125 protein-coding genes (2 of these 125 only partly in view) are annotated in these 109,516 nt (G+C 57.7%); 63 read left to right on the top strand and 62 right to left on the bottom strand.

Going from position 1 to position 109,516, the window contains the following annotated elements; all coding sequences use genetic code 11:
* On the top strand, positions 1-321 hold the 3' portion of the coding sequence (locus GSF67_RS08535) for a VOC family protein (RefSeq protein WP_006314065.1). 63 nt of this gene lie to the left of the window's left edge; only the last 321 of its 384 coding nucleotides appear in the window; its start codon lies off the left edge, out of view; its stop codon occupies positions 319-321.
* A gap of 75 nt (positions 322-396) precedes the next feature.
* Here the strand turns inward: GSF67_RS08535 and GSF67_RS08530 are convergent, their stop codons facing one another.
* On the bottom strand, positions 397-1,023 hold the full coding sequence (locus GSF67_RS08530) for a glutathione S-transferase family protein (RefSeq protein ID WP_006314066.1): 627 nt from the start codon (positions 1,021-1,023) through the stop codon (positions 397-399).
* Positions 1,024-1,358: 335 nt separating this feature from the next.
* Positions 1,359-2,573, bottom strand: coding sequence for an NADP-dependent isocitrate dehydrogenase (locus tag GSF67_RS08525; RefSeq protein ID WP_035215941.1), 1,215 nt, complete (start codon positions 2,571-2,573; stop codon positions 1,359-1,361).
* Positions 2,574-2,788: 215 nt separating this feature from the next.
* On the opposite strand from GSF67_RS08525, the gene GSF67_RS08520 reads away from it, so the two are divergent.
* From GSF67_RS08520 to GSF67_RS08490, 7 genes are all read left to right on the top strand, one after another.
* Positions 2,789-3,319 (top strand): hypothetical protein, encoded by a 531-nt coding sequence (locus GSF67_RS08520; RefSeq protein WP_035215943.1) that lies wholly within the window; start codon positions 2,789-2,791, stop codon positions 3,317-3,319.
* Positions 3,320-3,433: 114 nt separating this feature from the next.
* Entirely contained in the window at positions 3,434-4,267 is an 834-nt protein-coding gene (locus GSF67_RS08515) for an RNA methyltransferase (RefSeq protein ID WP_010971925.1), read from the top strand.
* The gene (gene murI / locus GSF67_RS08510; RefSeq protein ID WP_006314071.1) at positions 4,251-5,072 is read left to right on the top strand and encodes a glutamate racemase; all 822 of its coding nucleotides are present in this window, start codon (positions 4,251-4,253) and stop codon (positions 5,070-5,072) included. The genes GSF67_RS08515 and murI overlap by 17 nt, the downstream gene beginning before the upstream one ends.
* A 392-nt stretch (positions 5,073-5,464) precedes the next feature.
* Positions 5,465-5,701 carry a hypothetical protein gene (locus GSF67_RS08505; RefSeq protein WP_006314072.1) on the top strand — a complete coding sequence of 79 codons (237 nt, stop codon included), beginning with the start codon at positions 5,465-5,467 and terminating at the stop codon, positions 5,699-5,701.
* Between the two features lie 162 nt (positions 5,702-5,863).
* Complete coding sequence (locus tag GSF67_RS08500; protein WP_006314073.1) at positions 5,864-6,502, top strand: LysE family translocator; 639 nt, start codon at positions 5,864-5,866, stop codon at positions 6,500-6,502.
* 37 nt (positions 6,503-6,539) lie between these two features.
* Positions 6,540-7,427, top strand: coding sequence for an O-acetylserine/cysteine exporter (locus tag GSF67_RS08495; protein WP_006314074.1), 888 nt, complete (start codon positions 6,540-6,542; stop codon positions 7,425-7,427).
* 128 nt (positions 7,428-7,555) lie between these two features.
* Complete coding sequence (locus GSF67_RS08490) at positions 7,556-9,073, top strand: ATP-binding protein (protein WP_035215840.1); 1,518 nt, start codon at positions 7,556-7,558, stop codon at positions 9,071-9,073.
* A 39-nt stretch (positions 9,074-9,112) separates the two neighbouring features.
* On the opposite strand, the gene GSF67_RS08485 is transcribed toward GSF67_RS08490, so the two are convergent.
* The gene (locus GSF67_RS08485) at positions 9,113-10,096 is read right to left on the bottom strand and encodes a TerC family protein (protein ID WP_006314076.1); all 984 of its coding nucleotides are present in this window, start codon (positions 10,094-10,096) and stop codon (positions 9,113-9,115) included.
* A gap of 451 nt (positions 10,097-10,547) precedes the next feature.
* Here GSF67_RS08485 and rpsD point away from each other — a divergent pair, with 451 nt between their 5' ends.
* The 5 genes from rpsD (at position 10,548) to GSF67_RS08460 (ending at position 14,866) form a co-directional block, all read left to right on the top strand.
* Complete coding sequence (gene rpsD / locus GSF67_RS08480) at positions 10,548-11,165, top strand: 30S ribosomal protein S4 (protein WP_006314079.1); 618 nt, start codon at positions 10,548-10,550, stop codon at positions 11,163-11,165.
* Positions 11,166-11,234: 69 nt separating this feature from the next.
* Complete coding sequence (locus GSF67_RS08475) at positions 11,235-12,164, top strand: glutaminase (protein ID WP_006314081.1); 930 nt, start codon at positions 11,235-11,237, stop codon at positions 12,162-12,164.
* A gap of 61 nt (positions 12,165-12,225) precedes the next feature.
* A complete protein-coding gene (ttcA, locus tag GSF67_RS08470; RefSeq protein WP_006314082.1) occupies positions 12,226-13,164 on the top strand; it encodes a tRNA 2-thiocytidine(32) synthetase TtcA in 939 nt (312 codons plus the stop codon).
* Between the two features lie 19 nt (positions 13,165-13,183).
* A complete protein-coding gene (locus GSF67_RS08465) occupies positions 13,184-14,011 on the top strand; it encodes an inositol monophosphatase family protein (protein WP_006314083.1) in 828 nt (275 codons plus the stop codon).
* Positions 14,012-14,041: 30 nt separating this feature from the next.
* Positions 14,042-14,866, top strand: a complete 825-nt coding sequence (locus tag GSF67_RS08460) for an inositol monophosphatase family protein (RefSeq protein ID WP_006314084.1) — start codon at positions 14,042-14,044, stop codon at positions 14,864-14,866.
* A gap of 73 nt (positions 14,867-14,939) precedes the next feature.
* Here the strand turns inward: GSF67_RS08460 and GSF67_RS08455 are convergent, their stop codons facing one another.
* From GSF67_RS08455 to GSF67_RS08445, 3 genes are all read right to left on the bottom strand, one after another.
* On the bottom strand, positions 14,940-16,148 hold the full coding sequence (locus GSF67_RS08455; protein WP_035215842.1) for a multidrug effflux MFS transporter: 1,209 nt from the start codon (positions 16,146-16,148) through the stop codon (positions 14,940-14,942).
* A gap of 137 nt (positions 16,149-16,285) precedes the next feature.
* Complete coding sequence (gene grxD / locus GSF67_RS08450; protein WP_010971914.1) at positions 16,286-16,621, bottom strand: Grx4 family monothiol glutaredoxin; 336 nt, start codon at positions 16,619-16,621, stop codon at positions 16,286-16,288.
* 144 nt (positions 16,622-16,765) lie between these two features.
* Complete coding sequence (locus GSF67_RS08445) at positions 16,766-17,014, bottom strand: hypothetical protein (protein ID WP_006314087.1); 249 nt, start codon at positions 17,012-17,014, stop codon at positions 16,766-16,768.
* 110 nt (positions 17,015-17,124) lie between these two features.
* On the opposite strand from GSF67_RS08445, the gene GSF67_RS08440 reads away from it, so the two are divergent.
* Positions 17,125-18,273: a hypothetical protein gene (locus GSF67_RS08440; RefSeq protein WP_006314088.1), complete on the top strand. Its 1,149-nt coding sequence runs from the start codon at positions 17,125-17,127 to the stop codon at positions 18,271-18,273.
* A gap of 130 nt (positions 18,274-18,403) precedes the next feature.
* Here the strand turns inward: GSF67_RS08440 and GSF67_RS08435 are convergent, their stop codons facing one another.
* The 4 genes from GSF67_RS08435 to GSF67_RS08420 form a co-directional block, all read right to left on the bottom strand.
* On the bottom strand, positions 18,404-18,637 hold the full coding sequence (locus GSF67_RS08435) for a BolA/IbaG family iron-sulfur metabolism protein (RefSeq protein ID WP_003507909.1): 234 nt from the start codon (positions 18,635-18,637) through the stop codon (positions 18,404-18,406).
* Positions 18,638-18,653: 16 nt separating this feature from the next.
* Positions 18,654-20,888, bottom strand: coding sequence for a phosphoribosylformylglycinamidine synthase subunit PurL (gene purL / locus GSF67_RS08430; protein ID WP_035215844.1), 2,235 nt, complete (start codon positions 20,886-20,888; stop codon positions 18,654-18,656).
* 114 nt (positions 20,889-21,002) lie between these two features.
* Entirely contained in the window at positions 21,003-21,593 is a 591-nt protein-coding gene (locus GSF67_RS08425) for an acyloxyacyl hydrolase (RefSeq protein WP_006314090.1), read from the bottom strand.
* A 112-nt stretch (positions 21,594-21,705) separates the two neighbouring features.
* The gene (locus GSF67_RS08420; protein WP_006314091.1) at positions 21,706-23,124 is read right to left on the bottom strand and encodes a PLP-dependent aminotransferase family protein; all 1,419 of its coding nucleotides are present in this window, start codon (positions 23,122-23,124) and stop codon (positions 21,706-21,708) included.
* A gap of 93 nt (positions 23,125-23,217) precedes the next feature.
* Between GSF67_RS08420 and GSF67_RS08415 the strand changes: the two genes are divergently transcribed.
* Positions 23,218-23,523 carry a DUF1127 domain-containing protein gene (locus tag GSF67_RS08415; protein ID WP_006314092.1) on the top strand — a complete coding sequence of 102 codons (306 nt, stop codon included), beginning with the start codon at positions 23,218-23,220 and terminating at the stop codon, positions 23,521-23,523.
* 230 nt (positions 23,524-23,753) lie between these two features.
* Here GSF67_RS08415 and GSF67_RS08410 read toward each other — a convergent pair whose 3' ends face one another.
* The 15 genes from GSF67_RS08410 to bcp form a co-directional block, all read right to left on the bottom strand.
* Positions 23,754-24,158 carry a hypothetical protein gene (locus tag GSF67_RS08410; RefSeq protein WP_006314093.1) on the bottom strand — a complete coding sequence of 135 codons (405 nt, stop codon included), beginning with the start codon at positions 24,156-24,158 and terminating at the stop codon, positions 23,754-23,756.
* Positions 24,159-24,237: 79 nt separating this feature from the next.
* Complete coding sequence (purQ, locus tag GSF67_RS08405; RefSeq protein WP_006314095.1) at positions 24,238-24,909, bottom strand: phosphoribosylformylglycinamidine synthase subunit PurQ; 672 nt, start codon at positions 24,907-24,909, stop codon at positions 24,238-24,240.
* Positions 24,910-24,928: 19 nt separating this feature from the next.
* Positions 24,929-25,171, bottom strand: a complete 243-nt coding sequence (purS, locus tag GSF67_RS08400; protein WP_006314096.1) for a phosphoribosylformylglycinamidine synthase subunit PurS — start codon at positions 25,169-25,171, stop codon at positions 24,929-24,931.
* A 73-nt stretch (positions 25,172-25,244) separates the two neighbouring features.
* Positions 25,245-26,009, bottom strand: coding sequence for a phosphoribosylaminoimidazolesuccinocarboxamide synthase (purC, locus tag GSF67_RS08395; RefSeq protein WP_006314097.1), 765 nt, complete (start codon positions 26,007-26,009; stop codon positions 25,245-25,247).
* Between the two features lie 195 nt (positions 26,010-26,204).
* Positions 26,205-26,768, bottom strand: coding sequence for an alpha/beta hydrolase (locus GSF67_RS08390; protein WP_006314098.1), 564 nt, complete (start codon positions 26,766-26,768; stop codon positions 26,205-26,207).
* Between the two features lie 70 nt (positions 26,769-26,838).
* Positions 26,839-28,146 (bottom strand): adenylosuccinate lyase, encoded by a 1,308-nt coding sequence (gene purB, locus GSF67_RS08385; protein WP_006314099.1) that lies wholly within the window; start codon positions 28,144-28,146, stop codon positions 26,839-26,841.
* A gap of 81 nt (positions 28,147-28,227) precedes the next feature.
* Positions 28,228-28,734 carry a hypothetical protein gene (locus GSF67_RS08380; protein ID WP_006314100.1) on the bottom strand — a complete coding sequence of 169 codons (507 nt, stop codon included), beginning with the start codon at positions 28,732-28,734 and terminating at the stop codon, positions 28,228-28,230.
* Between the two features lie 70 nt (positions 28,735-28,804).
* Entirely contained in the window at positions 28,805-29,482 is a 678-nt protein-coding gene (gene rpe, locus GSF67_RS08375; RefSeq protein WP_006314101.1) for a ribulose-phosphate 3-epimerase, read from the bottom strand.
* A 131-nt stretch (positions 29,483-29,613) separates the two neighbouring features.
* On the bottom strand, positions 29,614-30,693 hold the full coding sequence (locus GSF67_RS08370; RefSeq protein ID WP_035215946.1) for an ABC transporter substrate-binding protein: 1,080 nt from the start codon (positions 30,691-30,693) through the stop codon (positions 29,614-29,616).
* A gap of 136 nt (positions 30,694-30,829) precedes the next feature.
* Positions 30,830-31,360, bottom strand: coding sequence for a helix-turn-helix domain-containing protein (locus tag GSF67_RS08365; RefSeq protein WP_035215848.1), 531 nt, complete (start codon positions 31,358-31,360; stop codon positions 30,830-30,832).
* A 1,484-nt stretch (positions 31,361-32,844) separates the two neighbouring features.
* Positions 32,845-33,288: an NUDIX domain-containing protein gene (locus tag GSF67_RS08360; protein WP_006314106.1), complete on the bottom strand. Its 444-nt coding sequence runs from the start codon at positions 33,286-33,288 to the stop codon at positions 32,845-32,847.
* A gap of 8 nt (positions 33,289-33,296) precedes the next feature.
* On the bottom strand, positions 33,297-34,808 hold the full coding sequence (locus tag GSF67_RS08355; RefSeq protein WP_006314108.1) for a DEAD/DEAH box helicase: 1,512 nt from the start codon (positions 34,806-34,808) through the stop codon (positions 33,297-33,299).
* 219 nt (positions 34,809-35,027) lie between these two features.
* A complete protein-coding gene (locus tag GSF67_RS08350) occupies positions 35,028-36,326 on the bottom strand; it encodes a M23 family metallopeptidase (protein WP_006314109.1) in 1,299 nt (432 codons plus the stop codon).
* 89 nt (positions 36,327-36,415) lie between these two features.
* A complete protein-coding gene (locus GSF67_RS08345; RefSeq protein ID WP_006314112.1) occupies positions 36,416-37,240 on the bottom strand; it encodes a ferritin-like domain-containing protein in 825 nt (274 codons plus the stop codon).
* Between the two features lie 16 nt (positions 37,241-37,256).
* A complete protein-coding gene (bcp, locus tag GSF67_RS08340) occupies positions 37,257-37,724 on the bottom strand; it encodes a thioredoxin-dependent thiol peroxidase (protein WP_006314114.1) in 468 nt (155 codons plus the stop codon).
* Between the two features lie 119 nt (positions 37,725-37,843).
* On the opposite strand from bcp, the gene GSF67_RS08335 reads away from it, so the two are divergent.
* Positions 37,844-41,227 carry a DUF3971 domain-containing protein gene (locus tag GSF67_RS08335; protein WP_006314115.1) on the top strand — a complete coding sequence of 1,128 codons (3,384 nt, stop codon included), beginning with the start codon at positions 37,844-37,846 and terminating at the stop codon, positions 41,225-41,227.
* Between the two features lie 43 nt (positions 41,228-41,270).
* Here GSF67_RS08335 and tyrS read toward each other — a convergent pair whose 3' ends face one another.
* Positions 41,271-42,524 (bottom strand): tyrosine--tRNA ligase, encoded by a 1,254-nt coding sequence (gene tyrS, locus GSF67_RS08330; protein WP_006314116.1) that lies wholly within the window; start codon positions 42,522-42,524, stop codon positions 41,271-41,273.
* A gap of 148 nt (positions 42,525-42,672) precedes the next feature.
* Between tyrS and GSF67_RS08325 the strand changes: the two genes are divergently transcribed.
* On the top strand, positions 42,673-43,794 hold the full coding sequence (locus GSF67_RS08325) for an anhydro-N-acetylmuramic acid kinase (RefSeq protein WP_006314117.1): 1,122 nt from the start codon (positions 42,673-42,675) through the stop codon (positions 43,792-43,794).
* Between the two features lie 242 nt (positions 43,795-44,036).
* Here the strand turns inward: GSF67_RS08325 and GSF67_RS08320 are convergent, their stop codons facing one another.
* Entirely contained in the window at positions 44,037-44,714 is a 678-nt protein-coding gene (locus GSF67_RS08320) for an alpha/beta hydrolase (protein ID WP_003495402.1), read from the bottom strand.
* Between the two features lie 211 nt (positions 44,715-44,925).
* Between GSF67_RS08320 and GSF67_RS08315 the strand changes: the two genes are divergently transcribed.
* The 8 genes from GSF67_RS08315 to sufA all read left to right on the top strand — a co-directional run bounded on the left by GSF67_RS08315 (position 44,926) and on the right by sufA (position 52,560).
* Entirely contained in the window at positions 44,926-46,095 is a 1,170-nt protein-coding gene (locus GSF67_RS08315; protein WP_035215949.1) for a cysteine desulfurase family protein, read from the top strand.
* A gap of 197 nt (positions 46,096-46,292) precedes the next feature.
* Complete coding sequence (gene sufB / locus GSF67_RS08310; protein ID WP_003507956.1) at positions 46,293-47,762, top strand: Fe-S cluster assembly protein SufB; 1,470 nt, start codon at positions 46,293-46,295, stop codon at positions 47,760-47,762.
* A complete protein-coding gene (locus GSF67_RS08305) occupies positions 47,759-48,229 on the top strand; it encodes a hypothetical protein (protein ID WP_006314120.1) in 471 nt (156 codons plus the stop codon). The genes sufB and GSF67_RS08305 overlap by 4 nt, the downstream gene beginning before the upstream one ends.
* Before the next feature lie 113 nt (positions 48,230-48,342).
* Positions 48,343-49,098 (top strand): Fe-S cluster assembly ATPase SufC, encoded by a 756-nt coding sequence (gene sufC, locus GSF67_RS08300; RefSeq protein WP_003522658.1) that lies wholly within the window; start codon positions 48,343-48,345, stop codon positions 49,096-49,098.
* A 24-nt stretch (positions 49,099-49,122) separates the two neighbouring features.
* On the top strand, positions 49,123-50,394 hold the full coding sequence (gene sufD, locus GSF67_RS08295; RefSeq protein WP_035215951.1) for a Fe-S cluster assembly protein SufD: 1,272 nt from the start codon (positions 49,123-49,125) through the stop codon (positions 50,392-50,394).
* Positions 50,387-51,637: a cysteine desulfurase gene (locus GSF67_RS08290; RefSeq protein ID WP_006314122.1), complete on the top strand. Its 1,251-nt coding sequence runs from the start codon at positions 50,387-50,389 to the stop codon at positions 51,635-51,637. The genes sufD and GSF67_RS08290 overlap by 8 nt, the downstream gene beginning before the upstream one ends.
* 37 nt (positions 51,638-51,674) lie before the next feature.
* Complete coding sequence (locus GSF67_RS08285; RefSeq protein WP_010971890.1) at positions 51,675-52,058, top strand: SUF system Fe-S cluster assembly protein; 384 nt, start codon at positions 51,675-51,677, stop codon at positions 52,056-52,058.
* A 112-nt stretch (positions 52,059-52,170) separates the two neighbouring features.
* Entirely contained in the window at positions 52,171-52,560 is a 390-nt protein-coding gene (sufA, locus tag GSF67_RS08280; protein ID WP_006314124.1) for a Fe-S cluster assembly scaffold SufA, read from the top strand.
* Positions 52,561-52,761: 201 nt separating this feature from the next.
* Here sufA and GSF67_RS08275 read toward each other — a convergent pair whose 3' ends face one another.
* The 4 genes from GSF67_RS08275 to GSF67_RS08260 all read right to left on the bottom strand — a co-directional run bounded on the left by GSF67_RS08275 (position 52,762) and on the right by GSF67_RS08260 (position 56,348).
* On the bottom strand, positions 52,762-53,052 hold the full coding sequence (locus tag GSF67_RS08275) for a hypothetical protein (protein WP_006314125.1): 291 nt from the start codon (positions 53,050-53,052) through the stop codon (positions 52,762-52,764).
* 65 nt (positions 53,053-53,117) lie between these two features.
* Positions 53,118-54,326: an ABC transporter permease gene (locus tag GSF67_RS08270; RefSeq protein ID WP_006314126.1), complete on the bottom strand. Its 1,209-nt coding sequence runs from the start codon at positions 54,324-54,326 to the stop codon at positions 53,118-53,120.
* Positions 54,316-55,035: an ABC transporter ATP-binding protein gene (locus tag GSF67_RS08265; RefSeq protein ID WP_006314127.1), complete on the bottom strand. Its 720-nt coding sequence runs from the start codon at positions 55,033-55,035 to the stop codon at positions 54,316-54,318. The genes GSF67_RS08270 and GSF67_RS08265 overlap by 11 nt, the downstream gene beginning before the upstream one ends.
* Positions 55,036-55,049: 14 nt before the next feature.
* Complete coding sequence (locus GSF67_RS08260) at positions 55,050-56,348, bottom strand: efflux RND transporter periplasmic adaptor subunit (RefSeq protein WP_006314128.1); 1,299 nt, start codon at positions 56,346-56,348, stop codon at positions 55,050-55,052.
* 237 nt (positions 56,349-56,585) lie between these two features.
* Here GSF67_RS08260 and GSF67_RS08255 point away from each other — a divergent pair, with 237 nt between their 5' ends.
* On the top strand, positions 56,586-56,741 hold the full coding sequence (locus GSF67_RS08255) for a hypothetical protein (protein WP_006314129.1): 156 nt from the start codon (positions 56,586-56,588) through the stop codon (positions 56,739-56,741).
* Positions 56,742-56,895: 154 nt separating this feature from the next.
* On the opposite strand, the gene GSF67_RS08250 is transcribed toward GSF67_RS08255, so the two are convergent.
* Positions 56,896-57,867 (bottom strand): alpha/beta fold hydrolase, encoded by a 972-nt coding sequence (locus GSF67_RS08250; protein WP_202797955.1) that lies wholly within the window; start codon positions 57,865-57,867, stop codon positions 56,896-56,898.
* A gap of 174 nt (positions 57,868-58,041) precedes the next feature.
* Between GSF67_RS08250 and GSF67_RS08245 the strand changes: the two genes are divergently transcribed.
* The 3 genes from GSF67_RS08245 (at position 58,042) to GSF67_RS08235 (ending at position 60,173) form a co-directional block, all read left to right on the top strand.
* Positions 58,042-58,464: an Rrf2 family transcriptional regulator gene (locus tag GSF67_RS08245; RefSeq protein WP_006314131.1), complete on the top strand. Its 423-nt coding sequence runs from the start codon at positions 58,042-58,044 to the stop codon at positions 58,462-58,464.
* Positions 58,465-58,594: 130 nt separating this feature from the next.
* Positions 58,595-58,813, top strand: coding sequence for a hypothetical protein (locus GSF67_RS08240; protein WP_006314133.1), 219 nt, complete (start codon positions 58,595-58,597; stop codon positions 58,811-58,813).
* Between the two features lie 160 nt (positions 58,814-58,973).
* A complete protein-coding gene (locus GSF67_RS08235) occupies positions 58,974-60,173 on the top strand; it encodes an integrase arm-type DNA-binding domain-containing protein (protein WP_006314134.1) in 1,200 nt (399 codons plus the stop codon).
* On the opposite strand, the gene GSF67_RS08230 is transcribed toward GSF67_RS08235, so the two are convergent.
* Positions 60,126-60,500: a hypothetical protein gene (locus GSF67_RS08230; protein WP_035215854.1), complete on the bottom strand. Its 375-nt coding sequence runs from the start codon at positions 60,498-60,500 to the stop codon at positions 60,126-60,128. The two genes, GSF67_RS08235 and GSF67_RS08230, sit on opposite strands and share 48 nt — an antisense overlap.
* On the bottom strand, positions 60,497-62,539 hold the full coding sequence (locus GSF67_RS08225; RefSeq protein ID WP_006314138.1) for a hypothetical protein: 2,043 nt from the start codon (positions 62,537-62,539) through the stop codon (positions 60,497-60,499). Before GSF67_RS08225 ends, GSF67_RS08230 begins: the two co-directional genes overlap by 4 nt.
* 204 nt (positions 62,540-62,743) lie before the next feature.
* Here GSF67_RS08225 and GSF67_RS08220 point away from each other — a divergent pair, with 204 nt between their 5' ends.
* The 30 genes from GSF67_RS08220 (at position 62,744) to GSF67_RS08075 (ending at position 90,215) form a co-directional block, all read left to right on the top strand.
* Positions 62,744-62,950 (top strand): AlpA family transcriptional regulator, encoded by a 207-nt coding sequence (locus tag GSF67_RS08220; RefSeq protein WP_083815933.1) that lies wholly within the window; start codon positions 62,744-62,746, stop codon positions 62,948-62,950.
* Positions 62,951-62,953: 3 nt separating this feature from the next.
* Positions 62,954-63,655 carry a hypothetical protein gene (locus GSF67_RS08215; RefSeq protein ID WP_006314151.1) on the top strand — a complete coding sequence of 234 codons (702 nt, stop codon included), beginning with the start codon at positions 62,954-62,956 and terminating at the stop codon, positions 63,653-63,655.
* Positions 63,652-64,464, top strand: coding sequence for a hypothetical protein (locus tag GSF67_RS08210; RefSeq protein WP_006314152.1), 813 nt, complete (start codon positions 63,652-63,654; stop codon positions 64,462-64,464). Before GSF67_RS08215 ends, GSF67_RS08210 begins: the two co-directional genes overlap by 4 nt.
* Positions 64,461-66,644, top strand: coding sequence for a terminase gpA endonuclease subunit (locus GSF67_RS08205; protein WP_050813489.1), 2,184 nt, complete (start codon positions 64,461-64,463; stop codon positions 66,642-66,644). The genes GSF67_RS08210 and GSF67_RS08205 overlap by 4 nt, the downstream gene beginning before the upstream one ends.
* A gap of 262 nt (positions 66,645-66,906) precedes the next feature.
* Positions 66,907-67,134, top strand: a complete 228-nt coding sequence (gpW, locus tag GSF67_RS08200) for a gpW family head-tail joining protein (RefSeq protein ID WP_006314157.1) — start codon at positions 66,907-66,909, stop codon at positions 67,132-67,134.
* A complete protein-coding gene (locus GSF67_RS08195; protein WP_006314165.1) occupies positions 67,131-68,822 on the top strand; it encodes a phage portal protein in 1,692 nt (563 codons plus the stop codon). The genes gpW and GSF67_RS08195 overlap by 4 nt, the downstream gene beginning before the upstream one ends.
* Positions 68,819-70,114: a S49 family peptidase gene (locus GSF67_RS08190; protein WP_006314166.1), complete on the top strand. Its 1,296-nt coding sequence runs from the start codon at positions 68,819-68,821 to the stop codon at positions 70,112-70,114. The genes GSF67_RS08195 and GSF67_RS08190 overlap by 4 nt, the downstream gene beginning before the upstream one ends.
* 6 nt (positions 70,115-70,120) lie before the next feature.
* Positions 70,121-70,552: a head decoration protein gene (locus tag GSF67_RS08185; protein ID WP_006314167.1), complete on the top strand. Its 432-nt coding sequence runs from the start codon at positions 70,121-70,123 to the stop codon at positions 70,550-70,552.
* Positions 70,553-70,564: 12 nt separating this feature from the next.
* Positions 70,565-71,662: a major capsid protein gene (locus GSF67_RS08180; RefSeq protein ID WP_006314168.1), complete on the top strand. Its 1,098-nt coding sequence runs from the start codon at positions 70,565-70,567 to the stop codon at positions 71,660-71,662.
* 82 nt (positions 71,663-71,744) lie between these two features.
* Complete coding sequence (locus GSF67_RS08175) at positions 71,745-72,056, top strand: hypothetical protein (protein WP_006314171.1); 312 nt, start codon at positions 71,745-71,747, stop codon at positions 72,054-72,056.
* Positions 72,056-72,466: a hypothetical protein gene (locus tag GSF67_RS08170; RefSeq protein ID WP_006314172.1), complete on the top strand. Its 411-nt coding sequence runs from the start codon at positions 72,056-72,058 to the stop codon at positions 72,464-72,466. Before GSF67_RS08175 ends, GSF67_RS08170 begins: the two co-directional genes overlap by 1 nt.
* Positions 72,451-73,062, top strand: a complete 612-nt coding sequence (locus GSF67_RS08165) for a hypothetical protein (protein ID WP_006314173.1) — start codon at positions 72,451-72,453, stop codon at positions 73,060-73,062. The genes GSF67_RS08170 and GSF67_RS08165 overlap by 16 nt, the downstream gene beginning before the upstream one ends.
* Positions 73,055-73,582 carry a hypothetical protein gene (locus GSF67_RS08160; RefSeq protein ID WP_006314176.1) on the top strand — a complete coding sequence of 176 codons (528 nt, stop codon included), beginning with the start codon at positions 73,055-73,057 and terminating at the stop codon, positions 73,580-73,582. Before GSF67_RS08165 ends, GSF67_RS08160 begins: the two co-directional genes overlap by 8 nt.
* Positions 73,583-73,628: 46 nt before the next feature.
* Entirely contained in the window at positions 73,629-74,423 is a 795-nt protein-coding gene (locus tag GSF67_RS08155) for a hypothetical protein (protein WP_006314178.1), read from the top strand.
* Positions 74,424-74,432: 9 nt separating this feature from the next.
* Positions 74,433-74,849: a hypothetical protein gene (locus GSF67_RS08150; protein WP_006314179.1), complete on the top strand. Its 417-nt coding sequence runs from the start codon at positions 74,433-74,435 to the stop codon at positions 74,847-74,849.
* Between the two features lie 38 nt (positions 74,850-74,887).
* Complete coding sequence (locus tag GSF67_RS08145; RefSeq protein ID WP_128822021.1) at positions 74,888-75,115, top strand: hypothetical protein; 228 nt, start codon at positions 74,888-74,890, stop codon at positions 75,113-75,115.
* Positions 75,102-78,617: a phage tail length tape measure family protein gene (locus tag GSF67_RS08140; RefSeq protein WP_006314186.1), complete on the top strand. Its 3,516-nt coding sequence runs from the start codon at positions 75,102-75,104 to the stop codon at positions 78,615-78,617. Before GSF67_RS08145 ends, GSF67_RS08140 begins: the two co-directional genes overlap by 14 nt.
* A gap of 61 nt (positions 78,618-78,678) precedes the next feature.
* The gene (locus GSF67_RS08135) at positions 78,679-79,980 is read left to right on the top strand and encodes a hypothetical protein (protein WP_006314187.1); all 1,302 of its coding nucleotides are present in this window, start codon (positions 78,679-78,681) and stop codon (positions 79,978-79,980) included.
* Position 79,981: 1 nt separating this feature from the next.
* Entirely contained in the window at positions 79,982-82,303 is a 2,322-nt protein-coding gene (locus tag GSF67_RS08130; protein WP_006314188.1) for a hypothetical protein, read from the top strand.
* A 27-nt stretch (positions 82,304-82,330) separates the two neighbouring features.
* Complete coding sequence (locus GSF67_RS08125; RefSeq protein ID WP_006314189.1) at positions 82,331-83,224, top strand: phage BR0599 family protein; 894 nt, start codon at positions 82,331-82,333, stop codon at positions 83,222-83,224.
* 38 nt (positions 83,225-83,262) lie between these two features.
* Positions 83,263-83,499: a hypothetical protein gene (locus GSF67_RS08120; protein WP_006314190.1), complete on the top strand. Its 237-nt coding sequence runs from the start codon at positions 83,263-83,265 to the stop codon at positions 83,497-83,499.
* A gap of 205 nt (positions 83,500-83,704) precedes the next feature.
* Positions 83,705-86,065 carry a phage tail protein gene (locus GSF67_RS08115; protein WP_157998612.1) on the top strand — a complete coding sequence of 787 codons (2,361 nt, stop codon included), beginning with the start codon at positions 83,705-83,707 and terminating at the stop codon, positions 86,063-86,065.
* Positions 86,065-87,036, top strand: coding sequence for a hypothetical protein (locus tag GSF67_RS08110; RefSeq protein ID WP_006314199.1), 972 nt, complete (start codon positions 86,065-86,067; stop codon positions 87,034-87,036). Before GSF67_RS08115 ends, GSF67_RS08110 begins: the two co-directional genes overlap by 1 nt.
* Before the next feature lie 3 nt (positions 87,037-87,039).
* Positions 87,040-87,501: a hypothetical protein gene (locus GSF67_RS26015; RefSeq protein ID WP_006314200.1), complete on the top strand. Its 462-nt coding sequence runs from the start codon at positions 87,040-87,042 to the stop codon at positions 87,499-87,501.
* 11 nt (positions 87,502-87,512) lie between these two features.
* Positions 87,513-87,719, top strand: coding sequence for a hypothetical protein (locus tag GSF67_RS08100; RefSeq protein WP_006314201.1), 207 nt, complete (start codon positions 87,513-87,515; stop codon positions 87,717-87,719).
* Positions 87,720-87,776: 57 nt separating this feature from the next.
* Positions 87,777-88,772: a glycoside hydrolase family 19 protein gene (locus GSF67_RS08095; protein ID WP_006314202.1), complete on the top strand. Its 996-nt coding sequence runs from the start codon at positions 87,777-87,779 to the stop codon at positions 88,770-88,772.
* The gene (locus GSF67_RS08090) at positions 88,772-89,065 is read left to right on the top strand and encodes a DUF6527 family protein (protein WP_006314203.1); all 294 of its coding nucleotides are present in this window, start codon (positions 88,772-88,774) and stop codon (positions 89,063-89,065) included. The genes GSF67_RS08095 and GSF67_RS08090 overlap by 1 nt, the downstream gene beginning before the upstream one ends.
* Positions 89,065-89,322, top strand: a complete 258-nt coding sequence (locus GSF67_RS08085) for a hypothetical protein (RefSeq protein WP_128822019.1) — start codon at positions 89,065-89,067, stop codon at positions 89,320-89,322. Before GSF67_RS08090 ends, GSF67_RS08085 begins: the two co-directional genes overlap by 1 nt.
* Positions 89,323-89,466: 144 nt before the next feature.
* Positions 89,467-89,748, top strand: coding sequence for a hypothetical protein (locus GSF67_RS08080; RefSeq protein WP_006314206.1), 282 nt, complete (start codon positions 89,467-89,469; stop codon positions 89,746-89,748).
* Entirely contained in the window at positions 89,745-90,215 is a 471-nt protein-coding gene (locus tag GSF67_RS08075) for a hypothetical protein (protein ID WP_006314209.1), read from the top strand. The genes GSF67_RS08080 and GSF67_RS08075 overlap by 4 nt, the downstream gene beginning before the upstream one ends.
* 36 nt (positions 90,216-90,251) lie before the next feature.
* Here GSF67_RS08075 and GSF67_RS08070 read toward each other — a convergent pair whose 3' ends face one another.
* Both GSF67_RS08070 and GSF67_RS08065 read right to left on the bottom strand, forming a co-directional pair.
* Positions 90,252-91,652, bottom strand: coding sequence for a PIN-like domain-containing protein (locus tag GSF67_RS08070; protein WP_006314214.1), 1,401 nt, complete (start codon positions 91,650-91,652; stop codon positions 90,252-90,254).
* Between the two features lie 276 nt (positions 91,653-91,928).
* Positions 91,929-92,246, bottom strand: a complete 318-nt coding sequence (locus GSF67_RS08065; protein ID WP_006314215.1) for a hypothetical protein — start codon at positions 92,244-92,246, stop codon at positions 91,929-91,931.
* A gap of 9 nt (positions 92,247-92,255) precedes the next feature.
* Between GSF67_RS08065 and GSF67_RS08060 the strand changes: the two genes are divergently transcribed.
* On the top strand, positions 92,256-93,956 hold the full coding sequence (locus GSF67_RS08060; protein WP_006314216.1) for a hypothetical protein: 1,701 nt from the start codon (positions 92,256-92,258) through the stop codon (positions 93,954-93,956).
* Positions 93,957-93,959: 3 nt separating this feature from the next.
* On the opposite strand, the gene GSF67_RS08055 is transcribed toward GSF67_RS08060, so the two are convergent.
* From GSF67_RS08055 to GSF67_RS07940, 24 genes are all read right to left on the bottom strand, one after another.
* Positions 93,960-94,220: a hypothetical protein gene (locus GSF67_RS08055; protein ID WP_006314217.1), complete on the bottom strand. Its 261-nt coding sequence runs from the start codon at positions 94,218-94,220 to the stop codon at positions 93,960-93,962.
* Between the two features lie 10 nt (positions 94,221-94,230).
* A complete protein-coding gene (locus tag GSF67_RS08050) occupies positions 94,231-95,691 on the bottom strand; it encodes a site-specific DNA-methyltransferase (RefSeq protein ID WP_006314218.1) in 1,461 nt (486 codons plus the stop codon).
* A 10-nt stretch (positions 95,692-95,701) separates the two neighbouring features.
* Entirely contained in the window at positions 95,702-95,953 is a 252-nt protein-coding gene (locus tag GSF67_RS08045) for a hypothetical protein (protein ID WP_006314219.1), read from the bottom strand.
* Positions 95,950-96,195 carry a hypothetical protein gene (locus GSF67_RS08040; RefSeq protein ID WP_006314220.1) on the bottom strand — a complete coding sequence of 82 codons (246 nt, stop codon included), beginning with the start codon at positions 96,193-96,195 and terminating at the stop codon, positions 95,950-95,952. The genes GSF67_RS08045 and GSF67_RS08040 overlap by 4 nt, the downstream gene beginning before the upstream one ends.
* A gap of 4 nt (positions 96,196-96,199) precedes the next feature.
* On the bottom strand, positions 96,200-96,541 hold the full coding sequence (locus GSF67_RS08035) for a hypothetical protein (RefSeq protein ID WP_006314221.1): 342 nt from the start codon (positions 96,539-96,541) through the stop codon (positions 96,200-96,202).
* 21 nt (positions 96,542-96,562) lie between these two features.
* Positions 96,563-96,841 carry a DUF2312 domain-containing protein gene (locus GSF67_RS08030; protein ID WP_006314222.1) on the bottom strand — a complete coding sequence of 93 codons (279 nt, stop codon included), beginning with the start codon at positions 96,839-96,841 and terminating at the stop codon, positions 96,563-96,565.
* 49 nt (positions 96,842-96,890) lie between these two features.
* Positions 96,891-97,397: a dATP/dGTP diphosphohydrolase domain-containing protein gene (locus GSF67_RS08025; protein ID WP_006314223.1), complete on the bottom strand. Its 507-nt coding sequence runs from the start codon at positions 97,395-97,397 to the stop codon at positions 96,891-96,893.
* Positions 97,394-97,594 (bottom strand): hypothetical protein, encoded by a 201-nt coding sequence (locus GSF67_RS08020; RefSeq protein ID WP_006314224.1) that lies wholly within the window; start codon positions 97,592-97,594, stop codon positions 97,394-97,396. Before GSF67_RS08020 ends, GSF67_RS08025 begins: the two co-directional genes overlap by 4 nt.
* A gap of 5 nt (positions 97,595-97,599) precedes the next feature.
* Positions 97,600-98,145 (bottom strand): hypothetical protein, encoded by a 546-nt coding sequence (locus GSF67_RS08015; protein ID WP_006314225.1) that lies wholly within the window; start codon positions 98,143-98,145, stop codon positions 97,600-97,602.
* A 198-nt stretch (positions 98,146-98,343) separates the two neighbouring features.
* Positions 98,344-98,943 (bottom strand): hypothetical protein, encoded by a 600-nt coding sequence (locus GSF67_RS08010; RefSeq protein WP_006314226.1) that lies wholly within the window; start codon positions 98,941-98,943, stop codon positions 98,344-98,346.
* Positions 98,940-99,842 (bottom strand): ParB N-terminal domain-containing protein, encoded by a 903-nt coding sequence (locus GSF67_RS08005; RefSeq protein WP_006314227.1) that lies wholly within the window; start codon positions 99,840-99,842, stop codon positions 98,940-98,942. The genes GSF67_RS08010 and GSF67_RS08005 overlap by 4 nt, the downstream gene beginning before the upstream one ends.
* Positions 99,839-100,063 carry a hypothetical protein gene (locus GSF67_RS08000; protein ID WP_006314228.1) on the bottom strand — a complete coding sequence of 75 codons (225 nt, stop codon included), beginning with the start codon at positions 100,061-100,063 and terminating at the stop codon, positions 99,839-99,841. Before GSF67_RS08000 ends, GSF67_RS08005 begins: the two co-directional genes overlap by 4 nt.
* A gap of 9 nt (positions 100,064-100,072) precedes the next feature.
* Positions 100,073-100,351, bottom strand: coding sequence for a hypothetical protein (locus GSF67_RS07995; RefSeq protein WP_006314229.1), 279 nt, complete (start codon positions 100,349-100,351; stop codon positions 100,073-100,075).
* Positions 100,352-100,681: 330 nt separating this feature from the next.
* Positions 100,682-101,173 carry a hypothetical protein gene (locus GSF67_RS07990; protein WP_006314233.1) on the bottom strand — a complete coding sequence of 164 codons (492 nt, stop codon included), beginning with the start codon at positions 101,171-101,173 and terminating at the stop codon, positions 100,682-100,684.
* The gene (locus GSF67_RS07985; RefSeq protein ID WP_006314236.1) at positions 101,173-101,451 is read right to left on the bottom strand and encodes a hypothetical protein; all 279 of its coding nucleotides are present in this window, start codon (positions 101,449-101,451) and stop codon (positions 101,173-101,175) included. Before GSF67_RS07985 ends, GSF67_RS07990 begins: the two co-directional genes overlap by 1 nt.
* Positions 101,452-102,044: 593 nt before the next feature.
* The gene (locus GSF67_RS07980; protein ID WP_006314238.1) at positions 102,045-102,305 is read right to left on the bottom strand and encodes a hypothetical protein; all 261 of its coding nucleotides are present in this window, start codon (positions 102,303-102,305) and stop codon (positions 102,045-102,047) included.
* Entirely contained in the window at positions 102,295-102,444 is a 150-nt protein-coding gene (locus GSF67_RS07975; protein WP_006314239.1) for a hypothetical protein, read from the bottom strand. The genes GSF67_RS07980 and GSF67_RS07975 overlap by 11 nt, the downstream gene beginning before the upstream one ends.
* Positions 102,441-103,145, bottom strand: a complete 705-nt coding sequence (locus GSF67_RS07970; RefSeq protein ID WP_006314240.1) for a hypothetical protein — start codon at positions 103,143-103,145, stop codon at positions 102,441-102,443. The genes GSF67_RS07975 and GSF67_RS07970 overlap by 4 nt, the downstream gene beginning before the upstream one ends.
* Positions 103,142-103,345: a hypothetical protein gene (locus GSF67_RS07965; protein ID WP_006314241.1), complete on the bottom strand. Its 204-nt coding sequence runs from the start codon at positions 103,343-103,345 to the stop codon at positions 103,142-103,144. Before GSF67_RS07965 ends, GSF67_RS07970 begins: the two co-directional genes overlap by 4 nt.
* On the bottom strand, positions 103,342-103,842 hold the full coding sequence (locus tag GSF67_RS07960; protein ID WP_006314243.1) for a hypothetical protein: 501 nt from the start codon (positions 103,840-103,842) through the stop codon (positions 103,342-103,344). Before GSF67_RS07960 ends, GSF67_RS07965 begins: the two co-directional genes overlap by 4 nt.
* The gene (locus GSF67_RS07955; RefSeq protein ID WP_006314244.1) at positions 103,805-104,071 is read right to left on the bottom strand and encodes a hypothetical protein; all 267 of its coding nucleotides are present in this window, start codon (positions 104,069-104,071) and stop codon (positions 103,805-103,807) included. The genes GSF67_RS07960 and GSF67_RS07955 overlap by 38 nt, the downstream gene beginning before the upstream one ends.
* A gap of 171 nt (positions 104,072-104,242) precedes the next feature.
* On the bottom strand, positions 104,243-105,109 hold the full coding sequence (locus tag GSF67_RS07950) for a hypothetical protein (protein WP_006314245.1): 867 nt from the start codon (positions 105,107-105,109) through the stop codon (positions 104,243-104,245).
* A gap of 35 nt (positions 105,110-105,144) precedes the next feature.
* Positions 105,145-105,555, bottom strand: a complete 411-nt coding sequence (locus GSF67_RS07945) for a helix-turn-helix domain-containing protein (RefSeq protein ID WP_006314246.1) — start codon at positions 105,553-105,555, stop codon at positions 105,145-105,147.
* Positions 105,552-105,725 (bottom strand): hypothetical protein, encoded by a 174-nt coding sequence (locus tag GSF67_RS07940; RefSeq protein ID WP_006314249.1) that lies wholly within the window; start codon positions 105,723-105,725, stop codon positions 105,552-105,554. The genes GSF67_RS07945 and GSF67_RS07940 overlap by 4 nt, the downstream gene beginning before the upstream one ends.
* A 1,683-nt stretch (positions 105,726-107,408) precedes the next feature.
* On the opposite strand from GSF67_RS07940, the gene GSF67_RS07935 reads away from it, so the two are divergent.
* The 3 genes from GSF67_RS07935 to GSF67_RS07925 all read left to right on the top strand — a co-directional run bounded on the left by GSF67_RS07935 (position 107,409) and on the right by GSF67_RS07925 (position 108,977).
* Entirely contained in the window at positions 107,409-107,837 is a 429-nt protein-coding gene (locus GSF67_RS07935; protein WP_128822015.1) for a hypothetical protein, read from the top strand.
* Positions 107,838-107,855: 18 nt separating this feature from the next.
* Positions 107,856-108,326, top strand: coding sequence for a hypothetical protein (locus GSF67_RS07930; RefSeq protein ID WP_006314254.1), 471 nt, complete (start codon positions 107,856-107,858; stop codon positions 108,324-108,326).
* A 120-nt stretch (positions 108,327-108,446) separates the two neighbouring features.
* Positions 108,447-108,977: a hypothetical protein gene (locus GSF67_RS07925; RefSeq protein WP_176072021.1), complete on the top strand. Its 531-nt coding sequence runs from the start codon at positions 108,447-108,449 to the stop codon at positions 108,975-108,977.
* 17 nt (positions 108,978-108,994) lie between these two features.
* Here the strand turns inward: GSF67_RS07925 and GSF67_RS07920 are convergent, their stop codons facing one another.
* Positions 108,995-109,192: a hypothetical protein gene (locus tag GSF67_RS07920; RefSeq protein WP_035215867.1), complete on the bottom strand. Its 198-nt coding sequence runs from the start codon at positions 109,190-109,192 to the stop codon at positions 108,995-108,997.
* Positions 109,193-109,201: 9 nt separating this feature from the next.
* On the bottom strand, positions 109,202-109,516 hold the 3' end of the coding sequence (locus GSF67_RS07915) for a helicase HerA-like domain-containing protein (protein ID WP_006314256.1). Its footprint extends 861 nt past the window's final position; 315 of the gene's 1,176 nt are visible here — the last part of the coding sequence; its start codon lies off the right edge, out of view; it ends in the stop codon at positions 109,202-109,204.

Below are 109,516 nucleotides of genomic sequence, written 5' to 3'. Positions count from 1 at the left end.
GACAGGCTCGGCCTGAAGATATTGGAGGATTTCGGCAGCTTCGTCCTCTTTGAAACCGGCTTTGCGATCCATGAGGGCAGGTCACTTGAGGAGACGATCTGGCGGACGTCGTCGGATGCGCAAGAGGCTTATGGCAGACGGAACATGCTACTTTATTTCGAACATGCGGATGTAGATGCGGCTTTTCAAGATATCGCGCCGCATGTGGAGCTTATCCACCCGCTGGAGCGGCAGGCCTGGGGACAAAGAGTATTTCGTTTTTACGATCCGGACGGGCATGCGATAGAGGTCGGAGAGCCGCTCGGCCAGTCCGGTGAATGACCCGTCACAAAAATCTATCCAATGGGCGATTTCCAGACCGGCTATGTTTCGTAAGTCTGGAAACGGGCGGGCCGATTATCCAGCCGCCTGCAACTCCTTGGCCGCCTCTTCATCGAGCTGGGCGGCCCGTTTGAAGGCCGGCCGGTCGGTCAGATGCGCCATATAATCGGTAAAGGCCGGCCTCTTTTCGATGGTGCCGAAGTGTAGCCCCCAGCCGACATGGGCGCCGACATAGACATCCGCGGCGGTAAAGAGATCACCGGCGATAAAGCGGTTTTCGCTGACGGCGCGCTCCAGCGTGTTCATCACATCGGCATAGCTGCCGCAGCCGGCCATACGCAGTTTCTCCTTGGGCACTTCAAAACCCATCGCCTTCATGCTTGCCGCCATTTCCAGGGGGCCTGCGGCGAAAAACATCCAGCGATAATAGAGCCCGCGCGCCTTCGGTGTAGGCGCAAGATTTGCGCCGGGAAAAGCATCGGCCAGATAGGCGCAGATCGCTGCCGCCTCGGTGACGATGGTGTCGCCGTGCTTGATTGCCGGCACCTTCGCCATCGGGTTAATCAGCCGGTAGGCTGGCGATTTCATCGAGGTTTCGAAACCCAGTATTTCCGTTTTATAGGGAATGCCCACTTCCTCGAGCATCCATCGCGCGATGCGCCCGCGCGACATGGGATTGGTATAAAAGATCAATTCACTCATGCTTTTGCCTCCCCAAGCAAAATCGCCGAAGCATTATGGGAAAACCGCAACGGATTTCGCGCCTGCGCTTCGATTTCTTCATGATCCGCAGCATCATCAGCGTCTTACTGAAGATCGCGGTGATGCTGCGATAAATGTTTGACTGTGCCGGGCAAGTTATACGCAATTAGATGCTGTTTTGGTTTTGTCTTATTGTTGCACTGGCCATGGCACGCAGAACCGAATTCTGCGCCTAGTACAACGGCTAATCAAGATACTGTGAACAAAAAAGAAACCCGGCGTTGCCGCCGGGTTTTCCTGTTTCACCATTTCGGACGGGCATTGCCCTCCTGATTTCAGGCCGCCATCGCCGTCTTGAGGTTTTCGTCGATCTTGTCGAGGAAGGCGGTGGTGGAGAGCCAGGGCTGGTCCGGTCCGATGAGGAGGGCCAGATCCTTGGTCATGAAGCCGCTTTCGACGGTGTCGACGCAGACGGTTTCGAGCGTCGTCGCGAACTTTGCCAGTTCCGCATTGTCATCCAGCTTGGCGCGGTGGGCGAGGCCACGGGTCCAGGCGAAGATCGAGGCGATCGAGTTGGTCGAGGTTTCCTGACCCTTCTGGTGCTGGCGGTAGTGACGCGTCACCGTGCCGTGCGCCGCTTCGGCTTCGACGGTGCGGCCATCCGGCGACAGCAGAACCGAGGTCATCAGGCCGAGCGAGCCGAAGCCCTGGGCAACCGTGTCGGACTGCACGTCGCCATCGTAGTTCTTGCAGGCCCAGACGTAGCCGCCGGACCACTTCAGCGCCGAGGCAACCATGTCGTCGATCAGGCGGTGTTCGTAGGTGATGCCGACTTCGTCGAACTTTGCCTTGAACTCGGTCTGGTAGACTTCTTCGAAGATATCCTTGAAGCGGCCGTCATAGGCCTTGAGGATGGTGTTCTTGGTGGACAGGTAAACCGGCCACTTGCGCATCAGGCCGTACATCATCGATGCGCGGGCGAATTCGCGGATGGATTCGTCGAGGTTGTACATGGCGAGTGCAACGCCGGCGCTCGGGGCGTCGAAGACGTCCTTCTCGATGATCGTGCCGTCTTCACCGACGAACTTGATTGTCAGCTTGCCCTTGCCGGGGAACTTGAAATCGGTTGCCTTGTACTGGTCGCCAAAGGCGTGACGGCCGACGACGATCGGCTTGGTCCAGCCGGGAACGAGGCGCGGAACGTTCTTGCAGATGATCGGCTCGCGGAAGATGACGCCGCCGAGAATGTTGCGGATCGTGCCGTTCGGGCTCTTCCACATCTGCTTCAGGCCGAATTCCTCGACGCGCTGCTCGTCCGGCGTGATCGTCGCGCACTTGATGCCGACGCCATGCTTCTTGATGGCGTGTGCCGCATCGACGGTGACCTGGTCGTTGGTGGCATCGCGGTTTTCAACCGAGAGGTCGTAATATTCGATGTCGAGATCGAGGTATGGCAGGATCAGCTTGTCCTTGATGAGCTGCCAGATGATACGGGTCATTTCGTCGCCGTCGAGATCGACGACTGGATTGGCTACCTTGATCTTTGCCATGAATTCCTCACCTTCGAAGCTGTGGCGCCTGTTGACGCCAATAGTCGGAAAAATATCCGGTCGGGCTATAGCATCGCGAGCGTCTGAGGCAAAGCCATGGGGGGCGCTTTTTTGGCGCAGCGCAATAACGCTTTGCGCATTGCCAAACCACAATGCCGGAATACAGTCAGGCGAATCGCTTCGCCCGCGTGTCGGGCCTATCCCGGGATCACATCATGCGGAAAATTCTGCTTCTGACTGCCGCCGTCCTCTTTTCCCACAGCGCCCTAGCGGCAGGGCCTGCCGATCCCGTCCAGAAGGTGATGGACATCACCGTCAAGAACTGGTCAGGCGATGCGGAAAACTGGAAGTATATTTTCGATGAGGACATGCTGACGAGCCTGTTCAGCAAGGACTTCGTCGCCCAATATCGCGAAGCATCCAAAAAGCCGGCTTACGAAGCGGAAAGCGGGGAAAAGGGCGATCCTTTCGGTTATGACGTCGTGACCAACTCCCAGGATGGTTGTCCGCTGCAGGAAGTTTCGGTGACCCCGGGTGCGGTGAAGGACGGCGTGACCGATGTGACGGCGAAATTCAAACTCTGGGCCTGCATGGACGAGGCGGAGATAAAGGCGACTGTCGACGAGGTGCATTTCGACGTGATCGAGGAAGATGGCCGGCCTGTCATCAGCGATATTCACCGTGTGGGCGACGAGGGCAGGGATTCGCTGCGCGAAGAGATGGCGAATATCATCAAGGGGGAGTGAGGGCAGCCTTTATACCCCTCCGGCTTTGATTTTCGCGCTGATCTGTGCCAGTGAGGCGCGCTTTAGGGCATCGTTGAAAAATCGATGCCGCGCTTCAAACACGGACAAATGACGATGGCAGGCACTAACAGCGAGCTTGAACTTGTGGCGGAAGGCCCGGCGATCATTCTGGTCGAACCGCAGCTCGGCGAAAATATCGGCATGGTGGCGCGGGCCATGGCCAATTTCGGCCTTTCCGAATTGCGTCTGGTCAATCCGCGCGATGGCTGGCCCAGCGAGAAGGCGCGCGCCGCCGCTTCCAAGGCCGACCACGTCATTGACGGCACCAGGGTGTTCGAGACGCTGGAAGAGGCGATCAAGGATCTCAATTTCGTCTATGCCACGACCGCGCGCGAGCGTTACGGGTTCAAGCCGGTGCGCGCGCCCGTCACCGCCGCCGATACGCTCAGGACAAAATTCAAGGCTGGCGAAAAGACCGGTATCCTGTTCGGGCGTGAGCGCTGGGGGCTGACGAACGAGGAGGTGGCGCTGGCCGACGAGATCGTGACCTTCCCGGTCAATCCTGCCTTTGCCTCGCTCAACATCGCGCAGGCCGTGCTTTTGATGTCCTATGAATGGATGAAGTCTGGCATGGACGATCTGGGTGAGACACTGTTCCAGCCCATCGAGCAACGGCCCTCGACCAAGGAGCAGGTTTTTGGCCTGTTCGAACATATCGAGGAAGCGCTGGATGCGCGCGGTTATTTCCACCCTGCTGAAAAAAAGCCGAAAATGGTCGACAATCTGCGGGCGGTGCTGTCGAGACGCGGCTTTTCCGAGCAGGAAATCAGTGTTTTCCGCGGCGTGATCAGGTCGCTCGATCGTTTTCCCCGGCAGTGGCCAAAGAAGACGGGCAGGGCAGCGGGGCCGTTGGCCGAGGGAGCAGGGGAGAATGCTGAAGACGAGTGAGGCGGCGGCCGATGTGCTGAAACCGGTGCTGGTGTTCGATTCCGGCATTGGTGGGCTGACGGTTCTGCGCGAGGCGCGGGTGCTGATGCCCGAGCGCGGTTTCATCTATGTGGCTGACGATGCGGGTTTTCCCTATGGCGGCTGGGAAGAGGAGGCGCTGAAGACGCGCATTCTCTCGCTATTCGAAACGCTGCTGCAGGATTACAGCCCGGAGGTCTGCATCATCGCGTGCAACACCGCCTTCACGCTGGCCGGAGCCGATCTTCGCGCCCGGTTTCCGGACATGACTTTCGTCGGCACCGTTCCCGCCATCAAGCCAGCCGCCGAGCGTACCCGTTCGGGTCTCGTCTCTGTTCTCGCAACGCCCGGCACCGTCAAGCGGGCTTATACGCGCGATCTCATCCAGTCCTTTGCCACACAGTGTCATGTCCGCCTCGTAGGTTCGGAGAATCTGGCGCGTATGGCCGAAAGCTGGATCCGGGGCGAGCCGGTTTCGGACGAGGCGGTGCTGGCCGAAATCGAACCCTGCTTCATCGACAGCGACGGCAAGCGCACCGATATCGTCGTGCTTGCCTGCACCCATTATCCCTTCATGGCCAATGTGTTTCGCCGGCTGGCGCCATGGCCGGTGGACTGGCTTGATCCCGCCGAGGCGATTGCGAGGCGGGCCCGCCATCTCGTGCCGCTGCCGCAGGATGCGGAACATCCCGATGGTTTCGACTTTGCCGTCTTCACCTCGGGCAAACCGGATTTCGCCACGCGGCGGCTGATGCAGGGTTTCGGTCTCAGCGTCTCTTCGAACTGACTGTCGCCATTCGAATGTTTGTTGCATTTCTGCATCTATTTTGCTGGTCTTTTGCAATTCGAGATTGCGACCACTTGTCGCGCCGAATTTCCTGTGTAAGATGCGTCTTGTCTATAACCGCACTAAATGGAGGCGTGGAATGAGCAATAACATGAATATGCGCCTTAATGACATGTCAGGCCTGTTTGGCGTGATTGTGGGCGGTTATGTGATGCGAGGCATCTCCCTCCGATAAGGCTTATGGCCTGAATCCCCAGCCGTTTGGCATTTTCACTTCGTCCGACATGTGACTTGCGCGTCCGCGTGGCATGCGTGCTGCGCCCGTCGTTTCGGCATGTCGTTTTCCATCGATAAAGGACCTGGCCGCTTTGCCGCGCCGGGATGGATTTCCCATGCAAAATGATCAACCATTGGTAGCATATGCGCTGCCGGATGCGGTGGACCGTCTGTTCGTCACATTCGGCGTCTGGAAAACTCTGAAAGCAGTGGTCGTTGCGGCCATGGTGCCACGCGCGCCGCCGACCGATCTTGCCGATCTGCCGGACCGTCTGCTGGTCGATATCGGTTTTGTGCCGTCGCGAGTGAAGCGGAGGCGGGACTGGTCGGTACCGTGGGCGCCGCGGTTTTGAGCAGTGGCGGCCTCTTCGACGAAGTATGTCGAGGAGGTCGTACCGCTACGAGCCCACCCGTTCGTCCGCTGGATGACAGGGCGGCTTGATCTTCGAAGATTGGGCTTGATACCTCCTGATTTTGGTGGCTTGCTCGACACATTGGACAAGGGAGACTCAATCATGCCGCTGGAGAACTGGCTGGCCTTCGTGGCCGCATCCGCCATCATGCTCGCCATTCCGGGACCGACGATCCTGCTGGTGATTTCTTATGCGCTTGGCCATGGTCGCAAGGCGAGCACGGCGACGGTGACGGGCGTGGCGCTCGGTGATTTCACCGCCATGACGGCCTCGATGCTGGGGCTTGGCGCGCTGCTTGCCACGTCGGCTGCACTTTTCACCGGCCTGAAATGGATCGGTGCGGCTTACCTCATCTATCTCGGCATCAAGCTGTGGCGTTCGCCGGTTAGCGGCGAAGGCGCGGATGGACAGGGTGTGACGGGCCGTGAAAGGCCGCTCAAAATCTTCCTGCATGCCTATATCGTCACGGCGTTGAACCCGAAAAGCATCGTGTTTTTCGTGGCCTTCCTGCCGCAGTTTCTGGTGCCGACATTGCCGTTTTGGCCGCAGGTGCTGATTTTCGAAGCGACGTTCCTGGTGCTTGCCACCGTGAATGCGGCGCTTTATGGACTTCTGGCAAGTGCCGCCCGTAACACGATCCGCAAGCCGAAGGTTCAGCGCATCGTCAACCGCACGGGCGGCGGTCTACTGATTGGCGCCGGTCTCATTGCCTTTGGCTGGAAGAGGGCGGTTTCGGCGTGAAACGCCCGTCGATCGCCTGAAATTCGGACATAACAAAATGGCATTGCCGCATATTCTTCTTGCCCTGATCACCGTGTTTTTGTGGGGCTTCAACTTCGTTGCCATCAAGGTCGGCGTTGCAGACATGCCGCCATTGTTTCTGACGGGGGTGCGTTATCTCTTTGCGGCGGTGCCTCTCGTCTTCTTCCTGCCGAAACCGAATGTGCCGTGGCGGCATATGATCGTTTACGGCATGGCGATGGGCTTTTTTCAGTTCGGCCTGCTTTATCCGGCCATCAAGCTCGGCTTGCCCGCCGGGCTTGCCTCTTTGGTCATGCAGTCGCAGGCCTTTTTCACGCTGGCGCTTGCAGTGGTTTTTCTCGGTGAACGGCCGTTGCCTTCGCAAATCATCGGCGCGGTCATCGCTTTTGGCGGGCTCGCGGTGATTGGGGTAGAGCGGATGACGATGGCGGCCTTTATACCGCTGTTGATGGGCGTTGGCTCCGCCATCGCCTGGGCTGTCGGCAATATCGTCAACCGGCGTATTGGCCAGGTGAATGCGGTCTCTTTCGTGGCGTGGACGAGCCTTGTGCCTGTTCTGCCGCTACTTGCGCTTTCGCTTGTCGTGGAAGGACCGGGCGCGATTGCCGAAGGGCTTGCCAATGCGACGGCGACGACGGCTCTTGTGGTCATTTATATGGCTTATGGGGCGACGATTGTCGGCGCGGGCATCTGGAGCTATCTGCTTTTACGGTATCCGGCTGGAACCGTAGCGCCGTTTTCGCTGCTGGTGCCGGTGGTCGGTTTCATCAGCGCATATCTCGCTTTTGCGGAGCATATTACCATATTCGAAGTGCTGGGTGCCGGGCTGGTCATTCTGGGGCTGGTGCTGAACGTATTCGGGCGGCGCATCGCACTGTTGCGGTTGTGGACCCGGCCTGCATAGGCGCAACACGCAATTGCCTGTGCATTATCGGCATGGGGCAGACGCAACCGGGGATTTTTTGGTAAAGAGCATGTCCGGCCGCGCCTAAGGGAATCGGCCGGATGAAATGCAGCACAGGGAATGGAACATTGCAGGTCGGTATCGACATGGGAACCCTATCGGGCGGGCAGCAGGCCAAGCTCGATATCGAGGAATTGCTTGCGACGCGTTTGCTGGTGCAGGGCAATTCCGGTTCCGGTAAGTCGCATCTGCTGCGCCGGCTGCTGGAGCAATCGGCGCAATGGGTGCAGCAGGTCATCATCGATCCCGAGGGTGATTTCGTTACGCTTTCCGACAAGTTCGGTCATGTGGTGGTGGATGGCGAGCGGACGGAAGCCGAGCTTGCCGGCATCGCCAACCGCATTCGCCAGCACCGCGTTTCCTGCGTGCTGACGCTGGAAGGGCTTGATGTCGAACAGCAGATGCGGGCCGCCGCCGCCTTCCTCAACGGCCTGTTCGATGCCGATCGTGAATTCTGGTATCCCGTGCTTGTCGTTGTGGACGAGGCGCAGATGTTTGCGCCCTCCGTCGCCGGCGAGGTGACGGAAGATGCGCGCAAGGCGTCGCTCGGCGCCATGACCAACCTGATGTGCCGTGGCCGTAAACGCGGGCTTGCCGGCGTCATCGCCACGCAGCGGCTGGCCAAGCTTGCCAAGAACGTGGCGGCGGAAGCCTCGAACTTCCTGATGGGCCGTACCTTCCTCGATATCGACATGGCGCGCGCGGCCGATCTGCTCGGCATGGACCGGCGGCAGGCGGAAATGTTTCGCGATCTGCAGCGCGGCAATTTCGTGGCACTCGGCCCGGCGCTCTCGCGTCGCCCGTTGCCGATCGTCATCGGCGCGGTGGAAACCTCGGCGCGCTCGTCTTCGCCGAAGCTGATGCCGTTGCCGGACGCACCGCAGGATGTGGAAGACCTGATCTTCACGCCGGATCCGGAAGAGTTCACGCGCGCCGCCGTGCGCCGCACGCCACCCGCACCGCGCCCGACCACCGATATTCTGGCCGAACTCTCCCGTTCCACGCCCGCCGCCGTTGGCCCTTCATCGGAGCAGTCGCCGCGTGCAGGCCAGCCGGAACTGACGCCGGAGGAGCGTGAGGAAAAGATCGGTGCGGTGCTCGTGGAAATTCTCGACGATCCGCAATCGGCCTATCGCACGGATGCCGTGCTCTATCAGGACTTTCTGGTGCGCGCCCGCATGCGCCGCATTCCTGGCACGCCGATGACGCTTGCCGAATTCCGCCGGCAGGTAGCGATCGCCCGTTCCGGCGTGGATGCGGCGATGGCGGCAAGCGAAGGCTGGGAAAAGGCGCTGGAATTGTCGATGTCGGTTTCCGATGATCTGCAGGGGGTCTTCCTGCTGCTCGTCAAGGCGGCGCTGGGTGAAGAGCCTTGCCCGTCAGATGCCCGCATCGCCCGCGCCTATGGCACCCATTCCGCCCGCCGCGCCCGGCGGCTTCTCGGTTATTTCGAGGAGAAGGAGCTTGTGGTGGTGCATGCCGATTTCTCCGGCAAGCGCATCGTGGCGTTCCCCGATCTCGATGCAAAAACCGCACCCGGCGATGCGGATGCGGCTGAGGATGATGCGAAACTGGCGGCGGAGTGAGGTTGCGGCAGGTTTCCCTGCCGCTTACCGTTATAGGCCTTACTCGATAGCCTTTGCTTCCTTTCGTGTCGCGATCAGCGAACCGATGATGCCGGTGGCGAGGATGGCGACGGTGACGCCGAGCGAGACGGCCGGCGGGATCTTGGCGATGCCCAGCATGTCTGCCACGAAAATCTTCGAACCGACAAAGACCAGAACCGCAGCCAGCGCATATTTCAGATAAGCGAAGCGGTGGATCAGGGCGGCGAGTGCGAAGTAGAGGGCGCGCAGGCCGAGGATCGCGAAGATGTTCGAGGTGTAGACGATAAACGGATCGGTGGTGATTGCGAAGATTGCCGGGATCGAATCGACCGCGAAGATCAGGTCGGCGATCTCGACCATAATGAGCGCCAGGAAGAGCGGTGTCACGAAGGTCTTCAGCTTGCCGGTGGTCGCGTCCGTCTCTTTTACAAAGAATTTCTCGCCATGCAGCTTTTCCGTCACCGGCAGGCGGCTGCGCAGGAATTTCAGGATGCGGTTGTTGCCGATATCGTTCTCGTCATGGTCGGACGAAAACAGCATCTTGAGGCCGGTGAAGACGAGGAAGGCCGCAAAGAGATAAAGCACCCAGTGGAAGTTTTCGACGATGGCCGCACCGCCGGCAATCATGATGCCGCGCAGGACGATGACGCCGAGGATACCCCAGAGCAGCACGCGGTGCTGATATTGGCGGGGAATGGCGAAATAGGAGAAGATCATCGCGATGATGAAGATATTGTCCATCGCCAGGCTTTTTTCGACCACGAAGCCGGTGACATATTCCATCGCCGATTGCTGGCCGGACTGGTACCAGATCCAGCCGCCGAAGGCCAAACCAATGGCGATGTAGAAGCCTGACATCAGCAGGCTCTCACGAATGCCGATTTCCTTGGAATTCTTGTGCAGTACGCCAAGATCGAGCGCCAAGAGACCAAGGACGAGAGAAATGAAGACCGCCCACATCCATGTGGGGGTACCGAGAAAATCGTTGAGGAGGAACTCCATCAGTCAACCTTTAGCCGGACGAGGTTGGCTTTGCGGATGGGGAACGCGGTTCAAGAATATACGTGGGCCCCAACCTTAACAAACTCGACATCACGTGTTGTCCGGTAACACGTCAGAGGGGCCCGAGTTCTGATCACAACGGAAAGATGGGAGTGCCTGAAGGCTTTTCAAGGGCACTTACAAGAAAAAAGCGGCGGGCGTTGTTTGACAAATTTGTAAAACGTGTTTAGAAGCCGCCCCAACGCCGGGCAGTAATGTCCGGTGTGTTTTGTTGATTGCCTTGCAGTGTAATTGCTGAGGTTTGGCAGTCAATATCACCGACATGTCCCGTGGTTTCTCCATTTGCATGTGAGAAGCCTGTCAGAGGCCCTGAAACGGGCTTCAGAGGAGGGCGTGTTTCCTTGAACCGGTTTGGCAACAGACCGGCATAACCATTTGAGAAGGAAATACGATGAGCAAGCGCGAATCGGCCAAGTACAAAATCGACCGCCGCATGGGCGAAAACATCTGGGGCCGTCCGAAGTCCCCGGTTAACCGCCGCGAATACGGCCCGGGCCAGCACGGCCAGCGCCGCAAGGGCAAGATGAGCGACTTCGGCACGCAGCTGCGCGCCAAGCAGAAGCTCAAGGGTTACTACGGCGAACTGCGCGAAAAGCAGTTCCGCGCCACCTTCGACGAAGCAAACCGTCGCAAGGGTGACACCTCCGAGAACCTGATCGGCCTGCTCGAGTCGCGTCTGGACGCCATCGTCTACCGCGCCAAGTTCGTTCCGACTGTTTTCGCATCGCGTCAGTTCATCAACCATGGCCACGTCACGGTTAACGGCGTTCGCGTCAACATCGGTTCTTACCGTTGCAAGGCTGGCGACGTTATCGAAGTTCGTCAGAAGTCCAAGCAGCTGGTGACGGTTCTCGAAGCCGTTCAGCTCGCAGAGCGTGACGTTCCTGACTACATCGAAGTTGATCACAACAAGATGGTTGCGACCTACGCCCGCGTTCCGGCTCTCTCCGACGTTCCGTACCCGGTCGTCATGGAACCGCATCTGGTCGTCGAATTCTACTCGCGTTAATCGACGCGTTTCAGTATTGAGAAAGCCGCCCCTCGGGGCGGCTTTTTTGTTTGCTGGGGAAGGCTTTGCATGCAGGACATTCAGGGTATCGTCGATTCCATCTATGACAGCATGCTGCCGAGGCTGGGTGAGGGGAAGGTTGCGGATTACATTCCCGAACTCGCCAAGGTCGATCCCAACCAGTTCGGCATCGCCATCACCACCGTCGATGGGACGACCTATACGGCCGGCAATGCGCTTGTGCCGTTTTCGATCCAGAGTATCTCCAAGGTCTTCATGCTGACGCTGGCGCTCGGCAAGGCTGGAGAAACGGTATGGAACCGAGTGGGGCGCGAACCATCGGGATCGTCTTTCAATTCCATCGTTCAGCTGGAACATGAGCACGGCATTCCCCGCAATCCCTTCGTGAACGCCGGTGCGATCGTGGTGACCGATATCGTTCTTTCCGGCCACCAGCCGCGTGAGGCGATAGGCGAGCTTCTGCGGTTCGTGCGTTACCTCGCTGACGATGACACGATCAGCATTGACGACACGGTGGCGAAATCCGAGCAGGCGACGGGGTTCCGCAATTTCGCGCTTGCCAATTTCATGCGCTCCTTCGGCAATCTGCATCATCCCGTGGAACATACGCTCGGCGTTTATTTCCATCAGTGTGCACTTTCCATGACCTGCGCGCAGCTGTCGCGGGCTGGCCTCTTCCTTGCCAATCGCGGCCGTAATCCGCTCTCCGGCCATACCGTCGTGTCGGACCGTCGGGCGCGGCGTATTAATGCGCTGATGCTGACCTGCGGCCATTATGACGGATCCGGCGATTTCGCCTATCATGTCGGCCTGCCGGGCAAGAGCGGCGTCGGTGGCGGCATCATGGCGGTGGCGCCGGGCAACGCGTCGATTGCGGTCTGGTCGCCGGGTCTCAACAAGGTTGGTAATTCGGCGCTCGGGTCACAGGCGCTGGAATTGCTGGCGACCAAAACCGGCTGGTCGGTATTCGGGGCTTGATATTGCCGGCGGATGGGGGCATTGCCTGCATTAAGAACGGCAGTCGTGCCGGAGCGAGTTGATGATGAACATTCTCACCAAGATCGATGACTTTGTAGATCAGGCAGGGGCGGACAAGGTCGGGGCAGATCACGGCCCGTCCGAAGAAAATGGCAGTTCGCATCCCCTGTTCGACAATGCTCCGCGTTCGGTTTCCTTCAACAAGCTGCGCAAGCGGCTGTTGCGCAATGTGCGGCAGGCGTTTGAAGATTTCGGCATGCTGAACGGCCAGAAGCGCTGGCTGGTCGGTCTTTCCGGCGGCAAGGACAGCTATGGCCTGCTGGCGCTGCTGCTCGATCTGAAGTGGCGCGGCCTCTTGCCGGTGGAGCTGGTGGCCTGCAATCTGGATCAGGGCCAGCCGAATTTTCCCAAACACGTGCTGCCGGAGTATCTGGCGAAGATCGGTGTCGCCCATCGCATCGAATATCGCGACACCTATTCAATCGTGAAGGAAAAGGTGCCTTCCGGCGGCACCTATTGTTCGCTCTGTTCGCGGCTGCGACGCGGCAATCTCTACCGCATCGCGCGGGAGGAGGGCTGCGACGCGCTGTTGCTCGGCCATCACCGCGAGGATATTCTCGAGACCTTTTTCATGAATTTCTTCCATGGCGGCCGCCTCGCGGGCATGCCGGCGAAGCTGATGAATGACGAAGGCGACCTGATGGTCATGCGCCCGCTTGCCTATTGCGCCGAAGAGGATATGGCGAAATTTGCGGCGGCGATGGAATTCCCGATCATTCCCTGCGACCTCTGCGGCTCGCAGGACGGGCTTCAGCGCAATGCTATGAAAGAGATGCTGGCCGATATCGAACGGCGCATGCCGGGCCGCAAGGACGTGATGCTGCGGGCGCTTGCGCATGTGAACCCTTCGCATCTGCTCGATCCCAAGCTTTTTGATTTTTCGGCGCTTGCTGTCACCGGCGCGTCACCTGAAGAGCGTAGGGAGGCCAGCCCTCCATGATGAAGAAGTGCCCTGCGCCATGAGCCTTTCCGATAAAGATATCGAATTCCTCGTTTCCACCGTCGCCGCTGCCGGCGCACAGGAAATCATGCCCCGCTTCCGAAACCTGAGCGCCGGCGCCATCTCCGAAAAGACCTCCGCCATCGATCTCGTCACCGAGGCAGATGTTCTGGCGGAAAAGGCGATCACCGCCGCGCTACTCGAACGGTTTCCGAAGGCTCATATCGTCGGTGAAGAGACCTATGAGGCGGACCCTTCCGTCATTCCAGCCCTTGCCGATGCGCCGCTTGCCTTCGTGATCGATCCGATCGACGGTACTTTCAATTATGCTTCCGGCTTTCCCGCTTTCGGCACGCTGCTTGCTGTCACGGTCAAGGGTGAGACGGTGGCGGGCATCATCCACGATCCTGTCATGGGCGACACCATAGTTGCGCTCAAAGGTGAGGGGGCTTACCTCCACCGCAAGAACGGCTCGCAGGCGAAGCTAAAGGTCACGGATCCCGCGCCACTGTCCGAGATGGTCGGCATCTTTTCCTGGCGTCACAGCCATGAGGATCGCCGTCCTGTCATTGCCGCCAATCTGGCGAAGATAAAAATGTCGCTTTCGATCAATTGTTCGGCGCATGAATATTGGCTCGTCTCGGCAGGCAAGCTGCATTTCATAGGCCATGAAAATCTGGCGCCGTGGGATCATCTTGCCGGCGTGCTGGTTCATCAGGAGGCGGGTGGCTATACGGCCCGTTTCGACAATACGCCTTACCGGCCCGGCCAGACGGCAGGCGGCATCCTGTCAGCGCCGGACAAGGAAAGCTGGAAGATGCTGCGGCGGGAAATCGTCGCCTTATAAGATTGATACTCAGATAGAAGGATATCGCCCATGGCTCTCGAACTCGACATCGCCTCTCTCGCCAATGCGCTTCAGGAAGCGGCGGCAGTGGAAATCCTGCCGCGGTTTCGTAATCTGGGCGAGGGTGATGTGCGGATCAAGAGCGAGGCGATAGACCTCGTGACCGAAGCCGACGAGGCTGCCGAGCGGCTGATCCGCGCCCGTGTCGAGGAAATCATGCCGCAGGCGCTGTTCATCGGGGAAGAGGCTGTGGCGGCGGATGCATCGCTGCTGAGCAAGCTTGCCGATGCCGATCTGGCTGTCGTGGTCGATCCCATCGACGGCACCTATAATTTCGCCTCCGGCCTGCCGCTCTTCGGCGTGATGATGAGTGTCATCTCCAAGGGCGAGACCGTTGCCGGCCTGATCTTCGATCCGATGGGTAATGACTGGGCGATTGCTGAAAAAGGCTCCGGCGCATGGCTTTGCGCCGCCGATGGATCGCAGACGCAGATGTCGGTCGTGACAGCGCCGCACCTGTCGCAGATGGTGGGTATCGCCAATACAGGCTATTTCGACGTGGAGACCCGGCGCAAGATTTTGATGAACCTCGCGGATGTGCGGCTGTTCACCAGCTATCGTTGTGCTGCGCATGAATACCGCCTGTTCTGCGGCGGCCACATGCATTTCCTGATGTATAACAAGCTGATGCCCTGGGACCATCTGGCCGGCACGTTGATCTCGCAGGAATCGGGCGCCTATGCCGCCCGTCTTGATGGTTCGCCCTATCTGCCGCGCCATGTGGATGGCGGGCTGCTGCTGGCGCCGGATCAGGAGACCTGGGAACTGCTGCGCGAGAAGATTTTTACGGTTTGAACGAACAACAGCTGTTTTCAATAAAAAGGGCGCGGAACAGAATTCCGCGCCCTTTCTTTTTGTCTGTCCGAACTTACCGTGTCGGCTTGTTGTGGGCCTGAAACAACACGCCCTTTTCGCCGATCAGCACGAAGATAAGGCCGATGATGGAGACGGCAAAGAAGCCGGCCACCATCGGCAGCGCCGTGCCGTCGAAAGCCTGACCAATGCCGGCGCCGATCAGCGAACCGCCGACGGTTCCCATGAAGCCTATGACGGAGGAGGCCGTGCCGGCGACATGGCCGAGCGGCTCCATGGCGAGCGAGTTGAAGTTCGAGCCGATCCAGCCGAACTGGAACATGGCGAGCGCAAAGAACACGATGAAGATGGCGAAGGGCATCGGCTCCGGCCCGAATATCTGCACCAGCAACCACACGAAGGTGATGGCGATGAAGCCGAGCAGCGATCCGTGCGACAGTTTGCGCATGCCGAACCGGCCGACCAGCCTTGCATTGATGAAGGACGAGAAGGCCATGAACAGCGCCACGCCGGCAAAGGCCGCCGCAAACCATGCGCCAAGGCCGTAGATGCCCTTGTAAACCTGTTCAGCCGAGTTGATGAAGCCGAACAGCGCCCCGAAAATGAAGGTGCTGGAAAGCGTGTAGCAGAGCGCGATACGGTTGGTGAGCACGATCTTGAACCCGCCGAGGATCGAACGAGCCGTGAAAGGCCTGACGTCATCGGGATGCAGGGTTTCCGGCAGGCGGAAATACATCCAGGCCGTCACGACGGCGGCGATGCCGGCCATGAAGGCGAAGATCAGGTGCCAGTCGCCGAAGAAGAGCACGATCTGGCCCGTGCCTGGCGCGATGACCGGAACGACCATGAAGACCATCATGATCAGCGACATCACTTCCGCCATCTGCCGGCCGCCATAGATGTCACGGACGATCGAGATGGTGATGACACGCGTTGCCGCCGAACCGATGCCCTGAATGAAGCGCAGGACCAGGAGGCCGGTGAATGACGGCACGAAGACCACGGCAATGGCGGAGATGATGTAGATGGCCAGACCGACGAGCATCGGCTTGCGCCGACCGAAACGGTCAGAAATCGGCCCGTAGAGAAGCTGGGCGATACCGAAACCGAGGAGATAGGTCGAAATCACGTATTGGCGGTGGTTTTCATTGACGACGCCCAGTGATGCGCCGATTTCCTGAAGACCCGGCAGCATGATGTCGATGGCCAGCGCATTCAGCGCCATCAGCATTGCTGCCAGCCCAATGAATTCCGTGCGCCCCATCGAGCCTGCGCGCGAAGCGGTGGATTGTGAAAGTTCTGTCACAGGATTGCCCCAAAAAGAACGGCAAAGGCGTTGCATGAAGCAACGCCTGGCATAAATTTCTGACAATCAGGGTGGGCCGGATGAACCGGCCGAAATCAGGCCGCGCCGCGGACGCTGATACCCTGTTCTTGGAAGTGGCTTTGCAGCTCGCCGGACTGGAACATCTCTTTTACGATGTCACAGCCGCCGACGAATTCGCCCTTGATATAGAGCTGCGGAATGGTCGGCCAGTTGGAATAGTCCTTGATACCCTGACGGATATCGGCATCGGCAAGCACGTTGACGCCCTTGTATTCGACGCCGAGGTAGTCGAGAATCTGTACGACCTGACCGGAAAAACCGCACTGCGGAAATTGCGGGGTTCCCTTCAAGAAAAGAACGATGTCGTTGCTCTTCACTTCGCTGTCGATGATGTCGTGAATGCCGCTCATGGCCATATCCTTTCACATGCGGTTCAAGGCCGCTGCTTTCTGTTAGCCTCTAAATAACATGTCGCGGCGCGATTTCCACCCGGAAAGCGTAAAAAATACGTCTGCGTGGCATGGCATGACAGACTAAATCCGGCCTGCTGCTTTTTATTTATACCGCTGCCTGCTGCGGGAAGCGGCGGTGCGCCTTTTGCTTACCTGCTTCCTGGCCGGCTTGGGCTTGACGGCGGCGTTGAGTGCGGCCTCAAGAACAGAACCAACGATACCACCGGTTAGGGAGCCGGTGTTTTTCGTCCGGCGCGCGCGGCGCGTCTTGCGAATACCGGTCTTGGTGAGAACTTCAGCCAGAGCGCCCTTGACGACGCCATTGAGCAACTGATCGACGATGCCAGACAAAATTCCCCCACCACCAAATAAATCATATTTCCGTCGCGATTTTTACTATACGTGCATCGCCCACTGTATCAAGCGATCCTTTCGGGTGTCTCCAGCCTGAAGGTTTATGCATGCCGACCGTCAAGTCACGACTTGTTCTTTATTTCCCCGGTTTCGATCCGCTCGATGCGGCTGCCCATCATGTGCGCTACCAGCGCGCCGCAGCGCTGGCGGGAAAGACGTGGGACGTCAATTATGCCGTGGGGCCGCGGGAGAGCAGGCCGGCTGGCGAAGCCTTCACGGTGGAGGCTTCGGCGGGAAATTGGAGCACGCGTTCGGATATCGTCGTCTATGACCATAACGATGTCATCTCGCAGCTGCGGGATGCGTCCGTGTGGCGGCAGATCTGGTTGGGTTTCAAGGCCGGGGCGGGCATCGTCAGTGAGGGCGGTGCGGCGCGTTATCTGCGCCATGCCTGGCGTTTTGGGCTGTTCTTCATCTTCCCGTTCCTGCTGATGCTTGCCGGCGGCGCGCTTGCTGCCGGCATTGCGCTCTCGCCATGGCTTTTCAGCCTGCCGCTCTGGCTTCTGGTGGTCAGCATTCCCGCTGCCGCCGTGTTTTTCGTGAAGGCGTTCCTGCCTTTCGCGGAGCGATTTCACACTTTGCATCTTTATGCGGACTGGCGTTTCGCGCTCGCGGTCGGCCGCGATGAGCCTATTGCCCGTGAATGGATCGAGGAGAGGGCGGCACTTGTGGTGACGGCGCTTGAACACCCCTCGGATGAGGTTCTGGTGGTGTCACACAGCATGGGTGCCAGCCTCGCGCTCGCGGTCATCGGCCGTGTGCTGGAGCTGAAACCCGACGCGCTGGATGGCCGCAAGCTATCTTTCGCGACGCTGGGCGGTGCCGCGCTGCAATGTGCGTTCCTGTCGAGTGCGGAGAGGCTTCGCGAGAGCATAGGCGCAATCGCGCGTCATCCTGATGTGACATGGTTCGACATCCAGTGCCTGACCGATCCAATCCATCTTTATCGCTGCAACACGGTGACGCTGACGGGTCACCGTGATGCGCCGCGGCCGAAAATCGTGCCGATCCGTTTCAAGCATTCGCTCTCACCGGAGCGCTACAAAAAGAACAAGCGCAATTTCCTGCGCATGCACCGGCAATATGTTCTCGGGCCGGATCGCAGATCCGGTTACGATTTCACCCTTTTGACGGCGGGGCCCCTGCCGGCCGCATCCTTTGCCGATCTGGAATCGCAGAGCCCGCCTGCTTTGTAAGCGGCGTTTTCCCTTTTGCTGATATGAAAAGGCCCGCGTGAGAGCATCACGCGGGCCTTTGATTTAGTCCGGGGCCTTTATGCGTCGGCGCGACAGTGAAGCTGTCTTGCCGGCATTTTCACGGCCACAATCATTCGGGAGCGGAGGTCTGCAGGGCAAGGGCGTGCAGAACGCCGCCCATATTGCCCTTCAGCGCGTCATAGACCATCTGGTGCTGCTGCACGCGGGTCTTGCCCTTGAATGCTTCCGCAACGACCTCCGCCGCATAATGGTCGCCATCACCGGCCAGATCGCGGATCGTGACCTTTGCCCCGGGAATTCCCGCCTTAATCATGTCTTCAATGTCGCCGGGTTTCATGGGCATGGTGTTTCTCCTTAATTCATTCTGCGGCAATCAAAGTTTCGCCGTCCATGAACTGAGGGAACCACGATTCATAGGCCAAGTGCAATTCTTTAATCTCGACAGCGCGCGCCGTGCCCAGCTTTACGGTGGAACCACCGGTAGTGCCAATAACAGGGCAGGAAACACCGGCCGCCTCGGCCGCCGCCTGCACCTTGTCGAGATCGGACTTCTTGACGGTCAGGACGTAACGGGCCTGATCTTCGCCATAGAAGGTGAGAACCGGATTATGGCCTTCGACCGCATCGATCGTTGCGCCGATGCCGGATGAAATCGCCATTTCCGCAACAGCGAGTGCGAGACCGCCGGAGGAGCAATCGTGAACGGCGGTGGTGAGACCTTCAGTGATGAGACCACGGACGAAATCGCCGTTCTTCTTCTCGGCGATGAGATCGACATGCGGCGCCGGGCCATCGGTGCGGCCGTGAACATCACGCATATAGACCGACTGGGCAATGTGGGTGCCGAGGCCAGCAGGTGCGCCAACCAAGAGTACCACCTCGTCGGCAGCCGCGAAACGGATGCGCGCCATGCGGCCCCAGTCCTTCAGCAGGCCAACGCCGCCGATGGTGGGGGTGGGCAGGATCGCCTGACCATTGGTCTCGTTGTAGAGCGAGACGTTGCCGGAAACGATCGGGAATTCCAGCACGCGGCAGGCTTCGCCGATGCCCTTGATGGCATGGACCAGCTGGCTCATGATTTCGGGCTTTTCCGGATTGCCGAAATTGAGGTTGTCGGTGGCCGCCAGCGGCAGAGCACCAGTTGCGGTAATGTTGCGCCAGCATTCGGCGACCGCCTGCTTGCCGCCTTCGAAGGCATCGGCCTCGACATAACGCGGGGTCACGTCGGAGGAGAAAGCGAGCGCCTTCTTGTCATGGCCTTCGACGCGCACCACGCCGGCATCACCGCCCGGCAGCTGCAGGGAATTGCCCTGGATCAGCGTGTCATACTGTTCGTAAACCCAGCGGCGCGAGGAGTTGTTGGCCGAACCAACGAGCGACACCAGCGCATCGGCAATGTCGGCTGCGGGGATGTCGGTTTCCGAAAGCGCTGCGGGCACCTTGGCTGGCGTCCACGGGCGGTCGTATTCGGGGGCCTCGTCGCCGAGTTCCTTGATCGGCAGGTTGGCGACTTCTTCGCCATTGTGCAGCACGCGGAAGCGCAGGTCGTCGGTGGTCTTGCCGACGATGGCGAAGTCCAGACCCCATTTGACGAAGATCGCCTTGGCGACTTCTTCCTTGGAGGGCTCGAGAACCATGAGCATGCGCTCCTGGCTTTCCGACAGCATCATTTCGTAAGCCGTCATGCGCTCTTCGCGCACCGGCACGGCGTTCAGGTCCAGTTCGATGCCGAGATCACCCTTGGCGCCCATTTCGACGGCGGAGCAGGTGAGGCCGGCGGCACCCATGTCCTGAATGGCGATGACCGCGCCGGTCTTCATCAGCTCAAGGCAGGCTTCCAGCAGGCACTTTTCGGTGAAGGGGTCGCCGACCTGAACCGTCGGGCGCTTTTCTTCGATGGATTCGTCGAATTCGGCAGACGCCATGGTCGCGCCGCCGACGCCGTCGCGGCCGGTCTTTGCACCGAGATAAACGACAGGCAGGCCGACGCCCTTGGCTTCAGAGAGGAAGATCGCATTGGACTTGGCAAGTCCTGCGGCAAAGGCGTTGACGAGGATATTGCCGTTATAACGCGGGTCGAATTCCACTTCGCCGCCAACCGTCGGCACGCCGAAGGAATTGCCGTAACCGCCGACACCGGCGACGACACCGGCCACGAGGTGGCGGGTCTTCGGATGATCGGGCGCACCAAAACGCAGGGCGTTCATGGCGGCGATCGGGCGGGCGCCCATGGTGAAAACGTCACGCAGGATACCGCCGACGCCGGTTGCCGCACCCTGATAGGGCTCGATATAGGACGGATGGTTGTGGCTCTCCATCTTGAAGACGACGCAGTCACCATCGTCGATATCCACCACGCCGGCATTTTCACCGGGGCCCTGAATGACGCGCGGACCTGTTGTCGGCAGGGTCTTCAGCCACTTCTTCGAAGACTTGTAGGAGCAGTGCTCGTTCCACATGGCAGAGAAGATGCCAAGCTCGGTAAAGCTGGGCTCTCGTCCGATCAGGTCGAGGATACGCTGGTATTCGTCGGGCTTCAGCCCGTGGGATGCAACGAGTTCCGGGGTGATCTTGATGGAGTTTGAAATCGACATAGGTCTCACGCGGTTCGAGCCGAGGAAAGTTTCCGGTTCTTTAGCGCAAGAGGCCTCTCCGTGCGACAGGAAAATGCGCAGTTCTACCGGCAAAACGCTGCTTTCTTGGCTTATTTAGAACTTGTAGCCGACCATAAGTCCGACACGCGTCAGCCCGTCATTGGGGCCGTCGCACAGATTGGCGTGGGAGGCGTGTTCGATCTGGGTCGAAATATTCCAGTTGCTGTTGAAGCGATATCCGATAGCGGCATATTCATGAAAAAGCAGGCGGCAACCGAATTCCGCGCCCGCTTCGCCAGGGCCGTTTTTCAGTCTGCCGTCATGCCACAGGCCACCAAAGCCAAGGTCGACGAAAATCTTCGGATTGAGGTCGAAGGTCCAGTTGACGCCGCCGTAAACGGTATCTGCCTCTCCCTCGGTGCCGATTTCGCCGCCCAGATGCAGACGCGGGCGGGCGAGTTTTTCGCCGAGGGTGACAGCTGAGGCGCTCGCGAAGGGATCAAAATAGGCGGTAAAGGCCGGGAATGCGCCATCTTCACCGCCGCCATCGCGGCTGGTGACAGAGGTTGTGACCCCGAACCGCAGTTCGTCGAATACCGTACCGTCGGCGGCGATGGCCGATGTGACATCCGCAAGCACAAATGCTGCAAAGACCATTGCAAGAGCGAACAGTACCCTGATGGATGTGGAACCGAATGCTGCCATCGAATCATTCCCCGCTCCGAAGTAGGGAGAGGATGGCAGATTTGTTGGTGCGGTAAATAATGAGTTACTGATTTAGGAATCGTGTTGCAGGAATGACTCGGCCAGGCACCGCTTACGCCTCGCTTTCATAGCCGGATGAACCGTTGTCGAGCAGATTGCGCAGGATGCCAAAGGCATGCGTCAGTTCCTCGCGCGAGGAGGGGCCGGAAAAGCTGATGCGGACGCGGTGGAATACCTTTTCCGAGCGGCCGGCCTTGAACTCGTCCTCGTCGTCGATCAGTACGCCTTCCTTCATGGCGGCATTGCGGAAGGTGCCCGACAGCCAGGGTTCAGGCAGCCGCAGCCACATGAAGGCGATATCGGGCAGGGAATTGAATTCCAGCCCGGCAAAGATGCGTCTGGCGATTGCCTCGCGCTGGTTGATCTCGGCGATGCAATCCTTGCGGATTTCATCTGCGTCGCCGCTATTGACGAGACGCGCATTCAGTTCGGCCAGCATGAAGGGCAATCCGCCGGTTAACATCGAATGCGAAATTCGTATTCTCGATGAAAATTGCGCCGGGCAGGCAACCCAGCCGCCCCTGACACCGGCGGCGACGGATTTCGACAGGCCACCGACAACGAAGGTGATGTCGGGTGCGAATTCCGCAATGAGCGGGATCGCCTCGCGGGTCATGGCACCGTAGAGATTGTCCTCCACGATCCATACGCCGTATCTGCGGGCAATATCGGCGATTGCCCGCCGCCGATCCTCGGGCAGGGTGGCGCAGGTGGGGTTCTGGCCGGCCGACATCAGGAAGATCATCTTCGGATGTTGCTGGGCGCAGACACGCTCGAAATCATCGGGGACGATACCCTTTTCGTCCGCCTCCACCAGAGTCACGCGGCGCCCGGCAAGGGTGGCGCTGCGGCTGATGTGGGAATAGGTGACGGGCTCGAAGACGATCCGGTCACCCGGCGCCGTCATTGCGGTGACCACGCTCATCACCCCCGCATGGGCGCCGAGCGTGGAGACGATGTTTTCCGGTTTCGGCGACCAGCCGTTCTGGGAAAGCCAGCGAGCGCCCGCCATACACCAGTTGTCCGGAAAGGTGCGGGTGTAGTTGGAAATTTCGAACGGATGTTCTCTGGCAAGGGCCTCGACGTGTTTACCGACCAGCACGCTCTGGCCGACATCCGGCGCTGCGGTGGTGTTGAGGCGGAATTCGGCGCTGGTGTCGAGGGCGTAGCGCGTGCCGCCGAATGCCGACACGGACGGTTCCTCGGGCGATAAGGGCGCTGGGGTCTTGCGTTCATTGACATAGGTGCCGCGGCCGACTTCGCCGCTGACGAGGCCACGTTCGTGAATAAGGCCATAGGCCCGGCTGATTGTGCCGATTGTTACGCCGAGATCGTAAGCGAGATTGCGCTGCGGTGGCAGTTTCGAGCCTGCCTGCAGGATTCCGTCGGAAATCGCGCCTTCGATACTATCGGCAAGGCGAAGGTAAATCGGGCCGTCGCCCTCGGTGATGTCAGGGAGCCAATTTGTCATGGTGACAATTTATGCATTGTATCTGTTCTCAAGTCAATTGTATTTATTGTCTGCATTGAATGACATCAAGCACACGGAGACAATAGGTGCAATATGCGCAAGATGGATCAATACCTTTCGACAGCGGATACACTCTATCCTGATGGCTACGAACGGGAACGCGTGTTCCGCGATGCCGGCGACATGGTCGCACCGGCGCCGTTTCCGGCCAAGATCGCCCGCACGCTTATTGGTCGCATGATTGCCGGCGTGTTTCACTGGCACCTGAAACGGCGCGGACGGTTCGCCTTGCGGGAGCTGTCTGACGATCTTCTGGAGGATATCGGGGTAACGCGCGATGAGGCCATGAAGGAGGCTGCGAAATCTCAGCTTTTCTCCTGGCCGACGCGGTCCCTCTGATTTTTTGTCGGAGAGCGGTGCCTTCTTTCCCCGGCACCATCAAGCCATTCGGCAGCCCGCCACGCCACTCCCAACCGGCGTCGGCGGGTTTTTTTATGCCGGTCGCTTGGAGGAACGTCACCGCCTATTCCCTCATTCCTGTGACAAGCACAGGGACGAGGAAGGATAGGGCATCATCAAGGCTGGCATCACCTATGCGCCCGCCGAGAGCCCGTTTCCGTGTTCGTTAATCAGCAGCCCTTGCCGCCATTCGCCCAGCGCTTGACGTCGGTGGCGATGCGGCCGGAGATGGCTTCGCTCATCACTGGTCCGAAAGCATCGAGCTTTGCCGGGTTGCCTTCTGCCTGGATCACCAGCATGGGGCGCGATTCCGGGCTGTTACGCGGCACGAGGAGGATGCGCGGGCGGCCCGAGAAAGAATTGAGTTCCGGCGCGAGGCGATAGGCCTTGAACGCCGCATCACCCGATTTGAACCAGCAGGCATTGGCACCAAGCGCGATCCGCTCCATCGTTGGCAAAGCAGCGCGGGAGACGGAGGCGACCGGCTGCGGTTTCGGCTGGCAGGCGGCAAGTGCGGCGGCTGCGAGGATCAGTCCGGTGGCTTTGTAGGCATTCAGTCGAAAAGCAAGAGACATCAGGTCATCCAGAAGAGAGGCCGAAGCGGCAGCCGCGAACGGGCATCAAAAAAGGCGGGCTTGAAGCCCGCCCGGTCCATCATGCTGCGATGACGCCGAGTGCCGAAGCGAAGAGGCCGCGGCCGTCATTGCCGCCATGGGCGGCTTCGATGAGGTTTTCGGGATGCGGCATCATGCCGAGAACATTGCCCTTGGCGTTGATGACGCCGGCAATATCGTTCAGCGAGCCGTTGGGGTTGGTGCCTTCAGCATAACGGAACACGACCTGACGGTTGTCTTCCACGGACTTCAGCTCATCCGTATCGAGGAAATAGTTGCCGTCGTGATGGGCGACAGGGCAGCGCAGGATCTGGCCCTTGTCATAAGCGCGGGTGAATTCGGTGTCGTTATTGGTGACTTCGAGCTTCACTTCACGGCAGACGAATTTCAGCGAGGCATTGCGCATCAGCGCACCCGGCAGCATGCCGGCTTCGACAAGAATCTGGAAGCCGTTGCAGACGCCGAGGACCTTGACGCCCTGTTCGGCCTTTTCGCGGATGGCCTGCATGACCGGCATGCGGGCGGCGATTGCGCCGCAACGCAGATAGTCACCATAGGAGAAGCCGCCCGGAATGACGATCAGGTCGACATCGGGAATATCCGTTTCCGTCTGCCAGATGGTGACGGGCGCCTGACCGGAAATTTTCGTCAGAGCCGCGATCATGTCGCGGTCGCGGTTGAGGCCGGGAAGTTGGACGACAGCGGATTTCATGGGCAGCGGCTCCTGGAGCTTAAAGAATGCTGATGGCGTAGTTTTCGATGACCGTATTGGCCAGCAGCTTTTCGCACATTGCCTTCAGATCGGTTTCGGCCTTGGCCTTGTCGGCGCCTTCCAGTTCCAGATCGAAGACCTTGCCCTGGCGGACGTGGCCGACGCCATCAAAACCGAGGCTGCCGAGCGCGCCTTCGATTGCCTTGCCCTGCGGATCGAGAACGCCGTTCTTCAGCGTAACAGTCACCCGTGCCTTGATCACCTGATCTTCTCCTGATTTACCCTACGAGGCCAATATTATTTCACGAGGCCGATATTACTTTACCAGGCCGATATCACTTTACGAGGACGGGGCCGGTGCCGCGGATCGGTTCGTTTTCATTGATGATGCCGAGACGGCGCGCCACTTCGGAATAGGCTTCCACAAGCCCGCCCAGATCGCGGCGGAACAGGTCCTTGTCCATCTTTTTCTGGGTCTCGATGTCCCACAGGCGGCAGCTGTCTGGCGAAATCTCGTCGGCGAGGATGATGCGCATCATGTCGCCTTCGAAAAGCCGGCCGCATTCGATCTTGAAATCGACGAGCTGGATGCCGACGCCGAGAAAGAGGCCGGACAGGAAGTCGTTGACGCGGATGGCAAGCGCCATGATGTCATCAAGCTCGGCGGGGTTGGCCCAGCCGAAAGCCGTGATGTGCTCTTCGGAGACCATCGGGTCTTCCAGCTCATCCGATTTGTAGTAGAACTCGATGATGGAGCGCGGCAGCACCACGCCTTCCTCGATGCCGAGGCGCTTGGACAGCGAGCCGGCGGCGACATTGCGCACGACGATCTCGAGCGGGATCATCTCCACTTCCTTGATCAACTGCTCGCGCATGTTGAGGCGGCGGATGAAGTGGGTCGGAATACCGATCTTGTTCAGATGCGTGAAGACATATTCGCAGATGCGGTTGTTCAGCACACCCTTGCCGTCGATGACTTCGTGCTTCTTCTTGTTGAAGGCGGTCGCATCGTCCTTGAAGAACTGGATAAGCGTGCCTGGCTCCGGACCTTCGTAGAGGATCTTGGCCTTGCCTTCGTAAATACGGCGGCGACGGTTCATAATGGCAGGTCTCTTGGTTGACGCCGATTCGGGTGGCGTTAAGTTTGGTCTTTGAAGCGGTCCCTTAAAGGAAAAGACTGCATTCTACAATGAGGCGCGCTGATCTTCCCTTCAATTCTTGTGTCGGGCCATGAAGGCAACAACACCCGGTATGGTAGGGCCAAGGCATGACATGGTGCGCCTTTGCCCGGATCGTCAGGTCTCGGGCGTCTTCAGGCGGCTGAGGAACTGGGCAAACACCATGCCGCCTTCGGGCCACGGGCCATGGCCGGACTCGGCGTTGATATGGCCGGACATGCCGGCATCCACCAGCATGGAACCCCAGGCGCTGGCGATGTCGTCGGCATGTTCGTAAGTACCGAAGGGATCGTTGCGGCTGGCGATGGTGATGGACGGAAACGGCAGTGGATCGCGCGGGTAGGGGCCGAAGGTCATCAGGTGTTTCGGCCGGATATCCGGATTGGCGACATCGGGCGGGGCAACAAAAACGGCGCCGACGACCTTATGGGCGATCTCAGGCAAGGCATGGATCACGGTCGGCACACCGAGCGAATGGGCAACCAGCACGACGGGCTTGGTAGCGGCGTTCACCTCTTCAACCAGGCGCGCCACCCAGTCTGCCTTCACGGGCTTGGTCCACTCCGCCTGCTCGACCCGGCGCGCGGTGGATAGCTTGCGCTCCCAGCGGGTCTGCCAGTGATCGGGGCCGGAATTGGTGTAACCGGGTACGATGAGGATATCTACTTCTGAAACTTTCATGCGCCCATATCTGTGCTTTGATGCCGTCGCGATCAAGACCGCGGCGGCATTAACTTATCCGCGTTCTGGATCAGGCGTTACCGAAAACGCGGGTGAAGATCGTGTCGACGTGCTTGGTGTGATAACCGAGGTCGAACTTTTCACGGATCACGTCTTCAGGCAGCGCTGCGCGCACTTCCTCGTCGCCCAACAGTTCTTCCAGGAAATCGGCACCCTGTTCCCAGACCCGCATGGCGTTGCGCTGTACCAGACGGTAAGCGTCTTCACGCGAAACACCGGCCTGTGTCAGCGCCAGCAGAACGCGCTGCGAATGCACGAGGCCGCGGAACTTGTTCATGTTCTTCAGCATGTTGTCGGGATAGATCACCAGCTTCTCGATGACGCCGGCCAGGCGGTTCAGCGCGAAATCCAGCGTAACCGTGGTGTCGGGGCCGATGGCGCGCTCCACGGAGGAGTGGCTGATGTCGCGCTCGTGCCAGAGCGCCACGTTCTCCATGGCCGGCACGACGGACATGCGCACCAGACGCGCAAGACCGGTCAGGTTTTCGGTCAGGACCGGGTTGCGCTTGTGCGGCATGGCGGACGAGCCCTTCTGGCCGGGAGAGAAGAACTCTTCCGCTTCCAGAACTTCGGTGCGCTGCATGTGGCGGATTTCGATGGCGACGTTTTCAATCGACGAGGCGATGACGCCCAGAACGGCGAAGAACATGGCGTGACGGTCGCGCGGAATGACCTGCGTGGAGACCGGCTCGGGGATGAGGCCAAGCTTTTCGCAGACATGTTCCTCGACGCGCGGGTCGATATTGGCGAAGGTGCCGACGGCGCCGGAGATCGCGCCGGTGGCGATTTCCGCACGGGCATTAACGAGGCGCTCGCGGTTACGGTGCATCTCGGCATAGAAGCGGGCAAAGGTCAGGCCCATCGTGGTCGGCTCGGCATGGATGCCGTGGCTGCGGCCGATGCGGACCGTGTTCTTGTGCTCGAAGGCACGGGTCTTGAGAGCCGCGAGCACCCGGTCCATGTCGGCGAGCAGCAGATCGGCGGCGCGCACGAGCTGGATGTTGAGCGTGGTGTCGAGAACGTCGGACGAGGTCATGCCCTGATGCACAAAACGGCTGTCGGGGCCGACAAATTCGGCAAGATGGGTAAGGAAGGCGATGACGTCGTGCTTGGTCACGGCCTCGATCTCATCGATGCGGGCGACGTCGAAAGTGGCGCTGCCGCCCTTTTCCCAGATGGTCTGGGCTGCGGACTTGGGGATGACGCCGAGTTCGGCCAGCGCGTCACAGGCATGGGCCTCGATCTCGAACCAGATGCGGAACTTTGTTTCCGGCGACCAGATGGCGACCATTTCCGGCCGGGAGTAACGAGGGATCATGGCAATGACTTTCTTAGTGGAGGAATTTTGCTGCCCGTTTAGCAAAGTGTTCCGGTAATCTCAATCTATCAAGCTGCATGGCTAAGTCGCTTGCCGCGCACGCCGGCAGAGAAACGCGCCGGCGGCCGAGAGCGGAAGAGCCGCAAAGGGAAAATACAGTCCGAGACCGAGAATTGCGAATTGATAGACCGCGCCGAGCGAGGTGAAGAGCTGCTGGAAAAACCAGATGCGGGAAAAGGCCGGTGCGTGCCATTGCGCATAAAAGATGCGGTACTGGAACGCGAAAAATGCCGCCGCAACGGCGAGGGTGAAGAATGCGATGGCGAGGCAGGCCGCCGCGAAACGCAGCGGCAGGGAAGTGGAGGCGGGAAGGAAGCGCAAAGCCACTATCGCCAGCAGCCAGCCCAAAAGGCCGCCGCAGAAGAAAAGCGTGATGATATCGGCGGCATGGTCGGTTTCCAGCCGGTTTCGGATATAGAGTCCGATGGTGGCGACAGCGGCCGAGCAGAGGGCCCAGGCAAGGGCGCCGAAAGCCAGGAACAGCGCTGCAGAAGCCGTCTCACGGAAACCCTTTCTGTCGCTTTCCATGACTATCCCCCAACGCCTGCCCCAACGCTCGCAATGCCGCCCCGGCCTTTCCGCATTCTGCGACGGCGGGTTATGTCCGTCCGGCTTCCGCGGCCATGCGCAATTGTGCGACGGTCTTGCGGTAGTCGGCAACGCCGTCGCCCTTGAAGACAGCCGAGCCCGCCACCAGCGCGTTGGCGCCGGCGGCAATGATTGCGCCTGCGGTTTCCGCCGTCACGCCGCCATCAACTTCCAGATCGATCGGCCGGTCGCCGATCATCGCCTTTGCCGCCCGGATCTTGTCGAGCATGGCGGGAATGAATTTCTGGCCGCCGAAACCGGGATTGACGCTCATGATAAGGATGAGATCGACATCGTCGAGCACGTTCTCGATGACGGAGAGCGGTGTGGCGGGGTTGAGCGTCACGCCGGCCTTGCGGCCAAGCCCGCGGATCGTCTGCAACGAGCGGTGCAGATGAGGTCCCGCTTCCGCGTGCACGGTGATGCTGTCGCAGCCGGCCTTGGCGAAGGCTTCGAGATAGGGATCGACGGGTGCGATCATCAGGTGGCAATCGAAGAAGGCCATGCTGTGGGGCCGCAGCGCCTTGATGACATCAGGCCCGAAGGAGATGTTGGGGACGAAGTGGCCGTCCATGACATCGAGATGGATCCAGTCCGCGCCGGCTTCCGTGACATCGGCGACTTCCTGTCCCAGCTTGGCGAAATTGGCAGCCAGAATGGACGGGGCTATGCGGATGGGCAGGGACATGGGGCAAACTCCTCTCGACGCGTTGCGTAAGCTGCCTTTAACATCAAGTATCTGGGTTTGAAACGGCTTGCGGTGCGCTTGCCCGCCGTTTTCAGCTACGTTTCAACGAAATCCCGCGCATGGCGCGTGGCCTATTGCTTTTCGGCCCTGTCCACCGGCTCGAAGCGCTGGCCGTTCCAGCGCTGCAGGCGATAGGGGTTGTCGGAAAGGTCGTGTGACGGTGTGAAGCCGAGATCGCCGATGACGGTTTTGAAGACGGTGCCGCCAGCCAATATTTCCGGTGCGGGTTTCGATTGCGCCTGTGTCGCCTCCGCAAGGGCGGCCGTCAGTTCCGTCGCCGCATAGGCCGGCAGAACGTAACCCTCGGGTACGATGCCGGCTGCGCGCAACTCTCCGCTGGCGGCCTGAGCCGAGGGCAGGGTGTCATAGGCCGGGCGCGTGACGGCCAGCACATTGGCGGTGAGGGGAACAGGGTTGTTTGCCGCATTCATGGCGTCACCACCCATGATGGTCAAAGCGAGGTTTTCGGATGCGGCGTCTCTGGCGATGATGGCGACGTCGTTGCGCTCCGCGCCCACGAAGACATGGGAAATGCCGGTTCGCGCCAGCCGGCGCACCAGCGCCACCTGCTGTTCCTGATTGGGGCGCATCGTATCAGAAAAGGTGGGCTTGAGGCCGTTTTCCTCCAGCGACGCGCGGATGCGGTCGACAAGTTCGCGGCTATAGATCGTGCCGTCGTCCACAAGCCCGAGGGAATGTCCCTTCCAGTCGCGCAGGATGATTTCGGCGATCCTGTCCGATTCGGCCCTGTCGGAAGGGGAGAGGCGGAAAAGCGGCCAGCCATATTTCAGGGAATCTTCCATCAGAATAGGCGCGCGGCTGGAAAGCGTGATCGCGGGAATGGCGGCCGCCTTTAGTGGCGGCAGGACACCCTGAAGCGTTTCCGTGCATAAAAAACCGATTGCGGCGCTGACCTTGGCGGCCACCAGGCCATCGGCAATCGCGCCACCGCTGCCATCTTCGCAGCTCTCGTGGATTTCGACGACATCCAGCCCAAGCTTGGCCGCCGCCGCCTTGGCACCTTGCCGCACCTGCTGCCCCAGAAGCTCGTAAGGACCGTTCTGTGGAGCAACAATGCCAATCGATGCAGCACTTGCTGAGCCCGCAAAGGCAAAACCGGCGATGATCGTTAGCAGGCGAACTGAAAGCATGACGTGATCGAAATCCTGTTGTCCCGGCTTGATGTTTATCGGCAACAACCGGTTTTCCAAAGGAAAAATACGTGCGCTTCACAGACATTCCCGCAAAACCACCACATTGCTGATGTGCCGGCCTCGCTGTCGAGGATCAGCTTGCCGATCTTTTGTTACCTTCAGCGCTTGCCCGTTTCGAGCGCAACTCCTCGCCAAGGCTTTGCTCCACCCAGGGTAACTGGGACATAAGATCGTTCCATGCGAAGGAAGGGCCGGCGCGACTGGTCACATTGTTGTGCCATCTGGTCAGCTCCGCGAAGCGCTGATCATCGGTTATCCTGACGTCGTGGTCGCGATAAACCTTGTTTATCAGCCTTCCGAGCGGATTGATCAGATCGATCAGAAGCTGATGGGAGCCATGGTCTGTGCTGGTGGATTGTCCCCCCTCGAACATATCTCCATGCCCTGTGACGAGCCAGGATATGTTCACGCCGAACTCCCGGTGATAGGCGGAAAGCAGCTCTGCGTCGGGCACGCGCTCGCCCCGCTCGTAATGCGCCAGACCACTTTTGCTGATCACCAGCCGGCTGGCGAAGACATCCCGGTCATCGATATCGAACGCTGCCCTCACGGCTCGGAGGCGTCTTCCTAGGTCTGTCTTGGGCTCGACTTCTTTCCTAGCCAAATTCTTTCAAGTTAAATCACAAATGGAGTTTACAAAAATCCAAATGTAATTTAATCCTCTCTGTGTTCGATATCATCAATAAGAAAGGCGTCTGGCAGGACGCCGTTGTTTTAATAGGCTATTTAGCACTGTGTTAAAGGCATCAGCAAGATAGGGCACACGCTTCGTGCCCCTGCATAAAATCAAATATCGCACGGTTGGGTGCTTGATGACTCGTTAGCGGTCTTCACGACGATTCGATTTCGATGCGAACATGACAATATTTGAATGTATTGATCCCCCGAAAAGGCGGCCATGATGCATGTTGAAAGGCCAGGGTTGCTACGTAAGGCGCTCAGTTTGACTATTAAGGGCCTTGCGATGCTCGTTTTGTATCCATTTATTTTGTTATTCGCGATCGTAGTAATGGCGATGGTGATGATTTCCCCTGAGATAAAGCCACGAGAAGAAGGGCATGATTGATCATAATTTCTTTCGCGACCAAAGGGGTGCATGGCAGCACAGCGATGTGCCGCCATGGAAGGAACACGGCAACAATTGCATAAAATATCATGCTTCACTTAGGCGCAGGTCTTTATTGCTGGTTTTAGTCGTCTCTATTTTTATGTGGTGGATTATCATTTTTTGCGCCCGATACATTGTGTCGACATTGTAGGCGCATTGGATCATGCATTAATATTGCAATAGGACATTGCGTCCGTGCAGGCTCGCCTGCGTATCGGAGAATTGCCTAAAGGTCAGCGTTCCAATCAAGTTTACGACGTCTGCGTTGCTTGATTGATCGCTTTTATAAATATCAATTATAAGTTGTTCCCGCCCGTCGTCGATGGAAGGAACCATTCTCGTTAATTTTCTGCAGAGTTTCATCTGCCTGTCTCTCATGTTGCGGGGGAGAAAACTCCGTGCGGCTGAATGACTGTATTGCTTTATAAAACTATTATATTTGTGGAGTAGAGATGCAATTTGGAAGGTGTGCGTTATTCATTGTGCCTCACAGAGTGCAGCAAACAAAAATGCACAATTTATCCCCATTTCCATAACTCACTGATATATATTCGAAATACATAAAGCTTCATGTCGTGGGCAGGTTTCTGTCCGCGGTTTTTTCGCATTTGCGAGAAGAATTGCTTGACGGAAACTAAATGTTTAGCTTAGATAACATTGTTTCAGGGGACGACTGAAATTGGCCATATTAGGCCTCGGAAGTGTTCCGATTATAAGCACTGCCAGACTATATTGCATTCCATATTCTATCTTTTTCATTACGCACAAACCGCTTCGGGAAACTGGAGCGGTTTTTTACATGATGCTAATTTAAGCAATTTAAAATTGAATTTGAAATGCCTCACGCAAAGGCGTTCTTTCATTCCTGTTTTTACAGAAAAGATATAGCGCGGAGAGGGTGAAGCCGGCTCCGGCACGTAATCCACGCAGCTGTTTGAAAACGTGTTTTGAATGCGCCCGTCGCCCGCAGGCGGGTCGGCTCAGTTTCCCGTGCGGTATTGTTTCAGGGCGGCCAGGGCATCTTTTGCAAAGGCGGAGAGGGGCTCGGGAAGCTTATCCGGATCGAACCAGCCAATGGCGGAAAGCTTGTCCGGTTCGGTCAGTGTCGGTTCACCCTGCGTATCGCGGGTGACGAAGATCAGCGAGACCCAGTGGTGGCGGTCTTGCGGATCGATAAATTCGCTGTGGCAGAGAAATTCAACAGCGCCGATCTGAAGGCCGGTTTCTTCTTCGGCCTCCCGCCGCGCTGCGGCGAGGCAAGTCTCGAGGTGATCCACCTTGCCGCCCGGAATGCTCCAGTATCCGGCTTCCGGCGCTTTCAGGCGTCGGCACAAAAGCAGGCGGTCTTCGCGCAATATGACAAGGCCCACGCCAACGCCCGGAAAATCGAGGCCAGGCTTGAAGGTCGATGTCATGTTGTCCATGGCGCTGATCAGGCCTTGGCGTTGGCCACGATCAGCATGAAGGCGGGAATGTCGTCGCCGAAACCAACCGGTGTCGGGCCATCGTCATGGTCACGATAATGACGGCGACGGTCGCGGTTGTCGTCGTTGGCGTGCAGCGAGTTCAGGTTGCGGCTGTTGCGCTCGGAATTGCGCGGGGTCTTTTCCGGTCTGCGTTCTGCCTTCACCTTGTCTTCTCCGTGAGCCGCGATGTCCGTATCCACTACGGATTGTGCGTCCTGATTGATGTTTTCCACCGGCGATGCAGGTGCATCGCGACGGTTTCTGTCGCGGCCTCTGCCGCTACGTTCCTTGGTGCCCCGGCGGCCGGAATTGCTTTCAAAGCTTTCCATGGGCGCGGGGAGGGAGGACAGATCGCCGCTCAGCCATTCGATCTTTTCGGCAATCAGCTTTTCAATCGCGTCGAGATATTTCGCGTCGCTCTTGGTGACGAGAGTGAAGGCCTTGCCCGAACGGCCGGCACGACCGGTGCGGCCGATGCGATGGACATAGTCTTCGGCATGGATGGGAACATCGAAGTTGAAGACGTGGCTGACATCAGGGATATCAAGCCCGCGGGCTGCAACGTCGGAAGCGACCAGCAGCGTCAGCTGTCCATCCCGGAAGTTCTGCAGCATCGTCGTGCGCGAGCGCTGATCCATGTCACCATGCAGTGCGCCAACGGAAAAGCCGTGACGATCCAGCGAACGGAACAGATCGGCGACATCCTTCTTGCGGTTGCAGAAGATGATGGCGTTCTTGAGTTCCGCTTCTTCGGCACGGACCAGATCGCGCAGCACGGCGCGCTTTTCATAGTCCTTATTGTGCGCCGCGACGATACGCTGCGTGACCGTCTTTGCCGTAGAGGAGGGCTTGGCGACCTCGATCCGCGTCGGGTTCTGCAGGAACCGGTCAGCCAGTTTCTGGATTTCCGGCGGCATGGTGGCCGAGAAGAACAGCGTCTGCCGGGTAAAGGGGATCATTTTGGCGATACGCTCGATATCGGGGATGAAGCCCATGTCGAGCATGCGGTCGGCTTCGTCGATGACGAGAATTTCCACGCCGGTCATCAGCAGCTTGCCACGCTCGCAATGGTCGAGAAGGCGGCCGGGGGTGCAGATCAGCACATCGGCGCCACGCTCGAGCTTGCGATCCTGGTCTTCGAAGGAAACACCACCGATGAGCAGGGCAACGTTCAGCTTGTGATTCTTGCCGTATTTTTCGAAGTTCTCCGCCACCTGCGCCGCAAGCTCGCGAGTCGGCTCCAGGATCAGCGTGCGCGGCATTCTGGCGCGTGCGCGGCCCTTTTCGAGCAGCGTCAGCATCGGCAGAACGAAGGACGCGGTTTTGCCCGTGCCGGTCTGTGCGATACCGCAGATATCACGCTTTTCCAGCGCGGGCGGAATGGCGCCGGCCTGAATGGGTGTCGGCGTCGTGTAGCCGGCATCTGCAATAGCGGAAAGAACTTTTTGGCTCAGGCCAAGATCAGAGAATGTTGTCAAAGGAAGAACTTTTTCCGTTCTGGTTCGGTAAGAATACCTGCGTGCCGCTGCGGCACTTGCAAAGACTTGGCGCGGGGATAGGCCCAAATTGCCGGAAAGTCAAGGAAACAACGGGAAAAGCGCGCGAAACGTGATGCTTCGGGCGGGGCTTTTGAGCCCTCACCGTGAATTTGTGTGATTTATCGTTAAAAGAGCAAAAGAAGGGTTAAAATCAGCCTGCTATTTCAGATAGGTTTTCAGCTCCGCCCCGGCGATCAGGTATCGCATGGGATCGACCGGTGTATCGTTGCGCCGCACTTCGTAATGCACATGCGGGCCGGTGGAGCGGCCGGTGCTGCCGGCGCGGCCGATGACGTCGCCGGCTTCCACCCGGTCGCCAGCCCGGACGAGGATGGCGGAGAGGTGACCGAATCGGGTGGAGACGCCCTGGCCGTGATCGATCTCGACCATATTGCCGTAACCGCCGGAGTTTTCCGCCACCGTCACCTTGCCGGCGCCGGTGGATTTGACGTCCGCACCGGTTTCAGCGCGAAAATCGATGCCGGTATGCAAAGCGGGACGTCCGAGAAACGGATCCATCCGGTTGCCGAATCGGCTGGTGATCGCCCGGCCGGGGGCAGGGTTGCCGAAGGGCAGGGCAGTCGCACTTTCCTTGACGACATCAAGCCGGTTCAGCGCATTGTCGAGACTGGTGAGCGACAGGTTGAACGGGTCGGTCTCACCGCCCAAAGGCGCGGCATAGGGACCGCCGACATCGTCGGTGCCGTTTTCTTCGATCTTCAGGCCCGCCTGCCGGATGATGTCCTGCATGGCGCTTGCCTTGTCCTCGGCGTCGCTGGTCAGCCTGGCGATGCGCGATATCTGCTGGCGTTCGATATCCTTCAGTGACAGCGTGACCTTGGAGAAAACCCGGTCTGCCCGGTCGGAAGGTGTTTCGCCGGATTCAGGCGCATAGGCGGCCCGTCTGTCGGCTGCGGCGGCTTTTTCCGCCTGCGGTTTCGGCGCCATCAGCTTTTCGATGGCGGAAAGGCCGCCGGAGAGGTCGGCGCGTTTTTCCGGAACCATGGCATTCGAGAGGGAGGAGGGCGCGGCCGGGGCGGTGGCTGCGATGCCGGAGTTTTCAGCACGCTCCAGAAGCTCGCTCATGCGCCCGTGGCGCGAGGTCAGCGCAGCCTGCTGTTCCAGCAGTTTTTCCACTTTCTTTTCAACGACCTGCTGATCGAGCAATTGCCGGGAGGTGACGCGGTCCACCTGGGCTCTCAGCGCCGCGATGCGGTCTTCATAGTCGTTCTGCATGCGCGTCTGGCGCGCCATGGTCGCGCCGATCAGATCGTCGCGCAAGATGAGGTAGCCGGTAGCACCGAGATAACCGAGCGAAAACAGGCCGATCGTGCAGCCGGCAAGCACCGCCATCCAGGGCCGGATGGTCATGTGCCGCACGTTTTCGCCGCGCGCGAGAATGAGCACATGTGGCTCGCGTTTCTTGCCGAATACCCGATTTTCCGCCGTATCAGTCACAATCTCTCTCCGGACTGGCCGATTTCTTAACCGAAATCATAATTCGTTAAGGTTAACGAAGTTTTGCCGGAGATGCGTATCGTTGGGCGTTAGCTATGGCTGATGGATGTGAGTGACCGGTAAAAGGAGGGTGTCAGGCCGGCTTCGGCGCGGGCGAGATCGTTGAAGGGAGGTTTCAGCGGGCCACGGAAATTGGCGCGCACCAGCTGTCTGAAGGTTGCGGCCGGATCCTTCTTCTCACGCGCGCAGAGAAACCGGAACCATTTGGCGCCGATGGCGACATGACCCTTTTCGTCATTATATATGACGTCGAGAACCGCAGCGCTTTCGAGATCGCCGGTCTCGCGCATCCTGACCTGCAGGGAAGGAGTGACGTCCAGCCCGCGCGCCTCCAGGATAAGCGGGACGACGGCGAGCCGCGCGGTCAGATCGTTGCGGGTGGAGTGTGCAGCCTGCCACAGCCCGTCATGGGCGGGCAGGTCGCCATAGTCAGCCCCGAGGCTTCTCAGCCGGTCCCGCACCAGCCGGAAGTGCTTTGCTTCCTCGAAGGCGACCTGCATCCAGCCATCGAAAAAGGAATGGGGCACCGGTTCGCTCGCATAACGGGCGACGATATCGAGCGCGAGATCGACGGCGTTGAGTTCGATATGGGCGATGGCGTGCAAGAGGGCGATGCGGCCCTTGACGCTGTGCAGCGAACGCCGCTCCACCTCGGTCGGCGGAACGAGTTCCGGTTTCTCCGGCCTGCCCGGTCGCTCGGGCAGGGGCGGATCGAGCGGCGAGCGCAACGACAGCCGGCGTTCGAACCAGCGTGTTGCGGTCTCCTGCGCGAGTTCGGTCTTTCGGTCGAGATCGGCGCTGACGATCGCTTCCGTGGCGCCGCCGCGCAGGGACATGATTTTGGCCGGAGGCATCAAGGCTGAATGGCCCTCAGAGCTTTTGGGCGGCCTCGAGAACGGCCTGTGCGTGACCCGCAACCTTCACCTTGTTCCAGATTTCGGCGATCTTGCCATCCGGGTCAATGAGGACCGTCGTGCGTTCGACGCCCATGTATTTTTTCCCGTACATGCTTTTTTCCTTCCAGACGCCATAGTCCTCCACAACCTGCCTCTCCTCGTCGGAAGCGAGCATGACGGAAAGGGAATGTTTTGCCGCAAACTTGCCGTGGCTTTTGACGCTGTCGGGTGAAATTCCGATGACGACGGCATTGGCGGCCTCGAATTGTCCGCCGAGCGCGCTAAAATCGATCGCTTCGGCGGTGCAGCCCGATGTATCGTCCTTCGGGTAGAAATAGAGGATGACGGCCTTGCCTTGCAGTTTCGACAATGTCACCGTCCCTTCACCGTTACGGGGCAAGGTGAAGTCGGGGGCGGGGCTGCCAATCGTCAGGTCAGTCATAATCTACCTTTCTTTCGCCGGGATGTTGAGGGAAAGTCGCCACATTCGATATATAGCGAAACCGCGCGTCGTCCAGTGTTGCGGCGAAACAAAAGCTACTTAGAGGCAAACACGGGCGTATGGCTGAAATAAGGGGTGAAAAGGTTAGTTTCGGCAAGCGCGATATGGTTGCGCTGCACGAGCTTCCTTCGGCTCAGGCCGAAGACCCGATCATCGTGCATTGCCCGCCGCCGCGCTCGATGGCGCGCGCTTTCTGCAAGATTTTTGCGGCCCTTTTCGTGCTGGCCTTCCTGTCCATCGGCGGCATCATCGTGTCGGTCGAGACCGGCTCCATCGACAAGACGCTTTCGAGCCAGGCGCAGCAGGCGCTGGAAAAGGCACTCGGACCCCATTACAGCGCGCGGATCGGCTCCTCGGCGATCCGGTTTTCCACCGGGCTGCGGCTGGCGCTGGTGGCCGAGGATGTGGATATCGTCGAGAAGGAATCCGGCCAGCATCTGAGCCGGGCGCGGGCAATCGGCATGGCGCTCGATCCGCTTGCGCTTCTGGCCGGCCATGTGTCGGTGCAGAGCCTCGAAGCCGACGGCATGGAACTCGATACGGCGCTTTTGCCAAAGGGCAACGGTTTCGATCTCGCCAGCATCAAGCTCGACGCCGTGCCGCAGCAATTGCAGGCGGCCTTCGGGCAACTCGACAAGCTTGCGCAGGCTTTTCTGAGCAGCGGCACCGAAGAAATCGATATTTCCAGCGTTTCGGTTCACCTGCCGCCCAGCGAACAGGGCAAGCCGCGCACCATCGAAGTGCGGGAACTGTCGCTGACACCGGATCAGCAGGGCGGATATACGCTCGATGGAGAAACCCTGTTCAACGGGGAAATCGCCAGCGTGTCGCTCAGAACCTCCGGCGCAGGCGGTGTGATCGACGGTTTTGACGCCCGCATCGATGGTTTCGACATTGGCCCGTTCCTCGAAAAATTCGATCCAGACGGAAATCTTCATGAAGGCCTGAACGTCAAGACCGGTGTGAATATTGTTGCCCGGCGCGCGATGGTAGCGCAAGAGCCGCGGCTGGAGGTTTCGGTCGGTCTCGGCAATGGAACGCTGATGATTGGCGGCGAGGCGCAGCCCTTCACGACTGGCACCGTGCATGCGCGTTATGATTTTGCAAAAAACAGCGTGGTCATCGACAATTCGCAGGTGGAGCTGGGGCGGACGATCATTCCCGTCAACGGCGAAATCAGCGATACGGAAGAGGGATTCGGCCTTTCGCTGAGAGTAGACAATGGAGTTGCTTCCTCAGAAGCCTCCGGTGAGGCGCCTGTTTCCTTCAACCTGAAAGCGGACGGGCATTTTGCGACGGCCACAAAGCAGCTCGACGTTCCCTCGCTTTATGTCAGCGGCCCGCTCGGAGACATGGCGGGCTCGCTGAAAATCCGGTTTGGCGAGGGTTCGCCGGAAATCAGCTTCGGTGGCCAGATTCCGAAGATGGAGGCAACGGCCGTCAAGCAGCTCTGGCCGTTCTGGATGGCGCACAAACCGCGTGACTGGGTAGTCTCCAATCTCTACGGCGGCACCGTCACCAACGGGTCAATCGCGATCTTCATTCCGCAGGGACGGATGTGCGGTCCGGGCTGCCCGCTGGTGCTTGGCGAAAGCGAAATGCAGATCCGCTTCGACATTGACGAGACGCGCCTCAATACGACAGGCGACATTCCGCCGCTTCGTGACGTCGATGCGCATTTCGACCTCGTCGGCGGCAAGATGGCCGTCGATATCAAGGAGGGCACATCCTATTTCCCGTCCAACCGGACGCTTTCGCTGGAGAACAGCCGCTTTCTCATTTCAGATGTGTATGAGAAGCCGTTGCTCGGAAATCTCGAGCTTAACGTGTCCGGTGCCGCCGATGCCGTGGCGGAGCTTGCGACGCTCAAACCTATCAATGCGCTCAAGGATACGCAGTTCAAGCCGGAGGATTTCACCGGCGACGTGAAGGCCAATGCGAAGCTGACGGTTGGCATGCTCTCCAGCCAGAACCCGCCGCCGCCGGTGTGGACGGCCGATCTCGACTTGAAGAACCTGGCGCTGACCAAACCTTTTGCCGGCCACAAGGTGACTGCGCTTGACGGTTTCATGTCGCTGAACGACCACCAGTTGAAACTGGAGGGCAAGGGCCGGGTGGACGACGTGCCGATGGACATCGTGATGACGGAGCCGGTGCGTAAAAACAGCAACGTCGCTCCCACTTTGTCTCTGAAGGCAACCTTGAACGAGACGCAGGTCGCCAAGCTCGCGCCTGAACTCTCCAGCGTCCTCGGCGGCACGACGGCGATCGAAATCGACGGCGCCGACCCGAAAAGCCAGGACATCAAGCTCGATCTCACCAGGGCATCGATCATCCTGCCCGGGCTAGGCTGGAGCAAGGGCATCGGCATTCCCGCCAAAGCCGCCTTCACCATGCAAGCGGCGGATGGCCGCACGACGGTCAGCGATTTCTCCCTCGACGGCGACGGTTTCGGTGCCGCCGGTGATATCACCTTCAGCAAGAACGGCCTGATTTCCGCCGATCTCAGCCGAGTGAAACTCTCGCCAGCCGACAATTATGCCATTTCGGTCGCTGCGTCCAAGAACGGCTATATCGTCAATGCGTCGGGTAAATCCGCCGATCTGCGGCCCTTCATCTCGAAGCTGCGCAGCCCCTCGAGTGGTGGTGACGGGGCATCCCGCTCGCAGCCCACGCTTTCCGTCAAGGCGCAGTTCGACAAAGTCTATGGTTTCAACGACGAGGTGCTTGCCAACGTCAATGCCGATGTCAGCGTGCGGGATGGCAAGGTGCGCTCGATCGACGTGCGCGGCGTCACCGGCAATGGCCAGGCGGTGGTTGCGCAGACCGTCAATCGCGGCGCGACTGGAACCGTCACGCTGACCAGCAGCGATGCGGGTTCTCTTGCCCGTTTCGCCAATATCTATAGCCGTATTCGCGGCGGCCTTCTCAATCTGGCGCTCACGACCTCCAATGGCAGCGACTGGAGCGGCTCGCTCGACCTGCGCAATTTCGCCGTCGTCAACGAGGCCAAGCTGCAGGATATCGTCGCCACGCCGACGGGCGAGGACGGCAGAAGCCTCAATAATGCGGTGCGCCGCAATATCGATGTCAGCTCGGAAAAATTCCAGCGTGGTTTTGCCCGGGTGGTTTACGTCAATGGTTCGGTGGCAGTTGAAAACGGTGTGGTGCGCGGTGAACAGATCGGCGCGACATTCCAGGGACTGCTAAAGGACCAGAGCGGCCGCATGGAGATGACCGGCACCTTCATGCCTGCTTACGGGCTGAACCGGCTGTTCGGCGAGTTGCCTTTCATCGGTATCTTCCTTGGCAACGGCCGTGACCGCGGCCTGCTCGGCATCACCTTCAAACTATCGGGCCAGACAGACCAGCCGAAGCTGACGATCAACCCGCTGTCGCTGATTGCGCCGGGTGTCTTCCGGCAGATTTTCGAGTTCCAATAAAAAGGGCCGCTTTCGCGGCCCTCGATGCAGGTTTGGCGCTGGTTTACGCCGGGCGAACCAGAACGTGCTTCTTCTTGCCGACCGACAGCTTGATGACGCCGTCACCGGTCACTTCGCCGGTGCCGATCATCTGGCGCTCGTCTGAAACGCCCTGATCGTTGATCTTCACCGCGCCGCCCTGAACATGGCGGCGGGCTTCGCCATTCGAGCTCGCAAGGCCGGCGCGGACGATGAGCGACAGGACGCCGACGCCGGCATCGAGTTCGGATGTCGGAACCTCGATGGAGGGCAGGTTTTCGGCAAGCGCGCCTTCCTCGAAGGTCTTGCGCGCCGTTTCGGCGGCTTCTTCCGCCGCAGCGCGACCATGCAGGATCGCCGTCACTTCCGTTGCGAGGATTTTCTTCGCTTCGTTGATCTCAGATCCGCCAAGCGTGGCAATGCGGGAGATCTCATCCATCGGCAGGGTGGTGAAGAGTTTCGCGAAGCGAACCACGTCCGCATCTTCCGTGTTGCGCCAGTATTGCCAGAAATCATAGACCGGCAGCAGGTCCTTGTTCAGCCACACCGCGCCAGATGCGGACTTGCCCATCTTCGCGCCGGAAGAGGTGGTCAGAAGCGGCGAGGTCAGCGCGTAAAGCTGCGGTGTCCCCATGCGGTGACCAAGGTCGATGCCGTTGATGATGTTGCCCCACTGGTCCGAACCGCCCATCTGCAGCCGGCAGCCCGTGCGCTGGTTCAGCTCCACGAAATCGTAGGCCTGCAGGATCATGTAGTTGAATTCGAGGAAGGATAGCGACTGCTCGCGGTCAAGGCGCGTCTTCACGCTGTCGAAGGACAGCATGCGGTTGACCGAGAAGTGGCGGCCGACATCGCGCAGGAATTCGAGATAGTTCAGACCACGCAGCCAGTCGGCATTGTTGATCATCAATGCCGGGTTCTCGGCACGATCGTAATCGAGGTAATTCGCAAAGACGTGCTTGAGCGAGGTGATATTGTCCTCGATCATGTCGATCGTCATCAGCTTGCGGGCCTCCTCCTTGAAAGAGGGATCGCCGACCATGCCGGTGCCGCCGCCCATCAGAGAAATCGGCTGGTGGCCGGTCTTCTGCATCCAGTGCAGCATCATGATCTGGGTGAGGTGGCCGACATGCAGGCTGGAGGCCGTCGGGTCATAGCCGATATAGGCGGTCACGGTTTCCTTGGCGAACAGTTCGTCGAGACCTGCCTCATCGGAGATCTGGTGAATGAAGCCGCGCTCATCGAGCGTGCGGAGGAAATCGGACTTGAACCTGGACATAACCTTTTACTTTCTGGTTTGATCTTTTCCGTCATTGAAAGCCAATGAACGCCGGGGCTTTATCATTGTTTTTTGAAATGTGCACCCGTTTCGGCCATGAATATCGGGATTCACGTCATCATGATTCGATATTGCAAGGGAGCGGCGCGTGGGCGAGGTCAAAACGGCAATCGGGCTGATGAGCGGCACATCGATGGACGGCATCGATATCGCGGTGTTGCGCACGGATGGCGAGAGCGTGGTCCGGCACGGGCCGAGCGGTTATTTTCCCTATGATCCGGGTCTGCGGGCCATCTGGCAGAAGGCACTCACGACAGCCAAAACCATTCGCGAACGGCGGGAGCGTCCGGGCGATCTGGGGGAGGCCGAACGCAAGCTGACGCTTGCCCACGCGGCTGCGGTCAAATCCTTCCTGCACCGGCACCGGTTTGACGTCGGTGATATCGATGTGATCGGTTTTCATGGACAGACCGTGCTGCACCGGCCGGATGAGGCATTGACCGTGCAGATCGGTGACGGCGCGCTTCTGGCCGAGGAAACCGGTATCGATGTGGTTTACGATATGCGCGCGAACGACATGGTGCATGGAGGGCAGGGTGCGCCGCTCATTCCCGCCTATCACATGGCACTGTCAGCCAATCTGCCGGATGGGTTCGAAACGCCCGCCGTCTTCGTCAATATCGGCGGCATCTCCAACCTGACCTATATCGGCGAGGGTGGCCGGCTTGCGGCTTTCGACAGTGGTCCCGGCAATATGCTGATCGACCAGTGGATCGAGGCGCATACGGGCAAGGCCTTCGACAAGGGCGGCAGGACGGCGGCAGGCGGCAGCGTCGTTGCCTCGCTGGTGGCGCGTTATATGGAAAGCCCGTTCTTCTCGGCCAATATCCGCCGCTCCCTCGACCGCAGCGATTTCGTGCCGCCGCAAAAGGGTGAGGTATCGCTGGCGGATGGGGCGCGGACGCTCTCGCATCTGACGGGGGCGGCGATCCTCAAATCGGCCGGCTATCTGCCGGAAGCGGCGAAGACCTATGTGGTCTGCGGCGGCGGGCGGCTCAATCCTGTTGTCATGGCGGAATTTGCCGAGCTTGCAGCAAAGTCGGGTGCGCGGGTGATTGCGGCGGAGGAGGCGGGATTCGATGGCGGGGCGATGGAGGCGGAGGCCTGGGCTTATCTCGCCGTGCGCTCGCTGAAGGGGCTGCCGCTGACTTATCCCGGGACGACGGGGGTGACGGAGCCGGTGACGGGTGGGGTTTTGGCTCGGGTGTAATTTGAGGACGGTGAGTGTGGCTTACCCCCCTCTGCCCTGCCGGGCATCTCCCCCACAAGGAGGGAGATCGGCAAGATGCCTGCTCCCCGCCTGAAATTCTACCGTTGAATATGGCCGGAAGGTCGCCACGATTCGATCTCCCCACCTGTGGGGGAGATGCCCGGCAGGGCAGAGGGGGGTGAGCCAAGCCCGCCGGCGATCATGTTGGGGATATCAAGCCTGCCCAGATAGCGGGCGGCCAATCACCGAATGCGCTTCGCTGCCGGTTCCGGCACAAGCTCACCATTCAGGCGACGATCAAGATAGTCCTCGCATTCGCCCATCAACTCATCCACCTTGCCGTTGAAGAAGTGGTTGGCGCCGGGAAGGGTGCGGTGGGTGATGAGGATGCCCTTCTGGGTCTTCAGCTTTTCGACCAGACCATTCACGTCCTTCTCAGGCGCAACCTTGTCGGCATCGCCGTTGATGATGAGGCCGGAAGACGGGCAGGGGGCCAGGAAGGAGAAGTCGTAGGTATTGGGCTGCGGCGCAATCGACATGAAACCTTCGATTTCCGGGCGGCGCATCAGCAGCTGCATGCCGATCCAGGCGCCGAAGGAATAACCGGCGACCCAGCAGCTTTTCGAATCGGGATGCAGGCTCTGAACCCAGTCGAGAGCGGAAGCAGCGTCGGAAAGCTCGCCGGCGCCATGGTCGAACTCGCCCTGGCTACGGCCGATGGAGCGGAAGTTGAACCGGAGCGTCGTGAAACCACGCTTCTGGAAAAGATAGAAGAGCTGGTAGACGATCTGGTTGTTCATCGTCCCGCCAAACTGCGGGTGCGGATGAAGGATGATCGCTATCGGCGCGCTCTTTTCCTTGGAGGGTTGATAACGGCCTTCGAGGCGACCCGCAGGGCCGTTAAAAATGACTTCGGGCATTGGTACTCCGGTCGTGTTTTTTCATTCCCGAACCGCATTCTTCCGATGAGAAGACTTGACGAACTGTGTCATCTTTTCTAGAACGCAGTTTAGAATAATTCGAAACTTTGCGTGTGCTCAAGCACTCGGGTCGTGTCATAAGGCAAGCGCAACTGTAATTTCAAGAAAAATGCGTTTTGGCGCATATAAGATTGAGCGAAGCTTTTCCGCTATGACGGGTTTAACGCGTACATATATGGACTGGAACGCCACGGCGCCGCTTCTGCCTGCCGTGCGGGACATCCTTGTGTCCGCGCTTGATCTTGCCGGCAATCCGTCTTCCGTCCACCGGGAAGGGCGCGCTGCCCGCGCCGCCGTGGAGGCTGCCCGCCGTGACGTTGCCGCCCTTGCCGGCGCGCAGGCATCCCATGTCACCTTCACCAGCGGGGCGACCGAAGCTGCCAATCTGGTGCTAACGCCGGAATTCAAAATGGGACGCGCGCCTGTGCGCTATGGCCGGCTTTACGTGTCCGCCATCGAGCACCCCGCGTTTCGCGAAGGCGGCCGCTTTGAGAAGGATGACGTTACGGAAGTTCCCGTTACGTCAGCGGGTGTCATTGATCTGGCTGCCCTTGAGACGCTGCTGTCGTCGCATGACAAATCCGCTGGCTTGCCGATGGTTGCCTGCATGCTGGTCAATAACGAGACCGGCATTCTCCAGCCGGTGGCGGAAGCCGCGCGGCTTGTGCACGCGGCCGGCGGCTTGATGGTTGTCGATGCCGTGCAGGCGGCGGGCCGCATTCCGCTCGATATCAATGATCTCGATGCGGATTTCCTCGTCCTCTCGTCCCACAAGCTCGGCGGCCCCAAGGGTGCCGGCGCTCTCATCTCGCGCGGCGAGGTGATGATGCCGAAGCCGCTGATCCATGGCGGCGGGCAGGAAAAGGGACATCGTTCCGGCACGGAAAATACCCTGTCGGCCATCGGTTTTGGTGCCGCCGCTGCCGTGGCGGCCGAGTACCTGGCGGGTGAAGCGGCGCGTCTTGGCGCGCTGCGGGCGAAGCTGGAGGACGGCATGCGGGTGAATGCGCCTGATGTCATCATCCATGGCGCGGATGTGGCCCGTGTGGGCAATACGACCTTTTTCACCCTGCCGGGCCTGAAAGCGGAAACGGGACAGATCGCCTTCGACATAGAAGGCATTGCACTCTCGGCCGGTTCGGCCTGCTCCTCCGGCAAGGTGGGCGAAAGCCATGTGCTGACGGCGATGGGGCACGATCCCAAGCTGGGCGCGCTCAGGATTTCCCTCGGTCACGCGACTGACGAGGCGGATATAGACAGGACGCTTGTGGCGTTCACGAAAATTGCCGGGCGGCGCAAGCTTTCCGGTCAGGCCGCGTAAAATGCGGCAAAGAATTGCGGAATAGCAATTTTCCGCTTGCCGGGATGTGTGAAAAGCGCCATCCCGCACTTACATGGGTATAAGCTCCGCCCCGTTTATACGGGCCGGATATTTGCCCGAAGATGGATAAGGCGGCTTTCCGCCTTGATACGTTGACAAGCCACCGGACCTTGGCTCCGGCGAGATTGGAGAACGACATGGCAGCGGTTCAGGAAACGATCGATCAGGTTCGCCAGATCGATGTGGACCAGTATAAATACGGCTTCGAAACCGAAATCGAAGTCGACAAGGCCCCGAAGGGCCTTTCGGAAGAGGTGATCCGCTTCATCTCGGCCAAGAAGCAGGAGCCGGAATGGATGCTGGAATGGCGTCTTGAGGCTTACAAGCGCTGGCTGACGATGGAAGAGCCGACATGGGCGCGCGTCAGCTATCCCAAGATCGATTTCAACGATCTCTATTATTATGCCGCACCGAAAAGCACGCCCGGCCCGAAGTCGCTGGACGAGGTCGATCCGGAGCTCTTGAAGGTTTACGAGAAGCTCGGCATTCCGCTGAAGGAACAGGAAATTCTGGCCGGCGTCGAAAACCGTCGTGTGGCCGTGGATGCGGTGTTCGACAGCGTCTCCGTTGTCACCACCTTCAAGGCGGAACTGGCGAAGGCCGGCGTGATCTTCATGTCGATCTCCGAAGCCGTGCGCGAATATCCCGATCTGGTGAAGAAATATCTGGGCTCGGTCGTGCCGCAGACGGACAATTTCTACGCGACGCTGAACTCAGCTGTCTTTACGGACGGTTCCTTCGTGTTCGTGCCGAAGGGCGTTCGTTGCCCGATGGAGCTTTCCACCTATTTCCGTATCAACGAAAAGAACACCGGCCAGTTCGAGCGCACGCTGATCATTGCCGAAGAAGGCGCTTACGTCTCCTATCTGGAAGGCTGCACGGCGCCGCAGCGCGACGAGAACCAGCTTCACGCCGCCGTTGTCGAACTTGTGGCGCTTGACGATGCCGAAATCAAATATTCCACCGTCCAGAACTGGTATCCGGGCGACAAGGACGGCAAGGGCGGCATCTACAACTTCGTGACCAAGCGCGGCGATTGCCGCGGCAACCGTTCGAAGATTTCGTGGACGCAGGTGGAAACCGGTTCGGCCATCACCTGGAAATATCCGTCCTGCATTCTGCGCGGCGATGACAGCCGTGGCGAATTCTATTCGATCGCGGTTTCCAACGGCCATCAGCAGATCGACAGTGGCACCAAGATGATCCATCTCGGCAAGAACACCTCGAGCCGCATCATCGCCAAGGGCATCGCTGCCGGTTTCTCGGAAAACGTCTATCGCGGCCAGGTCTCGGCCCACCGCAAGGCGACCAACACGCGTAACTTCACGCAGTGCGACAGTCTGCTGATCGGCGACAAGTGCGGCGCGCATACCGTGCCCTATATCGAGGCGAAGAACTCGTCTGCTCATTTCGAGCACGAGGCGACCACGTCGAAGATTTCCGAAGACCAGCTGTTCTACTGCCTGCAGCGCGGCATTCCCGAGGAGTCGGCCATCGCCCTGATCGTCAACGGCTTCGTAAAGGATGTCATCCAGCAGCTGCCCATGGAGTTTGCGGTTGAAGCGCAGAAGCTGATCGGCATTTCGCTGGAAGGGTCTGTGGGGTGAGACACGCCATCGCAGTGAAAACGGCGTTGGCGTTTCTGCTGTTGTTAGCCTCCTTGGGGTCAGCGGCGGCTATGCAGCCGTGCCCTAGTCAGGATGAGCGCTTGAAGTCGGCGGAGATCGTCGTGGAGGCGCGCGTCAGATCACTGACGATCGGGGATTCGGGAATTATGGATTCTCAGGGAATAAATCCCCGGATGATCCGGGCGGAACTTGAATTTGTGAAGGCAATCAAAGGCGATCTTAAAAAGCGAGATATTGTCGCTTATAGCACTTCATTCAGTTCCGAATTGCTCAAGCCGCTGTCGATGATGGCTGTCGTCTATGGTTTGGGGCCGCAAGATTCGTTTGAAATCGAATTGTCGGTCCTTAAAGTCGCGGAACTGGATGTCAGTTTCTATACGCTGGATGGCTGCGCTTACTGGAAGTTGCCTGACGAATTCGCAGATGCGATGAGTGATTGGAATTGACGGATTAGATCCTCGGGACAAGCCCGAGGATGACGGATGAGAAAATTGAGACAAGTCCCTAATGGGGTCTACGAGGCGGTCCTTGAAACCGCACCATGAACAGGAACCATACCATGCTTGAAATCATCGACCTACACGCAAAGATCGCCGATACCGAAACCGAGATCATCAAGGGCCTCAACCTGAAGGTTGCCGCTGGTGAAGTCGCCGCCATCATGGGACCGAACGGCTCCGGCAAGTCGACGCTGTCCTACATCCTGTCGGGCCGTGAAGATTATGAAGTCACCTCCGGTGACATTCTTTATAACGGCGAAAGCATTCTGGAGCTGGACGCCGCCGAGCGCGCAGCAAAGGGCATTTTCCTGGCCTTCCAGTATCCGGTCGAAATTCCGGGCGTCGCCACCATGCAGTTCCTGAAGGTTGCGATGAACGAGCAGCGCAAGGCGCGCGGTGAGTCCGAGCTGACCACGCCGGACTTCATCCGCCGCGTCAAGGAAGCGGCCGGTGATCTGAAGATCGACATGGAGATGCTGAAGCGTCCGCTGAACGTCGGTTTTTCCGGCGGTGAGAAAAAGCGCGCCGAAATCCTGCAGATGGCGCTCTTGGAGCCAAAACTCTGCGTTCTCGACGAAACCGATAGCGGCCTCGACATCGACGCCCTGAAGATCGTGGCTGATGGCGTCAATGCGCTGAAGTCGCCGGATCGTGCCACAGTCGTCATCACCCACTACCAGCGCCTGCTCGATTACATCGTGCCTGACAGCGTTCACGTTCTCTACAAGGGCAAGATCATCCGCTCGGGTGACAAGGCCCTGGCGCTGGAGCTGGAAAACAATGGTTACGCCGACATCATCGGTGAAGCGGCCTAAGCCAGAGGCCAGGAGGTGATGTCCATGAACATTCAAACGACCAACCGGCTGACGCCAGCCGAAACCGCGCTGATCGACGCCTATACGGCCAAGTTCAGTGAGTTGCCGGGCAATGGCGCGGTTGTCGCCGCCCGTGACGTGCTGTTCGACGATCTGAAGACCGGCGGTCTTCCGACCCGCCGCATCGAGGCATGGCACTATACCGATCTTAAAACGCTGCTGCGCGCCATTCCCGATGACCAGCCCGCACCCGTTATCGACAAGCAGGCGTCGCTTGTCGCCGGCTCGCCCGTCGCCTATGTGCTGCACGGCACGGCCAATATCGGCAAGATCGAAGACATCAGCGTTTCCAGCTTTGCCGAAAGCCTGCTTGACGGCACGGCTGCCGCAGGCCTTGCGGAAGCGAGCAAAGACGACGTGATCGGCCGTATCAACGGCAGCTTCGTGCGCGACGGTCTGACACTCGACATTCCTGCCGATGCCGAGATCGAAAAGCCGATCGAATTGCAGGCGATCCATGGTGCAGGTCAGGTTCACAGCCGCTTCCCGGTGCGCTTCGGCAAGGGTTCCAAAGCGACCGTTATCGAGCGTCACCTTTCGGTGACTTCGGGTGCGGCCCTGGTTTCCTCCGTCAGCGACATCGTCGTTGAAGACGGCGCGGAAGTGACCTGGATCATCCTGCAGAGCCAGGGTGCGGCCGATATCCATCTTGGCCAGCTGCGCATGAAAATCGGCGCGGATGCCAAGGTTCGCCTGTTCGTCATCAATGCCGGCGGCAAGCTGGTGCGGCAGGAACTGCGGATCGACGTGGAAGGCGAGGGCACTGACCTCATCGTTCGCGGCGTCAACCTGCTGGGCGGTGAAACCCACACCGACGTGACGATGGTTCTCGGTCACAACGTGCCAAACACGACCTCGACGGAAGTGTTCCGCAACGTTGTGTTCGACCGTGCCAAGGGCATTTTCCAGGGCATGATCCGGGTTGCACCCGATGCCCAGAAGACCGATGCGAAGATGGCGTGCAATACGCTGCTGATGTCCGACGATGGCGAGTTCTCGGCAAAGCCGGAACTTGAAATCTTCGCCGACGACGTTCAGTGCGGTCACGGCGCGACGGTTGCTGATATCGACGACAACCATCTCTATTACCTGATGGCGCGCGGCGTGCCGCGGGCCAAGGCGCGGGCGATGCTCGTCAACGCCTTCGTCGCCGAGACCGTCGAGGAACTGGAAGAAGAAAATCTGGTAGAGGCGCTGGAGGCCATCATCTCCGGCTGGCTGGAATATCATGCCTGAGAGCGAACGCGCCGCAGTGGCGGCCCCTTATGACGTTGAAGCCGTGCGCAAGGATTTCCCGATCCTGTCGCGCGAGGTCTATGGCAAGCCGCTCACCTATCTCGACAATGGCGCGTCCGCTCAAAAACCGCAGGTGGTGATCGACGCCGTTTCGCATGCTTATTCCAATGAATATGCGAATGTGCATCGTGGCCTGCATTTCCTCTCCAATGCCGCAACCGACGCCTATGAGGCGGCGCGCGAAAAGGTGCGCCGTTTCCTCAACGCCGGTTCGGTGGACGAGATCGTCTTCACCAAATCCTCCACCGAGGCGATCAATACGGTCGCTTACGGTTACGGTATGCCTGTTATCGGCGAGGGCGACGAGATCGTCATCTCGATCATGGAGCACCACTCCAACATCGTGCCATGGCATTTCATCCGCGAACGGCAGGGCGCAAAGCTGGTCTGGGTGCCTGTTGATGATGACGGCGCGTTCCACATCGAGGCTTTCGAAAAGAGCCTGACGGAGCGCACCAAGCTCGTTGCCATCACCCATATGTCGAATGCGCTCGGCACCATCTTGCCGGTCAAGGAAATCTGCCGCATCGCCCATGAGCGCGGCATTCCGGTGCTGATCGATGGTTCGCAGGGCGCGGTTCACATGCCGGTCGATGTGCGCGATATCGATTGCGACTGGTATGTGATGACCGGCCACAAGCTCTACGGTCCCTCGGGCATCGGTGTGCTCTACGGCAAGGCTGACCGCTTGCGCGAGATGCGGCCGTTCCAGGGCGGCGGGGAGATGATCCTCGACGTTTCCGAAGACAATGTGACCTATAACGAGCCGCCGCACCGTTTCGAAGCCGGCACCCCGCCCATCGTGCAGGCGATCGGCCTCGGTTACGCGCTGGATTATATGGACAATCTCGGCCGTGCCGCGATTGCGGCCCACGAGGCAGATCTCGCGGCTTATGCTGCGACAAGACTGCGCGAGGTCAACTCTCTGCGCATCATCGGCAATGCACCTGACAAGGGTGGTATCTTCTCCTTCGAACTCGAGGGTATCCATGCCCATGACGTTTCGATGGTGATAGACCGGCGCGGTGTTGCTGTGCGTGCCGGCACCCATTGTGCCATGCCGCTCTTGAAACGGTTCGGCGTCACCTCCACATGCCGGGCATCGTTCGGCCTTTACAATACCCGCGCCGAAGTAGATCGTCTTGTTGAGGCGCTGGACTATGCGCGCAAATTTTTCGCCTGATATCGGCATGAATGAGATCAGGATTGAGGATCAGACCATGACTGCGGAAGCCACTGCAAAGACACAAGATGCAACGGAAGAAGCGGCAAAGCCGTCTTCCATTCCGCCCGACGAGCTGGCGCGTCTCAGCGACGACGTGATCTCGGCGCTGAAGACCGTCTACGACCCGGAAATTCCGGCCGATATTTTCGAACTCGGCCTGATCTACAAGATCGATATCGAGGACGACCGGATGGTCAAGATCGTCATGACGCTGACAGCGCCCGGTTGCCCGGTTGCCGGTGAAATGCCGGGCTGGGTGGAAAATGCGGTTGGCGCTGTCGAAGGTGTTTCCGGCGTTGACGTGTCGATGACCTTCGATCCGCCATGGACGCCAGAGCGCATGTCGGAAGAGGCGCAGGTCGCCGTCGGCTGGTATTGAGACTGAAGCGATTTTGACAGGTGTCGTCTCTTGATGACACCGTCGGGTGCACTTAAATTGAATTCCATAAGCATCGAGCCTTGAACTCGATTGTCGAAGGAGAATTAAGCCCATGGGCTTTGCGATCATGACCATGACCGGGGCTGCCGCCTCGCGTGTTAAAGCAATCATCGAAAATTCCGGACCGGACGCCAAGGGCGTGCGTGTCGGCATCAAGAAAGGCGGCTGCGCGGGCATGGAATATACCATCGACCTCGTGACCGAAGCGGATGCGAAGGACGATCTGGTTGAATTCGATGGAGCCAAGGTCTGGGTTCAGCCCTCCGCCGTACTCTATCTGTTGGGCACCCAGATGGATTTTGAAGTGACCAAGATGCGCTCGGGTTTCACCTTCAACAATCCGAACCAGACATCCGCTTGTGGCTGTGGTGAATCGGTCGAACTGAAGCCTGCCGATCTGGCGGCGCTGGCGAAGCAGCGTGAGGCTGAGGCCAGCGTTTAAGAGTCAACGCGCCTGTGCGTCGGCGAAGCAGATTTTTCTTGTGTATGCGCGCTCCTCCAAACGCGACGTCGTCCTCTGGCTTGTCCCGAGGATCCGCAACTGATTGATTTTACTCAACGTGATTAGATCCTCGGGACAAGCCCGAGGATGACGGAGGAGAGGTGTCAGATTTCGATTCCCGGAACTGACTGTCGCCGGAAATCAGCTATCGAGGTGCGACGCCTGCTGTTTGAGTGTTTTGATGAAATCCGCCAGCGGATGAATCGGTGGCGTCGTCGTCAATAGCGGTTCGAGAGCGGCAGCGATCATCTTGCAATCGTCTGCGGAGAGCGGCCGAAGGTTCGATACGATTTTGTTGTAAGCCGGTGTCCCGCGCGCCGCTAAAGAGCGATTGATCACAAACTGCTCTGTCTGCCCATCCATTCGCTCCACGAAGAGGGCGAGTGAACCGCCGTCAGCGGCAGCCGCGCTGTCCGATACCGATTTGAACATAGAAACCCCTTCTGGCAATTTGTGAACCTATTCGCTCGAAGCCGTTGCAGCATCGACCGCTTTCCTCACTCGTGCCGCAGGGCTTCGATCGGGCTCAAACTCGCCGCCCGCCGTGCCGGGAAGTAACCGAAAATCACCCCGATGGCCGCTGAAAAGGCAAAGGCGAGGAAGATGATCGACGGGCTGGTGACGAAGGGCACGTTGAGGAAGCTGACGACGCCGTAAGCAAGGCCGAGCCCCGTCAGAATGCCGACGAGGCCGCCGAAGGCCGACAGCATGACGGCTTCCACCAGAAACTGCGTCAGCACCTGTTTTTCGAGCGCGCCGATGGCGAGGCGGATGCCGATTTCGCGGGTGCGTTCTGTCACCGACACCAGCATGATGTTCATGATGCCGATGCCGCCGACAAGAAGGCTGACGGCGGCGACCGCACCCAGAAGTCCGGTGAGCAGTGTCGTCGTGCCGGTCATGGCAGAGGCGATCTGCGTCATGTCGTTGACGGTGAAGTCGTCCTCGCGGCCAATGTTGATGCGGCGGCGCTCACGCAGCAGGTTCTGCAGGTCGCTCTGCACCTTGGCGGTGGAAACGCCATCCTGAGCCGAGACCATGATCGAGGAAATGGTGGTGGTGCCGCCGATGCGCCGCTGGTGGATTTTGAGTGGCATGATGACCGTGTCGTCCTGATCGTCACCGAGGCCGGACTGGCCTTTTCTGGCGAGGACACCGATGACGGGGCAGGAGATGTTGCTGACGCGGATCGTCTGTCCGACAGGGTTTTCCGCGCCAAACAGTTCCTGGCGCACCGTTTCGCCGATGATGCAACCGATCTGGCCGCCACGATCTTCGGCGGGCTGGAAGTCGCGGCCGAGTGCGATGGTCCAGTCCTGCGCGATCAGATAATCATTGGTGGTGCCGATGACGCTTGTCTGGTGGTTTTTGCCGCCGAAAATGACAGTGGCCGCGGAACTGCGGTTCTGTGGCGCGACGGCGCGAATGCCTGATATCTGGTTGCGGATGGCCTCGACATCGCGGTCATCGAAACGTTTCGCCTCAGTGCTGGCGCGGCCGGGGCCGAACTGGCCAGGGCGCACGAACAGCATGTTGGTGCCGAGCCGCGACAGTTCCGATTTCACCTGTTCCGTCGTGCCATTGCCGATGGTGACCATGGCGATGACGGCGGCCACGCCGATGACCACACCCAGCACGGTGAGGAAGGAGCGCAGGAGGTTGCGGCTGATGGCGCGCAGCGCAAGACGTGACGTTTCAAAGAACATCGGATGTCTCCTTTTCGTCGGCCGCGCTGTCGGAGGCGAGGTGGCCATCAACGAAGCGCAGCAGGCGTCCGGCGTGGGCAGCAATATCCTCTTCATGGGTGACCATGACAACCGTGATGCCCCTGTCGCGATTGAGCGCCGTGATCAGCTCCATGATCTCGTTGCTGGTTTTCGTGTCGAGGTTACCCGTCGGCTCGTCGGCCAGAAGCAGGGCGGGGCGGGTGACGATGGCGCGCGCAATGGCCACACGCTGCTGCTGGCCGCCGGAAAGCTCCTGGGTGGTGTGATCCTCTCGGCCCTTCAAGCCGACTTGTGCCAGGGCCTCCATGGCGCGGGCGCGCCGTTCGGAGGCCTTCATGCCGCGATAGACCAGCGGCAGCTCGACATTTTCCACCGCCGAAGTGCGTGAGAGAAGATTGAAGCCCTGAAACACGAAACCCAGCATGTGGCGGCGCAGCAGCGTCAGGTACTCATTGTCGAAGCCGCTGGTCGGCACGCCCTGAAACAGATATTCGCCAGCCGTGGGCACATCCAGACAGCCGATGATGTTCATCGAGGTGGATTTGCCCGAGCCCGATGGCCCCATGATGGCGACGAATTCTTTCTCGCGGATCGACAGGCTGACGCCATCGAGCGCGCGGATGGTTGCTTCGCCGCGGCCATATTGCTTGACGACATTGCGGAATTCGATGAGCGGCGGCTGTTGCATGCGGTTCTCCCCCGTCAGCCGGCGTTGCGGGTCGTAGCGTCGGTAATCACCTGGTCATCGGCTTTCAGCTCTCCCGATTTGACCACGGTATGCTGGCCGTCGGTGGAGCCGGTTTCGATGGCGACGGAGACGGGCGTGTTGTTGCGCAGCACCCAGACGGTTCTTTTGCCTGTCGCGGCCTGTCCGGCGTCGCGGTTCTGCGAGCGGCCCATGCGGGGCGGGCGGAAAAGGCTCATCAACCCGCCGCCACGGGAAGCGGATTCGCGCGGCGGCGTGTATCGAAGCGCGGAATTCGGCACCAGCAGTGTGTCCTTGATTTCCTCGACGATGATATTGGCCGTTGCCGTCATGCCCGGGCGCAGCAGCAGTTCCGCATTATCGACAGTCAATATGCCCTTGTAGGTCACCACATTGGATACGGTTTCCGAGGCGAAACGAACCGTCTCGATTTCGGCCGGGAAGCTGCGGTCGGGATAGGCATCGACGTTAAACGTCGCTTTTTGCCCGGTCTCGACCTTGCCGACATCCGCCTCATCCACCGAAACCTGCAATTCCATATGACGCAGATCGCCGGCGATCGTGAACAGAACAGGGGCGTTGAGCGAGGAGGCGACGGTGGCGCCGGGATCGACACTGCGGGTGAGGATGACGCCATCGATGGGCGAGACGATCTTGGCCTTGCCGAGATTGACCTCGGCCAGCCGCAGATCCGCTTCCGCCGAAAGCACGGTTGCCTCGTTGACCTGCAACGTCGCGGCCGCCGCATCGTGGGTGAACTGTGCGGCATCCAGATCCTGCTGGCTGGACACCCGGTTCTGCACCAGCGACCGCAGGCGCTCCATGGATGTCTTTGCCGAGCCGAGATCGGCGCGCGCCTTCAACACGTTGGCCTTGGCGGAGGCAAGTTTGGCGCGGGCGCTCTGCACGTCGGCTTCGAGCTTGTTGGTGTCGAGCTCGGCCAGAATATCGCCGGACTTTACCGGCGTATTGTAGGTGACGTTGACCTTGCGCACCGTGCCGGACAATTCACTCGATATATCGACCTGATCCGTCGGCTGCACCGAGCCGGTGGAGGTGACGATGACGGAAAGATCGCCCTGACGTGCAGGTTCCGTGGTGTAGTTGTAGGCAACACCCGCCGCGCGCGACTGATAATAATATCCAAGGCCGCCGCCAATCAGCACAATGGCCGCCGCGATATAAAGAAACCGACGCGATTTCTTCTTGCGGCCGTTTCTGTTCGTTCCCAGAATCTCACGCAGATCGGGCTGGCTGTCTGGTGTATCGCGGCCATTGCTGTTGGCGTCATTCATTCTCTTCACCCGCAAAATTCAAAATACCACAGAGGGTTGTTTCCGCTCTGCGGTTTGTCCATCCGTCCGTCGCTGTGTATTCCTCTGATTGTGGGAAGTGACATAGCTTGCCTCAAGGGTGAAGTGAAAACTTGGTAATATTTATGATAGTTCTGGTCTGCTAGAGATAAGCACTGGAAAGGCCGATGCCACCAAAACGGCAAAGGTTTCAGCAGCGACATGCAGGACGATGATAGAATGAACGACAATGTGGTGAAGTTCCGCAAACCGGCGCCGCCGAAAAAACCGCGCCAGCCGATGGGGCCGAAAGCGAAGAAGGCGCTGACGATTGTGGCTGTCGTCGCGTTTTTTGTGGCGGCTTGGGGCTACTTCACGCTGATGGGGCAGGGGTAGGCGAAAGGGCCGGCGTTGGCGCTTTTTGTGCAAGTCGGCTAAAGCGGGTGTTTCTGGAGGCGATTGAGGTTTAAGTGGCGCCGCTGATTCTGGTGACGGCTATTGGCCCAGAGCAGACACCGCGGCGCCGTCACAAAGCAACAACTAATGTCGCCTATATGCTTTCCAAAAACCTCAAAATCGCCGTCGAGACCTCTTTTGGCCTCTCTTGCTGAAGCCAATGGCCCGCCCCAGGAATGGTATGCAATCCGCGGAGATCGGGAACAAGCGTCGGCATTTCCGCAATGATCTGATCCATTCCCGGAATGCTGAGACCAGTGTCCCTTTCGCCGATCATAAACAGCGCAGGAACCGTGATCTTCAGGCCAGCGGCGAGACGCTGCAGTTCCCAGTTCCGATCGAGGTTTCGGTAGTAGTTCAAACCGCCTCGGAAGCCTGATGCCTGGAAGTCCCGGACCATGCGGTCGAAGTCGGGGGCGGGCAACCAATCTGGCAGCGCTGCGGGCTCCGGCAGGCTTTCTAACAGCCCCATGGACCGCGAGACCATGCCGAAAGGATTGGGGGTGCTGTCACCGGGCAAGCGGGGACCGGCTTCGCCGCTTGCCGCGAAGATCAGCTTGCGTAACGTCAGGGCGACATCTCGGCCGAACTCGGCTTCGGCTCCATCAGGGTCTTGAAAATAAAGCGTGTAGAACAAGCTTTTGTCATCCTGAGGGAATATCCGCGAAGGAGGCATAGGCGGCAGACCCATCATCGGCACGCTCAAGGCAACGACGGCACGGAACCTGTCAGGCCGCATGAGTGCAGCCTGCCACGCCACTGTTGCGCCCCAGTCATGCCCGACCACGACCGCTTGCTGTTCGCCGAGAGCATCGAGAAGTGCCACAAGGTCGCCTACCGTGTGGAAAACGGTGTATTGGTCTGGACGCTCCGGAGCTTCTGTCTTCCCGTACCCTCTCATGTCGGGCGCAACGACACGGTAGCCTGCGCGCGCGAATGCCTCGATCTGGTGTCGCCAAGCATATTTGGTTTCAGGAAAGCCGTGGCAGAGCAAGACCAGCGGACCTTGTCCAGCCTCAATGAGGCTTATGCTGATCGTAGCTGTCGAAATGATAGTGTCTTTCATAGGAGCCTCATGACTTAATGCCCGTTTGACGGAACCGTAGACAACGAGTTGCGCTGCCAGGGCGATGAAGGTTCTACGAAGCATACTGACTTGCCTCGTTTTTCGTAACAATATATGTTACGCATTGATTGTGGCGGTCAAGATACCGTAACAAAAATTGTTGCAGAAAGATTGATGATGAAGACCGATGGTCGTCTTGCAAGGATGCTACACGTGCTGGTCCACATGGGGCTGCTAGGAGGCAGGGAGACATCAGAACGGATTGCGCAGATGCTGAACACGAACCCAGTGGTCGTTCGCCGTACTCTCGGAGCCCTCCGCGAGAGCGGCATCGTAGTATCGGAAGGTGGCCGCGGAGGCGGGTGGAAGCTGATCCGTTCGCTTGATCAGATCACTGTGCTTGATGTTCAGCGTGCTTTGGTCGAAGGTCAAATGCTCCCCGCACCATTGTCGAAAGACCATCCCAATTGCCCCGTCGAACGCGCTTCGAACGCCGTCCTCGAACGTGCGCATTGCTTGGCTGAAGCTGCGTTGAGAACGGCCTACTCGGAAACAACGCTAGCACAGATCGCTGAAACCGCCGTCGCGACGAAGTAAGTAGGAATGGTTATGTCCACTGTTGGCGCAATGCTGCCGAAGCGATAACTTGCCGTCGCCGCCGTAATAGCCGCTTGCCAAAAGGCTCATACCCAATACCTTTATCAACACGGCCAAGGGAGTGGAATGTATGAAAGGTTTTCGCGACAGTGTGCTTTTTCCGCTCACGCTCCTGACCGGCGGCGTGGTCGCGTTTTTTCTCTTTCTCTACGTCACTGGCCACGATCCGGATGAGCGACCCTTGACCCTGGTCGAGTGGGTTATCGGCGGGATGCTGATAGGGCCGGGTTTCGGTTATCTCGTGAAATGGAGAAAGATGAAGAACAACCGCGATGCAAACGCAGACTGATTGCGTGCTGCTTCGACTAGTTATCTTTCATCGATAATTTGAGAAGCGGTGGCGACCCCTGCAGGACACACGACGTGTGTAGTATCAATTATTTAGCTGGCAATTACCACAAATTGATACCACAATTGTCCGAGACGTATGGACACACACGGAGACGCTAATGCCATTGTCCGACCTCAAATGTCGCAACGCAAAGCCTGCTGAAAAGGACTATAAGCTCACAGATGCAGGGCGGCTATATCTTCTTGTTCGCCCGAACGGGTCGAAACTCTGGCGCATGAACTATCAGTTTGCCGGAAAGCAAAAGACTCTTTCTATCGGAGCGTATCCGTCCGTTTCGCTGGCCGACGCGCGGCAGTCTCGTGAGAACGCGAAGGAGCATTTGGCACATGGACGTGATCCTGCTCTAGCCAGTGCGGACCATCCCGAACGCAGATTTAAGATCGTCGCGACAAACTGGTGGGATGCTCGGCGGAAAAGATGGAATGCCGTCTATGCGGAACGGATTTGGAGCCGATTGGAAAATCGGGTGTTTCCTCGTCTGGGCGAACTGGACGTAACCAAGGTTGCAGCGCGAGACATCCTCGCTCTAATTAAAGAAATCGAGGTCGAGGGAAAGCACGATCTAGCACGTCGCGTGCGTCAATACGTGAGCGGCGTGTTTCGTTTTGCGATTGCTTCCGAGATCACCGCAACAGACCCGTCCGCCACGGTGATCGATGCGATGGAGTCGAGGCCGAAAACAGTTCACCGCGCCGCTATTCGCGAGGAAGAGTTGCCGGAATTTTTCCGACGCCTCCGCAATTATAACGGAGAATCACAGACAGCGCTGGCACTCGAACTTCTGATCCACACAGCGGTACGGTCCAAGGAGCTTCGCCTTGCGACGTGGTCAGAGTTCGATTTCGAGAAGAAGATCTGGCGGATACCGGAAGAGCGAATGAAAATGAAAAAGGAACACTTCGTTCCTTTGAGCAAGCGCGCCATCGAAATCCTGTATGAACTGAAGGAAATCGCTGGCGATAGTGATTTGATAGTGCCGAGCCCCGACAAGGTGGCTCAACCAATATCGAACAACACAATGCTGTATTACCTGTATCGACTCGGCTACCACAGCAAGGCGACAGTGCACGGGTTTCGCAGCACATTCTCTACGATCGCAAATGAGTCCGGTCTTTGGCGCGAGGATGCGATCGAGACGCAGTTGGCTCATTCTGAGGAGGATGAAAGTCGGGATTCGTACAATGCCGCTCTGTACCTCGCTGAGCGGACCAGGATGATGAAGTGGTACAGCGAGAAGCTTGTCACCTTGTCAAAGAAGGTCCCCAATCGAGACGACTTGCTTGAGGGGCTTCTTTGAAGGCATGTGCAAGCGCAGAAACTCGATCACCTCCGTGGCCGTGTAGAACACATTGATTTCGACACCAACCTCGGCGAACCGTTTGATTTCGCCGCTTTGCCCCGGTGACAGCCCGCCATCTTTCCGCTTCCGAGCGGCGGGCTTTTTCATCTCGATGAGGAACAGCTTTCCGTATCCTGCGAAGAGGCGATCAGGGCAGCCCACGCGACCCTGATACTGGATTTTGCGGACGACCCACGAATTGTTTTCCGCCCATGCTACAGCATCCAGTTCTTCGTTTTTCTCGATTTTGCGCGTGTTGAAGTCGAAATCGGCGAGGGGTTTCATGCTGCGACCACCCAAGTGCGCAATACGGTCTCCCGGTTTGCTTTGGTGAGGCGGATACGCTTCAACTTCGGCGGCTTCGAACCATAAAAACCGAGATCGCTGAGGATCGTCTCGGTTTCCTCGATGTAGCGATGATAGTCGATGTCCTCCGGAAAATCGTCGGGCAGTCTCATGCACTCTGCGGCGCCATCGGTTTTCGGGATCTTTTTGAAATTGCCTGTCGTCTCATGGGGCACGGTGTCATAGATCGCGTCACCATCCGTCGACCAATAGTATCGGATCGCCTTGCCGAGATACTGGTCGCGCCACGTTGCACCGTTGGCAGCTTTGATGACGGTGACAAACTGGCGGATGTCGCGGCAGGCCTTGATTGTTTCCTCAATCGGCGTGCCGTGCTTGATGCGAGCCAAGGCAGCGTCGGAGCAGATCGTCATCTGCGGGTTCTTCATCAATTGACCGCGTACCGGATCGAAATCAGACTTGTCGGGGTTCCACGGGTTGCCGAGCGGTCCCTTGCGCTTGTGCTTGCCGTCCATCTTGATCGCAAAGTAGCTGTTGACCGACTGATTGTAGATGGCCTTGTATTCGCCGAATTCGAGGTCAAAGCCCGTGTCGGCTTCCCACTGAGCGCAGACCTGCTGTAGTACCGACGGCTTCAGGCGGTCTTTCACCATCCCGTCGTACATCTGGCGCGGGCACTGGAAGAGCACACCATCGGTATTTCCGCTGACTACGTTAATGCCGGCTTCAAGCGCACGTTCGACAAGCATCAGAATGGCGAGCTGGCACGTAAGCGTCACAGAAAGCAGCAGGTGAGGTGCATAGAGGATGCTGTATCGGCTGCCGAGCTTCCCGTAGACACCGTTCAACTGAATCTTACCACCCTTGTCCTTCACCTTGCACTCTTCGAGTTCGCGGTTCAGGGCCGCGATGCGATCGGGATCGTTGACTTTGGGTAGTTCTTCTTCGATCTCCTTAGCGCGCTTCTTGGCTGCCAGGCGTTCTCTACGAATGCCATCGTAGGCTTCTAGGAATTCCGGGCCCAATGACCGCGGATATAGACCGAGCATGAGGATCGCGGCCGGATACTGAGACGCCACGTCGGCATCGATGAGAATGTGCGTGTCTGTCGAGAAGGTTGCCCGGTTGGACTCGGTAGTGTGAATGCCTCCGATCCCGAACTGATATACCTCCGTGCCGAGCTTGATCTGTGCAGCGTCCGTTGACATCCATTTCGGCGACGCTGTCTTTCCGTCGGCCTTGACGACGAATTCTGTTTCGCGGACGCGCTCGAGCAGTTCCTGTAGGACAGGGGTCCGAAAGGAGACCCAATCAGGAACCGGATATTTGAACGTGGTTCCGGGTTTCGTCTCGACCTTTTTGACCTTGCGGCCGGTGATCTCCTCAACGCGGGTTTTGACGATCGCTTCGCCGATCTGGCTGTCCGATTTGGACATGAAGTTGCGATTGTAAACAGCTCCTAGCGCGCGGCGCAGTTCCATCGGTTCGCGCAAGGCGTTCCAGAGATTATGCGTGGCATCAAGATCGGAGTGGAGGCAGTAGTTGGCGACGATGTCCATCTGCTCGTGGGTCAGATGCATGTCGGGAGGGAACGGCAGATCCTGTAGTTGTTTGCCTTGCATCCGGCCGTTCAAGGACTTCAAACTGGCGAAGGCGTCGGGCTGCGGCTCGGACAGGTCGATATGGAGTTTTTTGACTTCGAACGGGATATCGATCCCTAAGAACTCTTCGGCTTCCCACCACTGAATATTACCTTCGATCAACCGGTCGCTGGCGCGCTTGAGATGTGCGTTGGTTACATGTTCCTGTAACGAGTACCAGATCATCGGAACGTCGTAAGAGAGGCTCCGATAGCCGACTGTTGTGTGCTTTCTCAAAACGGAACGAACGTATCGCCGATCGTAACTTGGCGACCTGGAACTTAACTCGACGCCGACGCGCTTCCCGTCTTCTTCGCGCTTGAAGCCGATGTAGAAGAAGTCGTGATAGCACTCGATGTCGGTAAAAATCACACTCATGCGGTCTTTTTCTCGTCTAAGATTTTGCCCGATTTGACCCTCGGAGCCGGGGTCGGTTGGCGGTCTTTAGCCGCCGATTGCATGGCGACCTCCATCTGCTCGGTTTCTTCAGAGCAAAGCTCGTTTCACAGAATTACTCATAACGACTCTTGAATTTCACGTAAAGAGTGAATATCACTTTAAACGAGACTAATGGAGACGCAAATGAACGAGAGCCTCATGAGGGTGACCGACGTGTCAAAGGTGACGACGTTATCGCGCGCCGAAATCTATCGCAGGGTCAAAGCTGGCACATTCCCGGCGCAGACGCGGATTTCACATCGGGTTTCTGCGTGGAACAGAAGTGATATTGAGCGATGGATCGCGCAGAAAACGCGTCGCTCTGTTGACCTTTCAGACTTGCTGGTGTGATCAATGGTCGATCTCAGCGACTTGATGGGTGCAGAAGAGCCTGCCGGCCGCCCACGCGGCAGACCTACAAAAGCAGAAGCCGAAGCCCGTTTGCAGAAACAGATGCAGGAAGACCTCCCGCACTACACCGAGTTTCGCAAACCTGTCGGTGTGATGTTCATCGCGAACGTGGTCGGTAAGCAGCCGAAGCAAATCCAGAAGCGACTGGAAAAGTGCCCGGTATCGAAATGGGCCACCCACGGCGGCAAGCAAGTGCCGTTCTACGATTTCATGACTGCCATGTCCTATCTCGTGCCGCCGCGCGGGAGCATCGAGGACTGGTTCGCTCAGCAGAATGCCGCCAGCCTACCGCCCTATGTCAACAAGATGTGGTGGGATTCTGCTCATCAGCGGAACCGCGTGATGCTCGCCTCTGGTGACCTCTGGCATACGGAGGATGTGATGCTTGTTCTCGGGCGCGTCGCGATGATGATCCGCCAGGACGTGAAGATGTGGATCGAAGACCTGCCGGAGAAGGAGTTGCTCAGCAACAAGCAGTATGGCGCCTTAGTCGATGCCACAAACCGGCTTGTTGAAGAAATCCGCAAGACGCTCGTAGAGATGCCTCGCGAAACTCTTTCCATGACCGCACATATCAAGAGCGAACTGGATAGCAGCGGTCGGATGATTGATGATGCTGACCGGCCTGCGGGAGATGATGAGTGACTTCACCTCTTCCCGGCGACACAATCGTAGTTTGGTTCTCGAACGGCGCCGCCAGTGCGGTTGCCGCCTGGGAGACTATCCGTCGCTACGGCGCGATTTGTGACGTTCGCGTTGTAAATAATCCGATTATTGAAGAAGACGAAGATAATCTTCGGTTTCAGACTGACGTTTCGCGATGGCTAGGTCTGCCGATCATCCTCCATGGAAACCCCGATTATCCTTCTAATTCCGCTGTCGAAATATGGGAAAAACGCAAGGCGATGGTGTTTCCGAAAGGGGCACCGTGTACCGTTCATGGGAAAAAAGAAGCGCGGCAGGACTACGAAAAACATCATCGAGTTGACTGGCACGTATTCGGGTTCACTGCTGACGAACGGGATCGCCACGAGCGGTTTATCTTAACCGAGCGTGACAATGTTTTACCGGTCCTGATCGATGGAAACTATACGAAAGATGACTGCGCATCGCTGCTGCAATTCTTCCGAATAGCGCTCCCTCGAATATATACCCTTGGGTTCCCGAATGCCAACTGCAAGGGCTGCGTGAAGGCTACGAGCCCCACGTACTGGAATCTGGTTCGTCGCATATTTCCTGATGTTTTCGCTGCCCGCGCCGAGCAATCTCGCCGCCTTGGAGTTCGTCTGGTTCGTTACAAAGGCGAGCGAATTTTCCTAGACGAGCTGCCTCCGGATGCTGTTGGCCGCCCTCTTAAAACGATGCGCATTGAATGCGGAATCGTCTGCGAGGAAGACCCGACAGGTGACCGTGAGGAATACTTCAATATCACAGAATGGTTGTTGGCCGCATGAACTCACCTCTCCGCCAAATTCGCCCACCGACAATTGATGAACTAATCAGCTCCGTGCGGTTTAAAACGCTCGAGGATATTGTTGCATCAGCGTTCGACGAGATGAAGCCGGCTAACCGCATGACGGTGACCGATGCTGCGAAGGAGTATTCGAGAATTGGCACCGGGGGCGGGCATAGCCAACCGTGGTCCGAAGATCGGACACCCTATCTCAGAGAGCCACAAGACGAAACGACATCGCTTGATTTCACGGGCATGGTATTCTTGGGGCCAGCGCGAACCGGTAAAACGGTGATGGTCCTGAACATGATCAGTCACACGGTGAAGACTGATCCCACCGACATGCTGCTGGTCCACATGGACCGCGAGAATGCCAGAAAGTGGTCAAACGGCGATTTAAGTCGATACCTCAAAGCCTCCACGCAAATCCGCGCTGAGCAGCTTACGGCCCGTCAGTACGACAATACGTTCGACAAAACATTCAAGAGCGGGATGCGGGTACTGGTAACCTATCCTACGCCAGCGAACCTCTCAGGCATCACCGTCAGGATCGGCGCATCGATCGACTATGACCGTTCAGAGGATGATATCGGCGGTGAAGGTAACCTCTACGACCTTCTGTCCATGCGCACGACGACATTCAAACGCTTCGGTATGACCATTGCTGAGTCATCGCCGAACCCGAATAAGGAAATCCAAGACCCTCGGTGGATGGCCAAGACGCCTCATGAGGCACCTCCAATCCGGGGCATATTCGCGCTATACAATCGCGGTGACCGTCGCAGATGGCAGTGGTGTTGCCCTCAGTGTGAGGAGTGGTTTGAGCCGGATTTCAAATTACTTGACTGGGGCGGCCATACGGACCCCATGGAAGCGCGTGATGCGACGGTTATGATTTGTCCTTCGCATGGCTGTATCATCAAGCCGCATCAGAAACACGACCTCAACCGCCATGGCCGCTGGATCCGAGAAGGGGAAATGATAGAATCCGGCCTGTCTGGCAAGACTGTCGTCCGCCCCGGTATGAAAGTCACGCGGTCAACGATCGCCTCGTTTTGGTTGAAAGGCCCGGCCGCTGGCTATCGCGAGTGGGGCGATCTCGTGATGCTCGAGCTTAACGCTCTCAAGGAACTCGAAGAGACCGGCGACGACAGTGCGCTCAGGAAGACCCGAACGACTGACCAAGGGACGTTCTATATCCCGCAGGCCCGTCTTTCCGATTTTGCACCAGAACTGCTGAAAGCCAAGGGCGAGGACTGGGGATCGACACCCGAAGAGCCTCTTGTGCCAGAAGGCGTGCGATACCTCGTTTCGACGGTCGATATCCAGAAGCGCGCCTTCGTAGTCCAGGTCTTGGGATACACGGCCGATGGTGATCGCGTTGTCGTCGACATGTTCAAAGTTCGCTTGTCGAATCGCCGCAATGCGAAAGACGAGCGACTGCCGATTGATCCTGCCGCATTCGGTGAGGACTGGGATGTCCTGATTCCCGAGGTGATGGGCAAGACATATGAACTGAGCGATGGCAGCGGTCGACGTATGGCTATCCGCGCTACGGCCTCCGACTCCGGTGGGGCGGAAGGTGTCACTGCCCATGCCTATAACTTCTGGCGCCGGTTGAAGGCGAAACAGGACGGTTCACATCGTCGCTTCATCCTAGTGAAAGGTGAAGCTTCGAAGTCGAAGCCGCTGGCGCGAACGGAATGGCCCGACTCATCTCAGAAGGGACCTCTTGCCATCGCACGCGGCGACGTGCCGGTGGTGATGCTTAATTCGAACAAGCTCAAGGATGCCGTTTCCTTGCTTATGTCGCGGCGAATCGCCGACGAGGGTGTCGATGGCGGCATGTTGCGATTCCCCGATTGGGCCGAGGACTGGTATTTTGTGCAGCTAACTTCGGAAACACGCACAGCCAAGGGGTGGTTGAACACGCGAAAGAAGCGCAACGAAGCATTCGATTTGACCTACTATGCTGAGGGCATTTCCTTGCGACCGGTCGAGAAAAATGTGCCTTACACGCACTTCGGTTTTGACCGGATAGACTGGAAAAACCCGCCTTCGTGGGCAGAGGAATGGGATCGAAACGACCTCGTGTCAGGCGGTACGCGGGACGATGATCCTCCACCAGTAAAAAGCACTGGATTAAGCGCACTGGCAGAGCTTGCAAAAAAATTAGCATAAAAATCACGCTAGGATTGACTTTCACCTTTTGAGTGCATAATTGTCACGTAACGGCAGCGCTTGAACGGAAAGGAGGTCTTCATGAACTTGCTCGTTAACGTGGTTGAAATTGCTGAGTTTATGCATTTTCGCCCGCTACGGTTATTAAGTCGCCCATGATGGGCAAAACATGGAAATGGTTTACAAAATTCCAATTTAATATTGTAATTAAGAATGAACAGCGGTATTACTCACCCTGCAAGAGCGCATTGCGGGGTGACACATGGCGACAATCGCCGAATTACAGGGTTGGCTACGAGAGGCTGAAAAAGCCCTCCACGAATTGTTGACCGGTAAAGGTGTCGCCGAGGTTCGTGACAGCAACGGCGAGTCCGTCCGCTATACGATGGCAAACGTCTCTCGCCTTCGTCAGTATATCGAAGATCTCAAATCCCAAATCGCAGGACAGCCGAGAACCCCGCATCGTGTCATGAGGCCGACGTGGGGATGAGAGCGGCTGTTGATCTTTCAGACCTGATCGGAACCGCCGCTGATGTCTCCACAGCGGTTGCCGATGCGGTGCGTCCGCCCGGTGCTACGGCGGCAGCATCGGGCGGGGTTGCCTATGACGGCGCATCGAAAGTTGACCGGCTTGCTCGTTGGCAGCCCGCAATCCGTTCTGCTGACGCGGAAATCCTTCCTGAAAAACAAAACCTTGACGCGCGAGCGCGCGACACAATTCGCAACGATGCATTTGTGTCCGGTGGCGCTGACATCTATCGCGACTCGATTGTTGGTTCTCGTTATCAACTGAATGCCCGCCCTGAGACCAAGGTCTTGTGGGGCAAAGAGGATGCGAAGTGGGAAGAAGAGTTTCAGGAAGAAACTGAGACCAAGTTCATGCTGTGGGGCGAAAGCCAGCAGAAATGGTCAGACGCTGCCCGTATCAATACCTTCACCGCACAGGTTCGTCTCGGTGTCTGCACGTTCTTCGGCGGCGGGGAAATTCTAGCAAGCGCCGAATGGATGCCGGCTGATGGTCGCCCATACCGTTCCGCCGTGCAGATGATCGACCCCGATCGGCTTTCCACTCCGATGGACAAGCTCATGCAGGATTGGTCTCGCATCCGAAACGGCGTTGAGCGTGACCGTCGCGGTGCTCCGATCGCCTACCACATTCGGAATTCCCATCCGAACGACGGCCCATATCACGATTTCTCCAGCCTCTCCGACATGAACTGGACACGGGTTCCGGCTCGCAACCGGTGGGGTCGACCTATGGTCCTGCACGTCTACGAGCAGGACCGGCCCGACCAGTCCCGCGGCGTGTCCGATATCGTTTCGGCGCTGTCCGAAATGCGGATGACGAAGCATTTCCGACGCACGGAACTGGAACGCGCCGTCGTTGCAGCCAGCTACGCAGCCTCGGTCGAATCGGAAATCCCTGACGATGTCTTGGCGGCCCTTGGCGGACAGCCTCCCGAGGGTAATGCCACGGTCGAATGGATGACCGCATATCTCGATGCGATCGCGGCATACAATTCCAATGCAACGAACTTGCACATGGACGGAGCGAAGATTCCCGTATTCGCTCCAGGTACAAAGCTCAAGATTCAGAACACCGGAGCCACCGGTCCACTTGGCGACAAATACGAGCAGAGCCTTCTGCGCTACATCGCAGCCGCGCTCGGTCTTTCCTACGAGCAGTTCTCCCGCGATTTCACGCAGACAAACTATTCGTCGGCTCGCGCATCGATCGGCGAAACGCAGAAAGGCATGAATGCCAAGAAGGCGATTGCAGCCGACGGCGTCGCCAACTTCATTTATCGCCTCTGGCTTGAGGAAGCGATCAACAAGAACGACCTCGAATGCCTCAAGCGAAAGAACGTCCCGCTCTTTTACGAGGGGTTGAACGCCGAGGCGTACTGCGCATGCGAATGGATCGGCGCAGGGCAGGGCCAGATTGACCCGCTCAAGGAAACTCAGGCTGCTGTTCTCAAGGTCAAGAGCGGTTTTTCCACGAAGGAAGCCGAGATCGCGAAGATGAGCGGTGGCGACTATCGCCGTGTCGCGCGACAGATCCAGCGCGAGCGCGAACTGGATAGCTTCTACGGCAACCCGTCGATCTACGACAGCACCGACACCAAGGACATGGAAAACTCACTGTCCGCCACACCAAGAGAAGGAGAGGCGGCGTGAACGCAATCCTCGCACGTTTTCAGGACAGCACAGCTCTCGTGGCCGAAACCCGTGGTTCGTGGCTCGAAGCCTGCGCGCAAATGGCTTCCGAACATCTCGTCGAGATAGAGAAGGCATCGGCCAACGACAATGACTTCTGGTTCAGCGAAGACGACTGGCGTGCGCGTTACCGGCCCTACAACGTCAAGAACGGCATTCTTTATGTTCCGGTTCAGGGTGTTCTCGTCAACAACTTCCCGTGGACGATCGGTGCCTGGATCACCGGTTACGAATACATCCGTCAGGCCATCAAGCGCGGTCGCGACGATAGCGACGTAAAAGCCATTGTCCTGGTCATCGACTCTGGTGGGGGGATGGTCTCGGGTAACTGGGACCTCGTCGATTATATCTTCGAAACCCGCGACATCAAACCGATCCGCGCCGTAGCGTCCGAGCACGCGTATTCCGCTGCTTACAACATTGCCGCTGCGACCAGTCATATCACGGTCGCACGCACGGGAGGTGTCGGTTCGATCGGCGTCATCATCACCCATTTCGAATATTCCGAATACCTCAAGAGCGCAGGTATCAAGGTCAACATCATCCGCTCCAAGCCCGGCAAGGCACAGGGTAATTCGATCGAGCCGCTTTCCGAGGAAGCCCGGAAGAAGTGGAAAGCCGAAGTGGATGAACTCCACAAGCAATTCGTCGCCATGGTGGCGAGGGGTCGAGGCATGGAGGAGGAGGCGGTCGACGATACCGACGCGCAGACCTTCATGGCTCGTCAAGCCGTCAAGATCGGATTGGCTGACGCCATCGGAACTCTCGACGACGCTGTAACGGCCCTTGAGGCCACGTTCTCACAAGAAGGAGAAGAACCAATGGCCGAAAATAAACAGGCCGAATACGAAGCCGCGGTCGCTGCCGCACGTGCGGAAGGTGCCGCTGAAGGTGAAAAGACCGGTGCCGCCAACGCGATTTCCCGCATCAATGCGATCATCGGCTCCGACGCCGGCAAGGCTCGCCCTACCGCCGCTCTGAACGCTGCTCTCAAGACATCAATGTCTGCTGAGGAAGCAACGGAGTTTCTGGCTTCGCTGCCGGAAGAAGCGAAGCCAGATGCCGCCACCACCACGCAGCCCGGTGCAGGCGCACCTGCTGGCATGTTCACCGCCGCGATGGACGGAAGCAACCAGCCAAACATCGCTGCTGGCACTGGCGGCAACGACGATAACCAGGCAACCGATGTCGACAAGGACCGAGCGCTGATCCGCGGCTACGGCCTCGCCGGCTTCTCTGACAACAAGGAGTAAACCGCGATGGCAAACATTACGCCTCCCTATGCAGATCCCGGCCGCGCAGCGTTCGAGGAACTCGACACCTACCTGCAGAACCATCTGCTGGCAGGTTCCCACCCGGAACTGGCACCCGCCTATTCGTTCCCGATTCCGCTGAACGCGAACTACGCGCAGTTTACGGTGCTCGGCTTGAACGCAAGCAAGGAACTGGTGCCTGCCGTTACCGGAAGCGCCGACCCTGATGACGACGTGCAGGCCATCGGCGTGCTCGCCCATGCAGTCTCGCGTGGCGGCGCAGGTTCGCCTGCCGTCAATGGTCAGGTGTTCTACTCCGGCTGCTTCAACCAGGATGCGCTCGTATGGGACGACTCTTTCAGCACCGACGCGCTGAAGCAGGCGGCCTTCCTCGGCGCGCCCACTCCCACCACCATCATCGTCGCGAAGCGCGCGTAAAAGGAGGCTTCAATGGGCACTCAGACCCAACATCTCGAACTATGGGACACCAGCCGCTTCCTCGGCGTGTTCCGTGACATCAAGCCCGATCCGCTCTACTGGACTCAGTGGTTCCCTTACGAATTGCGCTCCAACGACGAATGGATCGACTTCGAAAAGATGCCGGTGCAGGGTCGCAAGCTCGCCCCGTTTGTCATGCCGCTCGCTCGCGGCGAGTCGGTCTACGAAGACACCGGAACTGGTTTCCGCTTCAAGCCGGCCTACATCAAACTGGAAGACCAGATCGACCCGCTCATGCCGCTTCGTCGTCGTGTCGGTATCGATGCAAACATGTCTCAGATGCCCGTTCAGCTTACGCCGATGCAGCGCCTCACACTGATCCGCGCTGCGATCGCCGAGAGCCATGTTCGTGCCATCAATCGCCGCTGGAACTGGATGGCGGCAACCGCGCTGCGTGACGGCAAAGTCACCATCTCCGGTGAAAATTACCCCACCACGCTCGTCGACTTCAAGCGTGCAGCGAACCACACGATCACGCTTGGCGCCGGCAGCCGCTTCGGTGAGAGTGGTGTTTCCATCGTCGATTTTATCCAGTTGGTGATCGACCGCATGGCCAACGCAGACTTCGGCGGCGTTCCCGTTCGTGTGACGATGGGCGGCGGCGTTTGGGCCATCATGCGCAAGGACGAAGAGTTCAAAACGCATATGGATATCAACATCAAGGGCGGGAACATCGTCTACGAACGCGGCTTGGTCACTGGTGATCCAGTCTTCAAAGTGGGCGAAATGACCATCGGCGGCGGTTCCGGCCAGTCAATTGAACTGTGGGTCGACAACTCCACCTTCATTGATCCCAGCACTGGCACCTCCGCACGTTACATCGGCAACCACCAGATGCTGTTCACGAGCACTGCCGAGGCCGTCAGCGGAACTCGCGCATTTGGCCGGATCATCGACAAGAAGGCCGGCTACGAAGCCCTCCCGATCTTCCCGAAGAACTGGGAAACTACGGGTGATGTCGAAGTCGAATACATCACCCACAAGTCGGCTCCGCTGTTCGTTCCGATCAACCCGAACGCCACGCTGCTGGCCAACGTCATCGCGCCGTAACCAGCGGGCGGCGTCTGTTCTTTAGAGCATTCAGCATCCCCTGCATGGGGATGCTTTTTCCCATCAACAGGAGACTGAGAAAATGGAATACGGTTTTACGCTTCACAGCATCCGTCGCAAGGGCGAAGAGCTTGCCGTCGGCAAAGTCGAGGAATTCACCAATGCCGATTTCAAAGACATGGTTCGTCTCGGCGCCATCCGCGAACCGACTGCCGACGAGATGAAGCTTTACAAGCTTGCTAACCCTGACCACGCCGTCGATCTCGACAATGATGAGACCGGCGTCGACGAACCGAAGTCAGGTAAGGGCAAGGGTAAGGCTCCTGTGAAACCCAAAGCTGATGCCGCTACCGGTGAAGGTGCCAGCGAAGGTGAAGGCGGAGCACTCGTCTGATGAACTGGCGGGAAAGGAAGCGCGAGCATCTGCTTCCAGTCCATGAAACCTTCTCGATTCCCGCGGTGTATCTCACCCATGCCGCGGGAATTCCCGTGCCCGTCAATATTCGGCTCCATCAGCGTCCCGCGGTTATTGAAGTGCAGGGGGAGGATGGAACCGGACAGATCATCGACATCGCCGATCGCGTTATCTTTACGGTCGCGGAAGTGGCTAACGTGGTTACGAGCGCCTTCGTCATTCTGAGCGATACCGAGGCATATGTGACCGGCCCAAGCCGCCCGGAACGTGAGGGTTTCGTTTGGGTCGAGGTTCGAACTGCCACCAAAGCAGAGTTGGCAAGCTTGCTGTCTCAGGTCGACACCGCAGGCGACGAGTGGAGGGGTATCCCGCCATGGTCGCAGCAGTAATCGCCATTGAATTCGATCAGCTTTCGTTCGTCGGTGAAATGACGAACTCGACCGAACTGGCATTGGTACGTGCTCTCAACACGACAGCGACGCGTGATCGCACCAAGTTTGCTCGTGCTGCCCGAGACCAAGTGGCGTTCCCGGCGTCTTACGTTTCTCCTTCCAGCAAGCGTCTTTGGGTGAAGACGAAGGCGAAACGTAACGCGCTCGAGACCATTATCGAGGGTAGGGGGTCGGCGACCTCACTGGCCCGTTTCACGAAGCAGAAGCCGTTGGCGGGCGGTCAACGCCACAAGGGTGGTAAGATCAATGTGACGGTGAAGCCGGGTCAGACCCGGTCTATCCGTCGGGCTTTTCTTATGCGCCTGAAGAACAACAATATAGGCCTTGCTGTCAGGACAGACGGCTCGTTGCCGCAGGGTGCTTACAAACCAAGATCATTGGGAAAGAACCTCTGGCTTCTTTACGGTCCGTCTGTCGACCAGGCTCTCCGCGCTGCATCAGATGGCGGCGGTATCTATGAGGAGATGACGCCTGAGTCGTTGGACTTCCTCGAGAATGAATTTTTCAGACAGTTGGAGTTGTTGAATGGGTGATCCTTTTCGCCTGCGGGTTATGAAGCAGTTGAGCCTCCAGGTGAAGGAGGTGAATCCAGCGAACGGTTGCGAGTTTGATCTGTCGGATTTCGTTGACAGCGCTGGCCGATCTGCAGAGCGTGTATTCCGTGGTCGAACAGTGTTCGGCGACAACGATCCCCGACCGATGGTCGTGCTGCTCGAAGACCCACGTCCTGCCGAGGCCGTCAACGGCACGTCCACGTCTCCTGCCGCCATCAATCAGTTTCGCGTGTTGCTTCAGGGCTTCGTCGAAGATGATCGAGAGCATCCGCTTGATCCGGCGTACAAGCTGTCGGCCGAAATTATCAGAGCACTGGTGCGCGCCAAGGCTAATCGCTTCGACATTCTCGGTCTCGGAAATAAGGCACCTTGTGTGATGTCGTTGTCGATAGGTCAGCCCGTACATCGACCACCGGACGACGAGGTTTCAAGCGTCGCCTATTTCCTCATACCCGTCACTCTCGGCCTTGCCGAAAACCTTGAGACGCCTTTCGCGTAGCATAAAATCACGTTATAGTCGCAATACTCACAAGGAGAGAAATTCTATGGACCTGCAATCCCGCAATCTTACTGTACCGCGCGGAACCGCTCTTTTCGCAAAATACAAGCCCGGAACGCAGGTTCCTGGACCTTTTCGCGAACTCGGTAACACGCCTGAATTCACGCTGGCTCGCGAAGCTGAAACGCTGCCTCACTATTCGTCGCGGGTCGGCTTCCGTACACTGGATGAAGAAGTCGCGATTGAAGCGACTCTGACCGGTTCCGTCACGACGGACGATATGAAGGCCGAGAACGCGGCGTACTTCTTTATGAGCGAGGTGAAGACGATCACCGTTACCGCCAGCTCGAACGTTGAAGAAACTTTCGAAGAAGTCAAAGCAGGTGACCTTTATCAGCTCGGCTTCAACGACACCAACCCGTCCGGTGCCCGAAAAGTCACCACCGTCGTTATTACCGACGGCGCCGCGACGACTCCGGCCACATTCGTTCTCGACGAGGACTACCTCCTCGATGCCGATCTGGGCACGGTCTACATCCCTGCCGGCAGCGCAGCGATCGGTGGTTCGATTGAAGTCAGTTATTCAGTGGCTGCCTCCACGCGCGACCAGATCGTTGCCGGGGAAACGCAGGTAGAAGGCGCGCTCAAATTCATCTCGAACAATCCGATCGGTCCACAGTTCGACATCACGTTCCCGCGCGTTCGCCTGTCTCCCAATGGTGACCTCGCCCTGATCATGGACCCTGAGTCCAGCGAGTGGCAGCAGTTGCCGCTTTCGATCAGCGTCATGAAAAAGGGTAACCTCGCGCTCGCGTATCGCGACGGGCGTCCGGTAGCGTAAGGGATCGACATGGGTCAGTTGGAGACACTGATACTGCCGAGCGAGACCGTTAAGGTTGGAGAGCAATCCTTCGAGGTTTACGGTCTCGCCCTTGCGCATATCACCCGCATCATTCGTGAACATCGCAGCGTGTGTGCGGATCTTTATACCAAAGCCATTGCCGGTGAGATGAGCGGAAGCGTCGAGGAAATTGCCTTGAGCATGACCGATGATTTTGCGCCGCTTGCGGCAATGGTCATCGCTTACGGCTCTGGAAATCCGAACGCAGTCGATATGGCCGCGCGACTACCTCTCAGTGTCCAAGCCGACGCTTTGGAGAAGATCGTCAATCTCACGATCATCGCGGAGGGCGGCTTGGAAAAACTCATGGAGATCGTCGTTCGGGCGATGGCGGGCGCGGCAAGCCTGACATCCCTGAAACCCTGACAGAGTGGGTAGAGGGTGTCCATCGCCAGGTGAGCTTGTTGCTCGACCACGGACACCCATCAGCCTGGTTCTACCCTGTCTGTAAGGTTTTTGTAGAAGCTCGCTTCGTGGTCGACAGGATCAACGCTCAGATGGCAAGCGAAGCGGCTCTTCTGCAAATGGCGATCTCCACAGTCCCAAATCAGAGCGTGAAGCCCGCCTCCACCAAGAAAGCTCAAAAAGCTTTCCAGTCGCAATTGAAGGTGCTGAACAATGGCGAGCCGTGAAAGAGTCGTCGAATTTGCCGTCAAGGCTCGCGATGAATATTCGAAAGTCCTCCGCAATCTCGAGCAGCAGCAAAAGCGCCTCTCAGCGTCGGCTGCTGCTCAGAGCCGTCGTGCGGTTGTCGGCGTCGCAAAAGGTGAGATTGAAGCCGCCGTTGCAAATTACAAGCGGCTGAGCACCGAAGTTGATCGTTATCGGGCCGTGCAGGCTAACGCTGCTCGGACTGGAGCACTTTCCGCGTCGGAAATGCGCGAACTGGGCGACACCATCAAGCTGGTGCGCGACAGGTCGCGGGAGGCCATGGGAGCGTTGCAGCAGAAGCGTGCGGCCCTTCAGCAGATCAACGGTGAGGCCCGTGTTGGGTTCACAAGCTTCAGCCGGCTTGCAAGTGAGATGCAGCGCGGCGCTGTAGCGTCGACGAATGAGAGTGTTGCACTAGTCAACACCACGGCGGAACTCAACAAACTCACCACGGCGTCGAAAAAGGCTACGACTGCGCAGGGTGCGCTCGGCGATCGCATGGATTCCGTCGGCGGTTCGGGCGGCGGAAAAAAGAAGGGGTCTTCGGCAGGCGGTGATCCTGAAGATATTCTGGTGTACGGTCTGCGACCGTGGCAGTTGACGAACCTTGGCTACCAGGTCAATGACGTTGTCTCTGGTCTTGCCATGGGTCAGGCACCGTTGCAGGTTCTCGCACAGCAAGCTGGTCAGTTCGCGCAGATTTGGCCGAACGTGATGGTGAGCGTCGCACGGTCGATTCCGCAGCTTGTTCTGCTGGGAGGCGTGCTGGCACCGTTCATAGCGGTCGCGATGCGGCTGAAAGAGGCGGGTGACTCTGTAGAGTATTTCCAGAGAAAGCTTGCCCTATCCGCTGACGGCTACCGCAATACCGCGCAGGGGCTTGCTGGCGTCAGCGATGAAATCAAGAAACTCGGTATTTCCATTGATGACGCACGGTCGTTGGCCGCTGGATTTGCGGCCGACGGATTGCCAACAGGCCAGTTCGCTCAGTTCGCGAAAATTGCGAAAAGTATCAGCGACGCTACCGGTGAAGGGGTGGTCGACGCCGGTCAGAGGCTCTCGCAGGCTTTCGGCGGCAATGTCGAGTCGGTCCTCGAACTGAACAAAGAACTCAATTTCCTGACTCTCGCACAATACGATCAGGTGCGGGCGATGAAAGCTTCCGGTGACGAAGCCGGCGCCATGGCCTTTGCACTGGACGCTCTTAAGGCGCGCGCTGCTGCGAGCAAAGTTGAAACGAGCGAGTGGGGAAAAACCCTCGTCGAAGCCAAAGGTGCGTGGAACGACTTCGTTCAGGCGCTTCAGGACACAGGTGTGATCCAGTTCGTTTCGCGGGAGGTCCAGTACTTCGGGCGCGATATTCGCAATATGACTCGAGATGCTCGAGCAGGTGCAAAAGCGCTCAAGGATGTTTTTACCACCGATCTAGAGGACCGCATCCGCGATCTTCGCACCAGCATCCAAACTGAGGAATCTCTCCGATCAACAGGCTTCACCTCTGGCGCCGCTGGTATGTTTGGTGAGGACAATCTTTCAAAGATGAAGTCTGAACTGGCAACTTTGTTGAGCCAGCGTCGAGAACTCGTCGAACATGTAAAAGACGAGTCGTTGTATTCGGAGAAGGCCTATGAGGCCACGAAGAAGACAGTCGCCGCAACGGAGCAAAAAAAGGTGGCGGCGAGGGATGCCGTATATCAACTGCAGGAGCAGATGAGCCAGGAAACCCGCTTGGCGCAATTGAACGAGCGGCAGCAATACATCGAGCAGAAAGCACTGGAAGCGAAGAACAGGTTGCTCGCCGAAGGTGTTCGGTTACGTCAGGAAGAGATTGACGCCGAGCTGAAAAAAGTTCGCGCGTCTGCTGGTGCTAATTTTGACTCCCGTCGGTTCAGCGCGGCGAACGGCTCTTCGTTTGCTGACTGGATCGTTGGTGCCGAGAGCGGCGGCGATCCAAATGCAAAGAACCCTCGGTCATCGGCAACAGGTTTGGGACAATTCCTCGATTCGACATGGTTGAACCTATTCAAGAAGTATTTTCCTGATCGTGCGAAGGGGATGACCGATCCGCTGATACTGGAACTGCGCAAGAACGCGCAGTTGTCCAAGACGATGATCGACCTGTATGCACAGGAAAATGCCGACATCATACAGAAAGCCGGGCTTTCTGTTGACGCTGCGGCCAAGCGCCTAGCGCATTTCCTTGGACCGGGTGACGCTGTCAAGGTTCTAAAGGCAGATGCAGCAACCCCGATCAGCGACTTAGTCGGAGCCGATAAGATTGCAGCCAATCCGACGGTATTGGGCGGTGGGAAAACTGCCGGGCAGGTCCGACAGTGGGCGCAGCCGAATTTTGATATTCCTGATGCTGCCGTCGCTGCGCAGGCACAGATGGTAGAAGATGGTCAGCAGTATCTGGTAGATTATCAGAAACGGGTTGAGCAACAGAAGTTCGAACTGGACCTGATGTCCAAGTCTGCCCGCGAAGCTGCCATTCTCAAAGCCGTTCGCGAAAAAGAGAACGAAGCGCGGGACGCCGGCCTTGAACTGACAAAGGCGCAGCGAGCCGAAACCGAGCGGCTCGCTGCGTTGGAATTTGATCAGAGCAACGTCAATCAGAAGGTCAATGAGCTTCTCGAAAAGCGCTCCGTTTTGATGGAGCGGATGGATTTGGCACAGCAGAGCGGCGATCAGTCCCTCTACACCGCCGCTTTCAACGAACTGGATGCGATCAACGGAAAGCTCAGCGAGGCTATCGCATCTGCCATCGCATTCTGGAAGGCCATGGGCGGCGAGGGCTCGGTCAATGCCATCGCCAATCTCCAGAACATTGAAATCGCGATCGCGCAAACGACTCAGCGCATGCGGACTCAATTCCTCCCTACTGCCGAGGACCTAAATAAGGCCATTGCTGACATCGGCGGATCAGCCTTCAGTTCTTTTGCCGAGGCGATCGCAAAGGGAGAGAATGCGGCCGACGCCTTTTTCAGGGCGTTGCAGCAGGGTATCGCTGAATTCCTCATCGACATCGGCAAGGCCATCGTGAAGCAGGCGCTGTTTAACCTTTTGACCGGTGGAACGAACGCCAGCGGCGGAGCAGGGGGCGGCATCGCCAGTGCGATCACCAAGTTGTTTAGCGCCAAGCACAGCGGCGGCGTCGTCGGGCAGACCACTCAAACCCGTCGCGTAAACCCCGCAGTATTTGCTGGCGCACAGCGCTATCACGGCGGCGGTATCGTAACTGACGGATTGCGCCAAGGCGAGGTTCCGATTGTGGCCCTTGAGGGCGAGGAGGTTCTAACCGAGAACGATCCTCGTCACTCCGCCAACGGCGGTGGCGGGAAAGCCGTCAACCTGAAGGTCGTCAACGCTTTCAGCCCCGAGGACGTGCTGGAAGCCGCCTTGTCCAGCGTCGCTGGTGAACGGGTTATCACCAATTGGATGACCCGGAACCAGAACAAGGTGAACGGTGCACTGGGTCGTTAGTTTGGTTGCGCAATTACACCTTTTGTGAGAAATTCTCGCCAAACGAGGATCGGTTTAACACATGGTAGTCTTCCTCCCTTTCGTGCCGAACTGGCGTAACGGAATCCGGGATACCTACGAATTCAAAACGGATGTGTTCACAGCCCGCGATGGCAGCGAACAACGACGCGCGCTTCGCATCCAACCACGACGAGCGATTGAAGCAACAATCCTTCTCGATGGCGAAAGAATGCGAAACTTCGCGGACGCTGTTAATCGTGCGCGGGACGGTAAAATACAGATCGCCGACTTTTCCGCCGAGCCGGCGCTTGTGACAGCAACGACGGGAGCAGGCGCCAATGTCCTGTCGATCGAGTCGACGCCGCCGTGGCTGGTTAACAGCGGGACTTACGTTCTGATGACGGGACGGACCGCAAGTAAGCTTGCGATCGATTTCGTCGACAACAATACGGTCATTCTAGTCAACCCTCTGACTAAGGCAGTGGGTGCCGGCGCGTATCTGCTTCCATATTTGCCCGCACAGCTTGCAAACTCGAACACCCTGTCACTCTACACCAACCAGGTTGCGACTGCTCCTGTGAAGTTCGATGTTGAGCCCGGCTCGATCGTCCGTATCGCTGACCAGTTGCCTTTCGACGAAAGTGCGGAAGGGGACAGTGTTCAGTCTTTCGGACCTGCTGCAATTCTGTTCGGGCGCTATGTGCTTCTGCGCAAGCCGAACTTCTTGAATAGACCCCAGGTACAGTTCAACCTCAAATTTGAAACCGTCGACTATGATCGAGGCGTGGTCAAAACCTTCACGCCGGTTCCGCTCGTGTCCAGGACGCTGACGGCAACGTATCTTGCAATGAGCCGTGCGGAAGCGATGGCGATCCTCGATATCTTCGTGCGTTGCAAGGGCAGGGCGGGCGAGATTTATGTGCCGACGTGGGGAAGCGATCTCCCGCAGGCACTCAATGTTGCCGACAGGGTGATCCAGTTCGCCGGTACTGATTTCTACGAAACGTATAACGAAGATCGTGCACACGCTGCGGTGTTGATACGAACTCGCAATGGTCAACTACTACCCCGTGAAATCACGTTGATGGCGACGAGCGGCGGCAACACCTTCGTCGAGTTCCATGAGGATGTCGGTGTTGCTGCTTCGGAGATCGAGCAGATTTCGTGGATGTTTGTTTCTCGCTTCGCCCAAGACAGCCTCACGATAGAATGGGTGACGAATACCGTCGCCAACGTCAGCCTCTCTTTCGTGACACTGGAGAACCTGGCCGCTGAAAGCTCGTATGGTAGCAACTGGGTGCTTGCCACCGGCTACTGGCGCGATCGCGGCCAATGGGTAGACACCGCCGTGTGGGAGGACTGAGATGCCCATCGGTCCAGTCGAACCCATCAAAAACGGAGAGTCCGGTGCCAGCGTCCGTGCGAAGCTGAACTTGCTATTGCAAGGCGCGATCGACGGGACTCTGGGTTCCGTGACGCCAGAAGATCTAGACGCCCTGGTCGACACGGTCCCACCTGCTCGGCCGAAGGGTTTTACGCTGGACTCGACACTCGTTCCGTCGAACCTTCTGATCGGCACTTGGGAACCCTCTCTCGAGGGAGACTTTGCGTATTACGAAGTGCAGTTGAAGCAAGGTCTCGGTAGCTGGATCGGTTACCAAACAAGCTCCACTCTGCATCAGGTTCCGATGATTCCGAACACCGTCTACACCGGTCGTGTGTTCGCGGTCGACCGATCGGGCAACAAGTCGGAGCCGAGCGTCGAGTTCACGCACACCACCATTGCCGACGACGTGCCGCCAGTGATGCCAGTAGGTCTCACCGCAACGGGGGGCATCAATTCGACTTGGTTGAAGTGGGCGGCAAACAACGAAATCGACTTCGCGCGGTATGACCTTTTCGAAGCGTTGGAGGAGTTTCCCGCACCAACCGAGACCTCGCTTCCGTCATACACCTCGCAGACGAATGCCTTCGTCGTCGGCGGCCAAGAACCGGAAGTCACTCGCTGGTATTGGGTGCGCGCAATAGACACTTCCGGCAACGTGTCGCCGTGGTCCGCGCCGGCTTCGGCAACGACGGCCAAAATTCGAAGCGAAATCAAAGCAACGCTGGAAGGGATTCTTTTCAAGCCCGGCAACGCGCCCAATGGTAACCGGTTGACCTGGACTGCGGGTCAAATCACCTATGGCGTAGACGGCAGCACGCCGACCAGCCAGAACATACCTTCCGGTGCCGTCACTTTCAGCGGCGCGACCGTCTACGTGTATTACATCCTCGGCGACAACAAGTTCTCGGTCACCACGTCGCTTGTTACGATGTATGCGCAGGATTCCGTGCTGATCGGCGTCTATCGAGGAGGAAACGACTATCAGGCCGTAGAAGGCAAGGCTTACATCGATGGCGGCACGGTCCTCGCACAGACGATCGGTGCGAACCAGCTTGTCGCTGATCAAGCAGTCATCACCGGTTCCGCTCAAATTGCCGAAGCAATTATCGAGAACGCCCACATCGTGGAACTGAGTGCCGCGAAATTGATGGCTGAGACGGCACTCGCGGGCTCCATAACGGTCGGCGGACATGCTTTGGGTGACGTGGCCGATTATGCCAACGACCCTGCCGGCCGCATCAATGAGGCTGTGACGCAGATTGATCCCGGTAAAATCCTGATCTCTGGCGGAACGTCCCTCGCAGACTGGCGGTCAGGCGGAGACACCACCAAGATCAACGGCGGTAACATTGCCACGAATTCCGTCCGCGCAAACGTGCTTGAGATAGGTGCACGGGGCGTCGCGACTGCGGGTATTGCGTTCTCCGGAAATACACCAACTTCGAACCGCGTGAGTTGGACCGGCGGAACGATCACCTACCTGAATGACGCAGGCTCCCCGGTCGAGGTTACAGTAACTGAAAACCCTATTGGGGCGATGTGGACTGACGCCACGATCTATATCTATTGGACGAAAGGGGCCACGTCTCTTTCGTCGACCACGCTGGCGCCAACGGCATTCTCGTCGAACAACATCGTCCTTGCGACTTACAAAGGCGGGTTAAATCTCACCACTGATTACGGCCGCACGATCATTGATGGTCAGGGTATCAAAACCGGGAGCATTGGCGCCGACCAGATTGCGGCGAATGCCATCCGCGCCCAACATATCGCCGCCGACAGCATAACGTCGGCAATGATTAGAGCCGGTGCAGTCACAGCGGACAAGATGAGCGTGACATCGCTTGCAGCGATCACCGCTGTTCTGGGTAACGTTGATATCGGTGACGCTAACATAAGTCGACTGGTCGTAGGCACTTCCAACATCGCGCCGGGTGCGATCACGAGCGTGTCGTTCGCGGAGAGCGGCGGTGGACCAAACACAATCACGCTCGATGTTACAGCAAACCACGGCTTGGGGTCTCCCAAGGTGAAGGTCGAGTTCCGCGGTAACGTCAAGGCTGCGGCAGGTTCCACGTTGCAGACATATGCAGAACTCAGAGACCTCAACGCAAACGTCGTCATCGACAGTATACCTCTCGTAACCACGGGGAACTACGGCCAAACGATACTCTGGTCAAAACTCTTCACACCGCCAGGGAACAGGGCCGCAACAACTTTCCGAGTCACGTTTGCCGGGGTCCCCAACTCCAATTGGTCCATGCTTGAGGCTACGACGTTCACATTCAAGCAATCGTAGACGGTGGCAATTTAAGGGAACAGAATCGTGTCGTTCGACCAATTTGAAAATAGCCGGTATAGCGGCACACCTGTATCGCTCTATTTGATCCAAGGTGCAGAAAACAACGGTGAAAACGGAAAGATTGGACCGTTCGGGTTCAACAATGGCGAAACGACGATCACTAAAAAGATCGGCGTCGATGATCAGGGACAGGACATTCTTCTCCCGTTTTATCCTTGGCCAATCAAGAACAGCACCATCAGTCATGACGGATCGCTCGACAAATCCGATGTTACCGTAACCATGTCCCTCGGCACTGAGATCGACCAGCTCTTTCTCGCATATCCTCCGTCACAGGTTGTGAACCTCACAATCTTTGAAGGCCACGTCGGCGCTCCTGTAACAGACGAGAATTATCCTGCCATTTGGTTGGGGCGGATACTTGGAAGCACCTACAGGAAAAACGAAATGGAATTGTCGTGCCAGCCCGTGTCGACCGCATTGCGACGACCGGGACTGAGGCGAAACTACCAGATTGGTTGCCCTCACGTTCTTTACGGATCTCAGTGCAGAGCGAATCGTGCCGCAGCGACGGTCGGTAAGTCCGTGGCCAGCGTCTCGAGAAACAGGATCACGACCGACTCATGGTTGGGTGACAATTTCGCGCTCTATGTGGGCGGCCTGTTGGAGTGGATCAATTCCGAAACCGGCGTCCGAGAGCTGCGCACAATCGCCTCGGTGGAGAACGTTGGCTTCACCAGTGTGATCGTCATTCGCGGAGTGGCCCGTGGATTGGCTGTCGGGACGTCGCTTTCTGTCATCAGGGGCTGCAATCGACAGATGAGTGGCTGTAACCAGCACGGCAACATCTTGAACTATGGCGGCCAACCGTTCATCCCGCTTGAAAATCCCCTTTCCTCCAAGAACCAATTCTACTAGAATTACTCACTAAACGTGAAATCCACGAAAAGTGAGCCATGCCCTTTCCGTTCCTTGCATTGTTCGTTCAGCTTCTGGTCGGCATAGGATCGATGGTGATCGGCTATCTCATGATGCCGAAAGCCTCGACATCTCAGCCCGAGGAAGTGACGGACATGGACGAGCCGACGGCTGAGAGCCGGCCTATACCTGTCGTCTTTGGCGAACTCGATGTTGCGCCCAACATCCTCTGGTTCGGCGACAAGGCAACGACCAGCAGAAAGGTTTCTGCGTGAGCGAGGTCGATCCCATCGTTACGATTAGCGACATACGTCCGTTCTTCTGCGTGAAGGGCGTGCGCAAAGCGTTTGCGGCTGGCGGTGGCGACTTCGACCACTTCCTCAGACACGGTATGCCAGCCTCAGAATTGAGGGGCAAAGGCTTTGACGCTCAGCTTGATCGCGTTCTCGATGCTATCCGCTCGAGGGCCTCCTAATGGGAATGGGCGGCAAGGGCGAAGGCAAAGTCGAAATCTACGAGTACACGATGGGTCTCCATATGGGCATTTGCGCCTATGGAGACGGCGTTAAGCTGATTGCCGCGAAATACAACGAAAAGGAAATCTGGCGCGGGGAATTGGTCGACGAGACGACCGTCGCAATCAACAAGCCAGATCTGTTCGGCGATGTGAAAAAGGAGGGCGGAGTCAAAGGCCTTCTGTGGTGGTTGCCGGGAAAAGCAACGCAGGTCATGCCGGCATCACTGGCAGCCCGCCTTGGCTTAACGAGCGCGACATGCCCCGGCTTTCGCGGATTTACCAGTGTGTTCCTGACAGGCGTGGCAGACGTTTGGGAAGGTGCATATCAAGGGCTCGTGAACGCGCTGAACAATCAGCCGTCGGCTTTCAAGCGCGGCTTTTATCTGGCTGCAAACAATCCATATCTGCGCGCCTTTTCGTTCCGTATTCGCCGGGCTCCGATCGGTCTCAATCCTGCTCTTGCGCTTATTCAGGTTGACAGCGATTCCTACGGCCGACCCCAGTACGGTGCAAATCCCGCGCACATCATCTACGAGTGCCTCACCAACCAGGATTGGGGAATGGGAGAGTCGCCGGGCGTCATCGACAAGGACTCTTTTGAGGCTGCCGCACAACTATTCTACAACGAACGACTTGGAATGAGCCTTGTCTGGACCCGCCAGAGCGAAATCCAGAAGTTCATCGGCGAGGTCTGCAACCATGTTCAGGCCGCTGTCTTCGTGAAGCCGTCGACTGGAAAGCACACGATCAAGGCTCTCCGAGGCGACTATGATGTCGATCTCCTTCCGGTCATCGATGCGAGCAATGCAGTCCTTGCCAATTTCGCGCGCAAGGCGTGGGGCGAACTCGCGAATGAAATCGTGGTCACGATGACCAATGCCGAAACCGGCAAGAGTGAAACGATCACCGTTCAGGACTTGGCAGGCATTGCCGCAGAGGGTGGCATCGTCAGCTCGTCGAGAAACTATTATGGTTTCACCTCGAAATCTGCGGCACAGTATGTGGCCGAGCGCGATCTGGCCGCGTCCGTAAATCCCATCGCAACATGTCAGGCGCAGGTGACGCGGCAGTTTTGGGATACTGTCAGCAGCGACGTGGTCGTGCTGACTTGGCCCGAATACGACATTGAGCGCATAGTATTTCGTGTCTCCGAGGCTCAGAGAGATTCCAACACTGTGACGCTCGATCTCTACGAAGACATCTTTGGGCTCGATCTTGCGAGCTACCTCGAGTCGGATGACACGGCGTGGGTCAATCCATCACAACCGCCGACACCTGCTTCCTACTACCAGATCGGCACAGCCCCTGCATTCATGGCCGCCGCTGCCCTGAAGCTCAATGATCCGTCCGAACTCGAATACCCGGAAGCGCTGGCAGCCGTGACGGTTGGTGCCGACAGCGACGATGATGTGAACTACGATCTCGTGACCTATGTCACGGACGTGAACGGGACCACCAAACGTTCATCGATCGGCACGCGCCCGTTCTTCGGCACTTTCGCGCTTACCACTCCGCTCGTCGCCGAGTCGCAAAGCCAGTTGACCACGCTACCAGGTCTTCGCGGCGGGGTTCCGTCGGCTGGCGATTTCATTCTCATCGGAACAGGGAATGACGAGTATACGGAAATCTGCACCGTGCAGACGGCGGATGCTCTCGGTTATCTGCTGAACCGCGGGATGCTCGATACGGTGCCAAAAGCTTGGCCTGTCGGGACGCGTTGTTTCATCATTCCAGCAGACTCGGTCATGGTTGACCCCACGGTGCGATCCGTTTTCGAAAGCACTTCCTACTGGCTGCTGACCAGGACAACAGCCGGCGCACTGCCTCTGGCGAACGCACCACAGCTCAACATCTCAATCAGCCCACGTCCGTATCGGCCCAACCGGCCTGCCAACGTGAAGATCAATGGCGTCAGTTTCGGTGCAGTCGACGCGCGTTCTGCGTCCGAACTATCTGTAAGCTGGTCGAACCGCAACCGCATCCTCGAGTCGACGCAGGCTCTGAAATGGAATGAGGCTGATGTTGGCGGCGAAGACGGTCAGACGACGCGCATCGATGTTCGCACGACGACCGGGACATTGATCACCAGTTATTCCGGTCTGACCGGGAACACGTTCACCATTCCGCTGAGTGACCTTGGTACGAACGTCAACTCGACGGTCACCGTATCGGCCGAACGGGACGGTTATCGCTCCCTGCAGGCACACTCGCTGGCGGTCCAAATCACACCTCGCGACGCGATTAGATTGTCCGGTGACGAGAGCGGTTATCTCCGTCTGTCGGGCGACCAAAGCGGCCGCATTCTACTCTCAGGAGACGCCTGATGGCCGACAAAGAACTTGGAGCCCTATCACCGATCGAAACTCTGCTCGCGGCGGCGCTGTTTCATACGGTCCAAGGTGGCAATAGCCGGAAGGTGACAGCGCAGCAGATTGCTGACTTCGTCAACGGCAACTATCCGGAATTCATTCGCACGCTTCTCACGGCCCAGGACGCCGACGACATTTATGCGGCCATTGGTGCGGCGCCTGACGCAGCTAAACTCGGCGGCCAGTCGCCATCGTTCTTTGCCTCAGCGGAGGCAGTTGATGATGCACTTGCGGATAAAGTGCCCACTTCGCGCACGATCGCAGGCCATGCGCTCACCGCGGACGTTACGCTCGTAAAAGCGGATGTTGGACTGGGGAACGCGGACAACACATCAGATGTCGATAAGCCGATAAGTACTTTGCAACAAGCTGCGCTTGATCAGAAGGTAGCCGGGCCAAACGGTGGCGTCACAAACAACTTTCCGGTTGCCTTCGACACGGCTACTGGAAAGCTGATCAAAGCGATAACCGGAGCCATAGCCGCACTTCATGGTTTGACGCCATCGGCTAATACATTCCCATACTTCACTGGCCCTGCAGCTGCTGCGCTTGCCGATCTGACACCTCTCGCTCGCTCATTGCTGGATGACACGACTGGCGCGGCAATGTACGCCACGCTCGGGGCTACCCAGTTCCTTGGCAACGATGGTTTTGTTAGATTACCCAATGGGCTAATGATCCAGTGGGGTCAGCGATCAGCCGGGTCGGGGGTCGCCGACGTCTTGTTCCCTACCGCTTTCCCGAATGCAGCCTACAGGGTCATCGTTGGGACGGACATCGACAACAACACCGGAACCGATGCGTACGTGAACTGGTCAAGCTTGCTTTCGCTTACCGGATTTCGGTTGAACGGAAGGTTTATAATCAGCGGCGGCACGGTCGGGCCGGGCGGAGTTGTTGCAAATTTCATCGCCATAGGAAGGTGACAGATGACAAAAGCTGTATTCAACTCGGACGGTATTCCTCTCGGTTTTTACAATGAGGAAATACACGGAGAAAACATTCCCGCTGACGCAATCGATATATCCGACGAACAATGGGTAGATCTTTTGGCTGGCTGTGGAAGCCGCGTATGGAAAAACGGCGAGGTTGTGGACATTGATCCGACTTTCAATGCCCCGACCATCGCTGACTACGAAAACGCCATCCAGAACCTTGTCGACAGCACGGCGCGTGAGAAGCAATTCCGTGACGGCGTCACGCTCGCATCCTACACGGCATCGACAAAGCCCAACTGGGCAGCAGAGGCTCAAGCCTTTGTCGCATGGCGCGATAATGTCTGGTTCTACGCTTACGGCGAATTGGCCAAGGTGCAGGCCGGGCAACGCCAGCAACCCTCAGTCGAAGAGTTTCTCGCAGAGATCCCTCCGATCGAATGGCCTCAAGCGTAAAGGACACCCCAATGACATCCTACGTCGACTCACTGAAACGACAGAACGCTTTCCTCCAATCGGAAATCGAGCGGCACGCGAACGCGGTTGACGCTCTCGCGTCCGAACTCGACCTGAGGACCCGTCAATGCGACGATCTACAAAAGCAGCTTGAGGAATTGCAGAACGATCAGGCGGAGCTTCCTTTTGATGCTCAAAATTCCTCACAAAAGTTGTAATTTGCGCTGACGTTGTGTATTTCTGATCGGGTCCACATCGTTCCCGAGGATTAATTCATGACAGCAGTGTCCGTCTCGCAGGTCCGCGCCGCAGCAAAGGGGCGCGTTGACGAAAGCAACCTGAATTCTGTCATGATGGCGCTGTCAAAATACGGTGCCGGTGCCGGCTTGAACCTGCCGCATCGCACCGTTCCGTACCTGTCACAACTGATGCATGAGAGCGGATCGTTCCGGTATGACCGCGAAATTTGGGGCCCGACACCTGCGCAAGAGCGCTACGACACCCGCACCGATCTCGGTAACACCCCCGAGAAAGACGGCGACGGCTACAAGAACCGTGGTCGCGGCCCAATCCAGGTTACTGGCGGCCGTAACATTCGCACCTTCTACCAGTGGTGCGTGCGGAAAGGGCTCAATCCTCCCGACTTCGTTAAGAACCCCGATCTCATCAACACCGATCCGTGGGAAGGTCTTTCGGCGATCTGGTACTGGGACGAGGGGAACCCTGACGGCAAGAGCCTGAACCGCTACGCGGATCGCAACGACCTCGAAATGATCACACGCCGCATCAATGGCGGCCTCAACGGCTACGCAGATCGCCTGGATTATTACACGCGCCTCGGTCTCGCTGTTCTCGGTTTCAATGTCACCGACATCATCGGCCTGCAGAACGCAGGGCAGAAGGCGGGCTACTACAAGGGCAAGCTCGACGGTCTCGACGGCCCTCAAACGCGTGCTGCCATCCACCTTATGCTCGTAGACCTCTCGCCCAAGTCGCAGGTTATCGAGGTTAAAGCTGCGCCCGTTACCGAAGAAAAACCGGTGCCGGTTACACCGCCGAGCCTGGATGCTCCGTGGTGGAAATCGAAGGAAGTCATCGTGCCCGCAGTTACCGGTGGCGGACTTTCCTCCGGGCTGGCTGCCGTCGGCTCGATGCCGTGGCAGAACCTCGCATTGATCCTCGTTGCATTCGGCCTCGCTGGCGCATTCCTGCTCTGGCGGAAGAAGTCCGATGCGAAGGCCGTCTCTGACCAGGTGCAGGGGATGGCGTGATGGGTGAGGTCAGGACGGAACCCGTCGAAGCGACATATTGCGAAGATATCGAAGAGGTGAACGCCAAGGCCGGTGCATTCGAGTTCTTCGTCGATCGCGAAGAAAACGTGGCGGGGATGATCTATTCCTGTCCGTGCGGATGCGGTCGAACGGGTGCGCTGAACTTCCGTCCACATCCGTCACCGTCGTGGCAATGGAACGGCGATCGCGAAAAGCCGACGCTGACTCCAAGTGTCCACCATGTGGGCCACTGGCACGGGTTCCTCACCGACGGCGTCTGGAGATCATGCTGATGTTCAGTTTCACCGACTATCTCAAACTCGGTATTGGCGCGATCGCTGGTGCAGCACTGATGGCTGTGCCGGCGTGCTCATACGGCGTCCATCGAGAACGCGAAAGCGCGAAAGTCGAGGCCGCGAAAGAAGCGCTCGGCCGCATCACCAAAATGGAGAAAAACGATGCTTCGTTCCGCAAGCTTCCGTCTCGCGAGCGTTGCCTTGCTATCGTGCGTGATAGCGGGCTGCCAGACAGCACCTGCGATGAACGGTAGCGGGTATCAGGTCACCCGGTTCTCTGATCCGGAGGCCGCACGGCTTGCTTCACAGGATCCGACGGCCGGTCCTGCGATCTATTCCAACAATCGCCAGTGCAGCCGCGATGCTGCCTGCCGCAAATAAGGGCAGGAAACCGTGACATGACTGAACAACTTCCGGAGAAGATGGTGGAGCTGCCAGAAAAGACCAGGGCCTTCCTTGCCGGGCTCCGTCTCGATGAATTGAAGACCCTCGAGGCAATCATCGAAATGCCAGCCGAAGATGTCCGAGAAGGATTTCGAATGGTGCGGGATATGCGGACCGTGGGCAAATTCATGCGCTGGCTACTGCTATCGATGATCGCGCTCTTCGTCGGCTCCATCATGCTTTACGAGAATATCCAAAAAGCTATCGGCTATCTGAAGGGAGGGCCGGCGCCATGAAACGCATCGTGTGGAAAGTGGTAGGCGTTGGCGTTTTCGCGCTGGCTGGGTTGGGTTCAATCAATCTAGGTATTTGGGTTGCCGACCGGGAACCTCCGATCATCTACGAAGATGCAAAAGCACTGTCGCCGTCGGTAGAGCAGGGCGGAACGATCGAGATCGAGTTCTCAGTATTCAGGACGCGGATCTGCCCGCTCATTGCCAAGCGTTGGCTCACTGACTCTGCGAACGAACGACATAACATCCCGCAGTTCACCACCGGTCTAAAGCTGCTGGCGGGCAGGGAGACCTACCGACGGTCTATCACTGTACCTCAGTCGGCATCTGCCGGATCGGCCGAGTATCGCGTGACCTTGGAGTACGTGTGCAACCCTCTCCAGAAGTTCCTCGGACCGATCGTTGTCACTTCGCCGCCCGTCCGATTCGATGTGTTGCCTGAACGATTTGTAGTCGCGCCGCCAGCTTAACAAATCGCCGGCGCTCCTCGATCTTGCTTTCGCAGACTACAAAAACGCCGAATGCTGCGGAATCAGAATAGGATTGCCTGGGGGTAAAATCGTAAACACAAACTTTACTTCAAACATTTCATCTGGTTGGGGATCGTTTGTCGCAAGCAACGTTGCTATAAGGGTGCAGCCTAGCGCATTTCTCGCCCATATCATGTCCCCCTTGTTTACGGAGAAAGCGCTCTGCGCTCCTAAAACTAGCTTGGAGTCAATTATTTGCCCGGCGCTGATTGCTGGAATAACGTTCAGTTGATCTTTACCGTTCGGATATGCCCACAGAGAGTCTTTGCCTTGCTCGGAAACGCTGAATTCAAATCGAGCGTCGCCGGCGGTAAATGTTATATTTTGTCCGCCGTTACGCATCCGAAAATTGGCAAGAGCAGTTGAACCCAGAGATGATTTAGCTTCTCGGAAAAGGAGTAAGCCTTTTCCAACGTCAAACGATACTGAAGCACGGATGACGTTGTTGGCCGCAATCTCGGCACTTTCAATCAGGCTAACAAAGTCTTGTGAAACCTCCATTTCACTCAGAACTTCGTGAAACTCAACCAGTCTGATATTCTTACCGCCAGAGTGTTTCTTGTATTCTGCCACCAACTCTGGTCGCGGATATACACCTCGGCTGTTATGCCGTACAAACCAGTCTGCTTTTTCCTCACCGGTGACGAATATCAAATCTCTCTTTTGAGACGCGCCTAACGCAAGCAGCGATTTCCAAACCAGAAAATCGCCGATTCCTGTATCCTCTTTGCTGCCGTCCTTATAACCTGGGGGCACTTTATTAATTAGGCGCTTTTGCCATTCGACTAACATATCCGCGTTCGTGTCAGTGGGTGAGATGATGTTCTCGCCATCGAAAACGGTGTCGTAAATGCTCGTGACAGGATCATCGCCGCTCCAAGATTGAACCCTTGCTTCGACTTTCTCGAGCGCTGCCGTATATTGTTTCTTGGCCGCATTGAGCGCTTGGCTCACGGTTGCCATCTCTTCACTTCCGTCAACGCCGTCCAAGATCGGAGACAGTTTTTTCTCGCCAATATTCATGCGTGATTTCACGTCGCCGAGCGCTTTCAACAGCTCTGCCAGCTTCTTGTCTCTATTGGTGATGAACTCTCTTGCGACTCTTGCCGGGAGAAAAAGTCTGTTGGCGGATCGGAGGTCCTGATAAAACTTCTGTAGCGTTGATAGTCCGTCTTTTCGTAATGTGTAAGGCAATAAAAGAACGTTGGTATCAACGGCGATTAGGACGTCTTTATTTGAAGCCTTCGTCACCTTATTCGGTTTGAAAATTTGAGACACGTCTTCGAAGCTGCTCTCGAGCTTGAAGGGGTCGAACCCCGCAACCAAGCCTTCGGTGTTCGCTGTCTTCTGCGGCTTCGCTTCTTTAGGTGCAGTCATCGCAGTCCCCAAGTAACCAAATGTATGACACCATCTTCAGCATTATTGCTGAAAGCGCAACGTAGAGTGGTGGCTATCCACGGTTCATACATTCATCCGGCATGGTGTCGCAAATTCATGTCGCGCTGTGGGTAGTGCTCCCAGCAATGCCACGTGGACTTTTCGGCTTTCGATCGGGAGAAGCCAAATCCACCCCACTGCTTGCAACCTTGATGTTCGCACCAGTGATTTTCGTGGATACCGTCGCCGGCCTTGTTGGTTTGGTCGCTCATTACCTCACGGTCCCTTCATGAACTGCGGTTCTTCTGCTAAGCGCTCAAGTTTCCATCCGCCCGTAGGTGGGGAGGCTGACAGGCGCTCTGCACGCTGATTGAGCTTCGCGATGGCGATGATCTTGGCATCGCGATACGACGTAGCTTCCACCGAGACGCGCCAGCGGCCGGCCTGAAACCGGTATGTTTTGAACTTCTTTTGTTCAACGAAGTCGCAGCCAGCGACAAACGCGTCACGGTACGACTCCTTGTCGCCGTTGACGGCTTCCGACCGCGATTTCCACCACCGCTCGAAGTTTCTTTCGATATCCGCTTTTAGCATGTTCCTATTATGTTCTTCTGTCGGGAAGAGTCAATATTTGCAGAGAAGCGCTTTTTTGATTTGGAAGGTGCACGAAAACTGGCGTGGCTTCCCCCCTTCTTTTTCGCAGACCGTACTCAGGAGGGACGGGCTTGTATTGCTCGCGCTTTGGTTTATTTCTTCGAGCATAAAGTCGGGGGCGAAATGGTAGTTTTAGGATCAACCGCTGGTAAAGTGTTCAGCGCCTGTAGAACAACACTGATCGAGGTTTCAGCCCACCTACAGGCCTACGGATCGACTGCTCTGATGGAGGTTGCAACCATTTTAGACAGACTGGTGGACGACCTCGGCGATGGCAAGAAACCAGAAGAAAATCTGGATTTCATTCTCTTCGAATTGGATAGCATCTTCGAGTCAGCTTACTACGAACCGCTCGACGCTGAGGAAATGTACGGAATATCAGTTGCGACTCGCCTTACCGACGTCGTGAGAGGTTTGAGGATTCTTTCAGATCACCACCATTTTGAACAGCAACTGAAATCGAGTCGAGACACAACTAAAGCTTCGTTGCTAACGGCGTCCGCGCAACCTGCACCCATTCAGGATAAAGTTAATCAGATCAACAGGCGTATCAGATTAGGGGAAAATGAATACCGCCAACTCGTGCTCGATCAGCCAAGGACCCCGCGGATTGAGGAGCTAGGTTTCCATGCTGAACGCGTCAGCGACCTTGTCGACCAACTGCGATTGGCCGGAGAGTCGACACTGCTTATGGCCGTTGAAAATCTTGCGCATGCAATAGATGGTCTCATGGACGAGTACGCTGACTTCTTTTCCTCTGAGTCAGCCGATCAACTGCGTCAGACGTTCGAGGCGGCGTCTGAAATCGCTCATGACTTGCTTGCTGAAACGGCAGGAACTGCCGGCGTTGATGAACCTGTCGTTACGCATCGCGAGCAAGCATTGGCTCCCTTTCAGTTCGCCATCTCTGGCGACCGGCTGACATTACAACCTCAGCAGACACATCCGAAATCAGGCTCAGAGCGGATCGTAGCAGCTGCATCGCGAGCCCTGCACGCACACGCAGAAGACCTTGCCGATGATCTTGAGGGCTCGAACCACCCTCGGCTCTTCCGGGCGTTTAACCGCCTGCGTGCGGCCCTCAATGACGGGTCCAACGTAGTCGAGATCGGGATGCTCTGCGCCACGCTAGATGGACAAATCCGAGCCGCGTCAGAAGAACTGTCGGATAGCCTGTTAGCACTTCTATTGAGCTTCAGTAAGGGCGTGATGGATTTTGCATCTCAGTTTGACGAGTGGCAAGAGTTCTCTGACAATGCGGCTGAGGCCAACTTCGAACCGCAGGACGGCGAGAACTATACCAAGATCGCTCGGGTTCTCGCAGTTGAATTGGAACGTCGTCAAGAAGTGGACTCGAAGGTGCCTGAAGCCCTTCGCCAAGTTGCGGAGTGGAATGAAAAAACCGATTCGCCGCGATCACGTCTGAGCCTTGGAAGGACAGTTCTGAACATCATCACCGTCTGTTTCAACGAACTCGTCAAAAAACCAGCGCAGATGGTGATCGGCGTGACTGGGACCGCGATTGTCGCGATCGTGCTCCACCACGCAGCGATCTATGCTGCTGAGATTTCACGAACGCCCGAAGGCTCATGGTTAAGACCTGCCGTAAGGGTGATCGAGAGCCACGTCGGGAAATTAGAAACCCCTTGACGTTCAGCACAGCGCCTCGGCCATAGCCTGAGCAAAGCCGATCTCGACACCTTCCCATTTTCCGGCCTCAACCTGGGCCTGTAACACGCGGGACAGGTGGAGTGGATTTTCCGTAGCGGTCATCACAGAACGAAGCTGCGTGAAATATAAGCGACCAGTGTCGCAGTCTGCCTGATAATCATCAGTGCGTACCGGAGCCCATGGTTGGATGCGGCCTGTATCGGAGGCGACGAAAGGAAGCTGCTCAAAACTCGTTACAATCATTGTTCCACTCTTATATTAGGTCGCTGAGGTCGACGGTTTCACCGATCAAGTCTGCTATGTAGGAATTTAATCCTTTTATTTTAGAATGTGAACATACCGAGAACGAATTTTCGGCAAGTGGTTCATCCATAAGGGACATTTTTTGGTTGTGTTCCTCGATCTCTGGGAATCTGCGACCCAGAAACTCGACGTACTCAGTTTCGGCTTCCATGAGGATACAGTCAAAACCTTCGCGGCGGGCAGCCTCTGCTGTCGTTCCGGAGCCGGCAAATGGATCAAGCACGATGCCACCCGGTGGGGTGATGTGCCGGATCAGGTTCGCCATTAGCGCGATGGGCTTTACGGTGGGATGAGCGCCAACCGGCTTCCCGTTCTCATCGACCGGGAGAAGATGATGTGCTCGATCAGATTTACCGGCTTTCGCTTGGTAGATTAGCGCGTCACCGAGGTCGTCGCCTATAAAGCCGGCGAGCTTCGCCAGCGCATAATCTTCGTCGGTCAGCGGGAAATGATGAAAGAACCGACTGGCTGATGCCGAGCCATCGCCGGGAAACATCGAGAGCACGTTCTGAGACCCGTCGAGGATGAGATTAGACGGATGTCTGCCGACCGGATCGTAGTTTTCGCGAGCCTTGTCAAAGACGCCGTAGACGAGATTGGTCATGGCCCCGCTGCCGAAATCAGCGTGCTGGTTCTTTTCCTTCGATTCCCGTTCGTCCGCGTCGCCTGCGAAGGCGACGCGGCAGCCGTCTATGTTTACGGCTCCGACGCCGTGCCTCAGCATGTTTGCCGGCCCGTTTTTCTCACTGAACGGCTTCTGGCCGAGGTAAATGGGTTCAAGGGCTGGCTTCTGTGCCTGCGTTCCGTAAGCCCATCCTTCCCATAACGCCGCTTCATCTGAGCCGGGGACGTAGGTGCCGGGCTGATATTCTCGACCATTGTCCTTGATCCAGCTTCCGTCGCGGTTTTGATCTGCGCCGGGGATCATGCGCTTCACCGGATTACCAGCGGCGTTGAAATGTCCCTCGACACCCAAGTACTTGTCGATCGCCTTGTCGGCAGCGTGCGCCTTCGGAAAGCCGCTTCCAAAACACCAACCGTGCATCGGATGCATGATGAATCCGGCCAATTCCATGGCGCATGCCTGCCAGTGGCCGGTTCGGCTTCCGCTGAAAGCGAACACGTAGCCGCCTGGTAACAGGATGTCGTAAATCAGCTTCCAGAACTCGGGATCGCGCTCGATACCGGTGCCATCCCACGCGCGGCCCATGAAGCCACCCGACAGACGGGCGAAGCTGCCGTCGTTCTTCTCGCGACGGGCAGGGGCTGAGCCTTCCTTGCCGAAACGCTTCTGGATCGAAACCAGTCCATACGGCGGATCTGTTACGACCGAATGGACGCGCACGCCATCTGCAATCAGGCGTCGTAATGAGGCGCGATTGTCGCCGGGATGCAGGGTGATGCTTGTCATAGGAATACTTTCAGACCAGAAGATCGTCGGATGCGTCGGCGGTCGTTTTTGGTCGCAGCACCTGAAGCAGGACGCGACGCAATTTCTCCGATGGTGATGCTTCGGGCACCAGGTCGTCGACAACAAAGCTGTTGTGATCGCGACCGACGCTGACGAGGCTGCCGGTGCCACCCATCTTGCTGTTAAAGATGCGGATCGAGTGCCAGTCGCCGTTGGACATGGCGAGATCGATCAGTTCTTCGAGAGACATTTCCTCGATCATACGAGCAGTTCTTCCTCAGATGGGCTGGCGGGTGCAGCGAAAGCCGGCATGTCGCGCGTTCGGTGGCTCGGCGGCAGCAGCTTGACCGCCTCGAAGATTGCCTGATCCAGATCGGCGGCATGTTGGATGTCGGTTTGCGATGCGTCCTGTGAGATCGCCCACAGGGTGGCGATCGCTTCATAGGCGGCGTCGAGTTGGCCGCGCAGGAAAGCAACTTGGATGTAGTTGTCGCTGGCGGCCATCTGATCACACCAGCAGGTCGTCGGGGTCGATGTTGCGCATAATGGCATCAGCGACAACCAGGGTTCCGTGCGCAACTTCACCAAGGTCAAGATCGATGTCATCGTCGATAACAACAGCGGTAACCGCCGACGCGCCAGCCGCGTCGAAGCCCTCGAGTTTGCCGGTCGCTGCGTCGAACGTCAGACCGGTTTCAGCAGCCTTCCCACCTGGAAACACGCGGTCCAGCTCTTCGAGGAGAGGGGTTTTCTGCAGCACGAGTGTTACAGCCTCGCCGCCTATGGTTACGATGGTGAAGGGGCTGCCCTTCGTCTTGCGGATCGCGCCGCGCAGTTCGCCGAGTTTCATTTGAAGTCTCCGTTGTTGGGATCAGGGGTCGAGCATCGTCATGCCGAGCGCGGCCATGTACGTCTGCAAGATGGTTTCCTCTTCGAGGCGCTCGTTGGCATCCTTTTTGCGAAGCTGAATGATGGTGCGGATGGCCTTCGTGTCGTAGCCGCGGCCCTTGGCCTCGCCCATCACGTCTTTGATGTCTCCCTGGATCGCTGCTTTCTCTTCCTCGAGGCGCTCGACGCGCTCAATGAACTGACGAAGTTCGGCGGCAGCGATCGTCTCGACCGTTTCGCCGCTGTTGTGTCCGATAGACATTTCGACTCCTAATGATTGGAAATCTCGTAAAACGTGAAATATAAGCGCGTCAAGAAGCGACTGGTTTGCCTACAAGTCCACCATCGATGAACGACTTCGCGCCGGACAGGTGGGCCGGTCGAAGATGGTTCTTCCCGCTTTCAGTAAACGGCGGAACTCCCTCCGGATACTTCGCGAAAATTTCGTCGACGACGCGCTGAAGTTCACCACGAACCGCGTCCAGGTTCGCTTTCGGCGGTCGGTCGTCGTTCAATTGCTGCTGGATCATCGCGTCGCGCAGGACCACGAGGCTGCTTATGGCTTTGGTGATGTGGGACAGCTTGCTATCGTCGTCGATGTCTTCGCCTTCCCACCACTGCATGATGTGGCCCATCGCAGCGTCGACGTAAACCGATGCTTTGACACCAGTTACGCGATAGTTATGCCGACCGTATTTCGCTGCGCCTTCCAGCATCGCGACACCAACTTCGCACATGACGGTCATCGGGACCGTTGCAAACTGCCGCCACTTCCTGATGCCGAAGCCGTCTTTTGGGTTCGTTTCCTTGGTGCTCATGACTGCACCTCGTAGCCCAGAGACGCGCGAATACGGTCGTAGGCCTCCCAGGCGGTTTCATGGTGGACAGGCTGGACGTTGTGTTCTCGTCCATCGTGCATGCGCACAACCACGCAACTGGCGTCGTAAGAGCATTGAACGCTTTGAACTAAGTTCGGATTGACGCTGGTGGTCTTCGTGATCTCGACGAGCGCCATGGAAATCACCACTTCTTGCCGTTTGCAGCAAGCCTGGCCTCGTTCTTGTGATCGGCGCGAACAGCGTTGTATTCTCGCTTCTCCGTAACGGCGCCGTCGACATCATAGCCGAACTTCGCAGCATAGGCGTCGATCGTCGCGAGAACGCGGGTAATTTCGATTCCGACACGAACGTGCCAGTTCGACTCGATGAGGTTGCCGACGCCCGTGACAAGCCGCACGATCGCAAATAGAGCCTCTGCGCGGTTGTCGCTGAGATCGATTGCGAGCCCTTCCGGATCGACGAGCTTGAATCCACAGCCGCCAGCGAAATCAAAGAGTCTGATCTTGGCGTCGGCCAATTCCACTTCCGCCATTTTGCGGTGGGGCAAGTGGTCGTCCATGAGATTCTTCCGCTCGCCTTCCATGGCTTCGGAAAGTTCGCTGACGACCAGCATCAGCATCTCACCCTTGTTTCGGTCCAGACGCTCACCGTTTGCCGGGTCACGCCACCAGTGGGCATTGGAGGCGTGAATTTCAGCGGCGATGCTGTTTAAGTCGGTCATTTCCACTTGTTCCTCATCTTGCGCTTGTTAGTGCTTCGACCGAGATGGAAGAAGCCGCAGAATGTACATTTGTAGGGCGGTGCTTTGGGATAGCGCTTCCTGACTGAGACTACGACGTTTGCGGTGAACCGCTCTTTGCCCTGACAGGAAGACTCCCAAACCGTATCCTTATTTCGCCTCATAATTCCACCTTTAAAGTGAAAGTCAATATAAAAGTGAAACAATTGGCCGCAGATCGTCTATCCACGTTACGAGCGGATCACCAGGCTTCTCATGCGACCGATTGTGGGACCGACGGACCATAAATGAGTTATGGCCACAGTCGTGCCCGGAGAGCGCATGGCTGTAGTTGTCTTCGATCCAGACGCCACGCTCAAGGATACCGAGCCACTTCTTTTTGCTTTCTCCGAGCGGCAGGCAGATAACCTGCTCGAAGATGTCGCCGAAGATGAGATCGAGATTGAACTTACGCCGCGCGACCACCACGGGATTGTCGGAGCAACTGGTCAGGACCGAGAGCCGATGACCCATCTCCTTCAGCAATGTGACATTTTCAATTGCATGAGGGCACGCTTCAAGATTGGCGAACTGGGAACTGTGGTTGAAGCCGACGACCGTCTCACGCGACGCTGCCGGCGTCAGGCCGAGCCAGCCGCTCATATCCCATGAGTCGGGGAGACCTTTGATTTCGCGGTTTTCGATAGCTGACACAAAGCGCCTGAAACCGCCGAGCCAGTCTAAGAGAACGTCGTCGCAGTCCAGGATGATGTGAAGGTTACGGTTCTGACGATGGAAGTCGATCATGCCTCGGTTTCCTTTGCTTGGCTCGCGACGGCATTGTCGATCGCATCCCTGAGCGATTTGCCGGTCCAAAAATCGTTGCGGACGCGCACTACCCAGTCTCGTGTCGCATCGTCCTGTGAAATTGAAACGGAAGTATCCGTGCCGTTTTCAACGTAGCCGCAGAGATCACGCAAGGCGTCCAAGCGAACCGTGTCCCCGTGAAGCGGCTTCGGCTTCTCACCGGCATCCATGTGTTTCGCGGTCGCGCGCTTTTTCCCTTCCGCCTGTGCCTTGTCGATGGCACGCGTCAGATCGCCAGCGGCTTTCACACCGTCGCCGCCGTGTTTCTTCAGCGTGGCCATGGCGAGCGTCGCAGCGACCTGACCTGCGGCCACCAGAGTGGTGACGGCAGCCGGCGCGGCCTGCAGTTCAAGAAGCTCGATGATCCACTGGCGAGCGAGACCGGTCTTCTGCTGGATATCTTTTTCCGTCCACCCGAGATCGATGAGACGCTTGAAGACGCGCGCCTGTTCGATTGGTGTCAGCGGCTTGCCGGAATTACGCACGATCTGACTGAAAACGCGGTCAGCTTCGCTCGAATACCGATCTTCGGTCTGCACCGGAACGCTTTTGATTTCGGCTCCGAGGTGCTCGATCGCATACATCGTCGCACCGTGACGGCGATGACCGTCGGAGATGAACGCCTTGCCATCTTCCGTATAGACGGTGAGTGCCTGCTTGACGCCGACCTGCGAGATAGATTCAGCAAGCGCCAAATCATCCGGGTCTTCTGGATTGAAGTTGACGGTTCGGCAGTTCCAGTCGACCTTCACATGCAGGTCGCGCGGGTCCATGCGATAGATGTCGGAGCGGCCGACGGCGAGCGATTTGATGACGCCCTGATTTGATGCAGCGGTCATTCGGGTTTCCCTTCGATTTCGCTCAGTGTCCACGACCGGACGCTGGCGAGCGGAAATGAGTGAACTTTGGGGCCGCACAGGAGTGTAAGCACGTTATCCTCGCCGGCCTGTTTTGCGAGATGGCGGCCGAATGATGAACCGACTTTGAGCTGGTATGTCTCGATCGACCCGTCGATGAACGTGACTTCGACTTGCGACCATCTCTCGGGATAATCAGTCATGGAATTTCCTCACACGAGCAGGTCGTCGAGATCGACCGGCTTTGGTTTGACAGGCGGAGAGTCGATCAGGTCATCCAGGTCGACGATTGGTTTGGCGGAGGGCGGCGCGGTAGCGATCCGCCACGTAGCACCGAAGTGTCTGACACCCCGGCCGTCCTCGACGAGCACATTGGTTTCGCCGTAGTGCTTGATGACCACACCGTCGATCGGCTCAAGTCCGTAGGCGTTGCGGTATGTTACCTTCGTGCCGACGGGCCAGAATGCGTTGGGGCGATTTTCCGCTGCCATCACAGCACCCCTATGAGTAAAAGGATCCGCAGCGTGGAAAGCAGAAGGAACCATGCAGCGAGACCGAGGACCGACAAGATGAGAACTGTCCTCATCGCGTGTACCTCGACTGCTGATGCGCCCGTAAGCCGGTCTCTTCGACTAAACAGCGAATGGAGCCGTCGACGAAGCGTTCAAGTAGCTCGCCGCGGAACTCGGACAGAGGAGTGCCGGGCGCGAGTTCTTCCCGCATCGGGACGGCAGTTTCGTGTATCCACTGGCGGTAAGCGGGGCTGCGTCTGGAAGATATGGTATTATCTCGAGCACTGCGAGCGATGTCAGCTTCGGTCATCATACATCACCGCCTTCCGCAATTCTGACCATCTGCCGCCCCATGTCGGTCAAACGGTAACCGGACCCGCACACCGAACCTTCGTCGGTCATGAGGCCGCGCACGTGTTCGGTGACCCCCTTACGGGCCAATGCTCTGGTGATAGTCCGAGAGGTGTCATCGTTATGAATGCCGGCTTCGCTCGATATCCATCTGAAGGTCACTGCGAAGTCGGGGTCGAGGGTATAAAGTGCCGTGACGATGTCCTGCTGGCGCTTTGACAGCGATGCGAGGTCCGGAATAGGCTCCATATTGCGAAGCAACTCTGGCAACCCTTCGGCTAGCTTGCCGGATTCATGGCGCAGGATCATGCAGAGCGCTTCAAGCTCGCAAAGCTGGAACTCACCTGACAACCACGCCCTGCCACCCTTGCTCGTGCTGCGACCTTCGTCGGCGCCGTTGGAACGATCATTCCAAACTTCGTAGGCTTGGGAAATAGTGGCCTTTTTCATCACTCTTCTCCCTGATCAAACAGATGGAATACGAGAGCGCCGTTCCGCAGAAGAAGCGTCGAGATGAAGCGAGCGTCAGCAGGCGCTGGCTGTCCAGTCACCACGGCGTGGATAGTGCGACGGCGTCTGTGTTGACCCGGATCGCATCGATACCAAATCGCAATCTGTCCAGGGAACTGAACGTCGGCGCTAAGGATTTCTGAGTGCGCCGGGCAATCGATTTCTACGCGGTCGGCAATATCTTCGAAATTAATCGTGGCTTTGTGGACGGTGAGCATTCTCAATGTCTCCTAAACATAATTGCACGATAAAAGTGAAATTCAATCAGGTCAACAGAAATACTCACTAAAAGTGAAATTTAGTTGCTGGAACTGATCCTTTTTGGCTTTCTCACCGGGCACGCTGGCAGTCTTTCGAACTGCGTGTTCCAACCGTAACCGTTCTTCGGATCCGCGATGAATTTCGACATGGTGGATTTGGCTGCATAAAGGCTAGGGGCTATCACTTCGAACGTCTTTCGACTGCGACCGACAGCGAACCAAAACTGTTTCTGTGGGCTCATCCGAGACACCTCTTGACTGTCACATTGAACGTGAACAAAATAAGAACATGAAACACCGTCGCGGCATAAACCTCGTTCCGGATTCCTTTCGCGTGATCTACGAAGGGACGGTGAGCCGCGACCTGTATCCGACGTTGAATGCATATCCCGAATGGTACGTATTCGGCGGACGATGTTCCCGCTGCGAAAGGGAAGGGTGGCTGGATCACCAGCAACTAACCCGACGCTTTGGCACGAACGTCTTTCTCAACCAGTTGCGCCCCAAGTTGCGATGCCTGAAATGCGGTAACAAGGGAAACAATAACTGGATTATTGGGAAGATGGGCAGGGATTAGTCACCGAATCGGTGACGCGCGCCATCAGCTCGGGCAGAATGATATGCCACATGGTGGCGTCATAGACCGGTTCACCTGGTGCGAATTGCATCGGCGCCATATGCGACATGTAGAATTTCGCCGTCGCAACCAGATTCTCGTTCGACAACGCGCGCATCTCGCCTCGTTTCCTGCGCGACCAATCCTCGTACTGTTGCGCTCGAGCCTGCGCTTCCGGCGTCAGTTTAAAGGTCATTGAGTGTCTTCCGTTCGAAAGCGTCGGCCAGCAAGGATCCCGCAAAATAGGGCCAGACGAGTGACTTCCAGAAACCGTGTTTCTCGGCGAAGCCATCAGCGATGCCGGCATAAATGACGCAAAGAACAATTGAGGTCATTCCCCGCTCCTGATGTTTGTGTGTTTGTGGAGGATGCGTTCCTCCTGCTTTGCGGGTGCTGCGGGGTAAATGGCGAACACGATGTCAACCAGTTCACGGACCAGTTGCTCGTCTGGCTTCCCGTCGAAATGCTTCATTACTTGACCAACGAACCAGCCTCGGAGAACTGGCTTCTTTTCCGCTTCCGCCCACTTAACGGGGTTATCAGTTGAGAGTTTTCGGATGCATCGACCGATGTCCGCACCGTCTACCGCCACGTCCTGCACCTGTGCGGAGAAGCCTTGACCGTTCAAAAAGTCTCGAAGCGCGGTCATCTCGCCAGCGGGAAAGCGTGCTATCCAGTGAACGCTGCCTTCCGGACCATGCTCGCCTTCGCGGCGGTCATCCTCGATTGTGAAGTCAGCTTCATCGACAACGATGTGCCCGCTCCCATCTTTTCGAACGTGCAAGCATCCGCCTTCAAAAACGAAGGCAGAGCCAGAGCAGTGTTTGGGAACGATAGACGCCACCGGCTCCGCAGCGGGCAGGGCAGCTTCGAGACGCTGAGCGATGACCTGAGACATACCACCACCGATATTCGAGATGAGAAAAGACGGATCGTCAGGGATGTCATATAGCTTGATGCGAGCGCCACGCTTCATGAGCTGGATGAGATTTCGGAGATGATCGTCTACTGAGGCCTCTGATACTTGCGCATTCATCGTTCCGGTCTCCGCAGATCGGCAAGCGCACGGGTCAGGTCCATGCTTGCCCGTTTGATTGCGCCTTGTTCACGCGGGAAATTGTCCCGCATCAGCGTGCTATAGCCACAGTCATACGGTTCTGGCGTCGGCAATGCTTCGGCGCGTGCGATGAACCGACGAGCCTCCAAAACAGCAATTTGAAGTTTTTGCCTGTTCATTGCCCGCTCCGTTTCCAAAGGACGTTGCCTTCCAGGTCTTCGATCGACGTGAGGTGCACATTCAACTTGCCATGGTCCTCGGGCTTACATTTGTCGGTCGGCTGGATCGGATAGAATCCGCCGTCAACCGTTCTCATGATCCAGACGGTTGGGAGGAGCGAGGCGAGGGGTTCAAAGCGGCCGTCCTCAAACTCCTCGCGCGGACGAACCCACAGGGAACCGTCGTCGATCGAGCGGTAGATCGCGACCTCGCGCATGTCAGTAGATGCGCCGGTATCGTATTCAAACCACTTCTCCGCCTGCATCTTGCCGACGCCGAGCAGTTCGTATTCTGTGCCGCGTTTCTTGTGGCGATGCGTTGGCGTTGGCGCAGTCGCAGCGCTGTGTTTCATCACCAGTTCGATGATGTCGTTGCGATCCACGTCGTGCCGCTTGCCATCGAACCAACCTGCCAGCAGGTCATCCACGTCTTTCGAAATTTCGTCTCTGTTTGTCATAGTCCACCATGAATCCTGATTGATGTTTCTTGCTGCTCTCGATCGACCACGCCGGCGCCCAAAAGCCGCCCTCGGCCTTCACCAGAACCTTCTTCGGGATCCAGACCTCGTGGCCGTAATACTGAAAAAGGTAGGCCCGGTGCGTCTCGTGCAGGCACTGGCCGAGCCCGCGATAGCCTGACGGCACCTCGTCGAGTTCGTTCGCCTTCACCTGTGAATCGGGGATCATTTCAACCTCCGCGAACCTGTTGGGAAACCGGCATCTCTGACCTGCCGGAAACCAAAGAGGCTCAGCTTGCTTTCCAGCGCTCGAAACGACGACCGCCGTAAAAGAGGACGCAACTCCAGCAGAAGCCGAGGATCAGATCGGGAAGATTGTTGAGGATGGCGATAACCAAGGTCAGCTCCCGAAGTTGGAGACGATCCCGCCGCGGGCCTTCATCACCGCGCGGATGAATGTCTTCAGTTCGACCTGGTCTGCGACAGCGTCCTTGTTAACGTAAACCTTCGCCAGCCACGTCAGTGTCGACTTGCTCGAGAACCAGCCCTGCAGACTCTTCTTGTAGGTGCCACTCGGGATTTCGGCATACGAGTAGAGCGGCTTGCCCTGCGGATCGACAGCGTCGTCGAAGTCGCGATCGTTGACGCCGACCAGTGACAGGCCGTCGCCGTAGAACTCGTCGGCCGAACGAACCAGCGTGTTACCGAGTGCTGCCGGCACGAGCATGCAGGTCGTTTGCTCCTTGCTCACCGAGGATAGTGCAATGTCACCGGACTCGTCAGTCTGACGGACCGGAGCATAATCAGCGTCTTCGGAGATGAAGTTCTGCCAGATGAGCCAAGCGCCCGACCCACGTTCGCCGAGTGCAATCGAATACTTCTTCGCGTCGCTCTCGAGATCACCGATGTCGTCGACGCCGGATTTGCTGCCGCAGAGCGCATGCAGATATTCGCGATGCAGATCGGCGACCGGGACGAACTTGGAAGCGTTAGCCGGCTCGGTGCGTTTGAGGTACGCCAGACCATCGGGCTGCCCGACGAACGCATCGCATTTGCCCTGAAGGCTGAGCTGGATATTGCCCCAGGTGCCGCCCGTGTCCTTGACAACGTCAACGATCAGGCCTGCTCCTTTCGCTTCTGCGCGGATCATTTCCCCGGCTGCTGCATAGGGCTGGTCTGCGGCACCTGTGCAAAGTGTGAGAGCCGCCGCGGGGCTGCTGAACATGCAAGCGAGCGCAAGCGCCGCTCCGATGAAGAGCTTCTTCATGTTGTCTCCTGTTAGGTTGGTGTGTTGAGGGGAGTTCATCGCGTGCTCCGCACTGGACGGAGGTTGCGGCCGACTGCCTCGCGCTTGGCGGGGTAGCTGCGGATGGAATGACGAATGGTCGTATGATCCCGCCCGCCGAGGTACATGCCGATCTCGACGAGGCTCGACGTGGTTCTACGCACCATCCAGTAGCAGCAGGCCTGCCGCACCAGGACGACATGCTTCTGCATGCGGTCGCTCGTGATCGTTTCAGCCGAAAGACCGGTACGCTTGCAGAATAGTGCGAGAATCCGTTCCTTGGTCGTCATCAGGCGAGTGGGCTCGACGATGAGCAGTGTCTTCGGCTTGCTGGCGATGTTGATGACCTTCGGTGCGCCGTAGATGCGCCGACGGACGGCGGCATAGCGCGCCAGTAGTTCCTCCGCTGTCTTGGGTTCAGGCCTCATAGCAGGCCTGCCAAAGAGGCAGCCGAGGCGACGGTCAAGGTGAGGAGTAAAGTCACGGTGCTGCTGATAGCAGCGCTCATGTGCTCAACCGCACCACGGTGACGATCGAAAGAGACGGATGCGCGCTGAAAAAATAACCGCGCATCGCGGACATCGTGTTTCAAGCTCATCACCGATCCCCTTCGAAGTGGCCGGCAAGCACGCTGACGAGGAAAGCGGTCAGAGCACTGGTCGCGCAAATGTAAAGAAGCATGCTCATTCCGAATTCCTCTTGAAAGTTGAAAGTCAGGACGCGAAGTTGAGCTGACCGGCTGCGAGTTGCCGAGCAATGCGGTCGTTCTGTCTCGTCGATGAATGTGGATACTTCCGTCCGGTGCGTCGGGTTTTCGGGCGGCGGAAGTCTGCGGTCTGATGCGCAGGGACGATTGGCATACTGCGCGCCAGATCAATTGCAGAGCCCAAGGATGCGAGCAGGGCGGTTGCCGCGGAAAACATCGATCGTCTCATCATAGTCACGTCTCCTTTGAGTTTCACGTTTAATGAGCAATATTGCACGAATTAAACGCAAGTCAACTGAGAAGTGAAATTTATTGAGATTTCTTCGGGATGGTTACCACGGCAGGTAACAGGTCTGCACCTTTTGTCGCATTATCAGCGTCCACGGGATCAAGTATAAGATGTCTAGTGTCGTCCTCGCGAGATCTGAAATGCGGCCAGTTGCAAACGTTTGCAACTGCGAGCGGCGCAAGCCTGACGCAATCTAAAATCGCCATAGTCCTTAGCCAGAAGGGATTATCGACGGTATGCAGCGATAATCAATTGTCGGTAATGTGTGGCAGAAACCGCTCAAATCAATTGAAGTTGACGCGATCGTCATTATGTTGATTGACAACGGAGTGATAGGACGCAAGAACACACGTACACGTAGCGCTGCTACGAAAACTGCCCACAAACGTTTACCTAGAATAAACGTGGAAATAATAAAACAGACACAACTGAGCGTGGAACGAGTGCGTTGCAATGACGTTTACCGCCACTTAGCTCAGTGCAACGGAGGTGACAATGTCACGAGTTCAGGCCGTAGTATACGAGACACACGTCAGCGAAGACGAAAATTGCAGAACCGTCATCATGGCGTCGAGTTCTTACGAATCTTCCGCGGTTACCGATTACAACGACGAAGTCACGCACGCTGATATCGTCGAACTTCACTCTCATGCCGCTTCGAAATTCGGTACGCCGAAGTTTGTAAAGTCGAGCGAAGCTGCTTGGTAATTGGTGCTGCGTGTCTATTTTTCGTAAATTCTATAATTTAGACACGCACCCACATCCTCAGCCGTTGGACATCGTCTGGTGCAATTTCCCATATCGAGAAAACCCACGGCGGCCTGGCCCTAAATCTCGACCGGCTTTGGTGAAACAATGGCACATTGACGAGAACGGTCTCGCATGGATCGACGTCGTTTACGGAACGACGAAGGCAACACCAATGAACCGACCGTTCGATCTTCATATTTACAAGTCTCTCGAGATCGATAAGTGCGGGCTTCTTCGGAATACGTGCTTTGTGCTGGAGCGTGTCGCTCGTCTACCGTGGGCTCCGGACTATTTCTGCGTCCGCAAAGACGATGGAGTCGGTCCAATCGTCGGACGCCTCTCCGAAAACAGAATAAAACGCCTCCGCTATCTTACAAAGCGTCCGAAGCGAGCCTGATAGTCATTTCTCCACGCTCATCTCCAGCGGTATTTTCGTACGACCAGTGTCGGCGTTGATATTTCTCAGAGGCACAGCTATCTCTAGTTGTCTTGAGGTGGGGGTGGGTATGATTAGATTTCTCCGGGGTACGATTCTTATGGCTTCGATCGCCCTGCCGGCTACGGCTGGAGCGTTCGGAAACGACGATCGATGGGAGTCCGGATGGGGCATGGGTGTCAAAGAGGCTATCATCACCCGTGGAGCTGGTAACCGGATATACGTCACATGTGACGATGGTGCTGCCAGGGATGCCACCGCTATATCGTTCATGGTCGGCGGCGATAGCCCTAAGGGGAGTTCTGTTCAGTTGACATTCGATGGAGAAGCGCCGGAAGATTATTCGCTATGGGACGGCGAAATTAAATCGAACTGCCATGCGTGCGCCTCGACCTATGATGCGATTATAAACAAGCTGAAATCTCATAGGTTTGTGCACGTGAAATTTCAAAACGGAAACGCGGCGAAATTTTCGTTAAATGGGTCAACTAGAGCGATTGGCCAGTGCGTGGCAGATTTCTACCGGTGAGTTTGAAGGGGGCAGGTAATGATTAAATTTTTTCGAGGTGCGCTTGTTGTCGCATTTCTCGCAGGTTGCACGTCGACACCGGGTACGATGAATGACGTACATACGGGCGTTAGCGCCAAACACTCGGCGTACCATTTCGTGCACACAGGTCTTCTCGACAGCTTGAAAGTCGCCACGTTCGTCGGCACGAAGGACAAGCAAACGAAATACGGTATAGCCACTAGCTATCTGTCCACGGGCCTAGGGTGGGCCTTCTACCAGGAGGCCTGGTCATTCGGAAAAAAACTCTCTTTCAGCATGACCAATGAAAAGCTGCTAAGTTGCAGCAGTGGGAGCTGCTCCATGCTCGAGGAGGGTGTCATAGAACTGACCAAGGAAGAATTTGAAACCGCCGCGGTGTCAGGTTTTGAGTTCAAACTCATCGGAAAAAATCGTCAGTTTGTGGTCAAAGTTCCGGCGAAAGCGTTTCAGGAATCCTTGTCACAATAGCAAGATTTCTCCGGGGTCTGATTTTCTCCGAGGGGTGGGTCCGCAGGGGTCAGCTACAGGGGCTGTAAAACTCGTGATATTGGCGCTGTTTTTGGGTTGATATGTAATAACATAACGTGCATGCCGTTTCGGCAGCAGGGCAGCAGGGCAGCAGGGCAGCAGGGCAGCAGGGCAGCAGGGCAGCAGGGCAGCAGGGCAGCAGGGCAGCAGGGCAGCAGGGCAGCAGGGCAGCAGGGCAGCAGGGCAGCAGGGCAGCAGGGCAGCAGGGCAGCAGGGCAGCAGGGCAGCAGGGCAGCAGGGCAGCAGGGCAGCAGGGCAGCAGGGCAGCAGGGCAGCAGGGCAGCAGGGCAGCAGGGCAGCAGGGCAGCAGGGCAGCAGGGCAGCAGGGCAGCAGGGCAGCAGGGCAGCAGGGCAGCAGGGCAGCAGGGCAGCAGGGCAGCAGGGCAGCAGGGCAGCAGGGCAGCAGGGCAGCAGGGCAGCAGGGCAGCAGGGCAGCAGGGCAGCAGGGCAGCAGGGCAGCAGGGCAGCAGGGCAGCAGGGCAGCAGGGCAGCAGGGCAGCAGGGCAGCAGGGCAGCAGGGCAGCAGGGCAGCAGGGCAGCAGGGCAGCAGGGCAGCAGGCAACAAAAAACCCGCCACAATGGGCGGGCTGAAGGCGGAACCGGTCGATTTAAACATTCGGCGCATTCGCCTCACTGGCGCGGCGGCGTTTCTCGTCTCGAATCAATTTCATTTCGGCATACGTTCGTTCGGTTTGGGCTTTGGCGGCTTCAATCGAGCTAGGCCAAACACTATTTACGTGCCATTTCAAAAGCAGTTCTTCGGCGCGCAATTGGTCGTCTGTCATACCTGAATATTTGTTAGTCATGTCCGTCTCCTAACTCATTACGTTAGCCAGCAAAGCCGCCCCATACAAAGCAATCCCAATCGAGACCGGCATGAAATACCATTTGCCGCGCAAGCGTTCCCATAGGCCTGAATCCGGCTTATAGGACACTTCGCTCGATACCGTCGGCACGGTTGCCGGTTGAACGGCTGGACGCGCCACGCCAACACTATGCAGCGGCTTGGAGCCACGAGACACGGCAACCTTGCAAGCCGGCATAGGCGCGCCGCTGGCGTTCGGCACGGACACAATAGCTTGCCCGGTTCCAAGCCCCGCAATGTCGGCAGCCGTGATATTGCCCGGCAT

Origin of the sequence: Agrobacterium sp. CGMCC 11546, assembly GCF_013365515.1 — a bacterium.
GTDB classification, from domain to species: Bacteria; Pseudomonadota; Alphaproteobacteria; order Rhizobiales; family Rhizobiaceae; genus Agrobacterium; species Agrobacterium fabrum.
Note: the sequence above shows the minus strand (reverse complement) of the source record. Positions and strands in the feature narration are given on the sequence as shown.

What these genes read in the sequence shown, in the direction of transcription:
- GSF67_RS08495 (WP_006314074.1), top strand. Translation starts at nt 6,540, where the DNA reads ATGGCATTGCCGCATATTCTTCTTGCCCTGATCACCGTGTTTTTGTGG.
- GSF67_RS08250 (WP_202797955.1), bottom strand. Translation starts at nt 57,867, where the DNA reads ATGAAAGACACTATCATTTCGACAGCTACGATCAGCATAAGCCTCATT.
- GSF67_RS07975 (WP_006314239.1), bottom strand. Translation starts at nt 102,444, where the DNA reads ATGACCTCAATTGTTCTTTGCGTCATTTATGCCGGCATCGCTGATGGC.
- GSF67_RS08175 (WP_006314171.1), top strand. Translation starts at nt 71,745, where the DNA reads ATGGAATACGGTTTTACGCTTCACAGCATCCGTCGCAAGGGCGAAGAG.
- GSF67_RS08180 (WP_006314168.1), top strand. Translation starts at nt 70,565, where the DNA reads ATGGGCACTCAGACCCAACATCTCGAACTATGGGACACCAGCCGCTTC.
- GSF67_RS07990 (WP_006314233.1), bottom strand. Translation starts at nt 101,173, where the DNA reads ATGAAAAAGGCCACTATTTCCCAAGCCTACGAAGTTTGGAATGATCGT.
- GSF67_RS08205 (WP_050813489.1), top strand. Translation starts at nt 64,461, where the DNA reads ATGAACTCACCTCTCCGCCAAATTCGCCCACCGACAATTGATGAACTA.
- sufC (WP_003522658.1), top strand. Translation starts at nt 48,343, where the DNA reads ATGCTTGAAATCATCGACCTACACGCAAAGATCGCCGATACCGAAACC.
- GSF67_RS08130 (WP_006314188.1), top strand. Translation starts at nt 79,982, where the DNA reads ATGCCCATCGGTCCAGTCGAACCCATCAAAAACGGAGAGTCCGGTGCC.
- GSF67_RS08440 (WP_006314088.1), top strand. Translation starts at nt 17,125, where the DNA reads ATGCCGACCGTCAAGTCACGACTTGTTCTTTATTTCCCCGGTTTCGAT.
- GSF67_RS08455 (WP_035215842.1), bottom strand. Translation starts at nt 16,148, where the DNA reads ATGGGGCGCACGGAATTCATTGGGCTGGCAGCAATGCTGATGGCGCTG.
- GSF67_RS07920 (WP_035215867.1), bottom strand. Translation starts at nt 109,192, where the DNA reads ATGACTAACAAATATTCAGGTATGACAGACGACCAATTGCGCGCCGAA.
- GSF67_RS08290 (WP_006314122.1), top strand. Translation starts at nt 50,387, where the DNA reads ATGCCTGAGAGCGAACGCGCCGCAGTGGCGGCCCCTTATGACGTTGAA.
- GSF67_RS08270 (WP_006314126.1), bottom strand. Translation starts at nt 54,326, where the DNA reads ATGTTCTTTGAAACGTCACGTCTTGCGCTGCGCGCCATCAGCCGCAAC.
- gpW (WP_006314157.1), top strand. Translation starts at nt 66,907, where the DNA reads ATGGCGACAATCGCCGAATTACAGGGTTGGCTACGAGAGGCTGAAAAA.
- GSF67_RS08195 (WP_006314165.1), top strand. Translation starts at nt 67,131, where the DNA reads ATGAGAGCGGCTGTTGATCTTTCAGACCTGATCGGAACCGCCGCTGAT.
- GSF67_RS08000 (WP_006314228.1), bottom strand. Translation starts at nt 100,063, where the DNA reads ATGACTGATTATCCCGAGAGATGGTCGCAAGTCGAAGTCACGTTCATC.
- GSF67_RS08040 (WP_006314220.1), bottom strand. Translation starts at nt 96,195, where the DNA reads ATGGCCGCCAGCGACAACTACATCCAAGTTGCTTTCCTGCGCGGCCAA.
- GSF67_RS08115 (WP_157998612.1), top strand. Translation starts at nt 83,705, where the DNA reads ATGGGCGGCAAGGGCGAAGGCAAAGTCGAAATCTACGAGTACACGATG.
- GSF67_RS08150 (WP_006314179.1), top strand. Translation starts at nt 74,433, where the DNA reads ATGGGTCAGTTGGAGACACTGATACTGCCGAGCGAGACCGTTAAGGTT.
- GSF67_RS08515 (WP_010971925.1), top strand. Translation starts at nt 3,434, where the DNA reads ATGGCAGGCACTAACAGCGAGCTTGAACTTGTGGCGGAAGGCCCGGCG.
- GSF67_RS08410 (WP_006314093.1), bottom strand. Translation starts at nt 24,158, where the DNA reads ATGTCTCTTGCTTTTCGACTGAATGCCTACAAAGCCACCGGACTGATC.
- GSF67_RS08230 (WP_035215854.1), bottom strand. Translation starts at nt 60,500, where the DNA reads ATGAAACCCCTCGCCGATTTCGACTTCAACACGCGCAAAATCGAGAAA.
- GSF67_RS07995 (WP_006314229.1), bottom strand. Translation starts at nt 100,351, where the DNA reads ATGGCAGCGGAAAATCGCCCCAACGCATTCTGGCCCGTCGGCACGAAG.
- GSF67_RS08100 (WP_006314201.1), top strand. Translation starts at nt 87,513, where the DNA reads ATGACATCCTACGTCGACTCACTGAAACGACAGAACGCTTTCCTCCAA.
- GSF67_RS08370 (WP_035215946.1), bottom strand. Translation starts at nt 30,693, where the DNA reads ATGCTTTCAGTTCGCCTGCTAACGATCATCGCCGGTTTTGCCTTTGCG.
- GSF67_RS08055 (WP_006314217.1), bottom strand. Translation starts at nt 94,220, where the DNA reads ATGATTGTAACGAGTTTTGAGCAGCTTCCTTTCGTCGCCTCCGATACA.
- GSF67_RS08285 (WP_010971890.1), top strand. Translation starts at nt 51,675, where the DNA reads ATGACTGCGGAAGCCACTGCAAAGACACAAGATGCAACGGAAGAAGCG.
- GSF67_RS07940 (WP_006314249.1), bottom strand. Translation starts at nt 105,725, where the DNA reads ATGAGCTTGAAACACGATGTCCGCGATGCGCGGTTATTTTTTCAGCGC.
- GSF67_RS07925 (WP_176072021.1), top strand. Translation starts at nt 108,447, where the DNA reads ATGCCGTTTCGGCAGCAGGGCAGCAGGGCAGCAGGGCAGCAGGGCAGC.
- GSF67_RS08240 (WP_006314133.1), top strand. Translation starts at nt 58,595, where the DNA reads ATGAAAGGTTTTCGCGACAGTGTGCTTTTTCCGCTCACGCTCCTGACC.
- sufB (WP_003507956.1), top strand. Translation starts at nt 46,293, where the DNA reads ATGGCAGCGGTTCAGGAAACGATCGATCAGGTTCGCCAGATCGATGTG.
- GSF67_RS08035 (WP_006314221.1), bottom strand. Translation starts at nt 96,541, where the DNA reads ATGAAACTCGGCGAACTGCGCGGCGCGATCCGCAAGACGAAGGGCAGC.
- grxD (WP_010971914.1), bottom strand. Translation starts at nt 16,621, where the DNA reads ATGAGCGGCATTCACGACATCATCGACAGCGAAGTGAAGAGCAACGAC.
- purB (WP_006314099.1), bottom strand. Translation starts at nt 28,146, where the DNA reads ATGATCCCTCGTTACTCCCGGCCGGAAATGGTCGCCATCTGGTCGCCG.
- GSF67_RS08500 (WP_006314073.1), top strand. Translation starts at nt 5,864, where the DNA reads ATGCCGCTGGAGAACTGGCTGGCCTTCGTGGCCGCATCCGCCATCATG.
- GSF67_RS08120 (WP_006314190.1), top strand. Translation starts at nt 83,263, where the DNA reads ATGCCCTTTCCGTTCCTTGCATTGTTCGTTCAGCTTCTGGTCGGCATA.
- GSF67_RS08505 (WP_006314072.1), top strand. Translation starts at nt 5,465, where the DNA reads ATGCAAAATGATCAACCATTGGTAGCATATGCGCTGCCGGATGCGGTG.
- GSF67_RS08075 (WP_006314209.1), top strand. Translation starts at nt 89,745, where the DNA reads ATGAAACGCATCGTGTGGAAAGTGGTAGGCGTTGGCGTTTTCGCGCTG.
- purL (WP_035215844.1), bottom strand. Translation starts at nt 20,888, where the DNA reads ATGTCGATTTCAAACTCCATCAAGATCACCCCGGAACTCGTTGCATCC.
- GSF67_RS07970 (WP_006314240.1), bottom strand. Translation starts at nt 103,145, where the DNA reads ATGAATGCGCAAGTATCAGAGGCCTCAGTAGACGATCATCTCCGAAAT.
- GSF67_RS08025 (WP_006314223.1), bottom strand. Translation starts at nt 97,397, where the DNA reads ATGAGCACCAAGGAAACGAACCCAAAAGACGGCTTCGGCATCAGGAAG.
- purQ (WP_006314095.1), bottom strand. Translation starts at nt 24,909, where the DNA reads ATGAAATCCGCTGTCGTCCAACTTCCCGGCCTCAACCGCGACCGCGAC.
- GSF67_RS08005 (WP_006314227.1), bottom strand. Translation starts at nt 99,842, where the DNA reads ATGACCGCTGCATCAAATCAGGGCGTCATCAAATCGCTCGCCGTCGGC.
- GSF67_RS08010 (WP_006314226.1), bottom strand. Translation starts at nt 98,943, where the DNA reads ATGATCGACTTCCATCGTCAGAACCGTAACCTTCACATCATCCTGGAC.
- GSF67_RS08215 (WP_006314151.1), top strand. Translation starts at nt 62,954, where the DNA reads ATGGTCGATCTCAGCGACTTGATGGGTGCAGAAGAGCCTGCCGGCCGC.
- tyrS (WP_006314116.1), bottom strand. Translation starts at nt 42,524, where the DNA reads ATGTCCAGGTTCAAGTCCGATTTCCTCCGCACGCTCGATGAGCGCGGC.
- GSF67_RS08065 (WP_006314215.1), bottom strand. Translation starts at nt 92,246, where the DNA reads ATGCTAAAAGCGGATATCGAAAGAAACTTCGAGCGGTGGTGGAAATCG.
- GSF67_RS08160 (WP_006314176.1), top strand. Translation starts at nt 73,055, where the DNA reads ATGGGTGATCCTTTTCGCCTGCGGGTTATGAAGCAGTTGAGCCTCCAG.
- GSF67_RS08520 (WP_035215943.1), top strand. Translation starts at nt 2,789, where the DNA reads ATGCGGAAAATTCTGCTTCTGACTGCCGCCGTCCTCTTTTCCCACAGC.
- ttcA (WP_006314082.1), top strand. Translation starts at nt 12,226, where the DNA reads ATGATGAACATTCTCACCAAGATCGATGACTTTGTAGATCAGGCAGGG.
- sufA (WP_006314124.1), top strand. Translation starts at nt 52,171, where the DNA reads ATGGGCTTTGCGATCATGACCATGACCGGGGCTGCCGCCTCGCGTGTT.
- sufD (WP_035215951.1), top strand. Translation starts at nt 49,123, where the DNA reads ATGAACATTCAAACGACCAACCGGCTGACGCCAGCCGAAACCGCGCTG.
- GSF67_RS08050 (WP_006314218.1), bottom strand. Translation starts at nt 95,691, where the DNA reads ATGACAAGCATCACCCTGCATCCCGGCGACAATCGCGCCTCATTACGA.
- GSF67_RS08415 (WP_006314092.1), top strand. Translation starts at nt 23,218, where the DNA reads ATGCGCAAGATGGATCAATACCTTTCGACAGCGGATACACTCTATCCT.
- GSF67_RS08135 (WP_006314187.1), top strand. Translation starts at nt 78,679, where the DNA reads ATGGTAGTCTTCCTCCCTTTCGTGCCGAACTGGCGTAACGGAATCCGG.
- GSF67_RS08265 (WP_006314127.1), bottom strand. Translation starts at nt 55,035, where the DNA reads ATGCAACAGCCGCCGCTCATCGAATTCCGCAATGTCGTCAAGCAATAT.
- GSF67_RS08110 (WP_006314199.1), top strand. Translation starts at nt 86,065, where the DNA reads ATGGCCGACAAAGAACTTGGAGCCCTATCACCGATCGAAACTCTGCTC.
- purC (WP_006314097.1), bottom strand. Translation starts at nt 26,009, where the DNA reads ATGAACCGTCGCCGCCGTATTTACGAAGGCAAGGCCAAGATCCTCTAC.
- GSF67_RS08080 (WP_006314206.1), top strand. Translation starts at nt 89,467, where the DNA reads ATGACTGAACAACTTCCGGAGAAGATGGTGGAGCTGCCAGAAAAGACC.
- GSF67_RS08060 (WP_006314216.1), top strand. Translation starts at nt 92,256, where the DNA reads ATGTTCTTCTGTCGGGAAGAGTCAATATTTGCAGAGAAGCGCTTTTTT.
- GSF67_RS08360 (WP_006314106.1), bottom strand. Translation starts at nt 33,288, where the DNA reads ATGGACAACATGACATCGACCTTCAAGCCTGGCCTCGATTTTCCGGGC.
- GSF67_RS08085 (WP_128822019.1), top strand. Translation starts at nt 89,065, where the DNA reads ATGTTCAGTTTCACCGACTATCTCAAACTCGGTATTGGCGCGATCGCT.
- GSF67_RS08185 (WP_006314167.1), top strand. Translation starts at nt 70,121, where the DNA reads ATGGCAAACATTACGCCTCCCTATGCAGATCCCGGCCGCGCAGCGTTC.
- GSF67_RS08090 (WP_006314203.1), top strand. Translation starts at nt 88,772, where the DNA reads ATGGGTGAGGTCAGGACGGAACCCGTCGAAGCGACATATTGCGAAGAT.
- GSF67_RS08245 (WP_006314131.1), top strand. Translation starts at nt 58,042, where the DNA reads ATGATGAAGACCGATGGTCGTCTTGCAAGGATGCTACACGTGCTGGTC.
- GSF67_RS07985 (WP_006314236.1), bottom strand. Translation starts at nt 101,451, where the DNA reads ATGCTCACCGTCCACAAAGCCACGATTAATTTCGAAGATATTGCCGAC.
- GSF67_RS08070 (WP_006314214.1), bottom strand. Translation starts at nt 91,652, where the DNA reads ATGACTGCACCTAAAGAAGCGAAGCCGCAGAAGACAGCGAACACCGAA.
- GSF67_RS08260 (WP_006314128.1), bottom strand. Translation starts at nt 56,348, where the DNA reads ATGAATGACGCCAACAGCAATGGCCGCGATACACCAGACAGCCAGCCC.
- GSF67_RS07960 (WP_006314243.1), bottom strand. Translation starts at nt 103,842, where the DNA reads ATGACAAACAGAGACGAAATTTCGAAAGACGTGGATGACCTGCTGGCA.
- GSF67_RS08170 (WP_006314172.1), top strand. Translation starts at nt 72,056, where the DNA reads ATGAACTGGCGGGAAAGGAAGCGCGAGCATCTGCTTCCAGTCCATGAA.
- GSF67_RS07980 (WP_006314238.1), bottom strand. Translation starts at nt 102,305, where the DNA reads ATGACCTTTAAACTGACGCCGGAAGCGCAGGCTCGAGCGCAACAGTAC.
- GSF67_RS08335 (WP_006314115.1), top strand. Translation starts at nt 37,844, where the DNA reads ATGGCTGAAATAAGGGGTGAAAAGGTTAGTTTCGGCAAGCGCGATATG.
- GSF67_RS08320 (WP_003495402.1), bottom strand. Translation starts at nt 44,714, where the DNA reads ATGCCCGAAGTCATTTTTAACGGCCCTGCGGGTCGCCTCGAAGGCCGT.
- GSF67_RS08460 (WP_006314084.1), top strand. Translation starts at nt 14,042, where the DNA reads ATGGCTCTCGAACTCGACATCGCCTCTCTCGCCAATGCGCTTCAGGAA.
- GSF67_RS08530 (WP_006314066.1), bottom strand. Translation starts at nt 1,023, where the DNA reads ATGAGTGAATTGATCTTTTATACCAATCCCATGTCGCGCGGGCGCATC.
- GSF67_RS08235 (WP_006314134.1), top strand. Translation starts at nt 58,974, where the DNA reads ATGCCATTGTCCGACCTCAAATGTCGCAACGCAAAGCCTGCTGAAAAG.
- GSF67_RS08525 (WP_035215941.1), bottom strand. Translation starts at nt 2,573, where the DNA reads ATGGCAAAGATCAAGGTAGCCAATCCAGTCGTCGATCTCGACGGCGAC.
- GSF67_RS08030 (WP_006314222.1), bottom strand. Translation starts at nt 96,841, where the DNA reads ATGTCTATCGGACACAACAGCGGCGAAACGGTCGAGACGATCGCTGCC.
- GSF67_RS07955 (WP_006314244.1), bottom strand. Translation starts at nt 104,071, where the DNA reads ATGATCCCCGATTCACAGGTGAAGGCGAACGAACTCGACGAGGTGCCG.
- GSF67_RS08020 (WP_006314224.1), bottom strand. Translation starts at nt 97,594, where the DNA reads ATGGCGCTCGTCGAGATCACGAAGACCACCAGCGTCAATCCGAACTTA.
- rpe (WP_006314101.1), bottom strand. Translation starts at nt 29,482, where the DNA reads ATGTCCCTGCCCATCCGCATAGCCCCGTCCATTCTGGCTGCCAATTTC.
- bcp (WP_006314114.1), bottom strand. Translation starts at nt 37,724, where the DNA reads ATGACTGACCTGACGATTGGCAGCCCCGCCCCCGACTTCACCTTGCCC.
- GSF67_RS07945 (WP_006314246.1), bottom strand. Translation starts at nt 105,555, where the DNA reads ATGAGGCCTGAACCCAAGACAGCGGAGGAACTACTGGCGCGCTATGCC.
- GSF67_RS08220 (WP_083815933.1), top strand. Translation starts at nt 62,744, where the DNA reads ATGAACGAGAGCCTCATGAGGGTGACCGACGTGTCAAAGGTGACGACG.
- GSF67_RS08095 (WP_006314202.1), top strand. Translation starts at nt 87,777, where the DNA reads ATGACAGCAGTGTCCGTCTCGCAGGTCCGCGCCGCAGCAAAGGGGCGC.
- murI (WP_006314071.1), top strand. Translation starts at nt 4,251, where the DNA reads ATGCTGAAGACGAGTGAGGCGGCGGCCGATGTGCTGAAACCGGTGCTG.
- GSF67_RS07930 (WP_006314254.1), top strand. Translation starts at nt 107,856, where the DNA reads ATGATTAAATTTTTTCGAGGTGCGCTTGTTGTCGCATTTCTCGCAGGT.
- GSF67_RS08225 (WP_006314138.1), bottom strand. Translation starts at nt 62,539, where the DNA reads ATGAGTGTGATTTTTACCGACATCGAGTGCTATCACGACTTCTTCTAC.
- GSF67_RS07965 (WP_006314241.1), bottom strand. Translation starts at nt 103,345, where the DNA reads ATGAACAGGCAAAAACTTCAAATTGCTGTTTTGGAGGCTCGTCGGTTC.
- GSF67_RS26015 (WP_006314200.1), top strand. Translation starts at nt 87,040, where the DNA reads ATGACAAAAGCTGTATTCAACTCGGACGGTATTCCTCTCGGTTTTTAC.
- GSF67_RS07935 (WP_128822015.1), top strand. Translation starts at nt 107,409, where the DNA reads ATGGCTTCGATCGCCCTGCCGGCTACGGCTGGAGCGTTCGGAAACGAC.
- GSF67_RS08465 (WP_006314083.1), top strand. Translation starts at nt 13,184, where the DNA reads ATGAGCCTTTCCGATAAAGATATCGAATTCCTCGTTTCCACCGTCGCC.
- GSF67_RS08485 (WP_006314076.1), bottom strand. Translation starts at nt 10,096, where the DNA reads ATGGAGTTCCTCCTCAACGATTTTCTCGGTACCCCCACATGGATGTGG.
- GSF67_RS08045 (WP_006314219.1), bottom strand. Translation starts at nt 95,953, where the DNA reads ATGATCGAGGAAATGTCTCTCGAAGAACTGATCGATCTCGCCATGTCC.
- GSF67_RS08420 (WP_006314091.1), bottom strand. Translation starts at nt 23,124, where the DNA reads ATGACAAATTGGCTCCCTGACATCACCGAGGGCGACGGCCCGATTTAC.
- GSF67_RS08315 (WP_035215949.1), top strand. Translation starts at nt 44,926, where the DNA reads ATGACGGGTTTAACGCGTACATATATGGACTGGAACGCCACGGCGCCG.
- GSF67_RS08390 (WP_006314098.1), bottom strand. Translation starts at nt 26,768, where the DNA reads ATGAAAGTTTCAGAAGTAGATATCCTCATCGTACCCGGTTACACCAAT.
- GSF67_RS08275 (WP_006314125.1), bottom strand. Translation starts at nt 53,052, where the DNA reads ATGTTCAAATCGGTATCGGACAGCGCGGCTGCCGCTGACGGCGGTTCA.
- GSF67_RS08165 (WP_006314173.1), top strand. Translation starts at nt 72,451, where the DNA reads ATGGTCGCAGCAGTAATCGCCATTGAATTCGATCAGCTTTCGTTCGTC.
- GSF67_RS08345 (WP_006314112.1), bottom strand. Translation starts at nt 37,240, where the DNA reads ATGCCTCCGGCCAAAATCATGTCCCTGCGCGGCGGCGCCACGGAAGCG.
- GSF67_RS08140 (WP_006314186.1), top strand. Translation starts at nt 75,102, where the DNA reads ATGGCGAGCCGTGAAAGAGTCGTCGAATTTGCCGTCAAGGCTCGCGAT.
- GSF67_RS08255 (WP_006314129.1), top strand. Translation starts at nt 56,586, where the DNA reads ATGAACGACAATGTGGTGAAGTTCCGCAAACCGGCGCCGCCGAAAAAA.
- GSF67_RS08155 (WP_006314178.1), top strand. Translation starts at nt 73,629, where the DNA reads ATGGACCTGCAATCCCGCAATCTTACTGTACCGCGCGGAACCGCTCTT.
- GSF67_RS07950 (WP_006314245.1), bottom strand. Translation starts at nt 105,109, where the DNA reads ATGAAGAAGCTCTTCATCGGAGCGGCGCTTGCGCTCGCTTGCATGTTC.
- GSF67_RS08425 (WP_006314090.1), bottom strand. Translation starts at nt 21,593, where the DNA reads ATGGCAGCATTCGGTTCCACATCCATCAGGGTACTGTTCGCTCTTGCA.
- GSF67_RS08435 (WP_003507909.1), bottom strand. Translation starts at nt 18,637, where the DNA reads ATGCCCATGAAACCCGGCGACATTGAAGACATGATTAAGGCGGGAATT.
- GSF67_RS08475 (WP_006314081.1), top strand. Translation starts at nt 11,235, where the DNA reads ATGCAGGACATTCAGGGTATCGTCGATTCCATCTATGACAGCATGCTG.
- GSF67_RS08380 (WP_006314100.1), bottom strand. Translation starts at nt 28,734, where the DNA reads ATGGAAAGCGACAGAAAGGGTTTCCGTGAGACGGCTTCTGCAGCGCTG.
- rpsD (WP_006314079.1), top strand. Translation starts at nt 10,548, where the DNA reads ATGAGCAAGCGCGAATCGGCCAAGTACAAAATCGACCGCCGCATGGGC.